Genomic DNA, 115,343 nt, shown 5'->3' on the forward strand with positions numbered 1-115,343 from the left:
TAAACTGCTATAAACTGCTATAAACTGCTATAAACTGCTATAAACTGCTATAAACCGCTATAAACTGCTATAAACCGCTATAAACTATTTATCTTTTAAAGTATAGTATTGTGTTGTATCTCTTCTACCGCTACCATGCCACTCTAGAATATCTAGATCTTCCGTTAGTCTTTTTAAAATCTTAAGAGTATATGGTCTACTTTTTTGTATTAATTCCATAACTTCAGAAGTAGTAATTTTAGTGTCACGGTAAGCTAACGTGACAACTTGCTTTTCAAGGGCATTTAGAGAGGAGAAGAGTTCAGGAGATAGTTTTTGGCGTAATTTATCTGAAATACGTAGTTGTCGATTTAAAATGTTATTTTCTAACATAAGTAACACGCTTGAATTATTAGGTTCAGAGTATTTAGGTTCATTTAAAAAGAAACTTTCCATCTCACTATAGATACGCTTTACTCCTTCATTCATTTCTTTTACCCAACCAAATTCAGATAGAATTCGTGCTATTTTTGGATTTCTAGAAAATCGTTCATTGAGTATGTTTTGGATGGTAACTATATTTGGAAGTACACCTGGACTCCTTATTTCTAAGCGATCATCAAAAAGTGTTACGGTAATATGTTGTCCACGAATTGAGTAATTTCTATGGGTAACAGCATTTACAATACCTTCAAACCAAGCAAATTCAGGATATTCAGGCATCACTTGAAACCTTCCGTCTTCAACCAAGTATTGAAAATCTCTGAGTTGATTTTTTACAAAATCGCGACTTTCTGTAATGATTTTAGGAATAGCTCCATCAAATGTTTGCTCTTTGACAACGTTAAAATCTTGTCCTGTTTTAGCAAAAGTATCGCTATATTTAATAACTCTTAGACGAGCTTGTGGGAGAAACGCTGACGGATTGCTACCAAACAGAAGAATAGCTGCATTTGTTAATTTACCATCTCTAAGAAGTCCACGGCTTTTTAAGACTTGTTCGATAGAAATATCAGGCAAACCAATTTTGTCTTTATAACTTTGGATTAATTCACTATCTATATCATCAATCGTTGCTCCTTCAACTATCTCATCTTCAAAATATCGTTGCCCTTTGTCATAAGTAAGTTGAAGTCGTTGTTCATGGCTTAGGGGAACTGATTTATCTCCTTGTCTTAGAAATGTCTCATCGTTTGTAGAGATAATAACGCGGTCAACCGAAGGATTCACTGAAATTAAAAGAACACAATCTTCCTCACCGCTTGAATTTATAACTGGAATAATTTTATCTGAAAATGATATAGGAGTTTGTTTAAGTTGGTATGGGATGCTTTGGAAGTCTTTAATGGGTTTTGCACGCAGGTCAGAGAAGCCTGTTACTTCCCCATCGTCTTCAATTCCAATAACAAGATGTCCACCTTCAGCATTTGCAAATGCAACGAGGTGCCTTAGAATATCTTTTGGTTTAATACGCGCACTTTTTCGATCAAAGTGTTGATCTTCAGGTGTAGATTTTAAATAGTTGATATCAAATATTTTTTCCATGTGTTTCCTTTCTGTTAATCAAACCTTCAAATTCCCTCCATTTTCGCGCATAGTAGCTGAAAATTAAGATATGTTGTATAAAGGGTTTAGATAATCTTCTCAAATACCATTGTAGCTTGGATACGGTCGCCACCGCCTAATCCTTTGCTTCCACCATTGGCAGTAGTGATGGTATGCAGGCGATAACCTTTAGAAGCTTGTTTATTGATAACATCTTCTAATTCTGTAAGGTTTCCTGATCCAGTGCCGAAAAAACTTTTCTTTCAAAGTTACCTGAAGGACAACGTAGTGTAGTCCATTTACTCCAGATGCAGTAGAAAAACTTTAACAGTGTCAAAAAATCCCATGTGGGCTACTCCTTGTTAGTCATTATCCTTTTCTGATAAAGATTTAGTTTTAGATTGTGGTAATTTGTTAATGAGTTCTAGTATTAGATTTTTACTATCGTTATCTAAAATGAGGTACTTATAAAGTAGGTCGGAAATTTCCGTTTCTTTTAGTTCATCAAAATCTAGTAAAGCATCAAATAATCGTATAAAAAAGTCGTTTTCACCAATACCAGCTACAAGAGCATCGTAAGCAGGAATTCCGTGAGAATTAGTTCCGTATTTTTGATTTATACGTTGTTTTATAAGTTCAATTTTTTTAATAGTTTTTTTATCAAGTTTATACGGTTCAGTTGATTTACCCAGTTTCTTTTCAAGTCTTTCCTTAGTATTTATACGTTTGATAAAATTGTTACGATATTCTTCAAACTCTGCTCCACTATTGAAAGTCATGAGTTCATCACCGTAACCTAGTAAGGAAGAAACACTAATTCCAAAAAAATCAGCTAAAATCTGAGCTTTTTCTGGTTTGATAGTATGTTTATTATTTTCCCAGTTAGATATCACCATTTTGGATATCGGTTTCTCATTTTCCTTTAGTCGTTTATTTATAACTTCGGCTAATTGATCTTGAGTTATTCCTTTCTCAGTTCTTAAAAATTTTAACCTATTTTTTATTGTTGACATTTTATCACCTCAGTTAAATTATAACCACTAAAAAAACTTTTGTAAAGTTTTTTTTTATTTTCTCTTGACTAGTAAAAAACGTTATACTTGACTCGAGTAAAGAAAAACTTTACAAAAAAGGAGGACAACTGTATTGCTTATCACCTCAACACAAGCAAAAGCAATTCGCCGAAAGCAAGCGGACAAGAATTTGACAGCTAAAAAAGCCAGCGAGGAAATGGTAAAAGATTTATTCTAGATAGGGGGTGTATCCCCCTCCCACTAGGCGCTCGCGAGCTTCACGCCGCCACTGTACATTTTTTCTCGCGCCAAAACTTCATCATATTATTAGTGAAATTTCATAATTTTAAGTATAAAGGTGTTGAAGATTCTGAGCAATTATATGATTCAGTTGATGCTCAGAAATTGTCTAATAAACAATAAGAAACTGGACACATTGAGTTCGATAGGATTAGACGAAGAGCAAATAAAGAGATAATAGAACTAGATACCTAATAAAGAAAATTAATAATGAATTTAAAACAATAATTAGAAAAAAACATTAGAGTTACTTTTATTGATGGTCAAATCCTTGAAGGACATTGTAACACCTATACTGGGAAACTTGATACGGAAGACGAACTGTATGATGAAATTACAATAGCAACAGATAAACATCTATATGTTGGGTTTGACGAATCTGAAATAAAGTTAATAAAAATTATTTAGAAAACACGTCAAGTAGTTGCTTTGATAGATTATAGAGAGTGCTTGAAAAATGTTAAATAATGACTTAATGGAGTGCGATAAACCAAGTTCATCCCATGAATTGGATGAAGTTCTTATTTCAGAGTCTAATCTTGAAGGATATAGTGTTTTTTACAAAAACAATGAAGAATCAAAAATTTGGTGGATTGATAAGATAGATTTTAGAGGAGAGCTGTTGTTCAGTTTTGATTAGCAAAAAATTTATAACTTATTTCTTGATTATCCCCACAATATGAAGGAAGAAGAAGTTAGAATTTTTGATAGTGAAAATCCTTTCTGGAGAGATTTTTTTCAATGAGTTAGGTAGTATGAAATGGAAGTAGACAACGCAGAGACAGCTAAAAGAGCATATCATTTTTTGAAGAGTTACAAGTCGCTGAAGAAGTTAGCCAATCTTAGAGATACTCCAGGAGCATTTGAAACCAAAGCTATAGAAATAGTCGAAATGATAGACTCTTATAGTAGTAGCCTAGACGGAAAGAAACGTGATATATTTTATAATTTATTTATTGTTTCCCAAAAACAAAAGCAGACTTTGAAAGAACTTTATAGCTCACTGGATATTGATAAAACAGAGTATGACCGTATCAAGAGTGAAATCTTACTAGAATTTGCTCATAATTATCGAGAAGGGGCGCTGTTGGCATACCGTAAGTAAAATATTAAGAATAGATTAAAAGCCCTTAGAAACGAATATAGGGGATTTGTGAACAATTGTATTTTCAACTAATATTTGATAAAATAATAGTATGTGAAGGTTTATCTTTCCATGCTTAGCGTTTACCTTTTTCTTTTGCGGGAGTTGGGTTTACGCTTTTTGTTTTGCCAATAGATAAGTTTGATTAGAGTATGCTATAATATTACCAGGGAATAAAAAAGCACGTCTAACCGTGCTAGTTTCTTGCCTGCTGAACTCGTCAATATTACGCCCTTTTCAGGGCTCTTCTTTGTGGACTTTTTTAGGAACTTTTAAGAAAACTAAGGCTATTTAATGCCAAAGTGTTTTTTAAAAAAGTCAGTATTTCCAATGGTTGAGCCTTAAAAAATTTGACTTATAGAGTGTTAAATGATATTATAGACTATTATAAAAGAGTGGTTAGCACTTGAGGTGTTTGAGTGCTAAGTTTCAGAACGAATGGAGGAAATCCCATGTTAAAACCATTAGGCAAACGACTGGTAATTGAAGTAGCCCCAGCAGAAGAAAAAAGCCTTGGAGGCTTGATCTTATCTAGCGCCGCCCAAGAAAAACAAGAGACCGGGACGGTCCTAGCAGTCAGCAAGGAAGTAGCAAGCGCTGGCGAAGTAGCAGTCGGCGACCGTGTTGTCTTTGAATCTTATGCGGGCGTGACCGTTAAGCAAGACGGCCAAGAATATTTAGTAATTGAATTAGACCATGTCTTGGCAGTTTTAGGCTAAGCACAAGGCAGAGAATAGAAAAGGAGTGACTCTTGATGGCAAAAGAATTGAAATTCTCAGAAGACGCTCGCGCAGCTCTCTTGCGCGGGGTAGATATTTTAGCAAACACAGTCAAAACAACCTTAGGGCCTAAGGGCCGTAATGTGGTCTTAGACAAGACCTTTGGCTCCCCTTTGATTACCAATGATGGGGTAACCATCGCACGTGAAATCGAATTAGAAGATCGCTTCGAAAACATGGGGGCGCAATTGGTGCTGGAAGTGGCTAGCAAGACCAATGATGTAGCGGGTGACGGGACCACGACTGCAACTGTCTTGACCCAAGCCATTGCTAATGAAGGGATGAAGAACGTGACGGCTGGGGCTAACCCAGTTGGCATCCGCCGCGGGATTGACAAGGCTACTAAGGCAGCAGTTGAAGCTTTACAAGCCTTATCTCAACCAGTTTTATCCAAAGAAGCCATTGCCCAAGTAGCCGCAGTCTCTTCTGGCGACCCAGCTATTGGTGACTTGATTGCGGACGCGATGGAACGTGTTGGCAACGACGGTGTCATCACTATTGAAGAATCTAAGTCAATCGAGACGGAATTATCAGTAGTTGAAGGTATGCAATTTGATCGGGGTTATCTCTCCCAATACATGGTAACTGATAACGAGAAGATGGTTGCTGAATTGGAAAATCCTGTAATCTTCGTGACCGACCGCAAGATTACCAATATTCAAGATGTTTTACCACTCTTGGAAGGTATTATGCAATCTGGTCGTCCGCTCCTTATTATTGCGGAAGATGTAGACGGTGAAGCTTTGCCAACCTTAGTCCTCAACAAGTTGCGTGGGACTTTGAACGTGGTGGCCGTTAAGGCACCGGGCTTTGGTGACCGCCGTAAGGCCATGTTGGAAGACATTGCAGTCTTGACTGGGGCAACCGTTGTTTCTGAAGAATTAGGCTTTGAACTTAAGGATGCGACCGTAGAACATCTAGGTCATGCCGGCAAAGTAACGGTAACCAAGGATTCTACCACTATCGTAGAAGGGGCAGGCAACAAGCAAGCCATCGCAGACCGTATTGCGGTCATTCGCGCACAAGCAGAAGAAAGCACCTCAAGCTTCGACAAGGAAAAACTCCAAGAACGTTTAGCTAAATTGTCAGGTGGGGTAGCCGTGATTAAAGTAGGGGCAGCCACTGAAACTGAGCAAAAAGAACGCAAACTCCGCATCGAAGACGCCCTCAACGCGACTCGTGCGGCCGTAGAAGAAGGGATTGTGCCTGGTGGGGGTACTGCCTTAGTTAACGTTCAAGAAATCGTGGCAGCAGTAGAAGCTGAAGGCGACGAAGCAACGGGGGTTAAGATTGTAGCCCGTGCTTTGGAAGAACCAGTACGTCAGATTGCAGCTAACGCTGGTAAGGAAGGCTCTGTCATTGTGGACACCCTCCGTCGCTCTGAAAAAGGTGTAGGTTATAACGCCGCAACCGATGTCTTTGAGAACATGATTGAAGCAGGGATTGTGGATCCAACCAAGGTAACCCGTTCTGCCCTTCAAAATGCAGCCTCTGTAGCAGCCTTGCTCTTGACAACAGAAGCCGTTGTAGCAGATATTCCAAAAGAAAGCCCTGATATGCCAGCCGGAATGGGCGGCATGCCAGGTATGATGTAATAAATTTGGCTGAGACCTTGGTCTTAGCCTTTTTTGTTGATAGGCAGTCTAGCTCTCTGAGGCAATCATTAAATCTACTTAGTTTGGATAACTAAAATCTGCTTGTCTTTATCAGGTAATAATGGTTAAATAGAATTATAAGACTACTGGTAGGGAGGGCAAGAAAATGAAGAAATTTCTTAGTTTAATGTATGTTGTTCTGTTAGTAATCGGTTTATCGCCTATCAAAACAGTTGGTGCACAAAATGAATCGAACTCAGCTTCCGTAGATATACAGAAGGAAGAAGAAGAGCGAGCAGCTTATTGGAAAAGTTTGGAAGAAATTACAGATACCAAAGTGCAAAAAGAACTATTCTATCGTTTACTTAAGACAGAGCCAATCCCGATTGAAAAGGGCCAAGAGGCCTACCTGAAATTAGCAGATATTACGAAGCCTGATGGGACAGATATGACCAAGAAAAGAGCATACATGCTCCCAAGTAATTGGAAGATGGACAAGGACCTTACTAAGAAGGATAATAAAGATATGACTTTTATAGTGAAGGCAGAAGAGTCACCAATTGCCTTTTTTGCGCAACTTTATAGTCTGGATCTTTTCACTGGTTCAGCACCGGAAGGTGATGAGGCTTGGGAACAGGCGGAGTTGAAAAGATTTATGAAGGGGCAAGATGGTAAGAACTTTATTTTGGACGAAACCGTTGAAATAGGTGGTAAAACATGGAATGTAGGTTTTGAGATGCCTATTGGCCCTCAGAATCGTCTGCTTGCTGGCCTTGTTTTTTATCGACTCGAGGACCACGGTGAATCCTATAAGTCGGTAATTGCGGGTTCATTAATTTATGTCCCTTATGATGACTTGCGATACGAGGATGAAATTAAAAAAGCAGTTGGTCAGCTTAAGACAATTCTTCAGCGAGTCAGTGAAGCTAATGACTAGTCAGTATCATAAGATAGGTAGTTGAAGAGGAGGGTTGTTTTTTTCAGCAATTCTCCCATCTACTACTAATCGCCCTCTTTAAGGCTGAGACCTTGGTCTCAGCCTTTTTATTATCTAAAAGAAAGAGGGTGTGCTAGACTGAGAGTAACAAGTGTGGAGGAGAGATTTTAATGACTCTAGTGCAGGCTTCATTTTTGGCAGGCCTTTTTGGGGCCCTGGCCTGGTTGGTGGGCGATATATTACTAGTAGGTTTTGCGCCGGTGACAGAAGAAGACTTGGCCCGCTACCAAGCAGGGGGCTTGACCAATTTACGCCTGGCTCTTTATATGAGATCAGGGGCAGATCGCCGTTTGCGCTGGGGTGTTTGGCTGGCTCAATTTTCTATTTGGTTGCCTCTGCTTAGTCTCTATGGCCTCTGGCAAATGGCTCAACCAGTAAGGGGCTTGGCCTGGGCCGGACTGCTCTGCCTCCTCATCGGCTTCAGCCTGTCCCCTTTGGCGCATGGGGCCTTCTATGTAATCGCCATCCTAGGCAAGGCTTATTGTCAGGATTACGCAGAGGAAGGCAAGGCCAATAAATTTTTGGTAGAAGCGATTAATCAGGCCAATCACTTACTCAATGTGACCTGGCTGTCGGCCCTTGTAATAACCTACTTGGGTTGGGCTCTGTATGGCTTGGCCATTGTGACCGGCCAGACCCAGTGGCCGGCTTGGTTTTTGCTAGCCACCCCGCTGGTGACCACGCTAATCTGGCTTGGCCTTAGCCATTATGTCATCCGCCGGTGGACGCCCCTCTTTAATGGCGCTGCCCTTAACTTAGCCTGGGTCAGCTTTTATGCCTTGGCTCTCTGGCTACTCACTTAAAATCATGGCATGCAAAAAGGACTGAGCTTAGGCTCAGTCCTTTTATTTGCTTAGATAGGCGATAATTCGTTCAGCTAATTCAGCCCTTACCCCAAGCTTGGCGTAGTCCTCAATGGAGGCTTCCTTCATAGCCCTGAGGGACTTGAAGTGCTTGAGCAACTTAGTGCGGGTCACCTTACCCACGCCAGGAATGGCGTCTAACTTAGAAGCGAATTGTTGCTTGCTCCGTACTTGGCGGTGGTAGGAAATAGCGTAACGGTGAACTTCTTCTTGGATTCTTTGGATATAGTGGAAGACAGGCGACTGGCGGTCTAGTTCTACTAGCTCCTCGCTATAGCCATTCATAAGAGACGCGGTCCGGTGTTTGTCGTCTTTGACCATGCCGGCGACAGGGATGGAGAGGCCTAGTTCCTCTTCAATCACCTGGCGGGCTGCCCGGACCTGGACCTTGCCTCCATCCATCAAAATCAGGTTGGGCAGGGGCTGTTCCTCGCGCAGTAAGCGCGAATAGCGACGGCGAATGACCTCTTGGGTGTGGGCAAATTCATTGGTTTGGTTAGATTCCTTGATTTTGAACTTGCGGTAACTCTTGCGGTCAGGCTTGCCTTCTTTGTAAACTACCATACCTGACACTAGGCCAGTCCCCGAAATGTTGGAATGGTCGAAGGCTTCAATGTGATAGGCTAGAGGGATGCCCAAGGCTGCCGCCAGGTCTTCGCTGACACCACGCGTTTGTTGGGCTTGGATGTCCAAGAGGTTGAGGCGCTCGTTGAGAGCCAGCTGGCTGTTCTTAGCGCAAAGGTCCAGCATGGACTTTTTCTTGCCTCGCTGTGGCGTGCTGATGGGAACTGAAATCACTTGCGATAACAAATCCTTGTCAACATCTTCAGGTACTAAGATGGCTTTGGGAAGCAAGTGGTTTTCTTCCTGATAGAAGCGGGCGATAAAGGTCGTCAACTCCTCATCAGGGTCCGTGTAAGCCGGGTAAATGGCGGCCTCACGTTTGAGAATGCTGCCTTGTCTGAGCATGAAGACCTGGATAGAAATCCAACCCCGTTGGAAGTCATAGGCGAAGACATCCGTATTGTCGTAGTCCTGGCTCATGATAATCTGACGCTCGATAGTGGTCTCAATGTATTGGAGTTGGTCCCGGTAATCGGCGGCCTGTTCGAAGTCCAGGCGCTCGGCGGCGGCCTGCATCTTGTCCTTGAGTTGAGTCATAATAGGTTGAATATCACCGTTGAAGAATTGCTTAATCTTCTGAATCTGTTGCTCGTACATGTCCTTGGTGACTTCATGATCACAGGGGCCAATGCACTGACCTAGATGATAATAGAAGCAAGCCCGCTTCTCATTTTTACCACAGCGACGTAGGGGATAGACCCGATGCAAGAGTTGCTGGGTCTGGGTGGCCGCCCCTACATTAGGGAAGGGGCCGAAGTAGAGGCCACCGTCCTTGGTCACATTGGATGTGATGATGAGCTGAGGATGGCGCTCCTTGGTGATTTTAAGGTAGGGATACATGGTCCCTTCCTTGAGTCGAATATTAAAAGGCGGCTTATACTGCTGAATCAGATTGATTTCCAGCAAAAGTGCTTCCTTGTTACTATTGGTGATGATGGTCTCGAAGTGGTCGATTTCTGACACTAGTTTGGTAGTTTTGGTATCGTGAGCGCCACGGAAATAGGAGCGCACCCGGTTCTTAAGGTTCTTGGCCTTGCCGACATAGAGGATCTGATCGGCCGCATCTTTCATGAGATAGCAACCGGGTAAATCTGGCAATAGCTTGAGCTTGGCTTCAATTCGTTCTTGAACCTTGGCCCGTTCTTGGGCGGTCTGGGACTGGGCATCCGTCATGGGGGTCCTCCTTCCTTTAATCTAGGGGCAGGGAGCCCCGTCTACTCTACACATTATACGCGTTTTTAGGACTTGGGACAAATGTCCTGTTCAAATCTTAAGAAAGGGTAAATCTCAGTCATCAAGATTGAAATCTCTGTCAGAATTGCCTAAGATGGTAGAAGAAGGAGACTGACCATGAAAAAAAGATCTACGACCCCTTTGAAGATAGCAGCGATTATTGTCGTCCTCTGCCTGGCCCTCTTTGCCAGACGGGATATGATTCAGGCTGTCTGGCAGGATAATAGCCTCAGCCGCCCGCAAGCCATGCTGACCATCGCCCAAAAATTATTAAATATTCCACAAAATAAGCCTCAGGATAATCAGTCCCATGCCATTCAATCCGGGGCCAACCAAGAACCCCATCAAGTAGCGGCTAATGTGGCGGCTAGCTCTATATATCAGAAGGCCGCCCGCACAGCCCAAACCTTCAATCAGGGTTTGGATTTGAATGGCCTGAATCAGGCCTTTGTCAATCAAGTTAACCAACACCGGAGCCAACTCGGTTGGCCTGAGATTCAGGTCGGCCACCAACTTGCTACAGGGAGTCAAACTCGGGTTCGTCAATTATCCGATTATTATTACTTGAGTAGCCGGACCTTAGATGGGCAAGATTTTCGGACGGCGCATCCAGCAATTGAGGATGCCAATTCCAGATTAGGGGAATCCACCTTTGAGCTCTACATTGCGGCGGATGACGTCCACCTAGATACTTGGCGCCAGCACCCTGACATTCTGGCCGACTATCTCTATAAGGCCTTCGCCAAAATGGAAGGCCAGGAGACCAGCGCCTATATTGCCAGTCAATATGTGACCCTCTACGCTCAACCTAGCGACCAATTGGTTGGCGACGTGGCCTACGTGCGTTTGGTGGCAGTTGTCACCTCCGATACACTTACTAGTCCTTAATTCAACTTGAAGGAGCCCCACCATGACTTCACCTTTTGCTTATCTATTGCCCAGTCTAGTTGGCCTGGGGCTAGCGACTTGGACCTATGGCCAGGTCTACCAGCGTCGACATGGCCTCAAGCCAAGTAATGATCGCGAGCAAGTCTTTGACGTCGACAGCTGGCAGGCTCAGGCTAGCACTCAGCATGCCTGGCTATCGCAAGCCCAGTTCGATCAAGAAATGACAGACTGGGTTCAGCCTTATCTGGCCCAACATGGTCAGTCAGATACGATTACCTTAGAAGACGGCCAGACTTTAGACTTTGATTTCTATCCTCATGCTGAGGCTCAGGCTACTCTCCTAATCATCCATGGTCTCAATGAGTTCAAGGAAAAATTTCGGGAGTTAACCTACTACTGGCACCAAGAAGGCTGTCAGGTCATTGCAGTGGACCTAAGAGGGCATGGCGCCAGTGGTCCTTATGGTCCCAAATCCAGCGTTCATAGCCAAAGTTTTGATCAATATGCTGAGGACCTAGCTAGCCTTTTGGACTATTTAGGCAAGCAAGGAAAAATCCAATGCCCCTTAGTCCTATTCGGCCACTCCATGGGTGGAGCGGTCGCGACTCGTCTTTGCCAACTCTATCCCGGCTTAGCTCAAGGGCTCATCCTTTCCTCGCCTATGCTGGCAATCGATACGGGCAAGATTCCTTTTGCCTATGCCCATCTACTGAGTCGAGCCGTCACTTGTTTAGGTGGTGGCAAAGCTTATGCTCCGCGTCAGGGGGCCTTTGATCCTGAACGTCATAGCCAGTATCCCCGCCAGAATCGCTGGACCACTCAATATGAACGTGGCCAGTATTTCCATCATTGGCACCTAGCCAACCATCCGCTTCCTAGCTGGGGCGCTACTTGGTCTTGGTTAGCAACTAGTCTAGCTAGCTCGCGCAAGATTTTGTCACGCCAAGGTCTTGCCCAGCTTACTTTACCAGTTCTGGTCTGGCGGGCGGAGCTTGACGACCATGTTTTAGCGAGTGGCATTCATGGCTTGACGTCGAGCCTAGCGCAAGCCCAGGCCTACTGTGTGCCGGGGCGTAAGCATGAATTGTATTTGGAGGATGATGCCTTCATACAAGCTTATGTCACCTGTATTCGTCATTTTATTGCCAGTCTTGCGCCAGCAAGCGACCATTGATTTAATCCTTCGTTGAATTTTGAACTAAAGGGAGTTACTTATGACACGCGTATATATTACAGAAGTTAAGCGCTCGGCCATTGGTCGCTATCTTGGCGCCTTATCCAATCTCAGTCCGCTAGACTTGGGCAGCCAAGTTCTCCGGGCAGTGCTAGAATCAGACCAAGTGCCAGTGGAAGCCATTGAAGAAGTGATCGTTGGGAATGTCTTATCGGCTGGCCATGGTCAAAACTTGGCCCGTCAAATCGCGCTAGAGGCAGGACTAGCGATGACGACCCCAGCCTACACCGTCAATATGGTCTGTGGGAGTGGCTTGAAGGCAGTCTATGAAGGCTATACCAAGATTAAAGCCGGTGAGAACCAAGCCCTGATCGTTGGGGGCGTGGAAAGTATGAGCCAGGCCGCCTTCGTCTTAGATGGCAAATCTCGCAAGGGCATGGCTTATGGTGGCAGTCCTCTAGTAGATAGCCTCTATCGGGATGGCTTGTCTGATGCCTTTGGGGGCTATGCTATGGGTGTGACGGCTGAGAATTTAGCTCAGCAATATGACATTAGTCGCCAAGCTCAAGATGCTTATGCTTATCAGTCTCAAGTTAAGGCTCAAGCGGCTCAACAAGCAGGCCTCTTTGACCAGGAAATTGTGGCTGTGACAGAAGTCGACCGCAAGGGCAATCGTCAAGTGATAGATCGAGATGAGTATATTAACTATAAAACCAGCCCTGAGAAATTAGCTGGTTTGCGTCCTGCCTTCCAGAAAGAGGGGACGGTAACAGCCGGTAATGCGTCAGGTATTAATGACGGCGCAGCCTTTCTCTGCTTGGTGAGCCAAGAAATCGTAGACCGCTACCAGCTGACCCCACTGGCTGAAGTTCTAGGTTTTGGTCAGGCAGGGGTTGACCCTAGCCTTATGGGAATCGGCCCTGTAGGAGCTATTGAGCAGGTTTTAGAGCGTACTGGCGTGCCTTTTGAAGCAGTTGACCGCTTTGAACTCAATGAGGCTTTTGCGGTTCAAGCACTGGCTGTTTCACATGATTTAGTCGCCCATCACGGGGTGTCGACTGATTGGCTAGCTGAGCGGACCAATGTTCATGGTGGCGCTATTGCCTTAGGCCATCCTATTGGGGCTTCAGGCGTCCGAGTCTTAGCGACGCTCTGCCATGAGTTAGCTCGCTCTGAGAGTCAATATGGCCTTGCCTCCCTTTGTATTGGTGGGGGCATGGGGATTGCTGCCCTAGTTAAACGATATCAGGCATAGTTGCTTATAGAGAGGCTGGAAAGTGCTAGCCCCTAAAGATCCTAAAAATAAAAAGAGAGTCCCACGCGTGATTTTGTTTGCAAGTTGCCGTGGGCTTTTATATACTTAGGGAGAAGACAGAGGGAGGAATTACCTATGAAATGGAAGTTAGTAGCCGATTCAGGCGCGACTATCTCGCCGGACCTGTTTGCAGGGACGGATGTCGCTTTTGAATTAGTACCTTTAATGATTAATATTGGCACTCAGGTATATGTGGATGATGCCAACTTAGATATGGCAACTTTTGTAAAGGATATGCAAGACAGCAAGGAGGCCTCTTCGACTGCTTGTCCGTCTCCTCAAGCTTATGCCAATGCCTTCGAAGGAGCCGAAAATGTCATCTGCTTTACCATCTCAAGTGGTTTATCAGGTTCTTATAATAGCGCCCAGCTTGGTCGCAATATGGCTTTGGAAGAAAACCCATTGGCTAATATCTATATCTTTGACTGCTTGTCTGCTGGGACAGAGAACGACCTCTTGATTGCTAAGGGTTTGGAGTTAGTAAAATCTGGTTTGGATTTTGACCAAGTGGTAGCTAGCCTGAAGGATTATCACCAGAAGACGGATGTGGTCTTCATCTTGGAGTCAGTAGATAACTTGGTCAAAGCCGGCCGTGTCAATCGTCTAGTCGGCGGTATGATTGGTCTCTTGGGCATCCGTTTGATTGGGGTTCGTACAGCTGAAGGTAAGATTGAGATTGGGGCTAAGTCTAAGGGGAGCAAACGGGCTGTGAAAGCAACCGTAGAAGAAATGCTCAAGCATGGTTACCAAGGTGGTAAAGTGGCGATTTCTCATAGCGACAATCCAGAAGTGGTTGAAGCGGTGAGTGCTTTGCTGCGTGAACACTATCCTCAGGCTCAAATTGAGGTAGTGGATTTTAATGGGCTCTGCACCTTCTACGCGCAGTACCACGGTCTCATTATTGGCTTCGAGAAAGCCTAAGAAGTGTAAAAATTTAAAAGAAAGCAGGGTGTCGGTATGTTTATTGGGAAGTTGCACCGCTCCAATGTGGTGTTATTAGCAGGTTTGTTTTTTGCAGCGACAGGGATCGGGTTCGCCTTTCATCGTGAACTACAGTACGCCCTTGTTTCCTTGATTATTGCCTCCATCATCGACTTGTTCGTCGGAGGCTTCATGAATCAATTCCAGTCTTCGGTGGCGGAGGCTGCCTTCGCCAAGGAGCTCAAGACCTTGAGTAGTTTCCTCATTTATGGCGTCCTCCCGGGCGTCTATCTGATGGCGGTAACCAATGCGGGCGCCTTTAGCCTCATTGTCTTCGCACTTTACATCTTGGCAGTCGGAATTCGCCTGGCCTACTTCAACCAAGCGGCCGAATTCCAAGATCCAGTGGACAAGCGCCACAGCGTCGGATTGCCACTAGAACTAGGCGTCTTCGCGATTCAGGTCGTGTCCTTAGTAGGCTTCCTGCTCCCGCTGACTGTCTTCCAAATCTTCCTGATGTTGGTCTACGCGCTCCTAGCGGTAGCCTTCGTCTACAAGCTGAAGATTCCGCGCCTACCAAGCCAATGGTTATTCTACATGGTGGGCGTCCAAGTGGTCCTCTGCATCCTGTGGGTATTCCTGGGAAATTTTATTACAGGCTAAACAACGAGAGGCTAGGGCGTGCGTCCTAGCTTTTTTTGGGGCGCAGATTGTATAATTAAGTGCAACACCGAAAAAGGAAGATCGCAAGAATAAGTGCGGCAACCCAAATCATTGCTTAAAATGACTCATGGGAGAAAGATATGAAATCAAAATGGAAGTTATTTATAATTGTATTTATAGTTACCGTTGTAGGACTTTTTGCATGGACGAAAGTGTCAGACAACTTATCAACTTATAGCGTATACTATGCAAGGTACACCGAAGGAAGATACTCGCCTTTGCAAGAAGCAATGCGAAACTTTAATCAAATCGAGCATCCTGAACTTGATAATTATAAGTACAAGAGAGATAATTTAAGCGGAGATTGGGAATTTACCACGGCGTATAATGGAGCCAAAATTCGTTATATCGTAATTGCGGACAGTAGACAACTCTATTATAATGATGAGGCCATCCACTACTCGCTAACTCCTTTGGGTCAAGTTGAGTATATACCTGTAGATACTCCCTTATTAACTAGTCTGAGACATGACATTTCAGATGAGGAGCAAATATTCGTAGATGAAGCACTTGCTACAATTTTTGAACCTATCATTCAAGCACAACATGCCCCAGACTGGAACCTTCAATGGCTCTATAATTTGCTGAATCAGAGGAGGTGAGATTAGGGTAAAAGACCACGACTTTTCCTAATCAGTGTCTTCATATCATTGGCGATAAACAAAACGATTATAGCGAACCTCATCAAATCGAGGTTATAAGGGTGTTATTATAATATATTGCTAAGGCAATCCAAAGAATAACTTCACCGGTGAAGCGATTTATAAATACAGTTATACCTCAAAAGGTATTAACTCCAGTAAAAAAGTAGCTGGAGCAATACATAGAAAGGTAAACTCTGTAGTAAGCAGCTACAATAAGCTGTTGGTTGAGCGATATATTAAGCGTCCTATTGGCAAGGTAACAAATTATATTAAACGATGGTTAATAAGGTAGGGATAAGGGTGAAGAGAAAAAGAATGTTGATTATCATCTTCTCGGTCTTACTGATGCTGGCACTCTTATTTGTTAAGGGGAGACTGGAATTGAATCTTAAGAAATATGCACCCTATTACGCACAAAACGTTGAAGGGCGGTTCTCACCAGAGTGGGAGGCTTTGAGGTTTATGTTATATAGGGACTCCCGTCAGATACCAGGGTATCACTTTAAGCAAGATACATTGACTAGTAACATAAGGTTTAGAGTTAATAGTCGTGGGAGTGATATTACATTTGCAATTTATGGTGACGAAGGCACAGAGATTAATCTTACTTATCATAATGTTATGTATGCCTTAAGTGCTGAGGGGAGAATAGAGTATATATTTAGCAAGCGTTGTGATTGCAGAGTAAGCCCTTCTGAAGAAGACCAAACACTCATCAATGAGATTATCGAAGAAATTGGGGCTCCTCTAGTAGACGCACAACCTGCTCCAGACTGGAATCTTCAATGGCTCTATAATCTGCTGAATCAGAAGAGGTGAGAATACCTTGAAAATAAAATAAGTCTTACTCCCCTTCAATGCTTTCTTTTTGGTGTTTTCAATTGGAAATTTCCTAATCTTAAGAGACACTATCGAGGCGCTAGAAATAGCCCTGAGCATCCCGTCGCCCATTATGTTAGCAAGTTTGGGTAGCCATTGGCCGCTTCGTATTTATCTTGGCAGTATGCTGATTTTGACGGTCCTAGGAATTATACTATCCCTATGGAGTCTTCGTGGCCAGAAGACCACACTGGAGAAGTGGGTGGTGGGAGGTACCTTGTTTGGATATATTGCCCTATTAGGACTCCCTTTGTCATGGAGCTACCTTCCAATCGTGGCGATGTTAATCGTGACAGTAGTCAGCCTCATGTGCAACCGTGCGACACCATGTTTTTGGGGCTAAGTTGCCTGACTAGATACCCAAAAACAGCCGTCCTCACCTACGTGTGGGAACGGCTGTTTTTGCCATATATGTTAGAAGCAGAAGGCCAAGCCATACAGGATGCTAATCAGCAAGTAACTAGTGCTGAGATAGTTGAGCTTATTTTGGCTTTGGTTATGTTGTCGAGTTTGGACCAAGAGAGGGGCTAAGGCCAAGACGCTCCCTGCGATAAAGAGGAGTTGGAGCACGAAATAAGATTTGGATGGGAAACTTAAGTAGGTCCCAGAAGCCACAGCTACTAGGCTCAAGATAAGCACTAGACTTGTTTTTAAGCCATGTGGCATGACGGAAGGGTGTCCCGTTAGCTGACTAACTAGACTATTGCCTTCAGCTTGAAAGGCCAGTTGTAGAGCTGCTAGAGGCAGGAGGCTGATGAGGAAGCCGGTCGTGATGGTCCCTGTCTGACTGAAGTAGGCTAGGTTGTTGACGATGAATGCCTGGAAGAAGACATTCAGAATCAACTGGTAGAGGCTGTTGGTCAGATTATAAGGATAATGCTGGATGTGGGTATAGGCGATATAGAGGAGGAGTAAGAGGTTAGCCCCCCAATGATGCTGCCACATAAAGCCCACGGTTGCTGCCCAGAGCAGAATCTCCATGGCGTATAGAATCACTGGCGAGCTGGCATTGGCCTTGCGGGTATTGAAGCGAACGAAGAAGTAGTGGTCAATCAACTGACTGCTGACTAAAATCAGGTAGAGATAGCCCAAGGCTAACCAGTTGATTTCGGTAGTGTGGTACATCCCTACGATTAAACCATATATCCCAAAGCCTAGTGGCGCCAGGAAGATTCGAATGAGGGGATGTCTTAGAAAGTGTGCAAAGTGTTTCATAGCTAATCCTCTTTTTTCGACATTTTTTACTATCTATATCTACTATACTAATGTATAATGGAGTCAGTTACAACAATAAATTCCCGATGGGATTCATTTTCTTAATGAAGTTGCCTTGTAACCAATCAACATAATGGGGGAAATTACTATGGAAAGAAAGTTGTTTACATCTGAATCGGTGACGGAAGGACACCCAGATAAAGTTGCCGATCAAATTAGTGATGCCATCTTAGATGCCATCCTGACACAAGACCCACTAGCCCGGGTGGCCTGCGAGACCGCAGTCAACACCGGCTTGGTATTGGTCTTCGGGGAAGTCAGCACGACTGCCTATGTCGATATCCAACAAATTGTACGCGAAACTATTAAGGGCATTGGCTATGATTCAAGTGATTATGGCTTTGATGGCGACAATGTGGCCGTCTTGGTCGCGCTTGACGAACAATCGCCTGATATCGCCCAAGGGGTAGATGCCGCCATTGAAACCCGGGACGAAGCAACCGATCAATTGATTGGGGCGGGTGACCAAGGGCTCATGTTCGGTTATGCCTGTGATGAGACGGAAGAATTTATGCCATTGCCAATCGCGCTTAGCCATCGCCTAGCTAAACGTCTGAGTGAGGTGCGCAAATCTGGTCAATTGGCTTACTTGAGACCAGATGGTAAGTCACAAGTAACCGTTGAGTACGGAGAAGACGGTCAAGCCCTACGGGTGGATACAGTCGTCATTTCGACTCAACATGCGCCTGAAGCAACCTTAGAAACTGTGCGTCAAGACGTGATTGAACAAGTAGTGAAGCCTGTGATTCCGGCCCATTTATTAGATGAACAAACCCGCTTCTTAATCAACCCAACCGGTCGTTTTGTCATCGGTGGGCCTAAAGGAGACTCCGGTTTGACAGGCCGTAAGATTATTGTCGACACCTATGGGGGCTATGCCCGCCACGGTGGCGGTGCCTTCTCTGGTAAGGATGCGACGAAAGTGGACCGGTCAGCTAGTTACATGGCTCGCTACATTGCCAAGAATATCGTAGCAGCCGGCTTAGCTAAGCGTTGTGAAGTACAATTAGCATATGCAATTGGGGTAGCACAACCAGTATCTATTCGGATTGAAACCTTTGAAACTGGCATCGTTTCTGAGAGTCGTCTCGTTCAGGCAGTACGTCAACTCTTTGACTTAACGCCAGATGGGATTATCCGCACCTTGGCCTTGCGTCGCCCAATCTATAAACAGACAGCAGCCTATGGTCACTTTGGTCGTCAAGACGTGGTCTTACCATGGGAGCAGGTCAACAAGGTAGATGAACTCAAAGCTGCGCTTGCAGAATAAGACAAAATGAAAAGCTGAGACCTAGGCCTCAGCTTTTTTACTTACTTGATACGCTCGATGATGAGGAGTTGCGGTGGGTTATTCCGTTGGTTGATGAAGCCATAGTGAAGGACTTGGAATTCTTCTTGGGGCCATCCTGCTAAGGCCTGGAAGAGGGCGTCCTTTTCCTTGGCACCTTCAGGGTGGCCACTGTAAATTACCAAGATGATTTGACCGCCAACCCGAAGTTTGGCTCGAACCTGGTCTAAAGAGGCCAGGGTTGAAGTCTCTTGAGTTGTGATTTGGTGGTCGCCACCGGGTAGATAGCCTAGATTATAAATGGCACCACTGAATTGAGGGACCTCAGCTAAAAGCGTATGAATTTGGTCGTGAGAGGCTAGGAAAAGCTGGGCAGACTCCTTGTTGGGCAGCTTAGCTAGGCGTTCCTGGGTCCAAACCAAGGCCTGATCTTGGATATCAAAGCCCATGACCTGGCCACAAAAGCCTGGTTGGCTGAGAATGAAGGCTGTGTCGTGTCCTTTGCCTAAGGTGCCATCAATATAAACGCCATCTGGAAAACGTTGGATTAAGGCGGCTAAGAGGGTGTGACTGTAGTGAAGAGCGCGTTGCATAGACAAACTCCTTTGTATTACGTGAAAGTTACACAATAGTTAAAAGTAAACGAAAAGGGGGCTAGGCCCCTTTTTTTAGCGAGAGGCTTTCTATATAATGGTATTGTATCATAAAATGGCAGAATGGGGGAATATACGTGAAATTAACGCGTCAAGCGGTGATTAATCGTCGTAAACAAGCACAGCGCCACGAATCAAATAAGAAAATTGCCAAAGTGGTTAATGCAGGCTTAGTCTTATTCGCTTCTGCATCTACTTTAAGCACGCTCACTGCACCAAAGGTGACCGTACAAGCTCAAACAGCTACCCAACAGAACTTCTTATCAACTATTGGAGGGTATGCACGCGATATCGCTAAGAATAATGACTTGTATGCCTCTGTAATGATTGCGCAAGCAATTTTAGAATCAGGTTGGGGCCAAAGTGGATTAGCATCAGCACCTAACTATAACTTATTCGGGATCAAGGGTGACTACAACGGTAATTCCGTTCGTATGGACACCTTAGAAGACGACGGTAGTGGTAACTACTATGCTGCTAAGGAACCTTTCCGTAAGTATAGCAACTATGGTGAATCCCTGAATGACTATGCTTCGCTTTTAACTGGGGACAACAATCCTAACAGCTGGCGCTATAAATTCTATTATGGGGCGCGCGTGAGTGCGACCAACTCTTATCAAGACGCAACACAACACTTAACGGGTCGTTATGCGACAGATACTCGTTACGCGTCTAAGCTCAACCAATTAATTCAAACCTATGGCTTGACTCAATATGATTCGGGTGGTTCTAGCACTTCTAGCCCAGCTCGTCCACAAGCTCAAGCGACTGGTGGCGGTTCTTATACGGTTCAAGCAGGCGATAGCTACTGGCGTATCGCTAACAAGTACGGCATTTCGATTGAAGAATTGCAACGCTTGAACGGTACCTCAAGCTACTTCCTCTATCCAGGTCAAAGCTTGGTAGTACCAGGTTCTGCTTCAAATACAAGTGGCTCTGCTGCTTCAACTTCAAGCTCAACTACAAGTACGCGCTCTGCAGCACCAGCAGCGGGTGGCTCATACACAGTCCAAGCCGGTGATAGCTACTGGCGTATCGCTAATAAGTACGGGATTTCTATCCAAGAACTCCAACGCCTAAATGGTACCTCTGATTACACCCTCCACCCAGGCCAAAGCATTAAAGTGCCAGGTTCAGGAACCAATGCATCAGCGTCATCAAACAGTGGCTCTGCTTCAACAAGTACAACAAGCGCAGCCCCAGCAGCAGGCGGTTCATACACAGTCCAAGCCGGTGATAGCTACTGGCGTATTGCCAACAAGTACGGGATTTCTATCTCAGAACTCCAACGTTTGAACGGCACATCTGACTACAACCTCTACCCAGGTCAAAGCCTCAAGGTCCCAGGTTCAGGGTCATCTTCAAACGCCACTGCTTCATCTAACAGTTCTTCTACTTCAACAAGTACAACGACTGCATCACCATCAGCGGGCGGTTCATACACAGTCCAAGCCGGTGATAGCTACTGGAGAATTGCTAACAAGTACGGGATTTCAATTTCAGAACTCCAACGCTTGAATGGGACTTCAAACTACTTCTTGTACCCAGGCCAAAGCCTCAAAGTGCCAGGTTCAGGTTCAGCAAGTACCACACCAGCTCCTGCAGCAACCACTGCAAGCACAACATCAGCACCTGCTGAAACACCAGCACCAGCGCCAAGCACAGGCGGTGGCAACTATACAGTTCAAGCCGGTGACAGCTACTGGCGCATTGCTAACAAGTATGGAATTTCAATTTCAGAACTTCAACGCTTGAATGGGACTTCAAACTACTTCTTGTACCCAGGTCAAAGTATCAAAGTACCAGGTGGTGGCGCCGCTGCTGAAACACCAGCCCCAACCCCTGCACCAGTTAGCCAAACACCAGCTCCTGCAGAGAGTCCAGCGCCAGCAGCTGCTGAAACACCAGCTCCAGCTGCAAACAACGCTAGCCAAGCAAGTGGCGGTTCATATACTGTCCAAGCAGGTGACACCTTGTATTCAATCGCCCGTCGTAATGGGGTAGATGTTTACAAATTGATCGCTAACAATGGGGGCTCCCATTTCATCCAAATAGGACAAGTCATCTCATTGAACTAGTCGCTAGTATCTGATATACTAGACTCAATAGTAATTCAATATTGGAATTAGTAGGCGGTACAACTGCTATAGAGAGCTTATGGGTGGTGGAAATAAGCCGGAAGTGCTACTGAACTCATCCAATTGAAGCTAGTCTGAATCTTCAGTAAGACTAGACGTCCGCCGCGTTAAGGCTAGAGATAAGCTATTCTAGCTTAAATTAGGTGGTACCGCGAAAATTTCGCCCTATGTGAACTGTGTTTGACACGGTTTACCTAGGGCTTTTTTTATCAGAAATGCAGGGAGGTTATGTGATGACCTATAATCACAAGGCAATCGAAGAAAAATGGCAAAACTACTGGCGACAAAACCAAACCTTTAAAACTCAGGAGCGTCCTGGGCATCCTAAGTTCTATGCACTAGACATGTTCCCTTATCCATCTGGTCAGGGCTTGCACGTAGGGCACCCAGAAGGCTATACAGCAACAGATGCCGTGGCACGTATGAAACGGGCACAAGGCTATGATGTCTTGCACCCAATGGGTTGGGATGCCTTTGGTTTGCCTGCTGAACAATACGCACTGGATACTGGTAATGACCCAGCTGATTTTACTGCTGCCAATATCGAAACTTTCCGCCGTCAAATCAATTCACTTGGTTTCAGCTATGACTGGGAGCGAGAAGTTAATACGACCGATCCTAACTATTATAAATGGACCCAATGGATTTTCTCTAAAATGTACGAAAAAGGCTTGGCCTATGAGGCTGAAGTAGCCGTTAACTGGTGTCCCGCCTTAGGGACCGTCTTGGCTAACGAAGAAGTCATTGATGGTAAATCCGAGCGTGGAGGCCATCCTGTTTACCGTAAGCCAATGAAACAATGGATGCTCAAGATTACAGCCTATGCAGAGCGTCTACTAGAAGATTTGGATCTTCTAGACTGGCCTGAAAGTCTTAAGGAGATGCAACGTAATTGGATTGGTAAATCTGAAGGGGCTTTGATTAACTTTGATATTGTGGGGCACCCTGATCAAGTGCAAGTCTTTACCTCACGCGCAGATACCCTTTTCGGGTCTACATATGTGGTCTTGGCGCCTGAACATGAGTTAGTGGCGAAAGTCACCAGCCCTGAACAGGAAGCCGCGGTAAAAGCCTATGTCGAAGCAGTGGCAACTAAGAGCGACATGGATCGGACCTCTCTTAATAAAGACAAATCTGGCGTCTTCACCGGGGGCTATGTTAAACATCCTGTAACTGGTGAATCCTTACCAATTTGGATTGCGGACTATGTCTTGGCTTCTTATGGGACCGGGGCGGTCATGGGGGTACCAGCCCACGACGAACGGGACTTCGAATTTGCTAGCAAGTACGATTTGCCAATTGTGTCCGTAATTGAACATAATGAGTCTGGTTGCTATGAAGGCGACGGGCCACACATTCATTCTGACTTTTTAAACGGTCTCCATAATGCGGAGGCTATTACGACCATGATTGATTGGTTAGAAGCCAAGGGTAAAGGCCAACGACAAGTCAACTATCGTCTACGTGACTGGCTCTTCTCACGTCAACGTTATTGGGGCGAGCCTATCCCAGTGATTCATTGGGAAGACGGCAGCATGAGTCTAGTGCCTGAGGATCAATTACCACTTCGTCTGCCAGTAACCGATAAGATTCAACCAAGTGGTACGGGCGAATCACCATTGGCTGCTATTGAAGATTGGGTCAACGTAGTGGATCCAGAGACAGGGCGTAAAGGTCGCCGTGAGACTAACACCATGCCACAATGGGCGGGAAGTTCTTGGTACTATCTCCGTTATATCGACCCACAGAACTCAGAGCGCCTAGCAGATCCAGACAAGTTAGCCAAATGGTTGCCAGTTGACCTCTATATTGGGGGGGCGGAACACGCTGTCTTGCACTTGCTTTACGCCCGTTTCTGGCATAAATTCCTCTACGACTTAGGTGTGGTACCAACTAAGGAACCATTCATGAAGCTCTTCAACCAAGGCATGATTTTGGGGACGGACGGCAACAAAATGTCCAAGTCCAAGGGCAATGTGGTCAATCCAGACCATGTGGTAGAACAATACGGGGCAGATACCCTACGTGTCTACGAAATGTTCATGGGCCCATTGGATGCTTCGATTGCCTGGAGTGAGAACGGCTTGGAATCTACTCGTCGCTTCCTTGATCGGATTTGGCGTCTCTATGTGTCAGAGGACGGTAGCCTCAGTGAGCGAATCCAAGATGCTGAAAACCCTGCCCTAGAACGTGTCTACCATCAAACAGTCAAGAAGGTAACGGAAGACTATGAAATCCTCCACTTCAATACCGCAATTTCGCAAATGATGATTTTCCTCAATGCTACGAAAGACCAGGCCATCATTCCAAAAGCTTATGCCCAAGGTTTGATTCAATTGTTGGCGCCATTGGCTCCACATATTAGTGAGGAAATCTGGCAAAAGCTAGGTCACCAAGACAGCATTTCGCATGTCGCTTGGCCAAGCTATGAGGAAGCTTTGACCATTGAAGATCAAGTGGAAGTCGTGGTTCAAATCAATGGGAAGATTAAGGCTAAGGTCATGGTAGAAGCCAATATGGCAGCAGATGCTTTAGGTGATTTAGCTCTTAACTTGCCAGAGATTCAAGCACAACTTGAAGGCAAGACCCTACGCAAAGTGGTAGCAATTCCTAACCGATTAGTCAATATCGTAGCAAATTAAGGAGACGATGCAGATGACAGAAAGAGACAAGCGCGATTTAGAGCGCGGCACACCAAGCCCGGATTTACAGGCTTTGTTGGCCGAAGAACAAAACTTGCATGAGACCGTCATCTTTTCCAAAGAAGACATGAAGAAACTACGTCGGCCTAATGTGCAACCAGAAGATGGCGATTACTTTAACCTCAATCTGCCAGCTGACCTGGATTTGGAACTAGACGATGATCAATTTGATGTAGACCCCATCTTCCAAGCAGATGCCGAGCCAACACCTAGTGAGCCAGCAAAGGATAAGGCAGACTGGTTAGTCAATGACTTGCCAGCCTGGGAAGAAGAGACTGAGCCAACTAAGCAAGATGAAGATGAGGAAGAACAAGACCAGTTAGATGCTGATCTTCCAGAGTTAGAGCTAGAGAGTGCTGAAAGCAGCTCCACAAGTAATCTTGATTTAGAAGGACAAGATGATCCAAACTATAATCCTTTTATCTATCGTCCAAAACATCCAAAACCTCAGCCGACAGAAGCCAAAGCATCAAAATCGCTTAAGCTACCTCGCTTAGATTTAGACGCTGTCTATGAAGCCCACTATAGCTTAGATCACTTAGACGATTTGGATGCTTATGACCAATTTGGGGCACCAGAATTGACCCCAACCAAGATTGAGCGACTGATGCAAAACTGGTGGCAAGGTATCGCGCAAAGAGTCAATAGCCTCAAACCTAAGGAAGAGGCAGCTGCGCCAGAAGACAAATTAGCTGAAGAGCCTGTAGCGGTGGAAGTTAATGACAAGCTTACCCCGATTGAAAATCAAGCAGAACCAGAACTTGAACTAACCGATGTAAAAGTGGAATTAGCTGAGGCAGAAGTTGAACCTACTGAGCCAGTTGAAGCAAACTTGGATAGTGTTGAGACTTCCCAAGGAACTGAAAGTTCTGAGCCAAGTCAGGAAGACCCAGAAAATCAAGGTCAAGCCCAAGAAGAGGCAGAAGAAGAAAGTGTAGACCTTAATCTGCTAGCTCCTGTTGAATTGGAAGAAGAAGCCGATTTAGCTTCACAAGAGGACAAGAGTGACGATGACAACCAATGGGCTCCAGTATCTGTCTTAGATATGGAGAAGCAAGGAGATAACTCAGAATCCTCAGATGATGAAAGCTTAGACTCAGATCAAGTGACTGAGCAAGAGCCTCAAGAAGAGGAAGCAGCTGAGCCAAAACTTAACCTTTGGCAACGTCTAGTGCGTTGGATTCAAGAAGGCGAACCTAAGGAAGAAGAGGAGTCCGAGCCAGAAGCAACGACTCAAGAGGATTCCCAAACAAGTCACCCTTCTGATGAGTCAGACTCTGACCATGATGAAGATGATAGTCAAGGTGGTGCCAGTCAAACAGCTTCGGAGCAAGAAGTAGAGCCAGAGGCTGAACATGACGCCTCAGAACTTGAAACCGACTCTGATAGCTCCCCTAGTTCAGATTTTGATTTGGAACTAGAAGAAGAGGCGGTGGCCGGCCACCCGGAGCCTCAAGCGGCGCGTCCGACGGAAAGACCTCAGACCGCCAGTCCTGAAAGCCCATCTTTAGGCCAACAACTAGCCTTTGACTTAACGGACACCCAGGCGATTACGCCAGAAGCCATTCAGGCCTATAGTGACCATGTTAGCCAGGCTACTCAGGTCTTTACTGAGCCTATTTTGACGGACCAAGTCCTAGAGGAATACCTGAATGAAGATGACATCACTATTGAAGCTGAACTTAACGAAAAGCAATCCATCGTCAAAGGGGCGACTTGGCTGACTTTCGGGAATATCTTCTCCCGGATTTTGGGTGCCATCTATGTCATTCCTTGGGCGGCTTGGCTAGGGGCTGACTACCTCAATGCCAATACCCTATATAGTGCGGGTTACCAGCCTTATGCGCTTTTCCTAGCTATTGGGACGGCAGGTTTCCCAAGTGCCATTGCTAAACAGATGGCCTACTATCACTCCAAAAAGCAATACCGTTTTGCAGACCAACTCTTTAAGGCAAGTATGATTGTCATGAGTTTAATGGGCTTGGTTACGGCCACGGCGCTCTTCTTCGTAGCGCCAGCCTTAGCTGCAGCTACGCCAACCATTGACCATGCAGCAGCCACTTTGGTTATTCGTTCCTTAGTACCACCACTAGTTATCTTGCCGGTGATGAGCCTCTTGCGGGGCTATTTCCAAGGCTACAACAACATGGTGCCAACGGCAGTCTCCCAAATTCTGGAACAAATTGCCCGCGTCTTTTATATGTTGGCAGCAACTTATGCTGTCATGAAGCTCTTCAATGGGGCAGCGACAACGGCAGTTATCCATTCGACCTTTGCGGCCTTTATCGGGGCGGCAGTGTCTCTGGTCTACTTGATTTTCGTTTATCTTCGTCGTCTGCCGATGATTAAGGCTTTGATTGAGACTGACCAATCCCGTGAGGAATTCGATTTAATGAAAACCCTGCGGATTATGCTTATAGACTCTGTTCCTTTCATCCTGGTAGGATCCGGTATTATTATCGCACAAAACATCGATACCTATACCTTCGGTCAGATTATGGGCTACACATCTAGCCTCTTGCGTAGCGAAATCGCGGAACTCTATGGGGTGCTAAGTCTAGACGTCAACAAGCTGATTATGATTATCATCTCCTTGGCTATTGGGATTTCCCTGTCTTCTCTGCCAGCAATCACCAAACGCTTTGCTGAACAGGACAAGGAAGGAACGGGTGACTTAATTCAGCACGTTATCTTGCTCTTCAGCTTTGTGATGTTGCCAGCCGCAGTTGGTATGGCAAGCATTCCTACTGAAGTTTACCAACTCTTTTATGCTAATGGGAGTCAATCGGGGCCTGGCCTTCTAGTGACGGCCTCCTACATGTCGATTGTTTTAGGACTCTACACCATTCTATCGACTATTCTGCAGGCAATGAACTTCCGTCGTCTCTCCATTTGGCATCTCTTGATTGGTTTAGTCGTCAAAGTTGTCCTGCAATTCCCACTTGTGGCTCTCTTCCAAGCACAAGGAACCTTCCTATCGACAGGCCTTGCCTTTTTGGTGTCTTCCTTGCTCATGTGGCGGACCATCCACAAGTCGGTACCTTTACGCTATAGCGAGATGACACCAAAACTTGTTAAGATGCTAGTCGGGACAGCGCTGATGGGCGTTAGCACCAGCATCTGGGCCCAAGTCTTGAACGGCCTCATGGGGCCAGTTGGACGAGGCATGACTTTCGTCAAGGTAATCTTGGTTGTCTTGGTAGGTGTCTTCGTCTACATGACAGTGATGGCCTTATTTGGTCTCTTACCAATCCTCTTCGGTTCGCGTAAGAAAGACCTGCAAGATAAGATGAGGTTCTTCTCATGAGAATTGAGAAATATTTGGCAGATACGGGCTGGGGCAGTCGGAAAGACATCAAGCAATTGCTAGCCCAAAAAATCGTCACCATAAATGATCAGGTTTGCAGCAAGGGCGGCACGCAAGTGACGCCCGGCAGCGACCGCGTTGCTGTAGGGGGCCAAGCGGTCCCCTATCAGCGATATCACTATTATTTACTTAACAAACCGGCGGGTATTTTGTCTGCCACGGAAGATGCGCGCCATCAGACCGTGATTGACTGGCTAGGGGAGGGCTACCAGCATTTGGACCTCTTCCCTGTGGGACGTTTGGATATTGATACAACGGGGCTTTTGCTACTCACCAATAATGGGCAGCTTGCCCACCAGCTTTTGTCGCCTAAGAAGAAAGTGGATAAAACCTATACTGCCACCATTCGAGGTTTGGTGGACCAGGCGGATATCGCGGCCTTTGAGGCGGGGCTGGACTTAGGTGATTTTACTAGCTTGCCTGCAGACTTGACCGTTTTAAGTCAAGATGTGGATCAAGGCACCAGTCAAATTCAGGTCATTATCCAGGAAGGTAAATTCCATCAAGTGAAGCGTATGTTCCAAGCCGTCGGCAAGGAGGTTCTGACCCTCCATCGCTTGGCCATGGGACCCTTGCGCTTAGATTCAGATTTAGCCATTGGCCAGTGGCGCTCTTTGACTGAGCAAGAGGCGCAAGCTCTAGAGCCTTATGGTTATGTGGCAGAGTAAGTATTTAGGAGGTAGACTATGACAAAGATTAATTGGTTACAAGAAGTCGAAGCGCGTAAAGAGGCGCTCTTCGCAGATTTATTCCGTTTATTGAAGGTGCCATCTGTTCGTGAAGACGATAAGGCAATGCCAGAGGCGCCAGTAGGGCCTGGACCTAAGGCGGCCTTAGAAGAATTTCTCAACATGGCACAAGAAGATGGCTTTGAGACTAAGCAGTTTGGCCCTTGGGCTGGACGTGTAGAAGTTGGATCAGGTGATCAGCTAGTTGGTATTCTGGGTCACGTCGATGTGGTACCCGTAGGAACTGGCTGGGATACCGATCCTTTTGAACCAGTAGTAAAAGATGGCCGTATCTATGCTCGTGGCTCTAGCGATGACAAGGGGCCAACAGTGGCAGCTTACTTCGCGCTCAAACTCTTACGTGAATTAGGGCTAGAACTTAACCAACGTCTCCACTTAATTGTCGGGACCGACGAAGAGAGTGGCTGGCAATGTATGGATTACTACTTCAAGCATGCTGAAATGCCAGACTATGGCTTCTCACCAGATGCTATTTTCCCAATCATTAACGGGGAGAAAGGCAACGTGTCAGCGACTTTTAATTTCCAAGCAGGGGCTGAGGCGGCTGGAGCTAACCACTTAGTTAGTTTTGAAGCAGGCTTGCGTGAAAACATGGTACCTCAAGATGCGACGGCTGTTGTAGAAAGTGCTAATTTAGCAGAGCTAGTGGTGGACTTTGAGTCCTTCCTTTTAGAACATCAATTAGGTGGCCAAGTGCAACTGCAAGGCAACCAAGCGACCTTCTCCTTGATTGGGAAGGCAGCCCACGGTTCGACGCCAAGCAAAGGGGTCAATGCAGCGACCTTCTTGGCTAAGTACCTTCACCGTTTTGAATTTGATCGAGCAGGTGCAGAGAGCTTCCTTCATCTTTTAGCGGACCATCTGCACCAAGACTTTGAAGGGGTTAACTTAGGCGTGGCTCACCGTGATCCTGTCATGCAAGAATTGACCATGAACGTGGGCTTGGTTAACTACCGAGATGACAAAGGTGGTAGCATTGTAGCCAACTTCCGTTATCCAAAAGGCACTGATCCAGAAAAAATGGCTGCTCAAACTGCTCAACGTTTGGCTGGCCATGAGTTAAGTGTTGAGTGGGGTGAGTTCAAGGAACCACACTATGTGTCAGTTGATGACCCAATGGTTAAGGAATTGCTAGCAGTCTATGAAGAACAAACGGGCCTTGAAGGGCATGAAATGACCATCGGTGGCGGTACCTATGGCCGCCTGATGCCACGTGGGGTAGCCTACGGTGCTTTGTTCCCAGATTCGATTGACACGATGCACCAAGCCAATGAATTTATCGCGATTGATGACTTACTTAAGGCAACAGCTATTTATGCTGAAGCTATCTACCGTATTACACGCTAGGTCTTGCCATGGAAGTTATTCAGTCCAAGCAAAATCCTAAGATTAAGGCCTGGAAGAAACTAGCTACTGCTAAAGGGCGCCAGAAGGCGGAGCAGTACCTGATTGAGGGGACTCATCTGGTAGAAGAGGCCCTTAAGTCAGGGCAAAATGTCCGTCATTTGGTGGCTACACCGGATTATGATTTGAGCCAGTTACCCAATCAGGCCCATAGTCTGCCACTTCTTTTGGTTAGTCCTGAGCTCTTGAAGGACCTGAGCGAGACGCCTACACCCCAAGGAATTATGGCGGTTATAGACTTACCGTCATCGCCCCTTGGTTGGCAGCCCTCTGGTCAACGCTATCTGATTTTGGATGCGGTGCAAGATCCAGGTAACCTGGGAACCCTGATTCGCACAGCAGATGCAGCAGCTTATGATGGGGTCATTCTAGGTAAAGGCACAGTAGATGTCTACAATGACAAAGTCCTTAGAGCGAGCCAAGGTTCACTTTGGCACCTGGAGGTCGTCAGTTTGGATCTCTTACAGGAGGCCCGTCCAGCCTTTGAAGCCGCTGGTATTCCTTGGTTTGTGACGGCCCTTCACCAGGGGGCGCAAGCCTATCAAGAGGTACCAGCCAATCAGAAGCTAGCCTTAGTGCTGGGCAACGAAGGACAAGGAGTCTCTGAAGCAGTTATTCAAGTAGCTGACCAGACTATCTACATTCCTATGCCAGGTCAGGCTGAGTCACTCAATGTGGCAGTTGCTGGTGGCATTCTAATGTTTTATTTTCAAGCGTAAAAAGCAGGCCTAGGCCTGCTTTTTTTGAGTAAAAACTAGGGTGAAACTTATCGGTTTTGTTTTTTTAAATGATACCTATTGCAGATGAAGCGGAGAGTGCTAGAATGATGTTTGTGGATGATTATACTATTTAATAGTAAGAATTGTTCTGTGTTGCGTGAAAAAATGAGAGGGAAGTGTGTGCAATGAAAAAGTCAGTCTATATTAGCGCATCGTTTCTATTGTTATGCGCCGGTAGCACTCTAAGTGCAGATGTATCCGCTAAGGTTAGTCAAGATAGTTTGGGATATAAAGTTTTGGCTCAGCAAACGGGAGACAGAAAAGTCACCAAAGTAAAGTCTATTGAGGTCTTAGAAGGTGACTTAATCAGGGTTACTCTCCCTGATGATTCAAGTTATGAAGCGCATTTAGCAATGGTTAATGCGCCCGAAATGAAAGGGAACAAGCCTTTTGCTAAAGAAGCAAAAGAACGTTTAGAAAGTTTGCTTGGGGAGGCTGACACACTAAATGTAGAAGATTCGGGAGGAGCAGAACAGAAAATTGACGGTAAATCCACACTTTTTCTGTGGGCGGATGATATCTTGCTTCAGGAAGCTTTAGTTACGGAAGGATTAGCGCGGGTGGACTATATTCAGTCAGCGGATGAACCTTATCTTAAAGTCATGCGGGAATCTGAAGACTATGCTAAGCAATCCAGTAGCAAAATCTGGTCTCAGAGCGGGGTGTTTTCCGATGATCCAGTTCGCAAGGACTTGAGTGCTAGTCAGGCTCAAGCGCCGGCTTCTGCTCCTACTCAGCCTTCAGTTTTCTATAAGAACTGTAAGGAAGTCAAGGCTGCTGGTGCTGCACCTATCCGGCCAGGTGATCCAGGATGGGATCCGAAGTTTGATCGTGATGGAGACGGTATCGGTTGTGAACGATGAGACGGGCACTGTTTATACTTCTATTAGCATTAGTGACTATCTGTTTAGGTGGCCGACCAGTAGGAATGATAGCTCAAGCTGCACCTAACCTACAGGCTAAGCCAATAAATCCCAAATTACTTGAAGCAGTAAATGCATACCAGGTAGTCGACGGAGATACTGCCTATTTTGACCTAGGCTCCGGTAAGTCGATTAAAGCGCGCTTGTTACTGATCGATACTCCCGAGCTACATCATCCTCGACTGGGCCAACAGCCATATGGACTTGAGGCCAAACAGAGATTTCAGCACTTGCTTCAACAGGCTCACAAAATTGAAGTTGAATATGATATTGGAATGCACAAAGATAGGTATCAACGTGATTTAATTTATGTTTGGATTGATGGGCAACTTGTCCAAGAAATCTTAGTGAGTGAGGGTCTAGCTCAAGTTGCTTATGTTTACCCACCTAATACGCGTTATTTGAATTATTTAGAGGCATCGCAAAAAGAAGCCAAAGAAGCTAAAGTTGGTCTATGGTCATTGTATGGGTCTGAAAGGTGATGGGCGTAGTGCGTGTGAGTTTAAGTTAAAAACTAATTGGTAATTAATTTATAGGAAAAGACTGGAGCTTGTTTCCAGTCTTTTCGTCTTGCATAGGAATTTGGGCAAGTTAACGAAAATTCAAAGACAAATTGAATGATACTTGAAAACGCTACATTTCATGGTAAGATTAAGAAGTAAGAGGTGATACTATGAAAGATGCTAATCAATTCTCAGCCAAAGCGACCATGAAAGATGTGGCGGAGCGGGCTGGCGTTGGTCTAGGGACGGTTTCTCGTGTGGTCAATGGCTTTCGAGTTAAGGATTCAACCTATGAGAAGGTCCAGACGGCAATACGCGAATTAAACTATCAGCCCGATGAATATGCCCGTGGGCTCAAAACCAATCGCAGCAATATTGTGGCACTGATTGTGCCAACCATTTGGCATCCATTTTTCTCGCAGTTCGCCTATCATGTAGAGAAGGAGTTGCAGCAGCATCACTATAAGCTCCTGATTTGTAATGCAGATGGTGATGCGAGTAATGAGATCGAGTACATTGAAATGCTAAAGAAGAACAAGGTGGATGGCATTATTGGCATTACTTACTCTGACATCGATAAGTATATTTTGTCTTCTCTTCCTTTTGTTAGCATCGACCGGCACTTCTCCGAGAATGTCTATTATGTCACCGCAGAAAACTATGAGGGTGGGCAACTGGCGGCCAAGGAGCTTCTAGAACGAGGCGCTAAGCAGCTTGCTTATATTGGCGGTACCAATATCCATGAGAATGAGACAGTATTGCGCAAGGCGGGTTTCTATGATTACGCTGCTAAGCGAGGTTACTGCGTTGCTAAGCTAGATATGCCAGAACCTATTGAAGATGTGGAAAGCCTTATCCGGGCTTTTGTCGAAGAAAATACCGAATTAGATGGTTTCTTTACCGTTAATGATTTTATGGCCCTTCATGTGATGAAGGTCATGCAGGCATTTGGTAAGTCTTGTCCAGAGGATTATCAGCTGATTGGTTTTGATGGACTGAAGACGGCAGAAGGTCAAGACTATCTCCTCTCAACCATTGCCCAGCCTATTGATCAGATGGCCATTGCTGCGGTGGAACTCTTGATGACCCTGATTAAAGGTCAAGTTCAACCTAGTAGTCATCGCGTTATCTTGCCAGTACATTTTCGTGAAGGAGGCACCACGCGAAAAAAATTGGATTGAATTTCTAAAAATCTCTTGACAAGCCGTGAAAGCGGTATTATTATTAAGGTATAAATTGAAACGTTTCAAATCCCGAGCCCCAGCTAGACCCATTATCCTGCCGTGGGCTTGACTTTTAAAAAAGAATTGAAACGTTTCAAAAAGGAGGAAACAACATGAAAAAAGGATTCATCTTATCTGCTCTGACCACTTTATCGATGAGCTTCTTAGCAGGAGCAATGGCGCCAACCCCCGTAGCCCATGCTGCCGGCCAAGACATCAAGGTTTGGGTACAGTTTTCAGATGAGACCGCAGAAGGGAAGGCTTGGGCAAAAGTCGTAGAAAACTTCAACAAGAAGTACGATGGAAAGTACCAAGTAACAACAGAATACATTCCTCGTAGTGGTTCTGGTGGTGGTTATGAAGACAAGGTCAACGCGGGTATTACCACTAACACCTTGCCAGACGTTATTACTTTAGATGGACCAAACACAGCAGCCTATGCTAAGTCTAAGGTGATTGCGCCATTGGATGACTACTTAGCTGACGCTAATATGGATGATGTACTTGATTCCATTAAACAACAAGGGACCTATGATGGTAAATTCTATGCCTTTGGTTTCTCTGAATCCAACGTAGGGATTTATTACAACAAGAAAATGTTCAAGGAAGCTGGGATTGAAGATTCAGAACTTCCTACTCTGCAAAAACCATGGACTTGGGACGAATTTAAGGCAATCAGCAAGAAGTTGACAGACCACTTAAAACAACCAGCAATTGACTTCCGCCTCAATTCTATGGACGAAATGCTGCCATATGCATATATGCCATTACTCTGGTCAAATGGTGGGACTGTTGTGAATGAAGACGGGACTAAGGCACAAGGTTACTTCAACAGTAAGGAAAGTGTTGAGGCCGTTCAATTCATTCAAGATTTAGTCAAAGAAGGTTACACCACGATTAGCCCAGTTGAAAAAGGCTTTGAAACAGGCGTTTACCCAATGCTCTTAAGCGGATCTTGGACCATTAATGACTTAAATGAAAACTATAAAGACATTGAATATGGTATCCTGCCTTACCCAGTATCTAATACTACTAAGAAATTAGTTTCCCCATCTGGTAGCTGGCAATTAGCTGTGACGGAAAAGTCAGAACAAAAAGAAGGTGCAGCTGAATTCATTAAGTTTGCAACCAACACCGAGTCTAGTGAAATCATTAGCCTAGGCAACAGCGTTCTGCCAATCCGTAAGACCACCATTGCGAATATCAAAGACAAGGTATCTGAGCCAATGCGCTTCTTGATGGAACAAAATGCTGCGACCGCCCACGCTCGTCCAGTAGTGGTCGCTTACCCACAAGTATCTCGTGCTTTCCAACAAGCTATGCAAGATATTAGTTACTATGAAGAAAATCCAGACGTGCAACAAGTCTTGGATCAACGTGCAGAAGAAATGCAAATTGCGATTGACGAAGCGCTCAATCAATAAGACCTTGGGCAGGTAGTTCCGCTAGGGGCTATCTGCCTTCTTTGAAGAAAGAGGAGTCTGACATGAACAAGAAAAAGAAATTCAAAGAAAATCTCTTAGGCTATGGTTTTCTGTCACCAGCCTTGATATTACTATTTATTTTCCTAATCATTCCAGTGGGTATGGTCATCTACTATGCTTTCACAGATTACTATATGCTAGCACCAGACGAACGTAAATTTATCGGGTTGGATAATTTCTTCCGCCTAGCCAAGGATAAAACTTTTATTAAGAGTTTTTGGAACACTGTGCAATTCGTCGTCTGGATTATCCCAGTTCAACTGGGTGCAGCCCTAGGGATGGCTCTTATTGTCAATAAGAAGCGGAAGGGGAATATCTTTTTTAAGGTGGCTTTTTTTGCACCGGTTGTCATGTCCCTGGTCGTTATTTCCATTCTATGGCTATACCTCTTGAATCCTAATAATGGGCTTTTGAATGCTCTCTTGGAAAAAGTAGGCATTGCCAAGCAACCATTCCTGACTAGCCCTAAACAAGCCATGTATGCCATCGTCTTTGTATCTGCCTGGCAAGGGGCCGGTTATCAGATGTTGCTCTTCTTAGGTGGCTTACAGAATATCCCGCAAGATGTTTATGAAGCAGCAGAAATCGACGGCATTAGCAAGTGGAATCAATTCCGCTATATTACCATGCCGCTGCTCAAGCCAACGGCCTTGTTCGTCCTCTTGACGACCTTGATTTCGGCCTTTAAGCTATTGGTCCAACCAATGGTTATGACACAGGGTGGCCCGGCCAACTCTACCATTACCATGGTTTACTACATTTACCGCAAAGGTTTCACAGACCGTTTGGTAGGGTACTCTAGTTCCATTGCCCTGGTCTTTACAACCTTAATTGGGGTTATTTCCCTGGTGCAACGCCGGGTCTTGAAGGAGGATGAATAGGATGAAACGCTTGAAACCAAGAAGCTTGCTTGAATATATTCTCCTGATTTTGCTGGCTGGCCTCTTCCTCTTTCCTATGATTTGGATGGTGGTCTCGTCTATGAAGCCAGAGGCTGATGTCTATAAGAACTTAAAAGGCTGGGAAGCCTTTTTACCAAGTCTCAATCCAGCCAACTGGTTTAAGACTTATGAAGAAGTCCTTCAACGCTTCAGTATTGTGACCTACATGGCTAACAGTGTTTTCTACGCTGTAACCTTTGCAGTAGGCTCTATCTTAATCAATTCCTTGGCCGGCTTTGCCTTTGCCCGTATTAATTTCACAGGTAAGAAGTGGCTCTTCGGATTTCTTCTGGCCTTACTCATTATTCCTGGCGAAATGATGTTGATCCCGCAGTTCACCATTATTAATGCCCTAGGACTCGTGAATAGCCGTTTGGCGGTCATCATTCCAGGTCTAGCGAGCGTCTTCAATATCTATCTCTTCCGCAACTTTTTCATCGCCATTCCGGAGGAAATTATTGAGTCTGCGCGGATAGACGGGGCAGGGATTGTTCGGATTTTCTTCCGCATCATGTTGCCAATGTCTAAGCCAGCAATCGCAACAGTCGGCGTGCTGTCCTTTATCTCTAGCTGGAACGACTATATCTGGCCACTGATGGTCTTAACAGATTCTTCCAAGTTTTCAATGCAGGTGGCGATTACGACCATTAATACCACGCAACCTGTTTATATTAACCAAGTGATGGCCGTGCTGACCATCTCAACGATTCCTCTGATTCTCGTCTATATTGTAGCTCAAAAATATATTCTTCAAGGCCTGGGTGGTTCCGGGACCGGGATTAAATAGTAAGTAGGTGACCAAATGCAAGAACAACTCTCACGGGCTAATGCCTACATTGCCCAACACTCAGCACAAGTAAATCCACGTTTTCGTCAGAGCTATCATCTCATGCCTCCTGTTGGCTGGATGAATGATCCCAATGGTTTTATCTACTATGAAGGATATTATCATCTTTTCTATCAATTCTATCCCTATGATAGCGTCTGGGGACCTATGCATTGGGGTCACGCACGTAGCAAAGATTTAACGCACTGGGAAGATCTTCCAGTTGCCTTAGCACCTAGCGAAGCCTATGATCAATCAGGATGCTTCTCAGGTAGTGCTTTGGTTATTGATGGTCAATTGGTCTTAATGTATACCGGCCATGTCGACCAGCAGGGGCAGGTGACTCAGACGCAATGTTTGGCGGTTTCTGATGATGGAATTAACTTCCGTAAATACGAGGGCAATCCTGTCATTGCACATAAGCATATTGAAGGTGTGGCTGACATTGCTGATTTCCGCGACCCTAAAATTTTGCAACACAATGGTCGCTATTACTCAGTAATTGCCTCCAAGACCGTTGATCATCGCGGTCAGATTCTGCTCTTCGAATCCGCAAATGGTTTTGATTGGGACTTTAAGTCTGTTTTGCTTGAAGGGCAGGCCGGACATGGCGTCATGTGGGAATGTCCGGATCTTTTCCCGCTAGACGGCAAATGGGTACTAATTATGTCGCCGATTGAGCGTGAGCGAAATGGCAATGCCTATTGGAATCTGAATTCCACTGTCGCCTATATCGGTCAAATGGACTGGAATACTGGCCGCTTCCAGGTAGAAAATCAGCATGAAATCGATGGCGGCTTAGATTTCTATGCACCTCAAACTTGTCTGAACTCAGAAAATGAACGTATCATGGTAGCTTGGATGCAGATGTGGCAACGTAACATTCCATCCCATGAACTTGGTGATGGTTGGGCTGGAGCGATGAGCTTGCCAAGACAGGTGCGAGTTTTGGATAATCGATTGTGTCAGTCAATTCCAAGCTCAGTACTAGCGCAATTTAGCGAGGGTAAGGCCTGGCAAGGACAATTAGAGCCTGGCCAAGAGTTCTACCTATCCGATTGGGCTAAGTCCCAACAAGTCTTAAAATTGAATTTAGAAGCCGTTCCTGGTGCTGTCTTCCAACTGCATTATGGTGGTAAACCCGATCATCCGGAAGGCCTCAGCTTAACCTGGCAAGCAGATCAAGCTCTCTTGACTGTCAAACGAGATGGGGTAGGCCATCAAATTATCGGTAAAGAAGAGCCTTATCTAGATAGTCGTCTGCTTGATATTTGGAGCGATACCCCTTATCGCCTGGAACTGGAAATTGTTCGCGATACTTCGTCCATTGAGGTTTTTGTTAACAAAAAACAAGTCATGTCTTTCACTTTTTATGCTGAGGGGCTTGGAACAGGCATAGGCTTAGTGTCAAGTCAGCTAGTAAAAGTTGAGAAATTGACCAACTATAGTCTCATATAAAACTATAAGAAAAGGCTGGAAATGTGTAAGTTCCAGCCTTTTGCATGTCTTGAGGGGTGGCCCAAAAAAAACAGGGAAATCTTCATAGGTAGAGTGAATCAAATTCAGTCTGTTTTTTACGACGCTAGCAGGCAATTTAGGTCCCCCTTATTCTTGTAATCAAAATGTAACCAGACATAAGAGTAGGTGTGATATAATAATTCCATAGCAAAATTATAGGGGGTTATTTTTATGTCATTAAATGCATTAAAAGTCTTAAAAGGCATTTCTAAAGTACCGAGTGTTTTTCTAAGTGGCGTCGCTTTTGGGACGCTTGGACTCAAATTGTTGACAAGCAAAGAAGCTAAAAAAGGTTATGCGACTGTCTTAGCCAAAACCTACAAGGCTAAAGACGGTATCGACAGCATGGTTTCTGCCGTCAAGCAACATGCGGACGACATAGTAGCTGACGCTAAGGATCTCTATCAAGCAGAGAAAACAGCAGATCAACTCGCATCATTAGAGGGTGAATAACGTGCAATTTCAAGTGTTGCATCAGTCAAGTGGCCGGGTTCGACTTCGCGCCACTTTTCCTTTTACTGAAGATGTAAAATACTATCTTGAGGGCTTAACTTCGGACTTCCCCGACATTCTAAGATTGGACTTTTATGAAGATCCTTATGTGGTAGCTATCCATGTGATGCCTGGTCGTCAGGCCGTTGTAGCTCAATTATGGGACTTAATTCAGAAGGATAAATTAGAAGAACTTTATCGTCATCCCCAGCATCACGCAGCTTCAAGCCCTTATGCCTTAGTATCCTCAGCTGTGGGGCGTCACTACCTCTTCAAGTGGTTCATGCCAGTGCCTGTACGTTTGGCTAGAACCCTGTGGAAAGCTCTAGGCTACTTCCGTGATGCTTGGCGTGTTCTGCGACAGGGTAAGTTAACCATGGAAATTTTGGACTGTTCCGCCATTCTAGTGTCACTCGCGATGAAACAGACCGATACTGCTAGCGCCATCATGTTTATCCTAGAATTAGGGGAGACACTCAACTATTGGACCCAAAAACGCTCCCTAGAAGATCTTGAAGCCAGCATCGCTGGTCAAGGCCGCCAAGTATGGTTACTCAAGGGAGACCACTTGCTACAAATCGATAGCCAAGAAGTCCAAGTAGGTGATGTGCTTGTCTTCTATGAAGGTAGTGAGCTGCTCTTTGATGGGATTGTCTTGAATGGTCGAGCTAGTGTCAATGAGAGCTCCTTGACTGGTGAATCCTTCCCAGTAATCAAGGCTGTGGGGGATGAAGTCTACTCTAACACGGTCTTAACCAGTGGAGAACTACACGTTCGTGTAGAAAATCCAACCGCTAACTACCGTATACAAGAGCTAGTTAAGCTCATGCAAGAAGCGGCACAGCAGGAAGGAACCTACCAGTATAAGTACACCTCCATTGCTGATCGCATCGTTAAGTATAATTTCTTGGGAGCAGCGCTGACCTATATCCTAACAGGATCCTTTACCAAGGCAATTTCCTTCCTGTTGGTCGATTACTCCTGTGCCCTTAAATTATCGACTCCTATGGTGTACCTCTCCGCCATCAAGCAATTGATGCATCAGCAAGTTGTTGTGAAGAATTCGACAGTTCTGGACCAATTTGATGAAGTTGATACCTTAGTCTTTGATAAGACGGGGACCATTACCACTTCTCGTCCAGTTATTGAAGAAGTCATTCCTTTTCATGGCTATAGTGCAGAAGATGTCATCATGATTGGCGCCTGTTTAGAAGAGCATATTTACCATCCAATCGCTCATGCCTTGGTGGATAAGGCGGCTCGAGAAGGCATCATTCATGAAGAAATGCATACCGAGCTCAACCACATAGCTTCCAAGGGCATTCGTTCTGAAATCGATGGTAATGTCGTAGTGATTGGGAGCTTAGGTTTAATGGAAGAATCAGGGATTGAGATTGAAGCCGATCAGAGTCAATTGATTCGTCAGAAAGAAACACACTATAATTTACTCTACCTAGGTTATCGCCAGAAACTGATTGCCATGTTCTGCGTGGCGATTCCAGTTCGCCATGAGGCGCATAGTGTTCTACACGCTCTAAAAGGCTTGGGCAAGTATTTAGTCCTCTTAACAGGCGATACAGCGGCCAGAACCAATCGCTTAGTAGCAGACTTGCCTTTTGATGAAGTTCATACCAGTATGACGCCAGTGACTAAATTTGATTATGTCCAAAGGATGCAAGCGCAAGGCCACCGCGTCCTGATGATAGGGGATGGCCTCAATGATTCGGCTGCCCTATCTGCCAGTGATGTGGGCGTGGTTATGGGCGAAGGGGCGGAGGTTTCTAAGCAGATTAGTGACATTATGCTGCCATCCAATAATTTAGCTTCGCTCTTAACCTTGCATCAAGTCTCTGTCGATCTCAAGCAAGAAATTCAGGGGAATGTGCGGGATACTATTGCCATTAATTCAGGTCTTATTGGCTTGGGGGTACTGAATTGGCTTAAACCAAGTAGTTTGGCAATCTTGCATAACATGACGACCTTTGGGATTCTTTGCCGTAGCTATCTGAAGGGCAATGTAAGGCTAGAGAGTGAGGCAGAGGAGAAGTAATGACTTTGTTTAAAATACTTATCGAATGTGGAGTCATACGGTGGAAACAACCACGATCAACATAGTAAAAGCAAAAGGCCCCCATGTCTTAGAATGTTAAGTCATGGGGGTCTCTTCTACATTTTCTAAGGGGGTGTGGAAGCTAATTCGGATTGGAGCCATCTATTTTTGTTTGGGACAGCGCAATTAGCCCTAGTAAGGTGAAGAGTATGGAGAGGACCTGAGAGCTAACACTTGATAGATCACCAGTCTCAGGGAGCTTAGCTGAAATCTGCTTACTTCCTTCTGCTCCACCAATTAGCTGTTGGTTTTCAGAGGAGCTAAACAATTCGTTCGAGCTGGTGTCTGCTGCCAAAGTGCTGGGTTCATTCTGGCTTGTTTCTAGTTCTGGACGGTTAAATTGTTGATTTGCCGCCATCAAATCGCCTAATTGGAGCAGGTAACGGTCATTTCCTATGGCAGCATTAAACTGAATGCCTAAAGGAAGGCCAGATTTGGTGACTAAAGCAGGGAGACTTAGGGCAGGCTCACCTGTCAAATTGGCGAATTGTGTGTAAGGCGTAAGGGCCAGAGATGGGAGCCAGTGATCATAAATCAGTTGCATCTTGGCCTCATGGCTCAAATTTTCCGAATTCTTAATTAGTTCAAGGTCTCGGTCAGACACTAGAGCTTGATCAATGCGCGGAGCGGTGTAGGCCGTTGTAGGTGTTAAGAAAAGAGGATAGCGTTGGTGGAAATCAGCCATGGTTTGACGGACTTGCTGGATGCGAGCCCAGGCCTGATTTACTTCTTCCTTGGTCATGGTCTTGCTTGCCTGGTAGAGTAGCCAGCTAGTAGGGTCTACATCATCATAGCGTAGCTCTCGTTTGAGCTTGGTCTTGGCTAGATAACCTACTACACCCATTTGGCTAGCATTGACTGTATAGTAATCTTTCATTAATTGGACACCATCAAAAGGCCAGTTTACTTCTTCCAAACGGAAACCTTTGCCTCGCAAAAAGGCTACAGTTCGCTCAACTGCCAGTTGAGCCTCGGGGCTGACTTGCGTTCCAACGGGAGATAAGCTGGTATAGCCAATTGCTAGTCGTTTTAACTCTGCTTCAGTCAAGGCTTGAGCCAAGGAAGCATCCGGTTTCTTCATCGCTTCAAACAAGCTCTTGGTATCTTCCATGGTTTTGGTCATCATAAAATGGGCCACTGTATTTTTGTCGATGGAGGCATTGCCCACTATGACGCCACGACTAGGCTTAAGGCCAATAAGGCCATTCCAGGAAGCCGGAATACGAATGGAGACCCCCGCATCACTGCCGGTTGCAGTTGGGGTCATGCCAGCGGCTGTAGCTGCACCAGAGCCACCGCTGGAACCGCCTGCCTGATGGTCAGGGTTCCAGGGGCTGCCAGTAGGGCCATAGAGCTTAGAGTCTGTAATGTTCTTTAGTCCCATTTCAGGATAATTCGTCTGGCCAATGAGGATAAAGCCCAAGTCTTGCAAGGACTTAACGAAGGGACTTGTAGAGCCAGCTTTTTGGTTGGCTAAGAAGGTCAGGCCATTGGAGTTGGGCATGCCCTTAATGGTGTGACCTAATCCTTTTACCAATAATGGAACGCCTAAGAATGGTTGGCCTTGATCTTTAATTTGCCTAGCTTCAGTCAAGGCTTCTTCAGCTCTTAGACTAATAACTGCATGCAGGGCAGGGTCTTTTTCCTTGATAGTGGTTAGAGCAAAATTTACCAATTCTTCACTTGTGACTTTACCAGAGCGGACCCATTCAGCTTGTTGACTAGCATCAGCCGCTTGGTAGGCAGCAAGGTCTATCTTAGATTCTGCTTGATCGTTAGCTTGACTGGCTGCTTCATCGTCTCTTGAGGATACTTGACTGCTTTCGATGTCTGAACTAGAAACGTCTTGTGCCCAGGCAATCGGATGGCCAGCGCTTGTTAGCAACCATAGGGATAATAGGGCCAGTAAGCGCATCTTAATTTTCTGTTTTAGCATTTTCTACACATCCTTTCATAACTTGCCAGTTTATTATACACTTCATCTTAAGCGCTTCCTATACCCTTGGTCATTTAAGCCACTAAAAAAACACCATCATTCGCCATTTGACTCCAGGAGGGGAGAGCAAAGGAAAGAAAAGTGAATATTTGCGAATAACATGACTTGAAGCCCTACCTAACTATCTATCCTCTGTTGACTATGCATTTGCTTTAAGCTATACTAGTAGCTATCACAGATGATACATAAAGCAATGAGGAAATCCGTTAAGTTCGCACAAGTCAGGGAGGCACTTCACCGACTGCAAGGGTGCCAAAGGTAAGCCGAACTTAGCCTTCAATTTCTTAGCTTGACCGTTAAGTTTTTAGTCAATAGAAATGAACAGGTCACCGCCCGCCACGGTTAAGGGCGTCAAGTGCTCGAAGGGCCAGTCCCTTCGAGAACGAGGGTGGTACCACGGTAGCTCGTCCCTTATAGGGGCGGGCTATTTTTATTATTCCCTTGTTTCATCTGAAATAATGATAAAGGAGTCTTGCAACATGTCAGATATCAATACGCACATTGAGGCCTTAGAAGCCTTGCGTCAACAAGCGATTCCGCAATTAGAAGCAACTGAATCCATCAAGGATTTGGAAAAAGTTCGCCTAGATTACCTGGGTAAGAAAGGTCGTTTTGCCGCGGTTGCGCAAGCGATGCGCGACCTGTCAGCAGAAGATCGGCCTAAATTAGGTCAGGTAATGAACCAAGTGAAGTCAGCCTTCGAAGAAATGTTGGAAAGTCGTCGCCACAAGCTAGAAGAATTGGCTCTGGAAGCTAAATTAGCTCTGGAGACAGTGGATGTGACCTTGCCAGGTCGAAAGCCAGCTGGGGGAGCCCGCCACATCATTACCCAAACCATGGAGGAGATTGAAGACCTCTTTATCGGTATGGGCTATCAGGTCGTGGAAGGTCCAGAAGTAGAGTTGGACCACTATAACTTCGAAATGATGAACCTGCCTAAGACTCACCCAGCGCGTGATATGCAGGATACTTTCTATATCGACAATGAAGTCTTGTTGCGGACCCACACTTCGCCAGTTCAAGCCCGGACCATGGAAAAACATGATTTCAGTCAAGGGCCATTGAAGATGATTTCACCAGGTAAGGTCTTCCGTCGCGATAGTGATGATGCGACTCACTCCCACCAATTCCACCAAATTGAAGGGTTAGTGGTAGACAAACATGTGACCATGGCCGACCTTAAGGGGACGCTTCAAGCCTTTGCCCGTACACTTTTTGGGGCAGAACGTGAAATTCGCTTACGTCCATCTTACTTCCCATTCACCGAGCCATCGGTAGAAGTAGACGTGAGCTGCTTCAAGTGTGGCGGGGATGGCTGTAATGTCTGCAAACATACTGGCTGGATTGAAATCCTAGGAGCTGGTATGGTTCATCCAAATGTCTTGGAAATGGCCGGCATTGATTCAAGCGTTTATTCCGGCTTTGCCTTCGGTTTAGGCCCTGACCGGGTAGCGATGTTGAAGTATAACATTGACGATATTCGTCACTTCTATCAAAATGACTTGCGCTTCTTAAGCCAGTTCAAAGGAGGTCAGAACTAATGTATTTATCATTCGAATGGCTCAATGATTATTTAGACTTAACAGGTTTAACAGGCGAAGCCCTAGCAGATCGTATGTCCCGGACCGGGATTGAAATCGAAGCAGTTGAAAACTATGGGGCTCAATTATCTGGTTTAGTGGTCGGGCAAGTATTGTCGGTTGAAGACCACGCTGATAGTGACCATCTCCATGTCTGCCAAGTGACGGTAGGCGATCAGGAGCCCCTGCAAATTGTCTGTGGGGCACCCAATGTGGTGGCTGGCGCTAAAGTTATTGTGGCCACTATTGGGGCTCGTTTAGCCGGTGGTTTGAAGATTAAGAAGGGCAAATTACGTGGGGTCGAATCTCATGGGATGTTGTGTGCCCTCCAGGAACTAGGCTTCCCTGACAGCGTGGTGCCAAAAGTTTATGCAGAGGGTCTCTTCCTCTTACCAGCAGATGCGCCGATTGGAGCAGATGTGGTGGACTATCTCAAGTTAGATGATCCAATCTTAGAACTCTCGATTACGCCTAACCGGGCAGATGCGCTTTCTATGCGTGGGGCAGCCTATGAAGTAGGAGCTATTATCGATCAGGTACCTAACTTCGATAATATTCATCGCCAAGCGACACAAGCAGCAGATGCATCTCTCTTGTCTGATGTGACGGTAAAAATTTCAGATAGCGATTTGTCTGCTTGCTACCAAGCTCGAGTGATTGACCAAGTGGAGATTAAGGAAAGCCCACTTTGGTTGCAAATGCGCCTGATGAAAGCAGGAGTTCGTCCACATAACAATATCGTGGACATCACCAACTACTTCCTCATGCTCTATGGCCAACCACTTCATGCCTTTGACTATGATACCTTAGAGCACAAGGCCTTAGGCGTCCGCCCAGCTCGTGAGGGCGAGGTGCTTGTGACCCTAGACGGTAGCGAGCGCCACTTGTCAGCAAGTGACATGGTCATTACCGACCAAGACCGGGCAGTTGCGCTAGCCGGGGTAATGGGGGGCTTAGATACAGAAGTGACCGACAAGACCCGTCGTGTCCTCTTAGAATCAGCCGTCTTTAATCCGATTGCTATTCGTCAAACTTCTAAGAAATTCAACCTTCGTTCTGAATCTAGCATGCGTTTTGAAAAAGGCATTAACCATGCGACCATTAGCGAAGCGGGCCAGGAAGCCGCTAACTGGATGGCCTACTATAGTGGGGGCCAAGTGGTGCCCGGCTTAGTTGAAGAGAATCATTTGGACCTGAACCCAATTGAGGTCACTGTACCTTATCGCGCTATTCAAGATAAGATTGGGATTGACTTGAGCCATGAAGAGCTGAGTCATATCTTCCGTCGTCTTGGTTTTGACTTAGCATTAGGGGAAGATAGCTTCACCGTGACCGTCCCTAAACGTCGCTGGGATATCAGCATTGAAGCCGATATTTTAGAAGAAGTAGCTCGGGTTTATGGCTATGATAACCTGCCAACAACCTTGCCGGTAGTGCCAAGTACGCCAGGTCGTCTCAATGCTAAACAAAAACTGGTGCGTCAGACTCGCAATATCTTGGAAGGCCTGGGCCTCAACCAGGTCATCAGCTATGTACTGACTTCACCTAAGCAAGCCGACTTGATGAAGTCGAAAGATTACCCAGTAGTCGCTTTGGACTTCCCGATGAGTGAAGATCGTTCTGTTTTGCGTCAGAGCCTCTTCCCAGCCCTCTTAGAAATTGCCAAGTACAATGCTGCGCGGCAGAATCCAAGTTTAGCCTTTTATGAGACAGGTAAAGTCTTCTATGGTCAAGGAAGCAATGTTCAACCACTTGAACAAGAGCGTCTAGCCATTCTCTTATCAGGGGTTAAGGAAAGTAAATCCTGGTATGGGCCAGCTCAATCCTATGATTTCTTTGATCTCAAAGGTGTTCTCGAAGGCTACTTGGCAGCCATTCGCTTGGATAAGCAAGTCAGCTTCCAGGCTGTCTCCACCTATCCTGAGCTCCATCCTGGTCGGACTGCCCAAGTTCTCCTAGGTGACCAAGTCATTGGGGTTATGGGGCAAATCCATCCAGTCTTAGCTAAATCTTACGACTTGGATGAAGCCAGCTTCTTCGCTGAATTAGACTTCGATGCTATTTTAGCAGTTCAACGTCCAGCCTTAGTTCAACGTCCAATTCCTAAGTATCCTTCTACCTCACGAGACTTAGCCCTCTTAGTTGATTTAGAGCAGGACCAAGCAGGCCTAGCACAACTCATGAAGGAACATGGTGGGGACAACTTAGTCTCGGTTGAGCTCTTCGACTTGTTTATTAACCTTGACCTCTTCCGAGGCAAGAAGTCACTAGCCTACCGACTAATCTTCCAAAATCCAGACAAGACATTAACAGACGAGGATGTTCAATCCGCTATGGATCGGATTAGAGCTGCACTCGAAACAGTGTCAGGTTTAGAAATTCGCTAAGCCCATGAGAGACTAGAAGTAGCTTCTAGTCTCTTTATTTTTGGTCTGGGCTTTTCAATTAGCAAGCGAGAAGGTATACTGTAACTATGAACAAATGAGGAGTAGGAGGCCGTTTGGCATGAGACGAGAGCGGGTATTAAGAGCGTTTGGGGTAGGTTTGTTGCCACTGGTAGGACTAGCCGTCTTACTGGAAAAGCCCCTTTGGTGGGGCAGTGTGGCCTTATTTGTCGCGCTTCTAGCCTTGGCCGTCTTTCTCTTCCGTCAAACGGACCAGGTGGCAACTTCAAGTCAAGAAATTATCGCGGCTTCCATCAGCAACTGGTTTCTGATTTTAGCGGCCTTCTATCTGAGCCCAGACAACTGGCTACTAGCGGGCCATAGTATTAGTCGTATTTGGGGTTTGGTCCTCGTGGCCCTAGTCCATCTGGGCGTCTTGGTCCTACACGTGACCAGTCGCCAAGTTAATCGCCAAACCGCTGGTCAAGTCATGGTGATTAGCTTAGGCTATATGATAATTATGGGCTTGCTTGTGGCGGGACTCCTGGTTATGGGGATGGCGTCTGTCATAGGTGTCTGCCTCTTGTTAGCTTCCATGATTTACTTCCTACTTACTTTGTCTTATTTAAGTAAGAGATCTGAAGGTAAATAAAGGAGAAACCGCTCGTGATTACGGGCGGTTTTGATTTTTCTTTCCCTATTTATCTATTACATAGATAAATAGGGTATGAGTTAGCCAAATTACGTTCTTAAAAGTGAACAAATTGATATTTTCCGGGAGGAACGAGCAACCCAGCAACAAAATGAGAAAAAAATGAGATAACCCATTGATTTTTAATAACCGCTAGTTATATAATAATAGCCATAAAAGAAAATTAGGGTGAATCAAAATGACAAGATAGAAAATTAAAGGAAGAATCATTTTATAAATAAGTAGGGCCTATTCTGACATGTAGTTGTTTTTGGAGGTATGGGCTATGATGGTGAAAAATCTGTCAAATTAACCTATAAACTTTTATTAAAGAGAGGAAGGAAGAATGAAGAAATATCTCTATAAAAATAAGTGGCGACTCATACTAGCCTTAGTAGTTGGGGCGCTAGGAGCCATATCCGTGGTGGCGATGGCATATATTATACAGTTGCTTGTAACAGCCATTATTTCGGGTGATGCAAAACAAATGGTGAATGTAGGGATCATCTCTGCAGTTTATGTTTTAATCGACTCATATATGGATTATGCTGTTGAAATTGTGAATGAACGTTTAACTCAGGCCGTCATACTTGATATTAGACAGGATGTATTAAAAGGGATTAGTCATTTGACAGTTAAGGGTTTCTATCAGGAACCTGATGAGTATTATATGAACTTGCTAACCAATGATATGGATGTTGTTGACGAAGAATATTTGAAAGAGTTACTTAGCATGTACAATGATATTTGGACTTTTGTATTAGGTCTGGCATCTTCCTTGATTCTGAGTCCTTTCTTCAGTTTGATCATGATTTTGATGAGCCTTGCCCCTATTGTGCTACCTAAACTAATGGGGGAAAAACTTCAAGCAGCAAGAAAAGAAGTGTCCAAAGCGCAAGAAGGCTACCTAGGGCGATTGAAAGAGGGTTTGCAGGGTTTCTTAACTTTAAAAATATACCAAGGCTTTGCAGGCTATTTAAGCATCTTAAATCAGAGGGGTCAGCAGATTGCAGATGCAAAAGTAGAGAATACACGCCGTCAAAGAGGTGTATATGCTATTTCCTATGGTTTACGAGAATTTGTTAATATCTTTTCTTGGGTTGTCGGGGGATTTTTCGTCATTGCTGGTCAATTAGAGTTTGCGACCTTCTTTGCTGTAAAACAGTTAGTAGCCTATGTCGCTTATCCTATTCAGGGCTTTAGTGCTAGTTACACTGGACTAGTTGCTGCTCGATTTAATTGCGACAAGATTATGGCTTTTATTGAAACCACTCATAAAGAAGATTTAAGCCTAGGGTCAGCTCAGAAGGTCCAAAGTCTCGTTTTATCAAACGTGAGTCTAGAAAAGAATGGAACTTTGATCCTGGACAGTATCAACCTCAAATTTGAGATGGGGAAAAAATACCTGATTGTTGGCGAAAGTGGCAGTGGGAAAACAAGCCTATTAAGGACCATACTTGGTATGTACACTCCGAGTGCGGGGAAAATTGTGTGGGAAGGCCTTACTCCTGCCGCTAATGGGGAGTGGCCAATTCAGAATTTACTTGGCTTTGTTCAGCAGGACACGGTAATCTTTAACAATAACTTGGCTGATAATGTGACCCTATTTAAGCAATTCAAGGAGGATTTATCGCCACTCTTAGAAAAGGTAGGATTAAATAAATGGAGAGAACTCAACCAATTGGAATCAGGCGAGCAGATGCTTCATCAGCAGTCAATATCTGGTGGCGAAAAGAGACGATTGGATATAGCAAGGGCACTCTATCATAGCCGTGATATTTTGATTTTTGATGAACCGGTAGCTGGCTTAGATGAAGCAAATCGCCAAACAATTGAAGAAACGATTCTATCCTTGAAGGACAAGATGGTCATTTACATTACTCACCAAATCTCTGAAGAGAAGATAGCTGATTTTGATTGTGTAATTGAACTTCATGAGGGGAGAGTTTCAGGTTTGGAAGGCGAAAAAGTTATAACCAAATCAGAATAGCTAATTTTAATGCAAGGCAGACAGTTGGAAGTCAATTCCAACTGTTTTTTCTTTGGCTTTTGGGCTGACTCGAGGGGCTTCTTATGGTATGATAGAGGGTGGAAAAAACGAAGCAAAGGGGTTGGTCGATGTGAGTCCCGACTTAAGGAGTGACAATATAAACTAAGACTCAAAGGAGGAAATCCCCTATGCTCGTAGAAGAAATTCAAACAGCCCTAGCAAATGAACATTCTGAGGCCATTTACCGTATGATTCGGGAACACCACCCGGCTGATATTGCCTTGGCCCTAGAAGAGCTTGAAGACGAAGAAGTTTTCAAGTTTGTCAGCTTTATCTCGGACAAGGCCCTGGCCTTGATTCTGGAGACTCAGATTTCTGAAGAACTCCAGGTTAAGATTGTTGAAGCCGTGCCATTTGCCCGCATGCTCAATGTCTTCACCTACATGTCCCAGGATGACATCGTGGATATCTTGGGCAACCTATCCATTTGGCAACGTAAGCAATTCCTGAACATGATGAAGAATCGTGATTCGGATGACCTAGAGAAACTCTTGGCCTACGATCCGGATACCGCTGGTGGTCTCATGACCACAGAGTTCATCGCCTTGAATGAGAACTTAACGGTTTATGAAGCCTTCGAGACCATTCGTAAGATTGCGCCGGAGAAGGAAGTTATCGAGACCCTCTTCGTGGTCGATGCCAAAACCTTACTCAAAGGGACAGTCGATATCCGCGATATTTTCACCAAATCCGATCAACAAAAACTCAGTGAAATTCTTAACCCTAACGTCATTTCGGTGACGCCGACGACGGACCAGGAAGAAGTTTCCCTGATTGTTACCAAGTATAACCTGTCAGTTGTACCGGTCGTTAATAACAAGAACCGGATTTTGGGGATTATCACCAACGACGATATCATCCACGTCATCAATGAAGAGTACACAGAAGATATGTACTTGATGGGTGGGGTGGACTCGGAAGAAACGCTAGATAGCCCAGTCTTCGAGTCCGTCAAACGCCGTCTGCCTTGGTTGGTTATCAACCTCTTCACAGCCTTTCTGGCCTCATCCGTTATCAACCTTTTCTCCGATACCATCAGCCAAATGGTAGCCCTAGCGGCTGCCATGCCGATTGTAGCTGGTATGGGAGGAAATGCCGGTACTCAGACCGTAACCATTGTGGTCCGTGCCCTAGCTTTGGGCGAAGTGGACTGGGGTGACTGGCGCGGTATGCTTAAAGAAATCGGGGCGGGTTTCGCCAACGGTCTCATTACCGGGGGCGTGGCTGCTATTGCTCTTATGCTGATGTATGGTAATGTCTACCTAGGGGTGGTTATCATCCTAGCTATGATTGTAGATATGGTCATTGCCGGAATTTTTGGTTACTTCATCCCCTTGGCGGTTAAGAAATTCCGTGGGGACCCTGCCTTGGTATCAACCGTCTTCCTGACCACGGCCACTGACGTGTGTGGTTTCTTCAGCTTCTTAGGCTTGGCCACTCTCTTCATGCCTTTACTTGTATAATGATTATATTGCCTACTCCCTTGGGAGTGGGCTTTTTGCTTGATTGAACGCCTTAAACAGGCCAATCCCGTAAGCTAATGATAAGGTCAGCTGAGTGTCACTTTTGGCTTTTTAGGCCTTCGGACAAAATGGCATTACAGCGCCCTTAAATTATGGTAGAATAAGAAGGAAAAGTCTGTGACCCTAGGGTCCGAAAGGTGTGGTATTCATGCAACGTTTAGATGGGAAAATTCTCTCACAATCAATTTTCGCCCGGCTATCCCAGGCAACAGCGGCCTTCCGTTCCCAAACCGGGACCCAGCCCAAATTGACCGTTATCTCAGTAGGGGAAGATCCTGCCAGCAAGGTCTATGTTGGCCAGAAGCAAAAACGCGCCTTGGAAATTGGCTATGCCTTCGAATGGGTACTCTTGCCAGCAGATATTAGCCAAGAAGAATTGGAGCGGACCATTAAGGTTCACAATCAGGATCCTCAGACCCATGGGCTCTTATTACAATTGCCTCTGCCTGAGCATTTAGATCCATTGTCAGCTATGCACCTAATTGATCCAGAGAAAGATGTAGATGGTTTCCACCCCCTGACCATGGGACGGGTCGTTGAAGACAATACAGACCTCTATCCTTGTACGCCAAAAGGCATTGTGCGGCTCTTAGAGAATGCCCAGATTCCTTTGCAAGGTCAGAATGTGGTTGTCGTAGGTCGTAGCCAAATTGTGGGCTTGCCTATTTCTATCATGCTGATTAACCGCGGGGCCACTGTGACAGTCTGCAATTCCAAGACCCAGGACTTAGGACACTATACCCGTTATGCGGATATCTTGATTGTAGCGACTGGCCAGGCCCATTTAATTGGACCAGACCATCTCAAGGAGGGCGCAGTAGTAGTCGACGTTGGGATTAACCGGCTCATGTCTGGTAAGCTAGTAGGGGATGTGGATTTTGAAGCTGTAGCTCATAAGGTTAGCTACATCACACCAGTTCCTGGTGGAGTTGGCCCTATGACGGTAGCTATGTTGATGGAACAGACCTTTACTTGTGCCTGCCAACAACAAAACTTAGATCCCTTGACCTTCTTGAGCCAGGAGGAGGCCTAGTCAGTGACCGATACACAAAAGGACTATCTCAGTGTCAAGGCCCTGACCCGCTATCTCAAGCGCAAGTTCGATGTGGACCCCTACCTGCAGAAAGTCTATGTAGTAGGGGAGGTTTCTAACTTCCGCTTGCGGACAGGCCACCAATACTTCAGCCTTAAGGAAGACAATGTTAAAATCAACGTCACCATGTTTAAGCAGGCCTTTAGTAAGCTGCCTTTCAAGTTAGAAGAGGGCATGAAGGTCTTAGCAGTGGGTCGGGTTTCCATCTATGAGCCCAGTGGTTCCTACCAATTGACGCTTGAGTCGCTGCAACCGGACGGCGTGGGCTCCCTCTATCTGGCCCTAGAACAACTTAAGGCCAAGCTTAAGCAAGCGGGTCTCTTGGATTTGCCTAAGAAGCAACCGCGCCGTTTTCCACGGCGGATTGCAGTCATTACCAGTCCAAGTGGGGCCGTCATCCGAGATATTGTGACCACCCTCAAACGACGCTATCCTATTGCCCAAGTGGTAGTTTTCCCTACCCGCGTTCAGGGTAAGGAAGCCAGCGGCGAAATTGTCGCAGCCTTTGAACGGCTCAAGGCCAAGCAAGCGGCTTTTGATACCGTGATTCTAGCGCGTGGGGGCGGGGCCATTGAAGACCTCTGGCCCTTCAACGAGGAAATCGTGGCTCAGGCCATTCTAGCCTGTCCCTTGCCGGTCATCACAGCCATCGGCCACGAGACAGATACCACCATTGCTGACTTAGTGGGGGACCTACGTGCTCCGACACCAACCGCAGCAGCTGAAATGGCAGCTGAGGAATTAAGTCAAGTCTATCTCAAGTTGGAAGAAAGTCGAACCCGTTTGGCTCAATCCATGCTAAGCCGGATTCAACATAAGCAAACCCAACTCCGTCGTTATCAGGAAGTCTATATTTTCCGGGAACCCGAGCGGCTTTACCAAGCCTATATGCAGCAAGTGGACCTCATCAAGGAGCGTTTGTTACGTGCTCAGTCGTCTTATCTGCAGGGGCAGACTCAAGGCCTGGCTCTCCTATCCACTCGTCTTAAAGCCCAGGGGCCAAGCGGTCGTTTGCATCTGGAAGGAGAGCGGCTAGCCCGCCTAGGTCATCAGTTGCAACGGGCTATGGCTCAGACCAGTCAACATTATCAAGGAGAGTTGGCTCGTTATAGCCAGCTCCTAGAGGCCTATAGCCCGCTCAAGATTCTGGCGCGGGGTTATGCCATTATCGAAGACAAGCAAGAAGCGGTGAAATCAGTCCAGCAACTTCAAGTTGGTCAGGTCATCGATGTAACCTTACAAGATGGTCAAGCCACCGCTCAAGTTCAAACCATTAGCGCTCAGAAAGGAAAAAAACATGGCAACAAAAAAGAAAAAGCCTGAGAGTTTCGAAGCAGCTCTAGCTGAATTAGATACCATTGTACAACAACTTGAACGAGGCGAATTGCCTCTAACCCAAGCTCTGGATGCCTTTAAGCAGGGGGTAGAATTAACCCAATACTGCCAAAAGACCCTCCATGATGCTCAAGAAACAGTCGCCAACATGATGGCAGAAGAGGGCGATTTTGTCCTAGATGAGGATGTCCAATGAACTTCTTAGAACTCGATACCCTGCGTCAGCTTTTCGAACGGAGCCTGGACCAACAGACACGTTATCACTTAACACCTCCTCGTCTGATTGAAGCCATGCGCTACTCCCTCAAAAATGGGGGCAAGCGCCTGCGTCCAGTCATGCTCTTGGCGGTTTTGGCTATTCAATCAGAAGACCTAGTCAAATGTGGCCTTAAGACAGCCATCGCCTTAGAGTATATTCACACCTATTCCCTGATTCACGACGATTTACCGGCCATGGATAACGATGACCTACGTCGAGGGCAAGCCACCAACCATAAGCGCTTTGGCGAGGGTCTAGCTATTTTGGCTGGGGATGCCCTCTTAACAGATGCCTTCCAAGTTCTGGTTTCAGATGACCTCTTGGATGACCGGACCAAGCTAGCCCTGATTGACCAACTCAGTCAAGCAGCGGGTTCTTGGGGCATGGTGGCTGGCCAAGTAGGGGATATTGAAGCAGAACAGACGCCGGTTGACTACCAGGGCTTGAAGCAGATTCATGATCAGAAGACAGGTGCCCTATTCCGTTTTGCTTTAGAGGCAGGGGCTATTATCGGTGGGGCGGATGCGAGCACTTGCCAAGCCCTGCGTCAGTTTGGTCGTCACTTTGGCTTAGCCTATCAGATTCACAATGACCTAATGGATGTTTTAGGAAGTCAAGAAGTGACAGGTAAAGTCACTCAGGCGGATCAAGCCCTAACCAAATCTACCTATCCAAGTCTTTTGGGCCTCCAAGGAGCCAAGGATGCCTTGGCAGTAGAGGTTAGCGCAGCTAGCCAAGTTTTAGAGGACTTAGCTAAAGAGAGTGGCCGCCCTTATCAGATTCTGGGAGGAATCTTGGATTATTTAACCCTACCCTCTGCTAAGTAAAAGGAGCAGCTATGAAAAAGGAACGCATTGATAAACTGGTTGTTCAGAGTGGTCTGACCGAATCGCGCGAACAAGCACGTCGCTTGATTATGGCAGGGCAAATCTATGACAGCCAGAACCAACGTTATGACAAGCCCGGTGAGAAAGTGGATGCCTCCAAAGTATTTCACATTAAGGGCAAGACGCTACCTTATGTCAGTCGTGGTGGTCTTAAGTTAGAAAAAGCCATTAAGGTCTTTGACATTGATATGACTGACCAAATCCTCCTAGATATTGGAGCTTCGACAGGTGGCTTCACGGACGCGGCCCTCCAATTTGGTGCAGCCAAGTCCTATGCCTTAGATGTCGGCTACAACCAACTAGCCTATTCCCTACGCCAAGATCCTCGGGTTATTGTCATGGAGCGGGAAAACTTCCGTTATGCCCAGCCTGACCAATTTCAAGAAGGGCAACCAAGCGTGGCCTCAATCGACGTCTCCTTTATCTCCCTACGTTTAATTCTGCCACCTCTGGTGCCTATTTTAGCGCCAGGAGGCACCGTCCTCATGCTAATTAAGCCGCAATTTGAGGCCGGTAAGGAGCGCGTGGGTAAGAAGGGGATCGTGAAGGATCCAGCGGTACACTTAGATGTCCTCAAGGAAATCTTGTCCTATGCCTGTGGCTTGGGTTATCGTGTACGTGATTTGACCTTCTCGCCTATTACCGGTGGCGAAGGCAATATCGAATTTTTGGCCTATCTGACTAACGACCAAGACCTAGCCAATGACTCTTGGAAGCAGGTGGACTTAGCCGGTGTGGTGGAAGCCGCACATACAACCTTTGAATAAAAGAGTTTAGACAAGAAAGGAGGCCCGATTATGTTACGGAGTCTCAACATTGAAAATTTTGCCATTATCGACCATGTGACCCTGGATTTAGAGATGGGAATGACCGTTCTAGCAGGGGAGACTGGGGCTGGGAAATCGATAATTATTGATGCCCTTAGCTTGCTTATGGGCAGTCGTGGGACCAACGATTTAATCCGGCAAGGTGCCGATAAACTGGTAGTGGAGGGTCTCTTTTCTATGTCGCCAGCTCCTGAACCACTGTTAGCACAATTAGCAGATTTTGGTTTGGAGCTTGAGGACCAGGAGGACCTGATTATACGTCGTGAGCTTAACCGCCAAGGCAAGAATACCGTTCGGGTTAATGGTCAGTTGGCTAACGTGTCTTTGCTTAAGCAAATTGGCTATTACCTTGTCGATATTCATGGCCAGAATGAGCACCAGGCCTTGCTTAATAAGCAATTCCATCTCAGTCAGTTGGACCAATTTGCGGGCGAGCGCCTAAATCAGCTAAAACAAACTTATCAAGCTGCCTTCGAGCGCTATGACCAGCTACGTAAGGACTGGCTGGCCAGTCAGCAGGAAGGAAGTGACAAACGCCAACGCTTAAGCTTCTTAGAATTTCAGTTGCAAGAATTAGAAGCCGCTAACTTAGTCGCTGGGGAAATGGCCCAGTTAGAACAGGAAAGTCGGCGTCTACAAAACAGTCAGAAGATTGGCCAAGCATTGGCGACGGTTAATCATTTGCTATCGGAAGCTGACACTAGCGCCTTGACGCAACTGAGCCAAGCCCAAGCAGCCTTAGAGGAAGTAGCCAGCTACGACTCTAGCTATCCGGCCTTGGCGGCCCAACTGCAAGATCTCTACTATCAACTAGAAGAAGTAGCCCACCAACTAGCGGTCAGCAACCAGGAAGTAGACAATGATCAAGCCATTGATGAATTGGAAGCGCGTCTCAGCCAATTAGGTCAACTGACCCGTAAATATGGCATGGATGAAGCTCAGCTATTGGCCTATTTTGATGCTATTAGCGAAGAAATTTACCAGCTCACACACCAGGAACAGTATACAGAGCGTCTAGTTAAGGACTTAACGGTCGCTTACCATGACTGTCTGGCGGCTGGTCAGGCCCTAGACCAAGGCCGACGCCGGGAAGCACAGGACCTAGTAGCAGCGATTGAAGCAGAACTGGCCGATTTGTATATGGCCAATGCGCGATTCCAAGTGGACTTTACGAGCTTGGGTAGTGACTCTAGCCTAGCTAGTCTACTGCCTGATGCACAGCGCTTAAGTGCCGAAGGTTTAAGTCAGGTAGAATTTTATGCGACTACCAACCTTGGTGAAGCCATGAAGCCCCTGGTTAAGATTGCTTCAGGTGGCGAGTTGTCTCGCTTTATGTTGGCCCTCAAACGGGTCTTCAGCCAAGGAATGATGGATATGACCTTGGTCTTTGATGAGATTGATACAGGGGTATCAGGTCGGGTTGCTCAGGCCATTGCGGAGAAGATGCAAGGCATTGCCCAGCATCACCAGCTGCTCTGTATTACCCATTTGGCTCAAGTAGCTGCCAGTGCTGACCAACATCTTTACATTGAAAAAGTTGTTGAGAATGAGCGTACGCGTACTCGCGTGCAGGCATTGAATGAGGAAGGTCGTATAGAAGCCATCGCCAGCATGATGTCTGGTAAGGTCTTAACGCCGGCATCCCTGCAAATGGCCCAAGATTTACGTCGTCAGTTGCAGGCCCATCATGCCAAACTAGGCGAGGAGGACTAAGCCATGTTGAAGATTTACGCCCATCGTGGCAATCAAGCTCAGGCTGTCGAAAACAGCTTAACCGCCTTCCGAGACGCCGTGACAGCGGGTGCAGATGGTATCGAATGCGACTTGCACTTGACGGCAGATGGGGCCCTCCTTGTAATCCATGATGAGCAATTAGACCGAACCACGGATAGCCAGGGTGAGGTCAGTGATTTAACCTTGGCCCAGATTCAAGCCGCACGACTGCGTTTTTCCGATGGCCGTGTGACTCAAGATCGAATACCTAGTCTACCAGAATTACTGAACTTATTGCGAGACTTGGATTTTAAGGGGACATTGAATCTAGAACTCAAAACTGACCAAAAGGACTATCCTGGCATCGAAGTAGCTGTTTTAGCCACAGTGGAGGAACTGGCACCAGATTTTGACATCGTCTATTCTAGTTTTAATTGGTATACGCTCCAACGCCTTAAGGCGCTAGCCCCAGGGGCAAAGCTTGCTGCCTTGGTAGAGGAAGCTCACTTGCCTTATTTGTCGCATTTACCAGCCCTAGAGCCGACGGCTATTCACTTGGATCGACAACTTTACCAAGATGAGGATCTGCGAGCTCAGTTCAAGCAGTGGCCTATCCGTCTATGGACAGTCAATGATCCGGCTGATTGGGCGCATTATGCAAGCTTGGCCCAAGATGGACACTTAGAAGCCATTATGACCGACACGCCAGCTGCTGCGCTTGTAGTGCGAGACCAAGGGGAGGCTTGCCATGACTAGATTAGCGGCTCCCTTAATCGTCATTGGAGGGCCTACCGCTGTTGGCAAAACCCAACTCAGTATTGACCTAGCCAAGCGCTTTGGGGGCGAGATCATTAATGGCGATCGCCTACAATTTTATCGCGGTTTGGATATTGGGACGGGTAAGGTGACGCTAGAAGAGATGCAGGGTGTGCCTCATCATGCCTTGGACTTTCTGGATGTAGACCAGGATTATGATGCCAGCCAGTTTCAGGCTTTAGCCCAGAACTTGATTAGGGATTGCCATGCTCGTGGTGTCCTGCCAATTTTGGTTGGTGGCTCAGGCCTTTATCTAGAAGGTCTACTTTATGATTTAGAGTTCGGTGGCAAGGCTAGCCATGACCCGCTCATCCGTAAAGCCCTCGAGCAACGGCTAGAGACGGAAGGAGCTCAGGTCCTCTATGCTGAGTTGTTAGCACAAGACCCACTCGCAGCGTCTAAGATTCCAATTCAAAATCATCGTCGCCTCTTGCGGGCCCTAGAAGTTATGCAGGTGACGGGGCAAAAATTCTCCGACCAGAGTCAGCATGAGACCGCCCAAGCACGTTATGAGACCTGTATTCTAGCCTTAGATCGCCCCCGTGGCCAACTCTACGAGCGAATTAATGCTCGAGTTCAAGCCATGGTGGTGCAGGGGCTGGAAGCGGAAGTTCGTCATCTCTACCAAGTAGCGCAGGGCCAGTTGTTGCCAAGCGTACAAGGTATTGGCTACAAGGAATGGTGGCCATATTTGGCAGGGGACATGACCGACCGTGAGGCAGTTATTGCCGCTATTCAGCAAAATTCTAGGCGCTATGCTAAGCGTCAACTAACCTGGTTCCGCAATCGTATCCAGGGCACTCACTGGCTGGATGCTAGTGACTATGAGACGGCTTTGGCCCAGGCGACTAGCCTAGTTCAAAATTTATTAGATAAGCAGGCAGAGAAAGGAGGGACCCTATGATAGACTTACAAGTTGGCCCTGAACGCGTCCTAGTCATGGCCGTTCAGACGGATCAATATAGCCCGGAACAATTTCAAGTAATCTTAGATGAAATGACCTCGTTAACGGAGACAGCAGGTGGCCAGGTCATTGAAGTAGTCACCCAGAAGTTGCCTAAGTTAGATGGCCGAACGGCTGTCGGGAGCGGGAAACTAGAAGAGATTGCTGCCCTAGTAGAAGCCCGTGAGATAGATTTAGTCATTAGTCTGAATGCTCTGACACCTAGCATGAACCGCCAACTGGAAGCCAGCCTCAAGGTTCAGGTCATCGATCGAGTTCAGCTAATTCTGGATATCTTTGCCATGCGGGCACGAAGTCGCGAGGGGAAACTCCAGGTGGCACTAGCCCAGTATAACTATCTCCTGCCACGGCTCTACGGCCAAGGTAAGCATTTGTCTCGCCAAGGCGGTGGGATTGGGACCCGAGGGCCTGGTGAAACCAAGTTGGAAAGTGATCGTCGCCATATTCGTAGCGTCATTCACCACGTTAAAGAGGAGTTAGCTGATATTGCCGCCCATCGTGAGCGAACCCGTTCACGGCGAGCTCAGGGTGGTCACTGGCAAGTCGGTTTGGTGGGTTATACCAACGCTGGAAAGTCTACCTTGCTAACCCAGTTGACCCAGTCAGAGACCTACGTCCAAGACCAACTCTTTGCGACCTTGGACCCATTGACTCGGCGTATGCCCCTTAAGGGGGAGGACCGCTTTACCTTGACGGATACGGTTGGCTTCATTGAAGAGTTGCCGACAGAACTCATTCATGCTTTTAAGTCAACCTTGGAAGAAATTGGGGGCATGGACTTGCTACTGCACGTAGTAGATTCCTCAGATCCCGCTCAGACCTTGCATGAACAGACTGTTTTACGGATTATTAAGGAGTTGGGATATGGGCACTTGCCAGTCCTAACAGTCTACAATAAGATTGATTGTTTGGCTCCAGGTCAGTCAGTTCATGCGACGGCCTTTCCAAGTATCGCCATCTCTGCCTATGAACCTAGTCATATTGATCGTTTGAAGCGGGAAATCTGGAAGCTGTTGATGGCAGATGCTGACTGGGTTGACCAGCGCATTCCTGCCCATGAAGCCTATAAGGTGGCGGGCATGCGTCAAGAACTCCTAGTGACTAAATTCGACTATGATGAAAATACTGGCGACTATCACCTGCAGGGTTATCGTCGTCGCCAGCAAGACCGAGAGGAGGAGACGCATTGATTACAATGCAAGATATTATTGAAGAAGGACATCCTACCCTACGCCAAGCTGCGGAAGCTGTAGAATTTCCTTTGACTGACGAGCTCAAGGAGACTGCCTTGGCTATGCATGAATTTTTGGTTAATAGCCAAAATCCTGAGATTGCCGAGAAATACGGTCTTCGTGCTGGTGTGGGCTTAGCCGCTCCGCAGATTAACCTACCCAAGCAAATTTTTGCAGTTCATATTATGAGCTATGATGAAGAAGGCAATGAGGCGGAACCGCTCTTGAGTGAGATTCTCTTCAACCCTAAGATTATCAGCCATTCTGTTCAGGAAGTGGCTCTGCGTGATGGTGAAGGTTGCCTATCTGTTAATCGTGAAGTACCAGGCTTGGTACCACGACCACGCCGTATCCGCCTGCGCTACCAAGATATGGAAGGCAAGGAACATGAGCTCCGTCTACGCGACTATGAAGCCATTGTAGTCCAACATGAACTAGACCATCTCAAAGGCATCATGTTCTATGACCATATTAACCAACAACAGCCTTGGTATGAAAAACCAGGTTTAGAACTATTGTAAGACTGAGTGACTGGGTAATAATCTCAGTCCTCTTTTTTGTGTGGAGTAGGAATCTATTTTTACCTATCTGATTTAGATTGCTTGGCTCTATCTTGTCATGAAAGGGAAATGCGTTTAAAATAAGAAAGAAAGAGTTTGCAAATGCTGGGTTAGTCCCGGCTAAAAAGGAGATATTTATGTCAGCAACACATAAGCCGATTATCCCTCATGGCCCAGTCCCAAGTCCTGCTCAATGGGCCTATCATCAAGATGAATTAGCAGCCTTTATTCACTTCGGTCCCAATACTTTCAATGACCGGGAGTGGGGGACCGGGACAGAGTCACCAGAAGACTTTAATCCTAGTGACTTTGATGCTGACCAATGGGTTCGCGTGCTCAAGGAAACAGGCTTCAAACGTCTTATTATGGTGCTCAAGCACCACGATGGTTTTGTTCTCTATCCTTCTGCCTATACGGACCACAGTGTCAAAGCTAGTCCCTGGCGACTAGGACAGGGGGATGTCTTGGCTGAGGTATCGGCTGCAGCCAATCGCTATGGGTTGCCCCTTGGCTTCTATCTATCGCCTTGGGATGCCCACCATCCTGATTATCATGTTGACCGCCAAGAGGCCTATAACGACTATTACTTTAAGCAATTACAAGAGTTGTTCGAGAATCCAGCATACGGCTATAAAGGACGCTTTGTTGAAGTCTGGTTAGATGGCGCGCGTGGCGAAGGGGCCCAGGCCGTGACTTATGATTTCAAGCGCTGGTTCGACTATATTGAATCGCAAGGTTATCCTGTCGCAATCTTTTCAACAGAACCGACTGCTCTGCGCTGGGTAGGTAATGAACGAGGCTATGGTGGTGACCCACTCTGGCAGAAGGTTAAGGCTGACTGTCTACGGCAGGGGGATGTTGATTACCTCAATCATGGGGATCCTGAAGGTGATCTCTACTCCTTGGCTGAGGTGGATGTTTCCATCCGCCCAGGCTGGTTCTATCATGATAATCAGCAGCCAAAGTCAGTGGCCGAACTGATGGATATTTACCTTCATTCGGTTGGCAAAGGGAGCCCACTGCTACTTAATATTCCACCTGATCGGCGAGGTCAGTTTGCAGAGGCAGATATTAAGGTTCTACGAGATTTCCAGATTGCGCGGCAGTCCCTTTATGAGACTAATTACTTAGCAGGTGGCCAAGTCCTAGATAGCAATGGACAGTCGCAGAATCAATTACTAGATCAATCGGGTCTTTGGCAGGCTTCTGTTTGCCATGATAACGTGCTAGAGTTAGTCCTACCTCAAGTTGCTAGCTTGGACCTAGTCCAAATTCAAGAAGCCATTCAGTATGGTCAACGGGTGTCTGCCTTTCACATCGACTACTTAGATCAAACAGGCCAGTGGCAACCATTTGCACAAGGTCAGACCCTAGGCTATCGTCGACTAGTTAAAGGGCCACTAGTTCAGACTCAGCGCTTGCGACTGGTTATGGATCGGGCGCAAGCGGCACCTATCCTGAGTGGCTTGGCAATCCACCGTTGGCCAGATCAAGCCAAGGCTCAGCAAACATCAAATAAAGTGACTTTTGGGCAAACTTGCTATGAGGGAGTTAAAGGTCAACCTTTGACCGTGACCTTGCTTCGACAGGGGGATTTGAGTCAGGTACTTAAGGTTAAAATCGCCACTGAACCTGGGACTGGTGTACATGGACGCGTTTATGAGGACGCCCAATACCAGGTAAGCTTTGAAGCAGGGCAGGAAGTGGCTCAAATCCAAGTGCCTAGTCTCTATTATGCTCAAGATCAAGCACATGATTTCTACCTAAAAATCCTGCCGGAGGGGCCTAAAACCAGACTGCTAGTCCTGTAACAAGGGATTAGGGTTTAATTCTAGTTCAAAATTCTTTATAATAAGAGTAGACATTAGCAAAGTAGGTGAAACATCGAATGAATATTGGCTTTTTTACGGATACCTATTTTCCGCAAGTGAGTGGGGTATCGACTTCAGTTAAGCTCCTAAGGGATGAGTTGGTTCGCCAAGGACATGAAGTCATTATCTTCACTACAACTGATCCCAATGCGAGGCCAGAACCAGGCGTTGTGCGTCTGCCTAGTGTGCCTTTTGTAAGTTTTGAGGATCGGCGGGTGGCCTATTCAGGTTTCGAGCGCTGCCTTAAGATTGCCCGTAATTATCAATTGGATTTGGTCCATACCCATACGGAATTCAGCCTGGGTTTAGCGGGCCGTTATGTGGCAAGCCGTCTCAAAATTCCGACTATCCATACCTACCACACCATGTATGAAAACTATACCCACTATATTCTCAACGGCAAGTTAATCCGCCCTGGCACAGTTAAGGTCTTATCCAAGGTCTTCTGTGACCAAGGAAATGGGGTGATTGCCCCTAGCCTCATGACCAAGGACACCTTGACGTCTTATGGCATTAAGGCGCCTATCCGAGTTATTCCAACTGGGGTTGAGATTCCAGATTACAATCCGGAAGGCCGTCAAAGCTTGCGCCAGAAATTAGGTTTGAGCCAAGATGATATCGTGCTTCTCTCTCTCTCTCGTTTGTCCAAGGAAAAAAATATCGCGGCAGTCTTGGAGGTCTATCCGAGAGTCCTGGATAAGTTACCGCAAGCCAAATTAGTCATTGTAGGCGAGGGGCCAGAACGCCCAGTATTGGAGCAACAGGCAAAGGATTTAGGCATTAAGCCTATCTTTGTCGGTGAGGTAGAACACAGCCAAGTCTCTGCTTATTACCAAATGGCGGACCTCTATATCAATGCCAGCATGTCAGAGTCGCAAGGGTTGACCTATTTAGAGGCTTTTGCCAACCGTCTACCGATTATTGCCAAGCGCAATGATTACTTGGCTGGAATTATGACTAACGAGAATTTTGGCGCCTTGTTCGAAGATTTTGAAGATTTTGATCGAGCCATCTTAGATTATTTGGCTAAGATGGAGGCCGGTTTCCGGCCAAATATTGACCGCCAATTGCTTTATCCGCTGTCGCTCGAGCATTTTGAACAGCAAGTAGCAGACTTCTATGAGGAAGTGATTAAGCAAAACAAACGTCGTAAGCGGAGTAGTGGCCTAAACAAAGTTGTGGCCGGCGTTAAGTATCGCTACAAGCAGCTGATGGGAGGTTAAGCAGATGGCAAGCGTTGGATTTATTGGTCTAGGTGTTATGGGGGCCGCGATGGCGCGTCACTTGATGGGCGCGGGTTATCAGCTAGCCTTATATACACGGACAAAAGCTAAGGCGGAGCCCTTGTTGCAGGCGGGTGCCCGATGGGCGGATACGCCCAAAGAGCTAGCCCAGGCTTGTGACCTAGTTTTTACGATTGTAGGCTATCCTCAGGATGTTGAGAGCACCTATTTTGGTCCAGAGGGCCTCTTTGCCGGTGCCCATCCGGGTAGTTGTTTCGTGGATATGACCACATCTACCCCTCAATTAGCAGTTAAAATTGCTGAGAAAGCCCAAGAACTGGGTGTTGAAGCCTTAGATGCGCCAGTATCAGGTGGCGATTTGGGAGCTAGAGAGGCTCGCTTGACCATTATGGTAGGCGGAGCCAAGGCGAGCTATGAGCGTGTTTTACCTTACTTGGAAGTGATGGGAAAGACCATTAAGCGCCAAGGTGGTCCCGGTGCTGGTCAACACACTAAGATGGCCAATCAGATCATGATTGCTGGGACCATGACGGGGATGACTGAGATGTTGGTCTATGCTAAGGCAGCGGGCTTAAGCCTTGATTCGGTCTTAGAGACCGTTGGGGCAGGCAGTGCATCCAACTGGTCCATGGCCAATTATGCACCTCGTATCTTGCGACAAGACTATTCACCAGGCTTCTTCGCTAAGCACTTCAAAAAAGATTTAGGTATTGCCTTGAATGAGGCAAAGGCTATGGGCTTGGATTTACCAGCTACCAGTCTGGCTTGGCAACTCTATGATAAACTCTGTGCAGCGGGTCATGAAGAGGATGGGACTCAGGCACTCATCAAATTATGGTGGCAATCTGAGTGAGAAACTTGCGTCTAGCTTGAAAGTAAGATATGATAACATTGTAGTTTGAGGAATGTTGTCCAGACTTTGCCTCATGGCGAGAAATCGTAGCGCAATGGGCAGCAGAGTTAAGAATGGAGTGAAACTATGAAAAGTTCAGTATTAAATGGGATTATCCAACGTTTAGAAGCTATGACCCATACCGAAAGTGATGTAGAAGTACGCCGCTTCGAGATTGAAGGCGTGGAAAAATGCCAAGTTGCTTATGTAAAAGAAAGCGACACCTTTGAACTGACTGACCACCAATCTGGGTCTGTCTTCCAATACGATGACATCGACCTAGTAGCAATCGAAATTTTCGAGATGTTAGGTTAATAAATGAGACAAAGAGGTTAGGGCCATGGCTCCTAGCCTCTTTTAATTTGCTGCTAGCCTCAAGTAGAAGCTTAAGGTTTGATTAAAGCCGACGAAATCAAGGACGAGCGGGCTTTCTTATGCTATAATGGAAGTGATAGACTTTAAAGGAGCAATGTGTGAATGAAACGCTACATAACGCCAAGTTGGACCATTAACTCGGTCTATGATATCCAGCCCCAAGACCTGCTCAAGCGGGGCTATGAGGCGGCCATTATTGACCTAGATAATACCGTCATTGCTTGGAATAATATGAACTATACAGAAGAAATGGCAGATTGGATTAGCCGTATGACGCAAGCCGGTGTTAAGATTTATATCTTATCTAACAATAAGGTGGAGCGAGTTGCCAAGGTGGCTGAGCCGCTAGGCATTCCCTACAAGGCCGGCGCACTCAAACCTCGCCGTAAGAATTTCCAGCTGGCTTTGGATGCCTTGGGAACTAGTCAGGCTAATACTATCATGATTGGCGACCAAATCATGACCGATATTATCGGGGCTAACCGAGCTAAAATGGCTAGCATCTTGGTCAAACCAATCGCTCGCAACGATAACTTCTATACTTGGGCAAACCGGGCTATTGAACGACTTGCGCTTAAGTTAGTAGGCATTAAACGCAAAGGGGACTGGGGGGATCAACTTGACTGAGGAACACTACCAATGTATCGGCTGTGGGGCTACCATTCAGAGTCAGGATTCTGAACAGGCCGGTTATTTACCAGCATCTGCCTTAGCTAAGGGCTTAGAAAAAGGGCAATTTTACTGCCAACGTTGCTTTAAGTTGCGCCACTACAATGAATTACAAGACCTGCAAATTCCTGACCAAGTCTTCCTAGACAAGCTCAGCGAAATTGCCCATGATGATGCCTTGATTATCAATGTCTTAGATATCTTCGATGTCGAAGGCAGTCTAATCCATGGCTTGGCTCGTTTTATTGGCAACCAACCTTTTGTAGTTTTCGGGAATAAATTCGACTTACTACCTAAGGTGACCCGTCAGAATCGCGTCAAGCATTGGCTCAAAGGCATTTTGGCTGACAATGGGCTCTTTCCACAAGATATTATCCTTGGGAGCGCCCATAAGGGCCATACCCTAACCGAACTGCTGGAATTGATTGAAGCCAATATCCATGACCGTAATATTTATATCGTGGGTGTTACCAATGTGGGTAAGTCTACGCTGATTAATCAGCTTCTAGCCCATTATGGTGGAGAGGGGCAGATTATAACGACCTCCAATCATCCAGGTACGACTTTGGATATGATTCATATTCCCTTGACGCCTGATCACGCTATTATTGATACGCCAGGGATTATCCACCGAACCCAACTAGCCCATTATCTGTCTCGGGAGGCCATGCGTAAGCTCTTGCCAAGTAAGCCTTTCAAACCTATGACTTTCCAGCTTAATGCGGGTCAGACAATTTTCTTAGCGGGTGTTGGACGAGTTGATTTTGAAAAAGGGGAACGAACCTCCTTTACCTATTATGTCTCTAAGGACTGCTACCTACACCGTACCAAGTTGGACAAGGCAGATGCCTTCTATGCCCAACACAAAGGCGGCTTACTAAGCCCACCTAGCGAAGAAGAAGCTGCTGATTTCCCTGACCTAGTGGCTAAGGAATTAAGCCTCAGTCAAGACCAAGATGTGGCCATCTCAGGTCTAGGTTGGTTCAGCGTGAATCGGCCTGTCCGTGTGACGGTTTGGGTACCCAAAGGGGTAGCAGTGACCGTTCGAGACGCTATTATTTAAGAAAGACAAGAGGAACAAGCAAGTGACATCACTTAACAAGAAACAAGTTAACCATCTTAAAAAGATTGCTCATCACGAAAAACCAATTTTTCAGATGGGCAAAGAAGGTCTAGGCCAAACTTTCCTTGATCAGGTGGATCAGGCCTTGACAAAGCGGGAACTAATTAAGTTTAAGGTCCTGCAGAATAGCGAAGAAGAAATTCGGGAAGTGACGGCAGAGATTGCCTATGCCCTCGATGCCCATGCGGTTCAGGTTATCGGCCACACAGGCGTGCTCTACCGACCTTCTCATATTGCCAAATATCAGAAATTATCTGCTGATCTTAAGAAAATCAAGTAAGACCATGCCCATACTTGGGCTGACTTAAGCCAATCATTCAAAGAGGTGATCGCATGATGACACAAACGGAAACCCTAGGCAAGACCTTGACTAGCCTGGCTCAAGAAGTGCAGGTTCAGGGGCCTAAACGCATTGGCATACTGGGTGGGGCCTTTAACCCACCACATTTGGGCCATTTGTTACTAGCTGAGCAGGTGGGGAAGGAATTGGAATTAGACGAAGTCTGGTTCATGCCGGTAGCCAAGCGTCACTACGAGCAAGAGGGGACAGATGTGCCCGTCCTTCATCGGCTCAAGATGGTACAACTGGCCATTCAGGATAATCCCTTCTTCAAAATTCAGCCTTATGAACTTTTGCACGGGGATAAGTTATTTACAGTCGATACCATGCGTTATTTCCGTCGCCTCTTCCCAGACGCTCAGTTCTATTACCTGATGGGAGCAGACCGAGCCCAGAAATTACATAAATGGCATCAGATTGAGCAATTGGCTGAGCTAGTCCAATTTGTGGCGCAAAAGCCAGTCGGGACGCCTATGCCCGAGACCGAGTGGCCGGTTGATTGGGTAGAAGCCCCAACCTTGCCTGTCAGTTCAACCGATATTCGTTTGCGGGTCTTCTGTGATCAAAGCATTCGCTATCAGGTGCCTGAGGCGGTGGCTGCTTACATTGATGCGCAAGGGCTCTACAAAACGGCCTTTGGTCGAGCATAGGGGGAGGTAGACATGACTTATTGGAATACCAATCGTCAGGCCTTCTTAGATGATTTGGCTCAACGTATCAAGCCCAAACGTTATCAGCACGTTCTGAGGGTGGAGCAGACGGCTATTGAATTGGCTGAATGCTATGGAGCGGATGCCGAAGCGGTCAGCATTGCAGCTTTAGCTCATGACTATGCCAAAGACTTGGATGTGGAGCAGGCTCGTGTCCTGGCTCAGACTTTTTGGCCGCAAGTGGATTTAAGTCAAGAGGGCAGTAACATTCTGCATGGTCCAGCCGCAGCTCAAATCCTCTTGGACCGCTATGGTGTGACTGACCGTCGCATCCTAGAAGCGGTGGCTGGCCACACTGTGGGCTGGTATCAATTTGATTTAATCGGCAAGATTCTTTATCTAGCTGACTACATGGAACCAGGCCGCGATTTTCCAGGAGTTGAAGTAGCTCGGGAACTTGCTGCAACTGATTTGAACGTGGCATGCTGGTACAAAATGAAACGCACATTAACTTATTTAATTGAAAAGGAAAAAACTCTCTTTGATGGAGCGGTAGAAATCTACAACCGCTGGTGCCAAGAGGGAATTTAGGAGGAACCTATGACAAAAACAGCTTTAGAAATTTTAGAATTAGCCGTCCGGGCAGCCGATGACCGTTTAGCCCAAGACATTGTGGCCTTAGATGTGCGCAATGTGACCCCTATCGCTGACTACTTTGTAGTCACACATGCCCGTAACGATAAACAATTGGATGCCATTGTAGACTCCGTCGTAGAGGCAGCCCACAAGGAAGGCCTTGAAGTCAAGAACGTCGAAGGTAAAGACGGTGGTAAGTGGGTTCTGATTGACTTAGTAGAAGTTATTATCCATGTCTTCCATTACACTGAACGCGACCACTACAATTTAGAAAAATTATGGCGTGACGCGCCATTAGTGGATGTCAGCGCCTGGGTTAGTGCTCAATGAGCGCCGGTAACTTCAGTCAAATAGCTCATGTCTACGACCACTTCAATGATTTAGAAATCTATGAGCGCTGGTTAGACTTTACATTGACCAGCCGGGATCAAGCGCCAGGCAAGGTTTTAGATGCTGCCTGTGGGACGGGCTGGTTCACTCAGCTTTTGGCCCCTTTCTGTGGCCAAATCTTAGGATTTGACTACGACCCGGCCATGATTAAGGTAGCCAAGGAAGAGCCAGGCAACAGTGAGAATTCAGCCTATCTGGTAGCAGATCTATTGGACTTAAGTGCCTTAGACCAAGATTATGATCTTATCACCTGCTATGCTGACTCGCTTTGTTTCTTAGAAGGCCCTGACCAGGTGGCCAAAGCCTTGAAAGAGTTATTTGGGCGATTGGCTCCAGGGGGGCAACTTTTGTTTGACGTTTGGTCGCCGCAACAAATTGAGAATTTTGATGGTTTTTCTTACTTTGATAGTGACGACCGCTATGCCTTGTTGTGGGATAGTGAGTCGGACTTGGATCAATTAAGTGTCCAACACTATCTGACAGTCTTTGAACAAGTCGGGAGCCATTATCAAAGGACAGACGTCAACTTAGAAGAAAGAACCTATCCCTTAGCTTGGTACCAGTCAGCGCTGAGAGAAGCTGGCTTTAGCCAGGTAGAAGTACTAGTGGACTTCGGCCAGGCCTATTATCAGGAAGGGCAGACGGCTGACCGTTGGTTCTTCCGTGCTAGTAAGTAAAGAGTCAGGAAAGGAGGCTAGACCATGGCCCTGATAGGAATTTTGGCGGAGTATAATCCCCTACATCGGGGTCATGCCTACCAACTGGACTGGGTCAAGCAACACTTTCCTCAGGACCAGATTCTGGTTTTGATGAGCGGTAATGTGGTCCAACGCGGTGAGTTTGCCATCATAGACAAATGGCATCGGGCTCAGGCTGCAGTAGCCGCGGGGGCTGATTTAGTGATTGAATTGCCGACCCTAGCAAGTTTGCAGTCAGCGGATTACTTTGGTCGACATGGGATGGCTATCTTAGCCAAGTTAGGTGTGGAGCGGATTGTCTTTGGAACAGAAAGTGCCCAGATTGCTCAGCTTAAGGACTTCTTAGCTTGGGAAGCTCAGCATCAGGCTCATATCGACAAGGGCATTCAAGATGCGCTCAAGACTGGGTTAGCCTACCCAGCAGCCTATCAAGTGGCTATTCAGTCCCTGGCTGATTGGTCGGATTTAGCGCCTTGGCAGGCCAATCACCAGCTGGGGCTTCAGTATCTTAAGACACTCGCTCAGCTAGCCCCTGATTGTCAGGTGCTGAGCCTGCCTCGCTTGCAGGAAACTGAGGATGGGCAACCTGTTCTGAGTGGGTCTGCTATTCGCCAAGCCTTTCGCCAGGGCCAGGAAATAACGGCAGATTTAGCAGCTGGCCTCCAGGGCCAGCTTAGTCCTGAACTGGATGCACCTTGGTCAGCCTACTGGCCTTACCTGCGCTATCAGTTACTGTCCCAACCTCTGGCTTCTCTAGAGCAAATAGCCGGTGTCAAAGAAGGTTTAGCCAATCGCCTTAAGTCTCAAGCTGAGTTTAAGGAGAAATGGGAGGACTGGCGTCAAGCCATGATTTCCAAGCGTTGGACCCAAGCTGCCATTCAGCGAGTTTCCATGGCCATTCTCTTGCAAATTCCTCAGACAGCAGTGACTGCCTTTAACCAGGAAACGACACCCCAAGCCTTCAGATTGCTAGATGCCTCTCAAGCGGGGCGACCTTGGCTGGGGGCCTGGCGTAAGCGAGAGGATTTAAGTGTCTTTAGCCAATATAAACCTGCTTATGAGAAGGATTATGGCTGGAATTTAGTTGCGGACGCCATCTACCAGTTACGCCCGGGAGGACAGATTCAGTCACAAGTCCAACCTAAACAAGTTCTCAGCTTTCTTTGACAAAAAAATTAGAAAGCTAGGATCAAAAGGGGCCAGAAACGATTGACAGGACCCTAAAATTTAAGTATAATACAAGAGTCGTTTTAGAGGTGATATTAGATGAAATGGACCTTACGTAAAATTCGCGACCACAAGGAAGAGCTACTCCACTTCGATGTCGAATTGGATGTGGCGGCCAAGGTGCAAGCGATGGAACCGTCAATTCTCCATTTAACTCCCGTTCAAGTAACAGGTTATTTCGTTGCTCATGGACAGGAAATATTCTTGCATTGTACCGCAAGTACAGTGATGACATTGCCATCAACTCGCAGCTTAGAACCTGTACCGGTTCATTTACAAGTTCCGATTGACGAACGCTATGTGATGCCGGAATATGATGCGAATGCCGATGAGTACGAGGAGACGACAATTGTGCTCGAACACGATTATATCGACCTCGAGTTAGCAGTCATCGATGCCTTACTGTTGAATCTCCCAATGCGTGTCGTTGGTGAAGAGGAAGAGACGGCTGCATTACCAAGTGGCAAGGATTGGGCTGTGTTGACGGAGATGGATTATCTAGCAAGTCTAGAACGTCAGTCATCGGAAGCAGGGGACCCACGCTTTGCTAGTCTAAGAGCTCTATTAAACGAAGCCAATGCGGATGAGTAATCTTATTCATTCCACAAATTTTTCAGGAGGTGTAAACCATGGCAGTACCAAAGAGAAGAACTTCAAAAGCACGTAAAAACAGACGTCGTACCCATTTCAAATTAGTTGTTCCAGGAATGAACCCTTGTCCTGAGTGTGGTGAATTACGTTTAAGTCACCGTGTATGCTCAAACTGTGGTTACTACGACGGCAAACAAGTCGTAGCCAAGGAAGCTTAATTATAGTAATGATGAGGAAGTCATCCAAGCGGATGGCTTTTTTCTTTTGCCCTTGTCGCTTGCCTAGCAGGGCTGATGCAGGAGCATCCTGCTTGACCTTTATTGACCAAAAGGGTATACTGAGACAGTAGTAATCGGCTCAGAGCCGAATCCGAAGGAGGAAAGGGAATGAACTTAATTCCTACAGTCATTGAACAATCGTCACGTGGCGAACGCGCCTACGATATTTATTCACGACTCTTAAAAGACCGTATTGTCATGTTATCCGGTCCTATTGATGATGCGGTGGCTAACAGTGTAATTGCCCAACTCTTATTCTTGGATGCCCAAGATCCTGACAAGGACATTTATCTCTATATTAATTCACCAGGTGGGAGTGTCTCTGCCGGTTTAGCTATCTTCGATACTATGAACTTCATCAATGCCGATGTACAAACTATCGTAATCGGGATGGCGGCTTCTATGGGGGCTTTCCTTCTAGCGGCAGGGGAAAAGGGCAAACGCTATGCTTTACCTAACGCAGAAGTGATGATTCACCAACCTTTAGGTGGAGCCCAAGGTCAAGCGACCGAAATTGAAATTGCCGCAAAGCATATTTTGAAGACTCGCGATACGCTTAACAAGATTTTGGCCGAACGTACTGGTCAAACCCTTAAGGTTATTGCCCGCGATACAGATCGCGACAACTACATGTCAGCTGAAGAGGCGGTTAAATATGGCCTGGTTGATGCCATCATGACCAATTCTAAGAATCTCAAAAAATAATTTCAAGCAGCGCTTGCCCATTAGGGCAGGCGCTATTCTGTATCTAGGCGGCTACGTATAGGCTAGGGAAAAGCTAGAGGATTTTTCCGTATTTTCTTGACTTTAGGACTTGAAATTTGCTGAAAACAGGTGTAAGATAATGAAGTAAGCTATTTAAGCTTTACGGGGGTATAGCTCAGTTGGTAGAGCAAATGACTCTTAATCATTGGGTCTAGGGTTCGAGTCCCTATACCCCCATTGCACTCGCCTTTTGATAGGCGAGTTTTTTCTTTTTTCGGGCTGAGTTTAGTCTCAGTTTTTTACATTGTAATTCCCTACCATAACTGCTATAATCAAACTCAGTGAGGGGTCCCCTCATGGCAAAAAAACTACCCAAAAGGAGTCAATAATTGTCGAAAAAATAACCCCTATGGGGGCAACAGGAGCAATGTAATGAATAAAACGCAACACAGCGTGGTTCTCAAAGGCGTTACTAAGTCTTATGATGACCAGCAAGTCTTAAAGTCGATTGATATGGAGCTTGAAAAAGGCAAGTTCTATACCTTATTAGGTCCCTCTGGCTGCGGTAAGACAACTATCTTACGAATTATCGCAGGCTTTTCTTCGGCCACTAGTGGTCAGGTTTATTTGGATGGTGAGCCGGTCACAGACGTGCCTGCCAATCAACGGAAGGTCAATACAGTCTTTCAAGACTATGCCCTCTTCCCTCATATGAATGTTTACGACAATATTGCCTTCGGTCTATCTGTTAAAAAGGTAGATAAGGCAACAATCAAGGAAAAGGTAACGGAAGCCCTCAAGATGGTCCGACTCTCAGGTTATGAGAATCGTGCAATCTCTGAAATGTCTGGGGGTCAGCGACAACGTGTGGCTATCGCCCGTGCCTTGGTAAATGAGCCAGAAGTGCTCTTGCTAGATGAGCCTCTATCAGCTTTGGACTTGAAGTTACGTACCGATATGCAGTACGAATTGCGTGAACTGCAACGTCGACTAGGCATTACCTTCGTTTTCGTCACTCATGACCAGGAAGAAGCGCTTGCCATGTCCGACTGGATTTTTGTCATGAATAACGGGGAAATTATCCAATCAGGGACCCCAGTAGACATTTACGATGAACCAATTAACCACTATGTTGCCGACTTTATCGGTGAATCTAACATTGTGGATGCCCGCATGATTGAAGATTACCGCGTAGAATTTGTTGGTAAGGTCTTTGACTGTGAGGATGCGGGTATTCCAGCTGGTGAAATGGTTGAGATTGTTATCCGCCCCGAAGATATCGATGTCACAACGCCTGAAAAGGGCAAGCTGATTGCGACCGTCGATACCATGCTTTTCCGTGGCGTCTTCAACGAAGTCATCGCCTATGACGAAGATGGCAACGAGTGGATGATTCATACCACTAAGAAGGTAACCGCTGGGTCCAAAGTAGGTCTCTTCTTTGAACCAGATGCCATCCACGTAATGCGCTTCAATGAGTCGGAAGAAGATTTCGATGCCCGCCTAGAACAGTACGAAGACTAGGAGGGGGCCTATGAACCGCAAGTATAACCATCTCTATGCCATTCCTTATTATCTCTGGCTAGGTCTCTTCGTTATTTTACCCTTGGTCTTAGTTTTGGGTTCTTCCTTCTTTGATATTCATGGGAACTTTACCTTGGCCAACTATGCTGAGTATTTTTCTTCTATTAACTATATCAAGATGACTATGAACTCCTTTATCTATGCTGGGCTCTTGACCATCATTACGCTAGCTCTTAGCTATCCTATGGCCTATCTGCTTAGCAAAACCAAGCACCGTCAGCTCTGGATGCTTTTGGTCTTGCTGCCAACCTGGATTAACCTCTTGCTTAAGGCTTATGCCTTCATCGGCCTCTTGAGTCAGACTGGCTCAGTCAACCAATTCCTGACCTTTATGGGGATTGGACCTAAGCAGTTACTCTTTACCGATGCGGCCTTTCTCTTGGTAGCTGGTTATATCGAATTGCCATTTATGATTATGCCTATTTATAATTCTATTACGGAGATTCCACATTCCTTGATGGAAGCATCTTCAGACCTAGGGGCCTCAAAATGGGCAACCCTTCGTCGCGTTGTCTTCCCACTGTCTATGCCCGGCGTGCGTTCAGGGATTCAGGCAGTCTTTATTCCGTCCTTGTCCCTCTTCATGTTGACTCGTCTCATCGGTGGGAACCGGGTCATTACCTTGGGGACAGCCGTTGAACAACACTTCATGGTCACTCAGAACCGAGGCATGGGTTCCACCATTGGGGTAGTCCTCATGGTGCTCATGGTGCTAGTCATGTACTTAACCCGCGACCGTAAGGATAAGGGGGCTATGACTCATGAATAAGATTTTTAAGTTTTCTAACCTATATCTCTGGTTTATGTTCGCCGTTCTCTACTTGCCAATTTTCTATTTGATTTTCTACTCCTTTAATGCAGGAGGGGATATGAATAGTTTTACTGGCTTTACTTTAGACCACTATACCAAGGTCTTTGGCGATACCCGTCTTATGATTTTTATCCTCAACACCTTCATTTTAGCCCTCTTATCAGCCTTGTTGGCAACCGCCATTGGGACTTTAGGGGCAATCATGATTTACTATTTGAGACAGAAATCCAAACGTCAGTTAGTACTGAACCTTAACAATATTCTGATGGTAACGCCTGACGTTATGATTGGGGCAAGTTTCCTCATTCTCTTCAGTCTCTTGGCCATTCAATTAGGTTTCTTCAGTGTTCTCTTGGCTCACATTGCCTTCAACGTCCCAATTGTAGTCCTAATGGTACTACCGCGTCTCTATGAAATGAATGATACCATGGTGACGGCTGCTCAGGACTTAGGGGCTAACTACTTCCAAGTCTTGACTCGAGTAGTCTTGCCAAGCATCGCGTCAGGGATTATGGCCGGCTTCTTTATGGCCTTTACCTATTCTCTCGATGACTTTGCAGTCACCTTCTTCTTAGCTGGTAATGGTTTCTCAACCTTATCAGTTGAAATCTACTCGCGTGCACGTCGCGGTATTAGCCTTGAAATCAACGCCATCTCAACTTTGATGTTTATCATGAGTTTGATTTTGGTAATCGGTTATTACTTCATCCAAACAGGGGAACAACGCCGACTCAATCGTATGGCTAAGGCACAGAAGGGAGGCAGTCGACGTGCGTAAGATTGTTCAAGGGATTCTAGCGATTCTGGCTATTAGTGCTGTCCTCTTCGGTGTTCGCTATCAGTTGGAACATGCAGAAGGCTATACTGGTGACAAAGTTATTAACTTCTATAACTGGGGCGACTATATCGACCCAGAATTGCTCAAGGAATTTGAAGCTGAGACAGGCTACAAGGTCATCTATGAGACTTTCGATTCCAATGAGGCCATGATGGCTAAAATCCGTCAAGGTGGAACACCTTATGATATCACGGTTCCTAGTGAGTACATGATTCAGGAAATGATGAAGGACGGAATGATCTTGCCTTTGGATCATAGCAAACTCAGCAACTTACAGCATCTGGATCAACGTTTCTTGAACCTAGACTTCGACCCGGGTAACAAGTATTCTGTTCCTTACTTCTGGGGCACACTTGGGATTGTGTATGACACCAGCAAATACAGCGAAGAAGACTTCCAGTCATGGAATGATCTCTGGCGACCAGAATTGCGTAATGACATTCTGATTTATGATGGCGCGCGTGAGGTAATGGGGATAGGCCTCCAATCCTTGGGCTACTCCCTCAATGAAACGGATGATTTAGCGCTTGAGTTGGCGACAGTTAAGCTCAAGCAATTAATGCCGAACATCCGGGCTATGGTGTCGGATGAGATTAAGATGTATTTATCTCAAGGTGAAACGGGCGTCGGTATTACCTTCTCAGGGGAAGCCAAGACTGCCTTGGAACGTAACCCTAAGTTAGCTTATACAGTACCTAAGGAAGGTTCCAACATCTGGTTTGATAATATTGTTATTCCTAAGACGGCGCGAAATGTGGAAGGAGCCTATGCCTTGATTAACTTCCTCTTGCGCCCTGATGTGGCAGCACGTAATGCCGAGTATATTGGCTATGCAACTCCCAACAAGACTGCGATGGAGCAGTTGCCTGAAGAGGTCACGCAAGACACTGCTTTTTACCCTGACGATGAACTCATTGCTCGCTTAGAAGTTTATAAGGGCTTGGGTCAATCCAAACTCGTTGAATACAATGACCATTTCTTAGAGGTCAAGATTGAGGCTAAATAGTGAAAACCAGATTATCGACTCAAATTTTGAGCTTTTTGGTGGTCGGTGGCCTCTCAACACTCATTGACTTTGCTATCGTCTATGGTCTCAATGGTATCCTGGGCTGGCATTATCAGTTAGCAGTCCTCATCGCCTTTGTCCTAGCTACCATCTTCAATTACTGGGCAAGCATGCGTTTCACCTTCGAAAGCAAGTTTAGCCCGGAACAAAAACATCAAGAGTTTTTGCTCTTTCTAATCTTAAGCTTACTGGGTTTAGCTCTTACAGCTGGACTCATGTGGGTGGCAGTCGATGCCATGCATTGGCCGGTCATGCCAGCTAAGGTGGCGGTGACAGCTATTGTCATGGTCTTCAACTTCCTGACTCGCAAACTCTTGCTAGAAAAATAAAGTATCAAGCTGACATCTCAGGATGTTAGCTTTTTTTGTGGGGGAAAGGCTAGGGATTAAGCATGCTAAGTTAGTATTTGCGCTAGCTGATAATAAAAGTCCTTTTTATAGATCTATATATAATGAAATACCAATCTAAATTATCACAGTAATTAGCTTCAAACCCCTATAATATAGGCTATTTAGCTTATAAGCAAGGTAAGAAATATGAGTTCTATATTGTTTTCATTATAGAGTTGATGGTATACTATAGAAATAATAAGTCAGACCCTCCTCTTATTTTGAAAGAAGATTGGCAAGCCAAGACATAGTCAGCGTAGACTAGCTTGCTGCTCTTCCAAGGGGGACAAGGTCTAAGTAGCGATTGCGGAGGCTGGGGGGACCTAGCTTCTTTTTGCATATTGCTCATTATATCTTCTCTTCAAGGAGACGGGCTACTAGCTACTTTTTATGCGGCAAGTTTGGTTCTTATATTAGTTCAAAGGAATGACGCAGCATGTCAATGATTCTCTCTCTTTATCTGACCCTTATGCCAGTCATATTGGCAGGTATTGCTAATATGATATTTTGTAAATCTTCCCTATTAGACTCAGTCAACCAACCCATTGATGCTGGGCGCCTATTAGGGGACGGTCGTCGTCTTTTTGGAGCCAATAAGACTTGGAAGGGTTTCTGGGGGATGGTGTTCTGGGGTTTGCTTGCTCAACTAATTTGGGCCTATTTTCTGGCGTGTCAGCCGGATTTAGAGAAACTCCATTTGATTTATGCTCATTATCCAAATAAGCTGGCAACTAACTTTCCGCTAGGTATCCTTTTGGGCTTGGCCTATGTGGTTTTTGAATTACCTAATTCTTATCTCAAGCGTCGCCTAGATATTTCACCAGGTAAGACCGCTAAGGATGCTTGGAAGTATCCCTTTATTTTGCTGGATCAGATTGATTCCTTAATCGGGATTCTCTTGGTCTTGCACCTTTATATTTCCTTAAATTGGGCACAAATCATTGGCCTATTGCTTGTAGGGACATTGACCCACTTAGGAGTTAATCGTCTACTATATCTAGCGAAATTAAGGCAAAATCGATTATAGGAGTAATAAGATGGATACACTCTACCAAGCCAAACAGACCCCAAGCTATGGGGGGAAAATTAATCATCTTTTGAGTTTGAGGCAGCTCAATCTTCCAGTGCCAAATGGACTTATTCTATCAGCCGAGCAAGTTATGACCTGGCTAGCTGATTGCTGGCCGGAATTAGCTAGCCCAAGACTAGATTGGGAAAAGTGGCTCAAGTTAGATCGAAAAGTGGCGCAAGACCAGTTAGAAAGTCAGAATCTGCCTGCTAAATGGGAGGCAGCTATGGAGATTTTTATAGAGGACGGTAAAACCTATATTGTTCGCAGTAGTGCTCTCTTGGAGGACCAGGCGACAACTTCTTTTGCCGGTCAATATGACTCGATATCAGATTGCCAGACCATGTCATCAATTGCAGCTGGGATTAAAGCTTGCATCTTGTCATTACTTAAACCTCAAGCCCTTGCTTATTGGCATCGGCAAGAGAAATCCTGGCAGGACTTTGGCTTAGCCATTTTAATCCAGGAGCAATGTCAGCCTGATTATAGTGGGGTCTACTTCACCTTGAACCCTGAATCCAATCAAGACCAAGAGATGCTGATTGAGTATGTAGCGGGAGCGGGAGAGCAGTTAGTCAGTGGTCGCGTGAATCCGGAACGATTAAGCTTAGCCTGGTATGAGCCGGATTTGAAGCAAGCTGCAGCCAGTGGTCTATCTCAAGCCCTACTGGCCAGACTTCATGAACAAGCCATGCTTATTAGCGCCCACTTTGGTCGCCCTATGGATGTTGAGTGGTGTGCCTGCGGTGACCAAGTCTATCTAGTTCAGGCTCGCCCTATGACGACGCTGCCTACTCGAGTCAGCCAAGGGCGTTGGACGACAGCTAATTTTCGCGATGGCGGTGTGGCAGCCCAATCCTGCCCTAATCTCATGTGGAGTCTCTACTTTGATGCTTGGCAAGAGTCCTTGTCGAGCTTCTTGGAGGCCATTGACTTAGCCCCTAGTGGTCCTATGCCGGACTTGATGCGCCGGCACCATGCTCGTCCCTACTGGAATTTAGGGGTAGTCAAAGTAGCCATGCAGCAAATTCCTGGTTACATTGAACGGGATTTCGATGATGAGCTAGGGGTTAATAAGGATTACGAGGGTAGAGGATACCGAAGTCAGTTAAGTTTGGGTCTTCTGACACGCTTCATCAAGGTGGCTTGGAAGACACAAAGCCTTACCAAAAAGTTCATGAAAGCAGCTCCTGAAAACTTAACTAATTTACAGGACAACTTTAAGCAGCTAGAGTCCGAGATTGCAATCCTAAGTTACGAAACGCCCTTGGAACAAGTTGAGACCCTCTGGCGTCAAGTCGTCTTAGACTGCTACAGGAAAACGGAGCAGACTTATTTCTGGCAAGCCTACATCAATACGGTCCAACTCTCCATGCAAAAGACACGGCTACTCAAATGGTTAAGCCAAGACCAGTTCTTTCAATTGATTGCAGACCTAGGTAATATTTCCCATACCCAGCCTTTAGAAGAAATGCTAGCCTTAGCTAGTATGATTCGAAGTCGGCCTCTGATAAAAAACGATTGGACGCAGCAAACAGTGCCAGGCTTATTAGAACTTGCACAGCAGGAAGGGCAGCGGGATGATTTTAAGGCCTTAGCTGATTTTATGGCTAAGTTTGGCCATCATTCAAGGCGGGAACTGGACTTGAGAGTGCCGAGTTATATGGAAGAACCTAAACAAATTTTTGAACTAATCCAACGCCTAGTTCTTGACGATGTCTATTATGATAAGGCGCAAAAGTCTCTGGTCAGACAGCATAAGGATCAAGGGCTACCTAGTGGCCTGACAGGACGTCAAAGCCGCAAGATTAAGGAGATTGCTACCTCCTTACGTCACTTATTGTGGTGGCGAGAAGAATTTAAGGATTGCTCAACGCATGCCTACCACCTGATTCGGCAAGTTAGTCTAGCTTTGGGTCGAGCCTATCTTAAACAAGGCTACCTAGAGCAAGTGGAGGATATCTTCTATCTGACCAAATGGGATCTCTTAGCCTTCATGAATGACAAAGATAGAAGTATTGACATACAGCAACTAGTCAAACAGGATCGCCATTATTGCCAGTCCTATGATAAATGTCAGGCGCTAGGAGATTTAACAGAAGGTAATTTCCAACCGCTCCCACAAGGCAGTCGAGAGGCTTACTTGAGTGGTATGCCTGCTAGCAGTGGTCAGGTCACGGGGCGAGTGCGCGTGATTTTAGACTTGGCAGATATAGCTAGCATTCAACCGGGTGAGATTTTAGTGACAGCTTATACCGATACGGGTTGGAGCTATGTCTTTGGCATCTTGGGAGGCCTGATTACGGAGACGGGCGGGGTACTCTGTCATGCCTCCATTGTGGCCCGTGAATGTGGTATTCCGGCTCTGGTTTGTGTCCAAGAAGCAAGCAAGAGGCTCAAAACGGGCATGCTAGTCACGCTAGATGCAGAGAAAGGAAAGATTCATCTACATGAAGATTAAAAACTATTTGATTGGAGAGTATGATAAGTCGGTCATACTTACTTACTTGGGAGCAACCTTTGCTTTAGTAGCTATCTATTGGATCTTACAAGGGCAGGTCCGGCTGGCCATGATGGCCTTTATCCTTAGTGGAATTTGTGATCTCTTCGACGGCGTAGTGGCTAGACGCTTACCACGGACACCTGAACAGGAACGTTTTGGCATTGAAATTGATTCACTCTGCGACATGATTAGCTTTGCTGCCCTGCCAGCTTTTCTTCTCATGTCTCAGCTAGCCCTTGGACCTGCCAATCTCTTGCCAGCTATTATCTATGTGCTAGCAGCCGTGACGCGCTTGGGCCACTTTAATCGCTTGGCCAAGCATGATGAGGGCAGTGGGCAATATTTTGTCGGGGTTCCCGTTACTTATGGCGCCTTGTGCTTTCCCTTAAGCTATCTATTAGGTCAATGGCTGGCGCCTGGACTCTATACTTGGCTTTGGTTGGGATTAGCCTTTCTCTTAAGCGGCCTATTCGTCTGGAATCAGCCCATTCCTAAGCCTAACAAGAAGGCTTATCTGGCTTTTGCCTTATTAGCGATTCTTAGTCTAATCGGGCTTTGGGTATTGCCTTATGGTTAAGGTCTACCAGCGTCAAAGTGGTCGGGTCATAGAGCCTGTGGTCTATCAAGAAGGCTTGGTTAATCGCCTCTACCAGACTAGATGGGGGCGATGGCTCCTCCCTCTGTTGACACGGCCTAGCATCTCCTATCTGCTGACCCTAAGTGATTACTTGCCTTGGTCAAAAGCTAAGGTAAGAAAGTTCCTAGAGACCTATGACCTGTCTCTGGCTGACTACCAAGAGGGGACCTATCCCCACTTTGCAGCCTTTTTCCAGCGAAAAATTCAGCCAGACTTACGCCCTGTCTGTCCAGAAGGGGAAGTATTGGCCGTAGCCGACGCCAAATTACAAGTTTTTGATATTCATGAAGACTTAAGTTTGGTCTTAAAGGGCCAAAGCTATGATTTGGCAGAATTATTGGAAGATGACCAACTAGCGCAGTCCTTCCAAGGTGGGCTAGCCTTAGTATTCCGTCTAGGGGTCGAAGACTTGCATCGCTATTTAGCCATTGAATCTGGGGTAATTACCCATCAGAAAAGCATCAAGGGCAAGTTGCATAGTGTAAGGGAAGTAGCCCAAGCCCAGCGTTTGATTTATCGTGAGAATAGCCGGCATTACTGTCTGATTGAGACAGAAGAGGGGCCAGTTCTCCAGATGGAAATTGGTGCACTGCTAGTCGGTCGAATTTATAACCATCATCAAACTTACCTAGTCAGAGGCCAGGAGAAGGGCTACTTTGGCTTAGGTGGGTCCACTATCGTCGTACTATATCCAGCAAATCGTATTGAGCTGGACCAAGATATTAGATATTACTCAGACTTAGGTATCGAAAGCCAGGTCAGAATGGGTGAAAGGATAGGTGTTAAACATGTTTAAGCGTTTAGCGATTTATTATAAGGAAATGTTTCCGCTGGGGTCGCGTTTTATCGTGGCAGCCATTATGTTTTTCGAGATTTATTTTGTCCTCTTGTTAAATGACGGGGTGACCAGCTTTAATTTCAACCATCAAGAATTGATTGGGATTTTCACCATTTTTGTATTCTTGATGATTTTACGCATTGCAGATGACTTCAAGGACTATGAGACCGACCAACGACTCTTCCCCCATCGGGCTTTGCCGTCAGGGCGGGTCAAGAAAAAGGACTTGGCTATCGCCTTAGCCTTTATCGTCACGGTCTCTGTTATGTTGAATATCTTCTTCATGAATAATATCTTTTGGTTCCTCTTCCTCTATATCTACGGAACCTTGATGTCTTTCTGGTTCTTTAAGCGAGATAAAATTCAGAATTCATTGCCTTTAGCCTTGGTGACCCATAATCCGGTCATGATGATTCTGAATCTTTATACTATTTCCTTCGTATGTTATAAGTACAATCTGCCCCTATTGTCAGTTCCGACCGTCCTCTTGGCCTTCACCATGTACTTCCCAAGCTTGATTTGGGAAGTCTGTCGTAAGATTCGAGCACCAAAAGATGAGACAGAATATGTGACTTACTCCAAGCTCTTCGGTTATAAGAAGGCTACCCGTTTCATCGAAATAGTCACTATTCTGGATATTATGACCAACTTCCTTCTGCTCTGGAATATTTCTCATGTAGGGGTCGTGGTCTTGGTGCTTAATGTTATCTGGATGACGGTTCAGTTCGAACAGTTCATTAAGGACCCAACCCTCTTCAATATCCGGGAAAGAGTTGAGCGTTATACCTATATTACTGAGACCACCATGGTCGTCTCAGTAGCTGTCTACCTCTTGATGGGAGTCTTCTAATGAAACAAGTCTATGATCCCCAGAAAGTGGGAGGGAAAGCCTACCACCTCATGGAAATGACCAAAGCTGGGCTACCAGTTCCTAGTTTTGCTGTCTTTGCCTTTGACTGTTTTGATCAAGCGGACAGCATGGATTTCCTGGCTAGTCAGGAAGCAGCCTATCAGGCGGGTAATCTAAGTTTGGATCAGCTGAGTCAAGAACTACTGGCTTGGGCTAAAGAGAGTTTTGCTAAGGAAGATTTAAGTCCTGTGCTGAGCTGGGCCAAGCAAACTTTCCCATCTGGTCAGGTGCGTTTGGCAGTTCGTTCATCTGCTAGCATTGAAGACGGTGCCGTCTCATCTTTTGCCGGGCAATTTGAAAGCCATCTAGATGTCCCAATCGACCACTTACCCCAGTCTCTAGAGCATACTTTCTTGTCCCTCTATCAGGTATCCGCTCTAGCTTATCTCTTTAAGCAAGGGATTAGCCTGCCGGAAGCTCAGATGAACTGTTTGGTTCAAGTCATGATTAAGGGAGATTTATCTGGTGTTTATTTTACAGCCAACCCTAAGGGAATTCTCAACGAGCACATTGTGGTTGTGGGACAGGGATTAGGTGATCAAATTGTAGAAGATAAGGTGCCTACTAGCATGGTGACTTATCATCCGGCAGATCAGCTATCCTATACGGAACAAGAGCCAGGCGCCCCAAGTTTAACAACTAGTCAATTAGGGGACCTAGAATCCTTAGCCCAGCAAGCCATGGCGCTTTTTGGCCCCTATCTGGATTTGGAGTTTACCTTCCAAGGAGACCGGCTCTACATCTTACAGGCTCGTCCCATTACTACTTTGCCACAAGGCAAGCAAATCATTCTGGATAATAGTAATATTGTGGAGAGCTATCCAGGTCTCTCTACACCCTTAACTATCAGTTTTATTCAAGAAGCCTATGCGAGTATATTCCGTGGCTTGGCTCAAAGGTTGGTGGGCAAGGAGGCAGCTGAATTGGCTGCCTATGAGCCGACCTTCCAGAATATGCTCTGTCCAGTCAATAGTCGAGTCTACTATCAAATTCAAAGTTGGTACCAGCTTCTGCAATTGTTGCCTTTCTCTAAAAAGATTATTCCTATCTGGCAAGATATGCTGGGTGTGAGGGAGACGGAAGTACCGGCCATGCCGGTCCATCTCTCGCCTTGGAAACGACTTAAGATTATGGGCCGAATCGTGCGTGAGTTTTTCACTGCGCCTAAGCAAATGGCCCAGCTAGAACAGGAATTCATCCGGATTCAAGCAGTCTTTCAAGAGCGCTTCTCGCCAGATGCGGATTTAGAGCAGTTGATAGCTCTAGTTGTACAGCTTAAGGATGAGATTCTAGCACATTGGGATATTACCTTGATTAATGATCTTTATGCCTTTGTCTATACGGGTTTATTGAAAAAGTCGCGTCATGGACAAGATGTTCAGGCAGAAATCGCCGGTATTGAACAGATTGAAAGTATGCGGCCGGCGCTAGCCCTTCAGGACTTAGTTGAGGAGCTCAAGCATCCCAACAACCAAGCTCTTCGTCAGACACTAGAAAATGAAGATGCAGCAGACTTTTTAAATCGACAAGATCCCTTAGTAGCCAAGATCCTAGATTTTATCCAAGAATTTGGTGACCGGGCACCCGAAGAACTGAAACTAGAAACACCGACCTTCCGTACCCATCCACAAGGCCTCTTATCCTTGTTGGTTCAAATGTGCCAGCAAGACGCTCCTGACCTAAAAGCCTCAAGTGCCGCAAGCAATCGACCAAGGAGTTGGTGGACGAGCTTTTTACGCCGTCGCGCTATGACTGGCGTTAAGTACCGAGAAAGCTCAAGACTAAATCGGACACGGATTTATGGGATGATGCGGATGATTTTTCGAGCCATTGGGGCGCAACTTGCCAAGCAAGGCTATTTAGAGACAGAAGAAGACATCTTCTATCTGACCAAGGAAGAAATCTTTGAATTGGCCAGACAGCCACACTCAGTATCGGACCTGATTGCAGAAAGACGTGCCAAGCTAGCGGGTGACAGGACCTTACCAAACTTCAGCCGCTATGTTTTCTTGGGTCAAGTATTTGAGAAGTTTGTGCGATTTTCAGGGCAGGCACGTAGCCAATTGAGTCGGGCAGAACACCTTCAAGGGATTGGTTGCTCGCCTGGTCGAGTTAAGGGCCAAGTGCTAGTAGTGGACGATGTTCAAGCCATTGAATCTGCTCAAGGTAAGATTATGGTAACCAGAATGACAGATCCAGGGTGGGTCTATCTCTTAACTCAAGCCCAAGGGGTCATCGCTGAGCAAGGATCCCTCCTGTCTCATACAGCCATTATTTCGCGTGAGCTAGGCATTCCATCAGTTGTGAATGTGCGGGGTGCTACGCAATTGCTGAAAAGTGGGGATTGGATTGAGATGGATGGCTTAAGCGGCCAAGTAACCATTTTGGAGGAGGCGGACCATGCTGACCATTAAAGCTGTGCAGCCTCATTCGCCGGAGCTAGTCGACTTTCTAGCCTTGCCGCAGAAACTTTACGGAAAGGGGCACTTAATGCAGTCACCTGAAGAGGAAGAAAGTCTGATTAGTGGGACCCATCCACTTAGCCCGGAAATAGAAGTGAGAGCCTTTGCCGGTTACCAAGACCAGCAAGTTCAGATTCGAGGCTTGCTGACTTATTATCCAGTCGATGGCACTTGCTTCTTAGGCTATTTTGAGTCCTTAGATGATGTGGACATGACCAAGCAGTTTATAGCTTACATAGCTGAACAGGCCCGCAACTTAGGGGCTGAAAAACTCATTGGCCCTGTTCAGGCTAGTTTTTGGTTAGGCTATCGCATGCAGCTATCTGGCCATGAGGACTTACCTTTTACTGGCGAGCCCCATCAGCCGGCTTATTACCCCAAGCTCTGGGAGGCAGCGGGATTCAAACTGACCGAAAGCTATCTGTCTAATTTCTATCCTAAGGTAAGTCCCACTACCCAGGAAGCCAAACTAGCTAAGCGTTATGAGGCTGCCTTAGCAGCAGGGATTAAGATTCGATCCCCCCACAAGTCGGATTGGACTGAGGTGTCCTTACAAGTGTTTGAACTCTTGAATCGACTTTACCGAGATTTTCCTATTTACCGTTCCTTGCAGGGGAGGCAATTTAGTGCTATCTTCGAGAAGTATCGTTTTATTCTGGATTTTTCTATGGTTAAGTTGGCCTATCAGGAGGAAAAGCTAGTGGGTTTTCTGATTACCATGCCAGACTATGGAGCCTTGGTTTATCAAAAGTTAAATTTATTTACTTTAGCCAAATTGCTTTGGATTAAGCATCGAGCCAAACGCTACATCATACTCTACCTAGGAGTAGATCCGCAGTATTTGGGTTTGGGGTCAGCACTGAGCTACCCAATTTTTAAGGAAGCTCAAGCTAGAGGGGCTTCTGCCGTTGGCGCCTTAATACATCAGCATACACTGACACGTCACTATGCTGCTGACTTACAGGGAACTAGCCATACTTATGGACTCTATCAACTCTTACTATAAAAAAAGCTCGCACTTGAGATAAGTGCGAGCTTTTTACATGGTTTTAAATAGAGGGACTAGGATTTCTGAGATTTAACGGTTTTCGTCACTAACCGCATCAATTGATGGGCAAAAGCCAGGTTCACCACCATGAAAATTAGCCCTAGCAAGGTCCAGATTAGGAGGCTTAGGAGGCTATAGTTCGTTTGATCGATTACTTGCTTGATAATCAAGATGCTGGGGGGAAGCAGCACTAGGCTGCTAGCTAGGGCAGGAATATATTTTCTGATCAGGATGCTTTGGATCAGGTGGATGAAGAGATGCAGGCTGAAGGCTATAAAGGCTCCCAACCAGACCAGATAGTTAGCAAAATACAGGCTAGCGCCGGTGATGATAATCACCACTAGATACTCCTCTAAGACTGCCACTGCAAAGCCTGAAGGGGAAAAGTGTTCATAGGCAGCTGCAATTCTAGGGTACTTGTCTAAAATCGCTTGATTTTTGTCCAACCATGGACCAAAACCAATGATTTCTTCCATCTCATGTAGCATAAAAATGACGGGAAATAACCACAAAAGATTTTCCATAATTTGCTTCCTCCCTTAGCTTTTTACATTTGCATTATAGCGCTTCAAGACCAGTATTTCAATCATACTGCATGTATAAAATAGACAGCTAGATGAGACTTTGGGTCGTAAGATGAGAATCGCATAAGATTAGTTGTTTTCTCATCAGATATGAGCTAAAATGTAAGGCTAAAGACTTGTTTCTGAGCACCGTTTGCGGTACACTATGCGTGAGAATACGTATACATAGAAAGAGAGAGAAATATTGTGACAGATTTAAATCCAAATCAGGCGGTGGGATTGGCTACCAAAGCAGTCAGAACGGTTGATTTTGATCAAGAATTTGCCTATGACGGACCTTTAGGTGCCTTCTACACACCACAATCAACACGGTTTATCGTTTGGGCACCAACGGCTAAGAATGTGACCGTTGAAATTTATGAATCCAACCAGCCAGATAGCAACTTAGCTAGTGCCCACGTCATGCGACGTGGTGAACGCGGTACTTGGGTGATCGAGATTTTAGGAGACTTGCACTTAACTGCCTACACTTACCTATTAGACCATGGTTCATTAGGCCTTAAACGCAGTCAAGACCCGTATGCCATTGCGGCAGTAGTTAATGGTGACCGCAGTGTAGTGGTCAACCCAGCAGCCACTCAAGTGGAGGGCTTTGACCGTATGCCGTCTTTTGGCAAGGCGACCGATGCTATTATCTACGAACTCAATGTCCGCGACTTCTCAGTAGCGGAAGATTCGGGCATTTCAGCCAAAGGTAAGTTCTTAGGGCTTGCCGAAGCAGGCACTCATACCTCTAATGGCCAAATCACTGGCTTAGACTACCTTAAGTCGCTGGGCTTTACCCATTTGCAATTATTACCAATTTATGATTACGCGACAGTAGATGAGACAGAAGCCAAACCAACAGCCTACAACTGGGGCTATGATCCTAAGAACTACAATGTGCCAGAAGGCTCCTATGCGACGGATCCTTATAATCCGCTTAGCCGGATTTTAGAACTCAAGCAAACCATTAAGACCCTTCACGACAATGGTATGCGCGTCATTATGGACGTGGTCTATAATCACGTTTATCAGTTTGACTTGCAAGCCTTCCAGAAGATTGTACCAGGTTATTTCTTCCGTTATGACCAGGCAGGTAACTTGTCTAATGGGACGGGGGTCGGCAACGATACCGCTTCTGAACGCTATATGATGCGCCGCTATATCTTGGATTCCATTCTTTACTGGACACGAGAATTCAAATTAGATGGCTTCCGCTTCGACTTAATGGGGATTCATGACGTTGAAACCATGTTGGCCGTACGTCAAGCCCTGAATGAAATTGATCCTTCCATTATCGTTTTAGGCGAGGGTTGGAACCTGGGGACTATGTTGCCTTATGAAGACAAGGCTGCCCAACACAATGCCTACCGTATGCCTGGAGTGGCTCACTTTAACGATTCCATTCGTAATGCCCTCAAAGGTGGTAACTTCAACAAGCAAGAAGGCGGCTATGTCAATGGACGTCCTGATTTAGAAAAGTTAGTGGCTCAGAACCTCTTAGTAGGGATTCCTAACTCGGCTTATGCTAGTCCAGACCAAGTCGTCCACTATGTTGAGGCCCACGATGACTTAACCCTTTATGACAAGTTGTGTTACACTCATCCGCATGATTCTGAAGAAGTTCGTGTTCGTCGAGCCTTAATGGCGACCAGTTTGGTCCTCTTGGCGCAAGGGATTCCCTTCATTCATGCTGGTCAAGAATTCTTAAGAACCAAGAGACTGATAGAGAATACCTACAATGCACCGGATGAAATCAACCAATTTGACTGGAACCGAGTAGCGGAACATCAAGACACGGTGGATTATGTCCGTGGCTTAATCAAGTTGCGTAAGAGCTCACCACTCTTCCGCCAAAACTCTTATGATGAAATTCTCAACTCCTTGGCTGTCTATCAGTTACATGATGGCGTCATTGCCTACCAATTGGAAGATGAGAATTCTGCTTATTTCGTTATGATTAATGCCAATGATTGGCGCATGCCAATTACTTATCTGCCACATGGTCTCTACCGCAAGGTAATCGTCGACTATACGGCACCATTGGAAGAAGGCCAAGTCTTCGACCTTAATGGTCACTACGAAATGCCAGGCCTGTCTGTGACCGTCTTGGAACGCGTTGAGAAGGCAGAATAAGTACACAAATCAATCCGACCACTCAAGTGGTCGGATTTTTGTTTGTCAGCATGCAAAAAAAGAGCCGCTAAAGCGACTCCAAACTTATCTAACTTAGCCTTCTACAGGGAAGAGATCTAGAATTTGACCGGTGTAAATATCGCAGACGAATTGATAGTGAACCAATTGTTCCCCTTCATAGCGACTAATGCCCCCAATATAAACTTGAGGTTGGCTTTCTAATTCAGGGTATTCAACCGGAACATAGTGAATCCAAGAACCTTCAATCGGTCCTTGTTTAGCAAATTCAGCCTTAACTTCGGCTAGGACCCGGCTCGGGCGTTTAGGTTGGGATTCCAAGTAAAAGAGGGTCCCAGCCACGCCGACAATAGCGCCGGTTAAGAGTAGGAGGCCACCGATGAGGCCTTTACGTGGAGTAGATGACATAGTATTTTTCCTTCTTTCATAGGCATGGTGCGCGCTCCATCAGGGAGCGGTAGGTGGGGGCGCACAGGCTTGTGCTCCGTACTCTTAGTGTAACACAAATTCGAGTACAATTCATTGATTTTACTAAGCGCTCGTGAGATAATAAAAAGAGTAAAATCTACCTATTTATAATGGCGAAGGAGGTAGCGGTGCGACCGCGACAGGCATGACATTACAAGGCTTTGACTTAATCAAACATCTGACCGAATTACAAGGGATTTCGGGCAATGAAGGGCAGGTTCGTCGCTTCTTGCAGGAAGAGTTGACACCCTTGGTTGATAAGATCGAAGTGTCTGGGATTGGCAACCTCTATGGGACTAAGTATGCCAAGGATCCAGAAGCACCACGTCTCATGCTGGCAGCTCATATGGATGAAGTGGGCTTTATGGTCCGTCAGATTACCTCGAATGGTCTCTTAACGGTGACACCTATTGGGGGCTGGAACCCTTATAGCATCTCAGCTCAACGCTACACCCTTCAAACTCGCAAGGGAGATTATGTCTGCATTTCATCATCTGTGGCTCCTCACTTATTACGGGGCAAGGATGGGGCAGCTAAGTCAGTGGCGCCTGAAGATATCCTCTTTGATGCGGGCTTTACTTCCCGCGAAGAAGCCCTGGAATATGGCGTACGTCCTGGTGATTCTATTGTACCTAAGACAGAAACTGTCTGGACAGCCAACAAGCAAGCCCTAATCGGCAAGGCTTGGGATAACCGCTATGGCTGCGCTGTGATGTTAGAAGCCATGCGGGCAGTCAAAGACAAGGAGTTAGCGGCCACCATTATTGCGGGGGCTAACGCTCAAGAAGAAGTCGGTTTGCGTGGGGCCAAAGGGGCCGTTCATCGCTATCAACCAGATGCCTTTATTGCTGTAGACTGTTCGCCAGCCGATGATACGGACGGTAACAAGGACAAGTTTGGACAGTTAGGGGGTGGCTTCCTCTTGCGGGTGCAAGATCCAGGCCATATCACCCATCGCGGTATGCGTGAGTTCTTGTTAGATACAGCAGAAACCCACAAGATTCCATACCAATACTTCTTCTCCAAAGGTGGAACCGACGCGGGTGCCGCCCATGTCAGCAATGATGGGGTCCCTTCAGCTGTCATTGGGGTCTGCGCCCGTTACATTCACGGTCACCAAACCCTTTTCCGTATGGATGATTATGAGGCAGCCAAGGAAATGGTCATCAAAGTCTTAGAGACTTTCGACAAGACAACCTTAGCGACCATTCGCGCCAATGTCTAAGGACATCTTAAATAGAATTGATATATCAGATAAGTAGACGAAAGGAAGAAAAGAAATAATATGTGGTTAGCATTCTATAATCCTGGAGGCGTCGGTGACGTGCTCCTTCTCACTAGTGGTCCAGTTTCCTCACACGAGATTGACCCAGATAGCAAAGGTCAGGTAACCGCCCTGCGTCATCATCAATCTCAAGCCATTGTGGGCTATAACCTCTTCGGAGTGGCAGACTTGAACTTGACTGGGGAGGGCCCTGTAACTTTGACTGCTGAGCAAGTGGCTCAAGTCAATGACCGTATTCAGGCGGCGGGCTTCGATCAAGCGGTTAGCTTTGATGCTTTACCACGCTTGGTCGTTGGTTATGTGGAAGAATGTGTTGACCATCCAGATAGTGACCACTTACATATTACGCAAACACGTGTAGCGGCTGACACTGTCCTACAAATCGTCTGTGGGGCAGCCAATATTGAAGCCGGCCAAAAGGTCCTAGTGGCTCAACCAGGTGCCGTTATGCCAGATGGCTTAATCATTTGGCCAGGCCAATTACGTGGCGTTGACAGCAATGGTATGATTTGTTCTACACGCGAACTAGGTTTGGATGCCATTGAAAATAAACCAGGTATTTGGGTATTGAAAGATGACTTAGCAGTCGGCACACCACTTGAGCAAGTCATCGCCCACTACCAAGGCTAGTTAGCCATTTAGGTGATCAAACTAGCAGCATCAAGCAAGACCAGAAGATGAAAGGACAGGGGCTTATGAAGGACTACCAAGGGCCCGCTTACCAGAAGCGGAATGTAAATTACGACAACCGACGTTTTAACCGGGAATCCCAATCGCCTTCAAGCAAGGGCGCCCCTTACAAATTCAAGTCTGCGCTAGAAGAAAAGCAAGAGACTAGCCGGGGCCATCGCCCTGTCTATCATCATGAGCAACCTTGGCGGGATCAACCGCAAAAGATGATTGATGCCAGTCAGACACCACCGCTAGCTACGACAGAGGAGCCATTGGAAGAGGCTGACTATCGGGTAGCCTACCGTGAGCGCCGCAATAGTAGCCCAAATCAGCGCTTTAATTCTGATTTGGTGCGGGAACGCATGATGTCAGAGCCAATCGAAGAGGAAAGTCCCGCGCCTAGCTATCGACCGGGTGAGGAGCTAAGACTGCCACAAACCCATTCTGACCGTTTGGATCGTGCCTATGTAGCACCAGCCGAGCGGCGACCTCAAAATGACTGGCCCAAGCCAGGCCAAGCTAGCCGTCGACAGCAAGACCGCCAGGTTCTGGATGAATTTTTAGAAGCTCCGACTTCTCAGCGCCCACGCCAGGCTTGGCAGGCTAGCGCCCAAAGAGAGCGGGAGCACCATGAGGCCAGCAGCCAGCGTCAGGTCTCGGATGCCCAGGCTAAGTTTCAGTCTATTTTAGAGAATGGGCGAGATAGCCAGGAAGTGGCAAGACAGGCGCGGGCAGAACGTTTCCAACCTAAGGAACTACCTAAACCTTATCAGCCACCGCAATCGCAAGCTGTGACGGAAGTCGGGGTCTCTCGTGAGATTTTGGCCCGTATGCGTAAGGACAAGGACAGCTATTTATTATTTGAAGACTAGAAATTAATTGAGTGAAAGGACGTGTGTAGGTTGATTATGGACAAAGCAACAACCTATCATTTTGTGGGAATCAAAGGTTCAGGCATGAGTGCCCTCGCGCTTATCCTGGTAGGAGAAGGCTATAAGGTACAGGGGAGTGACGTAGGTAAGTACTTCTTCACCCAGCAAGGCTTAGAAGCTGCGGGTGTGCCTATGATGGAATTCTCGGCTGACAATATTCAAGCTGGCCTGACCATTATTGCAGGCAATGCCTTCGGGGATGACCATGAAGAATTGGTTCGGGCGCGCGAATTGGGCTTGCCAATCTACCGCTACCATCATTTCTTAGGTAAATTGATTAAGGGTTATACCAGTATTGCCGTTTCAGGCTGTCACGGTAAGACCTCTACCACAGGTCTTTTGGCGCATACCCTCAAGCACTTAGCCCCACTGTCTTACTTGATTGGGGATGGAACCGGTTATGGGCAGGAGTCTGCCAAGTACTTTGGTCTAGAAGCCTGCGAGTATCGCCGCCACTTCCTATCCTATGAGCCAGATTATGCCATTATTACCAACGTGGATTTTGACCATCCTGATTATTTCACTTCGATTGATGATGTCTTCTCAGCCTTCACTAGTTTTGCGGGCCAAACCACCAAAGCCGTGATTGCCTGTGGGGAGGATGCTTATCTACGCCAATTAAAAGCGCCAATTCCTGTCTACTACTATGGCTTTGACAGCAATTCAACCGTCTATGCAACCAATGTTGAACGGGCTCAAGATGGGTCTTCCTTCGATGTGACCTTTGAAGGCAAGTTCTTAGGACGTTTCCATGTGCCGACCTATGGTAAGCACAATATCTTGAACGCTTTGGCGGTCATTACGGTCTTGACCCTAGAAGGTTTCCCGGCAGATGCCATTGCCCAAAACCTAGCGACCTTCACGGGTGTCAAACGTCGTTTCAGCGTTAAGACAGTGGGTGATTTAACCATCATTGACGACTATGCCCACCATCCAAGCGAAATCAAGGCGACCATTGATGCGACCAAGCAACGCTATCCAGACAAACGCTGTATTGCAGTCTTCCAACCTCATACCTTTAGCCGGACAGTAGCCCTGCTTAACGAGTTTGCTGAGTCACTTAACCTAGCAGACCAAGTCTATCTCTGCGACATCTTCAACTCTGCCCGTGAGCAAAGTGGGGAAGTTACTATTCAAGACTTGGCGGCCTTAATTGACCAAGAGGTGGAGATTATTTCTAGCGAGCACCTGTCTCCACTTATGCAGTACAAGGACGATGTCATTGTCTTTATGGGCGCGGGTGATGTGGATAAGATTGCCCAACGCTTTGAAAAAGAATATGCCCGCCTACATCCAAATGTCCTCTAGGACTCACTTGGCGGCTAAGACCTAACACTCAATACAAGTCATCACGATCAGCCATTCTTAGCGGCTTGTCCTAAGGGATGCTGCTGGACTGGCTGATTTACTTTGCTTCAGGCTATTAGAGTCTAGGAGCTTATCATTAACACTTAAGGAGGCGCCCCATGACCCAGCGCAAAATTTTACTGATTGATGGAAGCAGTTTGGCCTATCGGGCCTTCTTCTCCATTTTGGATATCGAACGATTCAAGAATAAGGCAGGTTTACATACTAATGCCTTGTTTAGCTTTAACCGCATGCTGGATGGGGTTTTAGACCAATTTAAGCCTACCCATGTCTTGGTGGCGTTCGATAAATCTGGTCATACCTTCCGGACGGAACAGTACTCAGAATATAAGGCAGGACGCCAAAAAACACCAGGCGAATTCCGCGAGCAGCTGCCTTATTTTCGTGTGCTCTTGGATGCCTATGGCATCAAGTACTACGAATTACTCCACTATGAAGCGGACGATATCCTAGGCACCCTGGCTAAGGCGGCAGACCCAGACGACCAGGTCATGATTGTGTCGGGGGACAAGGACTTAACCCAATTAGCCAGCGACCAAGTGACAGTCTATATTACTAAAAAGGGCGTAAGTGAGCTAGAGCCTTACACGCCTTCCAGCATTTGGGACAAGTACCAGCTGACGCCCCAACAGATTATCGACCTCAAGGGACTGATGGGCGATAGCTCGGACAACTATCCGGGTATTGAACGGGTAGGGGAGAAGACCGCCCTTAAGTTGCTCCATCAATTTGGGACGGTCGAAGGCCTCTATCAAGGTCTGGATCAACTCAAGCCTTCCAAGATGAAGGAAAACATTATCCGGGACGAAGCTAATGCGCGACTCAGCAAGTCCCTAGCCCGCATTGTCCAAGATGCGCCACTGGAAATCACCCTCGATGATTGCCAACTGGGACAGCGTGACCTAGCTCAATTAAGTGAATTTTATGTCCAAATGGATTTCCGTAGCTTCCTAGCCCAGCTGCATCAAGGAGCAGAAGTCGTCGCTAGTCAAGAAACGGCTCGCTATCCCGTTACCTGGTTGGAGTCAATTGAAGATGACCATGTCAAGGCAGCTGGTGCCTTCTATCTGGAGACTCTCAGCGAGAATTATCACTTTGCACCAGTCCTGGCGGTAGCATGGACCCAAGGCGAAAAGACTTATGCCACAAGTGGCCAAGTCGCATTTGCTAGCTCAGCCTTCAGAAAATGGCTAGAAGATGGGTCTCTTCCTAAAATCAGTGCAGACCTCAAGCGAGACAGCATCTTGCTGGACCATCAAGGCCTGACACTGGCAGGTGTGACCTTCGACGTGGGCCTGGCGGCTTATTTGGTTGATGTCGAGAAGATTAAGGATCTAGCCAGCTTGGCGACCTATCTAGACTTGGGGATTCAAGTCCAGCTGGATGAAGTAGTCTATGGCAAGGGTGTCAAACAAGCTCTGCCAGAAAATGAGCGTTTGGCCCAACACTTGGCCGACAAGGTTTCACTTTTGGACCAGGCCGTAGCCCCCTTGACCCAACAACTGGATGATTTGGGCATGACTCAGCTCTACCAAGACATGGAATTCCCCCTAGCTCAAGTCTTGACGGACATGGAGAAAAGAGGGGTAGCGGTTGATGTGGACACCCTGGATCAGATGAATGACTTGCTCTTAGCACGCTTAGAAGAATTAGAGGCCGAAATTCAAACATTAGCAGGACAAGCCTTCAATCCTAATTCGCCTAAACAGTTGGGTGAAATCCTCTTCGAACGCTTAGGCTTGCCGGCCATTAAGAAGACCAAGACCGGCTACTCGACGGCAGCCGATGTCCTAGAAAAACTCAAGGATGCCCATCCCATTGTGGCAGCTCTACTGACCTATCGCCAGTTAGCTAAGCTTCAGGGAACCTATTTGGCTGGCTTGCCTAAGTTTATTCAAGCCGATGGCAAGATTCACACCCGGTTCGTCCAAACCCTGACCCAGACCGGTCGCTTATCCAGTGCGGATCCTAACTTGCAGAATATTCCCATTCGGATGGAAGAAGGTCGCAAGATTCGTCAGGCCTTTGTGCCGTCTGAACCAGGCTGGCAACTCTTTGGCGCCGACTATTCGCAAATCGAGTTGCGGGTGCTGGCCCATATTTCAGGTGATCCGCACATGAAGCAAGCCTTCTTGGAGGGGCAAGACATCCATGCGGCGACTGCACGACGGGTCTTTGGCCTTTCGGATGATGCGGTGGTGGACAGTGACATGCGGCGCCAAGCCAAGGCGGTTAACTTTGGGATTGTCTATGGTATTAGTGACTACGGCCTGTCCCAGAACTTGGACATGCCGCGTAAGGAAGCCAAGGCCTTTATCGACCGCTACTTGGCCGAATATCCAGGAATCTCGACCTTTATGCAGGAAATCGTGGCTCAAGCCAAGAAAGACGGTTATGTCAGCACCTTGTGGGGCCGGCGTCGTGCCTTGCCGGATATCTATTCCAGCAACTTTAACCTGCGTTCCTTTGCAGAGCGGACGGCCATGAATACGCCAATTCAAGGAACAGCCGCTGATATTATTAAGGTAGCCATGGTGGCCTTAGACCAGGCCATTCGTCAACGCGGCCTCCAAGCTCGTCTGCTCTTACAGGTGCACGATGAGTTGATTTTAGAAGCACCTCAAGACGAAATCGCCATTTTAGAAGACTTGGTACCGGAAGTTATGGAGGGCGCTGTTAGCCTATCAGTACCACTCAAGGTAGAGGCAGCCAGTGGTAGCAACTGGTATCAACTAAAATAAGGCCTCGACTCCTTGACGAGCCCGGCCTAGAAAGGAAGTGACTTATGCCAGAATTACCCGAAGTAGAAACGGTACGACGTGGCCTAACTAGTTTGATTGAGGGCAAGACCATTGCTGAGGTTCAAGTTTTCTGGCCTAAGCTAATTGACTTAAGGCCTCAAGAGACATTGGCTCAGTGGCAAGACTACTTGCGAGGTCAGACCATCCAAGCAGTGGGGCGGCGTGGCAAGTACTTATGGCTGGATTTTGGTCCTCAGGTGCTAGTTTTTCATTTGCGAATGGAAGGTAAGTGCCATGTCTACCCACCAGGTCAGGAGCCTAAGACCAAGCCCAAACATGTGCATCTGATCATGACTTTTAAGGACGGCAGCCACTTCCATTATGAAGATGTCCGCAAGTTTGGTCGCTTCTCTTATATGGCCAAGGACCAATTAGAAAGCTATTTTGCCAGCAAGAAGTTAGGACCTGAGCCTACCCAAGAAGCCTTTGACTTGGCTCATTTTCGGGCTCAGTTAGCGTCTTCTAAACGGGCACTTAAGCCCCTCTTGCTGGACCAGACCCTGGTGGCTGGTTTAGGCAATATTTATGTGGATGAAGTCTGCTTTAAGGCGCGGATTCATCCGCAAAGACCGGCCTGCGACCTTACCGTCCATGAGGTCAAACGCCTGCATGCCGCTATTATTGAGATTTTGGCGGCGGCGGTGCAGGCGGGTGGTTCTACCATTCGGACCTATCGCAATTCCTTGGGAGCAGCGGGAACCTATCAGGAGTCCTTGGCAGTCTATGGCCGAGTAGATGAGCCCTGTGAACGTTGTGGCCGCCTAATCCATAAGGTCCAATTAGGTGGGCGTGGGACCCATTTCTGTCCGAATTGCCAATCAGCCCGCCTCAAGCATCCGCTAGGAGGGAAAGGCCATGCTTAGAATTGGTTTAACAGGGGGGATTGCCACGGGTAAATCCACCGTGTCTAACTACTTGAAGGAACTTGCCTATCCCTTGATTGATGCGGATGTAATTGCCCGTCAGCTAGTGGAACCTGGCCAAGAGGGCCTGGAGCGCTTGGTGGTGCGATTTGGTAGGGAAATTCTGGATGAGTCAGGTGCCCTTAACCGCCAAGTCTTTGGTCAGCGGCTCTTCGGAGATGCCCAGTTGCGCCAGGAGGTGGATCAGCTTTTGCATCCACTCATCTATGAGGCCTTGGAGGCGGAGAGTCAGCGTCTGGCCCAGGCGGGAGCACAGCTTGCCTTTTTCGATATCCCCTTACTCTATGAGACAGGCTATGACCAAAAAATGGATCAGGTCTGGGTGGTTTATCTGCCTCATGACTTACAAGTAGAGCGGCTAATGGCCCGTAATGGCTGGAGCCAGGACCAAGCGGAGGCAGCCATTGCCAGCCAGGCATCTATTGAAACCAAACGCCAACGTGCAGATCTAGTCATCGATAATCAGGGAACCTTAGCGGCGACCTTTGCCCAGGTAGATCAGGCTTTAAGCCGTCTCTAGCTTGTTCCTCTGATAAGAATTCGTTATAATAGAAGGGAAAAGCGCCATCTGGCGCCAGAAGATAAGGAGGGAACCCTATGGAATGTCCAAAATGCCATCACCAAAACTCCAAAGTTAATGACTCCCGGCCAGCTGATGGTGGGGCGGCAATCCGGCGGCGGCGGGAATGCCTCAACTGCAAGCATCGTTTCTCTACCTATGAACGGATTGAACAGATTCCTTTGCTAGTCATTAAGCGTGACGGTACCCGAGAAGAATTTAGCCAAGAGAAGCTACTGCGCGGGATTGTGCGTTCAGCTGAAAAACGGCCTATTACCATGGAACAAATGCAGGCATTGGCTCAACAAGTTGAGAACAAGATTCGCGAGATCACCGACCAGGAAATTGAGTCAGAACAAATTGGGGAATTTGTGATACCACTCTTGATGGAATTAGATGAAGTGGCTTATATTCGCTTTGCCAGTGTCTATCGCCAATTCCACTCGCGTGAGAGTTTCTTAAAAGAACTCCAAGCCCTGCAAGATCGTTTAAGCGAGAAAAACGATAAGAAATAAGCCAAGCGTCAATTTTAGAAAGGAGGTCCCATCATGTTAAGTCCCTTACAGCCCTTTCGGGTTCGGCAGCAAGCGCCCTTGTCCCAGCTACAGCAGGTGACCCTGCGCCAATGCTATCAGCCTGTTATCGGCACGGTGGGGCTAGCCTTCTATCTGTCTTTAACGGATTACGCAGGAGCGGACGGTACCTGGAGCCCGGCGGTCATGCATGCTAGTCTGATTGATCAACTGCAAGTTTCGCCGGCCGACTTAAATCAAGCCCGCGGTTACTTGGAGGCCTTGGGCTTACTCAAATCCTATCAACCTAAAAAGGTCCAGGGCAATGCCCAGACTCAATTAGTGTCCTATGAAGTCATAGCGCCACTTGAGGTGGGGAGCTTCTTGCAGCACCCCCTTTATGCGGCTCTGCTGATGAATAAGATTGGGGATCAAGCCTTCTATCGCTTGATGCGCCGCTTTGAATGGGAGGAAATGGATGCCAGCGAGTATGTGGAAGTAACCCAGTCCTTCAGTCAGATCTTCGACTATCCATCAGACCAAGCTATCAAAGACGCGCAGAACCAGGATGCTTTATCTGGCTCCTACCGTCAGCAGACCGCCCCTAATCCAGCAGAAGCCAGCTTGGACCAAGAGAGTCAGGATAGTTTCCGTTATGGTCAGGTTCTGGATATACTAGAAGCGGCTCAAGTCAATAGCCGACTCTTCACTCGGGAACTGCGCCAGCAAATGGCTAGTCTCCATCAAGTCTATGGCTTTAACGAGGAGCAAGTGGCGACAGTCATTAAATTGGCCTACCAAGACCAGACGGAACAAATTGCTATGGATCAATTACCGAGTTTGGCTAAGCGCTATAAGGCTAGCCTAAGCAGCAAGGAATCGGCTGCTAATCAAGCAGGCCAACTCAAAGACCAGATTCAAGCCCGCGCCCAAACCTTGCGGGAACAAGGCCAATATAGCAATAATCAGGCACAAATTATTGCCACGGCGGAGATTTTGCCACCGCTAGCCTTTCTTAAGCAAGTCAAACAGGCCAAGGGTGGCATCCGGAGCGACCAAGAGGGCTACAACCTAGAAGCTGCCTTGGAAAAGGTTAAATTGTCGCCTGCCATTGTCAACCTAGCAGTCTATTACCTCTTGGTCATGGAAGGGCGCGACCACCTTTACAAGTCTAATTTCGAAAAATTACTGGATGAATGGCAGCAAAAGGGGATTAAAGAAGTCCACCAAGTCTTTCGCTATATCGAAGACAAGCGCCAGGCCCAAGCCAAGAAGTCTAGCCAGGAGTCGGGACGTCCTTATGGCCGGACCCACAAGGGGGCTGGCGGCCATCAGCGACAAGAAGTGGTGCCTTCATGGTTAGCCAAGCAACGTCAAGAAGGTCAGGATTCAGGTCAGGCATCAAGTCAAGCCAAGTCTGAGGCCAGCCCAGCTGCTAGTCAAGCCAGCCAGACCTTCGTCAATCCATTTAAGAAAGGGTCAGCCCAGGAGCTAGACCACTAGAGGAGGAATCTTATGGAGACAATCCAAGACGTCATGCGTCAGATTATGAACCAGCCCCATCTGCAAGAAATTTATGAGCAGGCAGTGGCCTTGGTCCGCCAGGATGAAGCCATTCAAGCCTTCCTCCGAGAATATCAAGCAGAATTAAGCGGGGAGATGATTCAAAATTCCCTGTCCAAACTCAATGAGTTTCGCCTAGAACGTCGGGCTATTGAAGCAGGACAGGCAGGGACTAACCCAGGCTATCAGCCGGAATTATTCATTAACCATAATTTTATTGATGTCCGCTACAAGCCAACCACCGATTACTTGGCCAGCCTCAAGGCCCGTCGCCAAGCCGCTAATTTAGATAACCGCATGATGGCGGATGATGTCCGCCAGGCTCATTTGGCTGATTACATTATTGATTCGCCAGAACGCCAGGCCTTAATCAATGCCGTGACGCAATTTATGCAGACCTATCACCAAGATCCTAAATCAGCACAAGGTCTCTATATTACGGGTCCTTATGGGGTGGGTAAGACCTATTTATTGGGAGCTTTGGCCAATCATTTGGTGGAAGAAGAGGGCGCAACGGTGACTTTCTTACACTTCCCAACCTTTGCTTCTGATATGCGGGCTTCTATTCGGGACAATAGCACCCAAGCCAACTTGGATAAGGTCAAGCAGGTGGATGTCTTAATGCTAGATGACATGGGCGCCGAGTCTGATCCGTCGGGCTGGGTTCGAGACGAAGTCTTGGCCATTATTCTAGAGTATCGTATGCGGGAATCGTTACCGACTTTCTTCACTTCCAACTTCTCTCTGAAAGAATACGAAGAAGTCCTGACCTATAACCAAAAAGGCATTAGCCTAGCCAAGGCAGGCCGTATCATGGAGCGGGTTCGTTACCTAGCGCGTGAAATCACCCTCGATGGACCAAACCGCCGGCAACTCAAACGGCAAGGATAAGGAGTAAAGCAATGAATCAACCAGAACCTAATGAATTGACCAAGCGTTATCGGATGACCCGCTTCCTTATGGTCATCGTCTTGGCTGTCCAACTATTTGTCCTGGCAGCCTACTACTTCAAGGAAAAGCAAACGGTCTTAGCCTTTCCTATGATTGTTAACAGCCTTTTCTTGGCTTTGGCCTTGACCCATTTGCGACATATTAAGCCTCGCGATTAGGCCAATCAATTCTTTTTAGCCCCGTTCTGCTTGAACTGGGCTTTTTCTTATGATTAGGGGCTTGTCGGATGGACTCAAGTTACATACAATAGAAGTAAGAAAAAGCAAGGAGTGGATGTCAGATGAAGGTCTTGGTGACAGGGCATGGGGGCTTTGCCTCCGGCATGGCGGCAGCCAGTAGGATGATTGTTGGTGACCAGGAGCTTATCGACTGGTTGCCTTTTGAGGAAGGCACCAATCTCAGTGACTACCAAGCTCAAATCGCAGCTAGAGTCGAGAGGCATGGGGAAGAGGGTTTGTTGATTTTAACGGATTTTAAAGGCGGCACCCCCTTTAATGTCAGCATGCTGCTGTCTCAGGGGTATCCACAAGTCGCTGTTCTGGCAGGAACGAATTTGGCCATGATTTTAGAAGCCATTGATCAGGCACCTACAGCAAGTTCAGTGACTAACCTGGCGGATCACTTAGTAGTCATAGGACGCCAAGGTCTTCTTAAGGGAGTTCTGCAGGCGCGGAACTAGGCTTCCTTATCATGCGCAGCCTCTAGCTTCTAAATTTATTTCCTAGTAAATTCATAGTAATTTCCTAAAAAAATACCTGCTTTTAGTCGCAAGAGCAGGTTATTTTAGTGTATAATAGGAAAGAATACACTGGCAAATCGATAGAGAGGAGTGGACATTATCGCAACGCTGAAAGACGTGGCAAAGAAGGCCAATGTCTCTAAAATGACGGTCTCTCGAGTAATCAATCACCCCCAACTGGTGACGGATGAACTCAAGCAATTGGTCTATCAGGCCATGGAAGAACTCAATTATCGACCTAATATGGCGGCCAAGGCCCTAGCCCAGAACCGGACCCTAATTGTTAAGGTCTTAATTCTGGAAGAAATGGATGCCACTGAACCTTATTATATGAACCTCTTATCTGGGATTGCCAAAGGTTTAGATAAGTACCAATACTCCCTCCAGCTCATGACGGAGAACACTATTGATACAGGGAATAGTGATGGTTATATTATTACGGGTATGCGAGAATCCGATTATGAATGGATTCGCAAAATCGACAAGCCGCTTATTCTCTACGGGGAGAATACCTACGGGGTGCCTTTTGTTGATTCTGATAATCGGCAGGCTGAATTTAAGGCCACCGAGTATGCCTTTAAAAAAGGTTATGACCACATTATCTTTGTCGGGATTGACGTGCCGGAATACTTCGAGCGCCAGCGGGAGCAAGGCTATCAAGACGCTCTGGCGCAACATCCAGATCACACGGCACAAATTCACCGCATACGGAATTCCTCGACCGCGGCAGCAGAATTGGTTGAGCGTCTGGACGCGCATTTGGAACCTAACACATGCTTCGTCTGTGCCTCAGATCGCATTGCCTTAGGCATTCAGCGGGGGCTCAAGTCACTGGGCAGAACCATGCCGGACGATGTTGGGGTTATTGGTTTTGATGGGGTCTTTTTAGACCAGATTGCTAGCCCGCAGCTGACGACTGTGAAGCAGAAAGTCTTGGACATGGGGATTGCCTGTGTGGAACAGCTCATGCGCTTAATTGAGGGAGAAAGCCTCAAGGAAAGGGCCTGCTACTTTGAAGCAGATTTGGTGGAAAGAGGGTCTACTAGATTGTAGGTTGCTTTACTTCCTATTTAGCTAGTGACATGATAAACTAAGAACCATAAGTAGATAGAGGGGGATATATAGACTATGACTGAGAAAAGAATGACGCGCACTGAGCGTATGCGTCAAGGAAATAAAATTGCTAAGAAGCCTGATAAGGCGACAAAGGCAAGTAAGAAAAAACAAGGGAAGAAAAGAAAAGGGGGCTTCTCTTGGCGGATTTTTCTGGCAATCTTGCTTTTCTTAGCGGCGGCAGTGCTATTCTTGCTAGATCCAATCAAGAACTACTTGGTCCGTCAAGGTCAGGAAGCGAATGCAGTCACTGAGTTAGACCGTAATAAGCGGGCTGAGATTGAAGCGAATGAGAAGAAGGAAGTGAACTATGACTTTGGTGTCATCAAACCACTTAATCCTTATGATGTCATCGCAAATGGAATTAATGCCAAGGATCTTCCGACTGTAGGTGGCGTGGCCATGCCAGATGTTGGCATGAACTTACCAATTTATAAGGGAGTAACCAATGAAGGGATGTTCTTAGGTGCAGGGACTTTGACTCCTAGCCAGAAAATGGGGGAATCTAACTATTCTATTGCTAGCCATCACTCCATTCATAAGGGCTTACTTTTTGAACCTTTGATGCACGCCAAGGTAGGCCAAGCTGTCTATCTGACAGACTTAGACAAGGTCTATAAATATGAAGTGAATTACATCGATCAAGTGGATCCAAGTCGTGTGGATTTGATTGAACCAACAACCAATCCAATCCTAACCATGATTACCTGTGACTCGACTCTTACCATGCGTGTCGTTGTTCAAGCTAAGCTAGTGGAAACTAAACCTATTGAAGAAGCATCCAAAGATATGGTCAATGCCTTCAAAGCCAAACAGACAGTTCCTACCAATAACTAAACAAGTAGAAACCCCAGACAGAATGTCTGGGGTTTTGTTTTAGGGGATAAATAATAGTCTAACTAAGCTTTGGGATGGCTTTTTGAATGGTGACATTGGCAAGCTCCAGGAGGACACTGACAGGGGATGGTCTCCGGAGCAGTCTTGGCTTGTTCTTCTAGTTGCGTTATGATAGCTTGGCAATCAGCTTGGCTTAATGGTGTGCTGGCTAATAGCCGGGCCAGAAAATGGGCGCGATCTTTTCGACAAACAGGATCAAGGGCTGCTTGTAGGCGAAGGAGAGTGGCCTCTTCCTGGCTAATCGTTGCATAAAACTGATAGGGGCTAATCCCTTCGGCTTTGTCTAAATAGCCCTTTTGAATTAGTCTCGAGAGCAGGGATTTAATGGTCCCAACCTTCCAATCACTTGAGGCGGATAGTGTGTCAATGAGTTGACGACTGGTGATACCGGGCATAGTCCAAACCAGTCTCATAAGCCGCCACTCAGCCTCGCTAATATGATACATATCTGATTTATTTTGGCTTAGATTGGCAGTCATGAGCGGGCTCCTTTCTGTAAAAATTACATTTGTCATCTCTTAGTCTAGTAGGCTCAGAAGCCCTTGTCAAGCCAGGAGCACAAGATATAGGGGGAGCCCTAGTTAAAAGGCTCGATTGGACCGGATTTGAAGCGAGTGATTGCTTTTCAAACCACTATATCTTGTGTTGTCTAGATGAATTGTGCACTAAATGTTGGGGCTTAAGGCTTGTTTTTCGTCCCAAATATGGTAAGATAGAACATGTTGAAAAATCTATTCAGGGAGGTGTTGAAATTGCTAGTGGTCTACTTATCCATCACGGGTCAAACGCGTAAGTTTGTCCATAAATTAGACTATCCCTTGTTGGAGATTACTCCAGACTCCGTCTTCACTGAAGTCCAGGAACCCTATATTGTAGTCGTGCCGACTTATGAGAAGGAAGCAACCGAGATAGTGAATGAATTTATCGAAGTAGGCAATAACCGCCATTATTTTAAGGGCGTTGCCGGTGGTGGGAACCGTAATTTTAATACCTTATTTGGTTTTACAGCCAAGGATCTAGCCCGAGATTATCAAGTGCCCCTCTTGCACTTATTTGAATTTCAGGGATCCGAAAATGATGTTAATAAATTGAAAGAGCAGGTGGAACAACTTGGATAAACCAGTCTTAAAGAGTCGTCCGACTGAAGTCACTTACTTCAAACTCAATAATGAATTAAACCGTCCTGTTGATGGGAAAATCCCTCTCAACAAGGACCGGGAAGCCGTGCGTGCTTATTTCCTAGAGCACGTTAACCCTAACACGGTCTTCTTCTATTCTTTGGAAGAGAAGATTAACTACTTGGTAGATAACGACTTTATCGAACGGGAATTCATAGAGAAATACCCAATGGAGTTCATCAAGGAGCTGATTTCCAGCACCTATAAGATGAAGTTCCGCTTCAAGTCCTTCATGTCTGCCTTCAAATTCTATACCCAATATGCCTTACGGACCAACGATGGGGCTCGCTACCTAGAGCGCTATGAAGACCGTATTGCTTTTTGTGCCCTCTTCTTAGCGGACGGGGACCAGGAATTAGCGGTACGTTTGAGGGACGAAATGATCAGCCAACGCTATCAACCCGCAACTCCAACCTTCCTCAACTCAGGGCGTAAGCGCCGTGGAGAGTTGGTTTCTTGCTTCTTAATCCAAATTTCTGACGATATGAACTCAATCGGTCGGGCTATCAACTCTGCCTTACAACTGTCTCGAATTGGTGGTGGGGTAGGGGTGAACCTGTCCAACCTACGAGCTGCTGGTGACCCGATTAAGAAGATTGAGAACGCCTCTAGCGGGGTTGTGCCGGTAATGAAGCTCTTGGAAGATAGCTTTAGCTATTCTAATCAATTAGGCCAACGTAACGGGGCCGGTGCTGTCTACCTCAATGTCTTCCATCCAGATATTGTTTCCTTCCTCTCAACCAAGAAGGAAAATGCGGACGAGAAGGTGCGGGTTAAGACCCTGTCTTTAGGGGTCGTGGTACCAGATAAATTCTACGAATTAGCTGCCAAAGATGAGCCTATGTACCTCTTCAGTCCATACGATGTGGAACGCATCTATGGCCGTCCATTTGCCTATGTGGATATTACGCAAGAATACGACAACTTGGTTAACAACCCTGAAATCCGCAAATCTAAGATTTCAGCACGTGACTTGGAGAATGAGATTTCTAAGCTCCAACAAGAATCAGGCTACCCATACATTGTCAACATCGACACGGCTAACCGGGCTAACCCAATTGATGGGACCATTACCATGTCCAACCTCTGTTCTGAAATCCTTCAAGTTCAACGGCCAAGCCACATTAACAACCGTCAAGAGTTTGAAGTCTTAGGGACCGACATTAGCTGTAACTTGGGTTCAACCAACATTCCAAACATGATTGAATCGCCTGATTTCGCTTCATCTGTGGAGACTGCGGTTCGGGCCTTGACCTATGTCACCGACCACTCTAACATTGAAGCAGTGCCAACGGTTAAGCATGGGAATGATTTGGCTCATACCATTGGTTTGGGCGGCATGGGCTTGCATACCCTCTTCGCCATCAACCAAATGGAATATGGCTCACCAGAATCAGTTGAATTGACGGAAGCCTACTTCTATGCCCTCAACTACTACACTTTAGTAGCTAGCAACAATATTGCTAAGGAACGTGGCAAGAGTTTTGACAACTTCGAGAATTCTAAGTACGCGACAGGTGAGTACTTCGATGCTTATATCCAAGCACCTTTCCAAGTGACCTCTGAAAAGGTTGCAGCTATCATGAGCAAGGTGGCCTTGCCAACAGCAGATGACTGGCGTGCCCTCAAGGAAGCAGTAGCGGCTAGCGGCCTCTACCACCAAAACCGTCTGGCCATTGCCCCAACCGGCTCTATCTCCTATGTCAACGAGACCAGTGCCAGCTTGCACCCAATTACGCGTTTGATCGAAGAACGTCAAGAGAAGAAGACAGGGAAAACCTACTATCCAGCACCTATGTTGTCTAATGAGACCTTACCTTACTATAAATCTGCCTATGATACCGATATGCGTAAGGTGATCGACGTCTATGCGGCGGCCCAAAAACATATCGACCAAGGCATGTCCTTAACCCTCTTCATGCGTTCAGAATTGCCAGAAGGCATGTATGAGTGGAAAGAAGGCCGAACCAACAAGATGACTACACGTGACCTTAACATCTTACGTCACTATGCTTGGAAGAAGGGCATCAAGTCCATCTACTATGTGCGGACCTTTACGGAAAATAACGACGAAGTCGGCAGCAACGAATGCGAAAGCTGCTCGATCTAGGAGGCGTCAGACATGACAGACAAACAATACTTTAACCAAATTCTTTCCCAGAAGAACAACATGCCAGTAGCCTACTATAAGGCCATCGACTGGAACAAGGTCGAAGACATGATTGATAAGTTGACCTGGGAAAAACTGACCGAGCAATTCTGGTTGGATACCCGGATTCCGGTTTCTAATGACTTGGATGACTGGCGGACCTTATCCATGGCAGAGCGTGACGTAGTGGCCAAAGCCTTCGGCGGTTTGACCCTCCTAGATACTCTTCAATCAGAAGAAGGGGCGGCGCTCATGAAGGATTTTGTCCGGACCCAACATGAAGAAGCGGTCTGGAACAATATCCAGTTCATGGAATCTGTTCACGCTAAGTCTTACTCCACCATCTTCTCTACCTTAAATACCAAGGCAGAAATCGAGGAGATCTTTGAATGGACTAACACTAACGAGCAACTCCAGTATAAGGCTAAGAAGATTAATGAAATCTACCAATCGGGTGATGGCCTCAAGATTAAGGCAGCCTCTACTATGTTAGAGACCTTCCTCTTCTACTCAGGTTTCTTCACGCCACTTTATTACTTAGGTAATAACAAGTTGGCCAACGTGGCAGAAATCATCAAGCTCATTATCCGTGACGAGTCCGTCCACGGGACCTATACAGGTTATAAATTCCAATTGGGCTATAATGAATTGCCAGAAGACCAGCAAGCGGAGCTCAAGATGTGGGTCTATGAACTCTGTATGGACCTCTACCAGAATGAAGCTAAGTACACCCAGTCCCTCTATGATCAAGTCGGTTGGACTGAAAAAGTTAAGGTCTTCATTCGCTATAATGCCAATAAGGCGCTTCAAAACTTAGGTTTTGATCCACTCTTCCCGGATACAGCAGAAGATGTTGATCCAATCGTCATGAACGGGATTTCGACCGGAACATCCAACCATGACTTCTTCTCACAAGTAGGTAACGGCTACCTCTTGGGTGAAGTGGAAGCAATGGATGACGAAGACTATTCTAAGTGGCTATAAAAAGAAAGCTAGGACCGCGGTCCTAGCTTTTTCTTTGGCTTATCTTGTTTAGAAATTCTCCCGTACGTAAGCGTCTAAGGCTAAGAGGGCATCGGCCACATCACTAGGCGTGAATTTTTGAGCCATTTGATGAATGGTTTCGCCATCTTGGGTGGCCAGTGCGCCGACTTTGACTAGGTCTTCATAGGCAACGCCAGCTAATTTCACTTCTTCCAGGGTAGTTGGGAGACCCAAGGCTTGATAGAAGCGGATGTAGCGGTCCAATTCTTCTTTAGGACGATTTTCTAATACCAATTGGGTCAGGGTCCCATAGGCTACCTTTTCCCCGTGAGTTAGACTGTGAATATCGCCGTGTAAGGCAGTAAAGCCATTGTGGATGGCGTGAGCAGCAGCCAGCCCACAAGATTCAAAACCAATCCCACTCAGTAAGGTGTTGGCTTCTACCACTGCTTCTAGGGCTGGCGTCACGACCTTGGCATGGGCTGCAGCAAGCGCTTGTAGGCCATTTTCAAAGAGGGTGGCTTCGCAGGCACGGGCAATGGCTTCGGCTGCAATACTTGGACTGCCACCGGCCATGGTTGCGCCATATGCTTCAATGACAGCACGTCCTTCAACCCAGGTAGCTAGGGCATCTGCAATCCCAGAAGCTAGCAGACGCACAGGAGCTTGGGCAATGACTTGGGTGTCTACGAGGACTAGTTCAGGGTTTTTGCTGTAGAAGAGGTAACGTTCGAAGACGCCTTCTTCTGAGTAAATCACTGAGAGAGCCGAAGTAGGAGCATCAGTCGAAGCAACCGTCGGCAAGATAGCCACCGGTACCTGCAGTTTGTCAGCAATGGCTTTGGCGGTATCAATGGTTTTGCCACCACCCAAACCAAGGATGACTTGGATATCTAGGTCACGACCCACTTGGCTAACGCGGTCAATTTCGACGTCTGAAGCTTCTCCATGGAAGGCTTCGTAGTGAACAAAGGCACTTCGAGCTTTGAGGTCTTCTTCTAACTGACGGCCGGCAATTTCATAAACAGTCGAGTCGGCTAGTAGGAGTGCGCGCTTACCTAGAGCGAGAATATGGTCTAAGCCAGACTTGAGCACGCCTTTACCTTGGACATAACGAGAAGGACTTGCAAATACTTTTTCCATCAAACATCACCTTTTCTTTCTAGATTTGTGGCTAGGCCACTATAAGCTTAGTCTAGCACTGGAAGGCTTGTGAAGCAAGTGAAAGGCCTTTCAAAACTATGTTGTGATTAGGATTCACAAATTTTCTAATTTTTGTCGGGGAAAGGTCCTTTTATGACTGAGGTATAGGCAATCTCTATCTAAGTATAAACTATATTCTTAAATTCAATAAAATACCATATTTTATATAATCGGCTTTCAATTCGATGACAGGAGTGCTATACTTAAAGCATAGAATTCTATGACAAACCTAGAAAGAAGGATCTGATAACATGGACTTTACAGGTAAAAGAGCCATTGTCACAGGTGGTGCCAATGGGATCGGGAAAGAAGTCGTTCGCGGTATTGTCGAAGGCGGTGGTTCCGTCATTATCGCCGATATCAATGAGGTAGCAGCTCGGGCAACCATTGCAGAATTTGGTCCAGCCGTTGATTTTGTCCACATGGATTTAGGTGACCATCAGGCCATTGAGACCGCTATGCAAAGTATTCTGTCTAGACCTGAACGCGTTGATGTTCTAGTCAACTGTGCTGGGGTCATCTCTGCTAAGCCATTTGATCAATTAAGCTATGAGGAATGGGAACGCACTATCCGCATTAATCTAACTGGTTGCTTCTCTACCATCAGCCAGATTTTCCCTTATTTCAAGGAAGCGGGCGGGGGGCGTATTGTCAACGTCTCCTCAGTAGCCGCTAAATTAGGGGGTGGCCTCTTAGGGACGGCTGCCTATGCCTCTTCTAAGGCGGGCTTGAATGGCTTGACCAAAGCCATTGCCAAGGAAGGTGGTAAATACGGTATCTACTGTAATGCAGTTTGCCCATCCTTCACCCGGACTGAAATGACGACCGTCCTATCCGAAGACGCTGAAAAGAGCCAACGTGTCATCAGCATGATTCCGCTAGGTAAACGCGCCGAACCAGTTGAAATTGCCCAAATGATTCTCTTCTTCGCCAGTGATTTAGCAAGCTTCATCACTGGGGAAATTGGCGACTGCGACGGCGGCATTACCTTAGATGGTTGATGTCTCGAAGTCAATCTATCTGAAGGGAGCAAAGCAAGATGCAAAAAGCCAAAAAATTCAAAATCCCTGGGGACATTATTATTATCCCTATGTTTATCGGCTGTGCCATTAACAGCCTGATGCCACAGGTCCTACAAATTGGGGGCTTCACCACCCCAATTGTAAAGGGTGCCGGGCCTCTAGTCGGAGCCTTCCTCTTCTTCATTGGGGGGACCATTTCCTTAAAAAATACGCCTAAAGCGGTAGGACGCGGGGCAGCTATCATCCTATCCAAGATTGCCGTCTCCGTTGTCCTAGGGCTCTTAGTAGCCAAACTCCTAGGCGATAATTTCCTAGGACTGTCTGCCCTAGCCATCATCGGGGCCATGTCTGTGGCCAATAATGCTATGTATGCCGGCATTGTCGATGTCTACGGTAATGAAATTGACGCCGGGGCGGTGGGTATTACTACCCTCAGTGTGGGTCCTATGGTGACCATGGCGGCCTTAGCTTCAGCGGGCTTGGCTAATATTTCCATTTGGAACTTGGTTGGGACGGTCTTGCCCCTCGTCTTAGGGATTGCCCTTGGGAATGCCTTTCCTTTTATGAAGAAAGCTCTATCCAATGGGGTGCCTGCCATTATTATGATTGTTGGTTTCTGCTTGGGGGCCAACATGAGCTTCGGCCAAATTCTTGAAGGCGGTCTGCCGGGTATCCTCTTAGGGATTCTGACCACCGCGCTTGGCGGGGCAGTCGCTATCTGGGTGGACCGGTCTACAGGCGGGTCCGGGATTGCCGGTGCAGCCATTTCAAGTACGGCAGCCAGTGCCATTGCGACCCCAGCAGCCTTGGCGGCTGTGGATGCTAGTTTTAAGGGACTGGAGTCAATCGCCACAACTCAAATTACGGCCTCCGTTATCGTGACGGCTATTCTAACGCCACTTTTGACCGCTTGGGTAGCTAAGCGCAATCAGGAAAAGGGAATTAACAGCAAAGCAATCTAAGAAAGGGCCAGCAGAAGATGCTGGCCTTTTGGTATCAAGAAAACCACCAGCAATGCTGGTGGTTCCGGAGAGCTTATAGCGAGGTAAGAAAAATAACCTCCCAAGTGGCAAACTTAGTTGCAGGTTTCCCGACCACACCAAAAGAACCATGGAGGTATCCTTACGAAAAAGGACAATACACACAAGTTGGAAATGTAAGTATCATATCGTGTTCGCGCCCCAATATCGACGCCAAACCATATATGGGAAGTAGAAGCCAACGATTGGCACAGAATTATTCGTGAATTATGCGAGCGCAAGGGCGTCATTATCTATGAAATAAATGCCTGCAAAGAGCGCATTGAAGATTGCAAGCTTTATGGGGTATCTGATGGGATATCTGAAAGGAAAAAGTAGTCTCATGGTATTTGATCGATAGGCAAATTTAAAGTGCGTTATGGGAACCGTAAGTTTTGGTGTCGAGGATATTTCGTGGATACAGTAGACCTTTAGACCGTGGCCGGTAGCAGAGGCTTCCAGTCGCAGAGCAAACCGCCTGTGACAAGGGGCGGTTTTGATTGTGGTTAACCCGAAGTGCTATAAGAATATTGTGACTTTGAGTGGAGCTCAAGCTAAATCCAGCATTGGCTTTAGTCTCTATATCTTGATGAACTGCCTCCCAGCTAGTAGAATGAAGGTAACAATTTTGTGTGTCAATCATCCTAGAACCCACAAAAGGTAGTTTAAGATAAGAAGGAGAATGAATATGACTTATAATATTGAATTAGTCTCTTTTGATGAAGACAAATTGCGAGCCGTTTGGGAGTTGGGATTTCGTGATGCGGAACCTGAGTGGGCGCGTTGGGATGCACCTTATTTTCAAGAATATCAAGCATATGAGAGTTTTGAAGACTTTGTCTCTAGTGGCGTGGCAGCTTTTCTCTTAAGTGAAGGTGTGCGTTGTATCCAAGTAGAAGGCCAAGCAGTGGGAATGGTCTCCCGAATTTGGGAAGATCGACGAACTCGTTGGATGGAAGTAGGAATTGTCATTTATGATGCCAATCGTTGGAACACTGGTGTGGGACGGAAGGCTTTGGCGAAGTGGACGACCGATACTTTCGATTGTTTTACTGAATTAGAACATTTGGGCCTAACAACTTGGAGCGGAAATGTCCGTATGATGAGTTGCGCCCACGGTCTCGGTTGGCAACAAGAAGCCTGTATTCGTCGAGTCCGCTACTGGCAGGGGACCTACTATGATAGCGTCAAGTATGGAGTCCTCAGAGAAGAATGGGGAAAATAATAGATGAGAACTCACTGAGCTCTTGGCTTGGTGGGTTTTCTTATTTTAAGGTATTGAAGGTCTATGAAGACATGTTCGTATTCCTTGTTCCCCAATTGCATGAGTAGTAAAATTAGATTATCCACTTTCGCATATGAAACTTATTTTAGTAGTGAATAAAGGATGGCTCTCCCCCAAAAATAAAAAGAAAGCAGAAAGGTAGATGAAATATGAAAATTAAAGACATTGTACGTGACTACGACTTGGACAAAGAGGCCTTTGAGGCCTTCCTCCAAGACCAAGGAATCGCAGTGAAGTTTTCTCTGACCGGTGCCTATCTAGAAGACAGTGTGGACCTAGTTCATTTGCTAGACCAATTTCAGAACTATTTAGCTGACCAAGATGAGGAATTTGCTGAACAACTTGCCCAACAAAAAGAACGGGAGCAAGGAATTGCTAATATTGTAGTGACTACGGGACAGGGATTTGATGGCTATAGTATCACGCATTATGGTGGGCCTGTGGCTAGTGATTTGGCACATTCTATCGCGCGTGGTGTGGATGGAGGTCGTGGAGACAATGCCTTAGGTGACCCGGCCCAAAGTTTAGTAGATGTGATGGAAGAAGGGCGTATCCTGACTTTGGTCCATCTCAAGGAACAAGCCTATGATCTTGGCTGTAATGCCATTATCAACCTTAAATTTGATTATGTGACCTTAGAACCTGAAACAGTCAATACTCAAGGAGCTACAAGCTATCTTCCTTATGTATTCTGTGTTACCGCTCTAGGTACAGCAGTCTACGCGGAGGAAGTCTAATCAGCTAAGACCATCATTTCAGACGCTAAATCAACCCACTGAGCCTTACGGTTTAGTGAGTATTTTTGCATTAAGATAGTAAATTTAGGTAAACCTCAAAGAATAGGACCTAAGTCCTATTCGCTGAGCCCCGTCATATGGTATAATCATCTTGTCCTTGAAATGAGAACTTGATTCAGAGGACAGGAGGATCATAATATGAAAAAAACGTGGTTATTTGTGATTGCTGTTCTGGCAGTCATCGCCTTTGCCTTAGGTGGTACCTATAATGGCCTAGTATCATCGCAAAATGCAGTTACTCAAGCCCAGGCGGACGTGCAAGTTGATTTGCAACGTCGCTATGACTTAATTCCTAATGTAGTCAACAGTGTGAAGGGTTATATGAGTCATGAATCAGAAATCTTCGAGAAAATAGCGGAAGCCCGTGCTAAGATTGGTTCTGGTAATGCGTCAGAAGCCGAGCAAGGCCAGTCTGACTTATCATCAGCTGTGTCCCGTTTATTGGTTTTAACAGAGAATTATCCAGATTTGAAGGCCAATCAACAGGTAGAAAATCTTATTACTGAATTGGAAGGCACTGAGAACCGTATCAAGACCTCTCGTGGCGTTTTCAACGAAGTAGCGACCAAGTACAATACTAAGGTTCGCTCCTTCCCAACTAACTTGGTAGCGGGAATCTTCGGTTTCCAACCGGTGAACTTGTATCAAGCAAGTAGTGATGCGCAAGTAGCACCAACAGTAGATCTGAATTCTTCTAGCCGTTAAGGCAACAGTAAGTCCTATGAGGAGGCATGACCATGAAAACTAAAAAATGGCGAGGATTCCTATTCTTGCTCGGATTTGTTTTCTTGTTTATGGTGGGTTGTGGCGCTAAGACTAATAACTTACCGGATAAACCTGAGCGGTCGGTTGTAGATGAAGCCAAGGTTTTATCTCAGGATACTTTAGCCTATATTGACCAGGTCAACCGGCAACTGGCTCAGACCTCAGAGCAGTATCAAATTGGGGTTTATCTGCCAACTGATCTCAAAGGTTTCAGTATTGAAGAGCTAGCTAACAAGGTAGCTAAAAAATGGCAAGTGGGTTTCTCTGGTACTAACAATGGAATATTGTTGGTGGTCGCGCCTAATGACCGCAAGATGCGGATTGAGACCTCAAATAAGGCGGCTGAAGCCTTACCCGATGTGGCGGCCAAACGAATCTTGGATTCTGCCAAGAGTGAACTCAAAGCTAAGGATTACGATCGAGCAGTACGCCTTCAGATACAGGGGATTATCCAGTATCTAGGCTTGTCAGATAGCCAACTGACGCAACTTGGGGTGACTAACTCGGCACGTGCCGAGCATGAGACAGCCTTACGTTGGTCTAAGAGCCCTTGGCGTTTTGTTGCCAGTGCTTGGCCGCTCTTCCTAATTTTACCTTTTGGCATACCACTTGGTATTCGTCTCTTACGGCGACGCCGTGGCGCCTTCCGCTGGTCTGATGACGATGATGATTTCTTCGACGGATTCTGGGGTA

Annotated in this window: 105 protein-coding genes, 1 tRNA gene, 2 pseudogenes, 1 riboswitch and 1 other annotated feature (1 of these 110 running past the window's edge); of the genes and pseudogenes, 97 read left to right on the forward strand and 11 right to left on the reverse strand. The window is 46.5% G+C overall.

The genetic code is table 11. From position 1 onward, the window contains the following. Positions 1–84: 84 nt before the first annotated feature. From RWO08_RS00005 to RWO08_RS00015, 3 genes and pseudogenes are all read right to left on the reverse strand, one after another. Positions 85–1,524: an ATP-binding protein gene (locus RWO08_RS00005; RefSeq protein ID WP_311468841.1), complete on the reverse strand. Its 1,440-nt coding sequence runs from the start codon at positions 1,522–1,524 to the stop codon at positions 85–87. 86 nt (positions 1,525–1,610) lie between these two features. Next, positions 1,611–1,871 (reverse strand): annotated as a pseudogene (locus RWO08_RS00010) (DUF4177 domain-containing protein). 15 nt (positions 1,872–1,886) lie between these two features. Continuing rightward, positions 1,887–2,537, reverse strand: a complete 651-nt coding sequence (locus RWO08_RS00015) for a helix-turn-helix transcriptional regulator (RefSeq protein WP_311468839.1) — start codon at positions 2,535–2,537, stop codon at positions 1,887–1,889. A gap of 757 nt (positions 2,538–3,294) precedes the next feature. On the opposite strand from RWO08_RS00015, the gene RWO08_RS00020 reads away from it, so the two are divergent. The 6 genes from RWO08_RS00020 (at position 3,295) to RWO08_RS00045 (ending at position 8,155) form a co-directional block, all read left to right on the forward strand. Further along, the gene (locus RWO08_RS00020; RefSeq protein ID WP_311468838.1) at positions 3,295–3,477 is read left to right on the forward strand and encodes a hypothetical protein; all 183 of its coding nucleotides are present in this window, start codon (positions 3,295–3,297) and stop codon (positions 3,475–3,477) included. A 120-nt stretch (positions 3,478–3,597) separates the two neighbouring features. Next, positions 3,598–3,942, forward strand: a complete 345-nt coding sequence (locus RWO08_RS00025; RefSeq protein ID WP_311468837.1) for a hypothetical protein — start codon at positions 3,598–3,600, stop codon at positions 3,940–3,942. A 491-nt stretch (positions 3,943–4,433) separates the two neighbouring features. Next, positions 4,434–4,700 carry a co-chaperone GroES gene (locus tag RWO08_RS00030; protein WP_070756503.1) on the forward strand — a complete coding sequence of 89 codons (267 nt, stop codon included), beginning with the start codon at positions 4,434–4,436 and terminating at the stop codon, positions 4,698–4,700. Positions 4,701–4,735: 35 nt separating this feature from the next. Further along, positions 4,736–6,355: a chaperonin GroEL gene (gene groL, locus RWO08_RS00035; protein ID WP_070756504.1), complete on the forward strand. Its 1,620-nt coding sequence runs from the start codon at positions 4,736–4,738 to the stop codon at positions 6,353–6,355. Positions 6,356–6,521: 166 nt separating this feature from the next. Further along, entirely contained in the window at positions 6,522–7,292 is a 771-nt protein-coding gene (locus RWO08_RS00040) for a hypothetical protein (protein ID WP_311464751.1), read from the forward strand. Between the two features lie 170 nt (positions 7,293–7,462). Further along, positions 7,463–8,155, forward strand: a complete 693-nt coding sequence (locus RWO08_RS00045) for a DUF6796 family protein (protein ID WP_314210944.1) — start codon at positions 7,463–7,465, stop codon at positions 8,153–8,155. 42 nt (positions 8,156–8,197) lie between these two features. Here the strand turns inward: RWO08_RS00045 and uvrC are convergent, their stop codons facing one another. Beyond that, positions 8,198–10,012, reverse strand: coding sequence for an excinuclease ABC subunit UvrC (uvrC, locus tag RWO08_RS00050; protein WP_314049918.1), 1,815 nt, complete (start codon positions 10,010–10,012; stop codon positions 8,198–8,200). Between the two features lie 177 nt (positions 10,013–10,189). Here uvrC and RWO08_RS00055 point away from each other — a divergent pair, with 177 nt between their 5' ends. The 7 genes from RWO08_RS00055 to RWO08_RS00085 all read left to right on the forward strand — a co-directional run bounded on the left by RWO08_RS00055 (position 10,190) and on the right by RWO08_RS00085 (position 16,556). Next, positions 10,190–10,960, forward strand: a complete 771-nt coding sequence (locus tag RWO08_RS00055; RefSeq protein ID WP_314210945.1) for a hypothetical protein — start codon at positions 10,190–10,192, stop codon at positions 10,958–10,960. Between the two features lie 22 nt (positions 10,961–10,982). Then, positions 10,983–12,134 carry an alpha/beta fold hydrolase gene (locus RWO08_RS00060; RefSeq protein ID WP_314210946.1) on the forward strand — a complete coding sequence of 384 codons (1,152 nt, stop codon included), beginning with the start codon at positions 10,983–10,985 and terminating at the stop codon, positions 12,132–12,134. Positions 12,135–12,174: 40 nt separating this feature from the next. After that, entirely contained in the window at positions 12,175–13,389 is a 1,215-nt protein-coding gene (locus tag RWO08_RS00065) for an acetyl-CoA C-acyltransferase (RefSeq protein WP_314210947.1), read from the forward strand. A 135-nt stretch (positions 13,390–13,524) separates the two neighbouring features. Next, complete coding sequence (locus tag RWO08_RS00070) at positions 13,525–14,370, forward strand: DegV family protein (protein ID WP_291432477.1); 846 nt, start codon at positions 13,525–13,527, stop codon at positions 14,368–14,370. Positions 14,371–14,406: 36 nt separating this feature from the next. After that, the gene (locus tag RWO08_RS00075) at positions 14,407–15,033 is read left to right on the forward strand and encodes a hypothetical protein (protein ID WP_291427790.1); all 627 of its coding nucleotides are present in this window, start codon (positions 14,407–14,409) and stop codon (positions 15,031–15,033) included. 140 nt (positions 15,034–15,173) lie between these two features. Then, entirely contained in the window at positions 15,174–15,695 is a 522-nt protein-coding gene (locus RWO08_RS00080) for a hypothetical protein (protein WP_314210948.1), read from the forward strand. Positions 15,696–16,052: 357 nt separating this feature from the next. Continuing rightward, entirely contained in the window at positions 16,053–16,556 is a 504-nt protein-coding gene (locus RWO08_RS00085; protein ID WP_314210949.1) for a hypothetical protein, read from the forward strand. 474 nt (positions 16,557–17,030) lie between these two features. Here the strand turns inward: RWO08_RS00085 and RWO08_RS00090 are convergent, their stop codons facing one another. Further along, on the reverse strand, positions 17,031–17,831 hold the full coding sequence (locus RWO08_RS00090; protein WP_291454595.1) for a hypothetical protein: 801 nt from the start codon (positions 17,829–17,831) through the stop codon (positions 17,031–17,033). 62 nt (positions 17,832–17,893) lie between these two features. Beyond that, positions 17,894–17,982, forward strand: a riboswitch (SMK box riboswitch). On the opposite strand from RWO08_RS00090, the gene metK reads away from it, so the two are divergent. Beyond that, entirely contained in the window at positions 17,980–19,161 is a 1,182-nt protein-coding gene (gene metK, locus RWO08_RS00095; protein ID WP_314210950.1) for a methionine adenosyltransferase, read from the forward strand. It overlaps the preceding riboswitch by 3 nt. Before the next feature lie 41 nt (positions 19,162–19,202). Here the strand turns inward: metK and RWO08_RS00100 are convergent, their stop codons facing one another. Next, positions 19,203–19,772 (reverse strand): class I SAM-dependent methyltransferase, encoded by a 570-nt coding sequence (locus RWO08_RS00100; RefSeq protein ID WP_314210951.1) that lies wholly within the window; start codon positions 19,770–19,772, stop codon positions 19,203–19,205. 137 nt (positions 19,773–19,909) lie between these two features. On the opposite strand from RWO08_RS00100, the gene RWO08_RS00105 reads away from it, so the two are divergent. The 15 genes from RWO08_RS00105 to RWO08_RS00175 all read left to right on the forward strand — a co-directional run bounded on the left by RWO08_RS00105 (position 19,910) and on the right by RWO08_RS00175 (position 40,931). After that, a complete protein-coding gene (locus RWO08_RS00105) occupies positions 19,910–21,910 on the forward strand; it encodes a LysM peptidoglycan-binding domain-containing protein (protein WP_314210952.1) in 2,001 nt (666 codons plus the stop codon). A 29-nt stretch (positions 21,911–21,939) separates the two neighbouring features. After that, positions 21,940–22,141 (forward strand) — a binding site (T-box leader). A gap of 62 nt (positions 22,142–22,203) precedes the next feature. Then, positions 22,204–24,612 carry a leucine--tRNA ligase gene (leuS, locus tag RWO08_RS00110; RefSeq protein WP_314210953.1) on the forward strand — a complete coding sequence of 803 codons (2,409 nt, stop codon included), beginning with the start codon at positions 22,204–22,206 and terminating at the stop codon, positions 24,610–24,612. A 13-nt stretch (positions 24,613–24,625) separates the two neighbouring features. After that, the gene (locus RWO08_RS00115) at positions 24,626–27,979 is read left to right on the forward strand and encodes a polysaccharide biosynthesis protein (RefSeq protein ID WP_314210954.1); all 3,354 of its coding nucleotides are present in this window, start codon (positions 24,626–24,628) and stop codon (positions 27,977–27,979) included. Further along, complete coding sequence (locus tag RWO08_RS00120; protein ID WP_291428741.1) at positions 27,976–28,707, forward strand: pseudouridine synthase; 732 nt, start codon at positions 27,976–27,978, stop codon at positions 28,705–28,707. The genes RWO08_RS00115 and RWO08_RS00120 overlap by 4 nt, the downstream gene beginning before the upstream one ends. A gap of 18 nt (positions 28,708–28,725) precedes the next feature. Beyond that, positions 28,726–30,135, forward strand: coding sequence for a dipeptidase PepV (gene pepV / locus RWO08_RS00125; protein WP_314210955.1), 1,410 nt, complete (start codon positions 28,726–28,728; stop codon positions 30,133–30,135). A gap of 8 nt (positions 30,136–30,143) precedes the next feature. Then, positions 30,144–30,911, forward strand: coding sequence for an RNA methyltransferase (locus tag RWO08_RS00130; RefSeq protein ID WP_291454869.1), 768 nt, complete (start codon positions 30,144–30,146; stop codon positions 30,909–30,911). A gap of 185 nt (positions 30,912–31,096) precedes the next feature. After that, positions 31,097–31,834, forward strand: coding sequence for an excalibur calcium-binding domain-containing protein (locus tag RWO08_RS00135; RefSeq protein WP_314210956.1), 738 nt, complete (start codon positions 31,097–31,099; stop codon positions 31,832–31,834). A 65-nt stretch (positions 31,835–31,899) separates the two neighbouring features. Next, positions 31,900–32,376, forward strand: a complete 477-nt coding sequence (locus tag RWO08_RS00140; RefSeq protein ID WP_314210957.1) for a thermonuclease family protein — start codon at positions 31,900–31,902, stop codon at positions 32,374–32,376. A 191-nt stretch (positions 32,377–32,567) separates the two neighbouring features. Continuing rightward, positions 32,568–33,578 (forward strand): LacI family DNA-binding transcriptional regulator, encoded by a 1,011-nt coding sequence (locus RWO08_RS00145; protein WP_291428748.1) that lies wholly within the window; start codon positions 32,568–32,570, stop codon positions 33,576–33,578. A 155-nt stretch (positions 33,579–33,733) separates the two neighbouring features. Further along, positions 33,734–35,044 carry a sugar ABC transporter substrate-binding protein gene (locus RWO08_RS00150; protein ID WP_314210958.1) on the forward strand — a complete coding sequence of 437 codons (1,311 nt, stop codon included), beginning with the start codon at positions 33,734–33,736 and terminating at the stop codon, positions 35,042–35,044. 62 nt (positions 35,045–35,106) lie between these two features. Then, positions 35,107–35,985, forward strand: a complete 879-nt coding sequence (locus RWO08_RS00155; RefSeq protein ID WP_070756527.1) for a carbohydrate ABC transporter permease — start codon at positions 35,107–35,109, stop codon at positions 35,983–35,985. A gap of 1 nt (position 35,986) precedes the next feature. Continuing rightward, positions 35,987–36,832 carry a carbohydrate ABC transporter permease gene (locus tag RWO08_RS00160; protein ID WP_268442065.1) on the forward strand — a complete coding sequence of 282 codons (846 nt, stop codon included), beginning with the start codon at positions 35,987–35,989 and terminating at the stop codon, positions 36,830–36,832. Positions 36,833–36,847: 15 nt separating this feature from the next. Next, entirely contained in the window at positions 36,848–38,329 is a 1,482-nt protein-coding gene (locus RWO08_RS00165) for a glycoside hydrolase family 32 protein (RefSeq protein ID WP_314210959.1), read from the forward strand. A 231-nt stretch (positions 38,330–38,560) separates the two neighbouring features. After that, positions 38,561–38,842: a DUF6110 family protein gene (locus RWO08_RS00170; RefSeq protein ID WP_023391164.1), complete on the forward strand. Its 282-nt coding sequence runs from the start codon at positions 38,561–38,563 to the stop codon at positions 38,840–38,842. Between the two features lies 1 nt (position 38,843). Then, positions 38,844–40,931 carry a heavy metal translocating P-type ATPase gene (locus RWO08_RS00175; protein WP_070756530.1) on the forward strand — a complete coding sequence of 696 codons (2,088 nt, stop codon included), beginning with the start codon at positions 38,844–38,846 and terminating at the stop codon, positions 40,929–40,931. Between the two features lie 142 nt (positions 40,932–41,073). On the opposite strand, the gene RWO08_RS00180 is transcribed toward RWO08_RS00175, so the two are convergent. Then, on the reverse strand, positions 41,074–42,927 hold the full coding sequence (locus RWO08_RS00180) for an amidase family protein (RefSeq protein WP_314210960.1): 1,854 nt from the start codon (positions 42,925–42,927) through the stop codon (positions 41,074–41,076). Between the two features lie 539 nt (positions 42,928–43,466). On the opposite strand from RWO08_RS00180, the gene pheS reads away from it, so the two are divergent. The 43 genes from pheS (at position 43,467) to RWO08_RS00395 (ending at position 86,703) form a co-directional block, all read left to right on the forward strand. Then, positions 43,467–44,528, forward strand: coding sequence for a phenylalanine--tRNA ligase subunit alpha (pheS, locus tag RWO08_RS00185; protein WP_291431067.1), 1,062 nt, complete (start codon positions 43,467–43,469; stop codon positions 44,526–44,528). Further along, positions 44,528–46,954, forward strand: a complete 2,427-nt coding sequence (gene pheT, locus RWO08_RS00190; RefSeq protein ID WP_291431069.1) for a phenylalanine--tRNA ligase subunit beta — start codon at positions 44,528–44,530, stop codon at positions 46,952–46,954. Before pheS ends, pheT begins: the two co-directional genes overlap by 1 nt. A 118-nt stretch (positions 46,955–47,072) precedes the next feature. Further along, positions 47,073–47,603, forward strand: coding sequence for a hypothetical protein (locus RWO08_RS00195; RefSeq protein ID WP_314210961.1), 531 nt, complete (start codon positions 47,073–47,075; stop codon positions 47,601–47,603). A 385-nt stretch (positions 47,604–47,988) separates the two neighbouring features. After that, positions 47,989–49,632 carry an ABC transporter ATP-binding protein gene (locus RWO08_RS00200; protein ID WP_314210962.1) on the forward strand — a complete coding sequence of 548 codons (1,644 nt, stop codon included), beginning with the start codon at positions 47,989–47,991 and terminating at the stop codon, positions 49,630–49,632. 188 nt (positions 49,633–49,820) lie between these two features. Continuing rightward, positions 49,821–51,155, forward strand: a complete 1,335-nt coding sequence (gene mgtE, locus RWO08_RS00205; RefSeq protein WP_314210963.1) for a magnesium transporter — start codon at positions 49,821–49,823, stop codon at positions 51,153–51,155. A 208-nt stretch (positions 51,156–51,363) separates the two neighbouring features. Next, the gene (gene folD / locus RWO08_RS00210) at positions 51,364–52,248 is read left to right on the forward strand and encodes a bifunctional methylenetetrahydrofolate dehydrogenase/methenyltetrahydrofolate cyclohydrolase FolD (protein ID WP_070756536.1); all 885 of its coding nucleotides are present in this window, start codon (positions 51,364–51,366) and stop codon (positions 52,246–52,248) included. Positions 52,249–52,251: 3 nt separating this feature from the next. Beyond that, complete coding sequence (gene xseA, locus RWO08_RS00215; RefSeq protein WP_314210964.1) at positions 52,252–53,631, forward strand: exodeoxyribonuclease VII large subunit; 1,380 nt, start codon at positions 52,252–52,254, stop codon at positions 53,629–53,631. Then, positions 53,606–53,839: an exodeoxyribonuclease VII small subunit gene (gene xseB / locus RWO08_RS00220; protein ID WP_070756538.1), complete on the forward strand. Its 234-nt coding sequence runs from the start codon at positions 53,606–53,608 to the stop codon at positions 53,837–53,839. Before xseA ends, xseB begins: the two co-directional genes overlap by 26 nt. Continuing rightward, complete coding sequence (locus RWO08_RS00225) at positions 53,836–54,729, forward strand: farnesyl diphosphate synthase (protein WP_314210965.1); 894 nt, start codon at positions 53,836–53,838, stop codon at positions 54,727–54,729. Before xseB ends, RWO08_RS00225 begins: the two co-directional genes overlap by 4 nt. An 11-nt stretch (positions 54,730–54,740) precedes the next feature. After that, on the forward strand, positions 54,741–55,556 hold the full coding sequence (locus tag RWO08_RS00230; RefSeq protein WP_291431080.1) for a TlyA family RNA methyltransferase: 816 nt from the start codon (positions 54,741–54,743) through the stop codon (positions 55,554–55,556). 30 nt (positions 55,557–55,586) lie between these two features. Continuing rightward, positions 55,587–57,329: a DNA repair protein RecN gene (gene recN, locus RWO08_RS00235; RefSeq protein ID WP_314210966.1), complete on the forward strand. Its 1,743-nt coding sequence runs from the start codon at positions 55,587–55,589 to the stop codon at positions 57,327–57,329. A 3-nt stretch (positions 57,330–57,332) separates the two neighbouring features. Next, on the forward strand, positions 57,333–58,085 hold the full coding sequence (locus RWO08_RS00240; protein WP_314210967.1) for a glycerophosphodiester phosphodiesterase: 753 nt from the start codon (positions 57,333–57,335) through the stop codon (positions 58,083–58,085). Continuing rightward, the gene (gene miaA / locus RWO08_RS00245) at positions 58,078–59,049 is read left to right on the forward strand and encodes a tRNA (adenosine(37)-N6)-dimethylallyltransferase MiaA (RefSeq protein WP_314210968.1); all 972 of its coding nucleotides are present in this window, start codon (positions 58,078–58,080) and stop codon (positions 59,047–59,049) included. Before RWO08_RS00240 ends, miaA begins: the two co-directional genes overlap by 8 nt. Continuing rightward, complete coding sequence (gene hflX, locus RWO08_RS00250) at positions 59,046–60,299, forward strand: GTPase HflX (protein WP_314210969.1); 1,254 nt, start codon at positions 59,046–59,048, stop codon at positions 60,297–60,299. Before miaA ends, hflX begins: the two co-directional genes overlap by 4 nt. Continuing rightward, entirely contained in the window at positions 60,296–60,862 is a 567-nt protein-coding gene (gene def / locus RWO08_RS00255) for a peptide deformylase (protein WP_314210970.1), read from the forward strand. The genes hflX and def overlap by 4 nt, the downstream gene beginning before the upstream one ends. A 176-nt stretch (positions 60,863–61,038) precedes the next feature. Beyond that, positions 61,039–62,712, forward strand: a complete 1,674-nt coding sequence (locus tag RWO08_RS00260) for an alpha-L-fucosidase (protein ID WP_314210971.1) — start codon at positions 61,039–61,041, stop codon at positions 62,710–62,712. 77 nt (positions 62,713–62,789) lie between these two features. Next, a complete protein-coding gene (locus RWO08_RS00265; RefSeq protein ID WP_311467733.1) occupies positions 62,790–63,995 on the forward strand; it encodes a glycosyltransferase family 4 protein in 1,206 nt (401 codons plus the stop codon). Between the two features lie 4 nt (positions 63,996–63,999). After that, positions 64,000–64,869 carry an NAD(P)-dependent oxidoreductase gene (locus RWO08_RS00270; protein WP_314210972.1) on the forward strand — a complete coding sequence of 290 codons (870 nt, stop codon included), beginning with the start codon at positions 64,000–64,002 and terminating at the stop codon, positions 64,867–64,869. A gap of 126 nt (positions 64,870–64,995) precedes the next feature. Further along, a complete protein-coding gene (locus RWO08_RS00275) occupies positions 64,996–65,223 on the forward strand; it encodes a YkuJ family protein (protein ID WP_023391144.1) in 228 nt (75 codons plus the stop codon). Positions 65,224–65,385: 162 nt separating this feature from the next. After that, positions 65,386–65,910: a YqeG family HAD IIIA-type phosphatase gene (locus RWO08_RS00280; protein WP_291429209.1), complete on the forward strand. Its 525-nt coding sequence runs from the start codon at positions 65,386–65,388 to the stop codon at positions 65,908–65,910. Further along, positions 65,903–67,015: a ribosome biogenesis GTPase YqeH gene (gene yqeH, locus RWO08_RS00285; RefSeq protein ID WP_306486099.1), complete on the forward strand. Its 1,113-nt coding sequence runs from the start codon at positions 65,903–65,905 to the stop codon at positions 67,013–67,015. The genes RWO08_RS00280 and yqeH overlap by 8 nt, the downstream gene beginning before the upstream one ends. Positions 67,016–67,037: 22 nt before the next feature. Next, positions 67,038–67,355, forward strand: coding sequence for a ribosome assembly RNA-binding protein YhbY (gene yhbY, locus RWO08_RS00290; RefSeq protein WP_306486100.1), 318 nt, complete (start codon positions 67,038–67,040; stop codon positions 67,353–67,355). Between the two features lie 53 nt (positions 67,356–67,408). Beyond that, the gene (gene nadD / locus RWO08_RS00295; RefSeq protein ID WP_306486101.1) at positions 67,409–68,065 is read left to right on the forward strand and encodes a nicotinate-nucleotide adenylyltransferase; all 657 of its coding nucleotides are present in this window, start codon (positions 67,409–67,411) and stop codon (positions 68,063–68,065) included. A 12-nt stretch (positions 68,066–68,077) separates the two neighbouring features. After that, on the forward strand, positions 68,078–68,656 hold the full coding sequence (gene yqeK / locus RWO08_RS00300) for a bis(5'-nucleosyl)-tetraphosphatase (symmetrical) YqeK (protein WP_314210973.1): 579 nt from the start codon (positions 68,078–68,080) through the stop codon (positions 68,654–68,656). Between the two features lie 9 nt (positions 68,657–68,665). Continuing rightward, positions 68,666–69,031, forward strand: a complete 366-nt coding sequence (gene rsfS, locus RWO08_RS00305; protein WP_070756552.1) for a ribosome silencing factor — start codon at positions 68,666–68,668, stop codon at positions 69,029–69,031. After that, entirely contained in the window at positions 69,028–69,768 is a 741-nt protein-coding gene (locus tag RWO08_RS00310; RefSeq protein ID WP_314210974.1) for a class I SAM-dependent methyltransferase, read from the forward strand. Before rsfS ends, RWO08_RS00310 begins: the two co-directional genes overlap by 4 nt. 24 nt (positions 69,769–69,792) lie before the next feature. Further along, positions 69,793–70,956, forward strand: a complete 1,164-nt coding sequence (locus RWO08_RS00315) for a nucleotidyltransferase family protein (RefSeq protein WP_314210975.1) — start codon at positions 69,793–69,795, stop codon at positions 70,954–70,956. A 99-nt stretch (positions 70,957–71,055) separates the two neighbouring features. Continuing rightward, a complete protein-coding gene (locus tag RWO08_RS00320; protein ID WP_314210976.1) occupies positions 71,056–71,607 on the forward strand; it encodes a YceD family protein in 552 nt (183 codons plus the stop codon). Between the two features lie 38 nt (positions 71,608–71,645). Further along, positions 71,646–71,825, forward strand: coding sequence for a 50S ribosomal protein L32 (gene rpmF / locus RWO08_RS00325; protein ID WP_083316332.1), 180 nt, complete (start codon positions 71,646–71,648; stop codon positions 71,823–71,825). A 168-nt stretch (positions 71,826–71,993) separates the two neighbouring features. Then, positions 71,994–72,590, forward strand: coding sequence for an ATP-dependent Clp endopeptidase proteolytic subunit ClpP (gene clpP, locus RWO08_RS00330; RefSeq protein WP_023391133.1), 597 nt, complete (start codon positions 71,994–71,996; stop codon positions 72,588–72,590). A gap of 164 nt (positions 72,591–72,754) precedes the next feature. After that, positions 72,755–72,827 (forward strand) — tRNA-Lys (locus tag RWO08_RS00335). Positions 72,828–73,022: 195 nt separating this feature from the next. Next, a complete protein-coding gene (locus RWO08_RS00340) occupies positions 73,023–74,114 on the forward strand; it encodes an ABC transporter ATP-binding protein (protein ID WP_268442018.1) in 1,092 nt (363 codons plus the stop codon). Positions 74,115–74,124: 10 nt separating this feature from the next. Next, positions 74,125–74,943 carry an ABC transporter permease gene (locus tag RWO08_RS00345; protein WP_023391131.1) on the forward strand — a complete coding sequence of 273 codons (819 nt, stop codon included), beginning with the start codon at positions 74,125–74,127 and terminating at the stop codon, positions 74,941–74,943. Beyond that, the gene (locus tag RWO08_RS00350; RefSeq protein WP_314210977.1) at positions 74,936–75,763 is read left to right on the forward strand and encodes an ABC transporter permease; all 828 of its coding nucleotides are present in this window, start codon (positions 74,936–74,938) and stop codon (positions 75,761–75,763) included. Before RWO08_RS00345 ends, RWO08_RS00350 begins: the two co-directional genes overlap by 8 nt. After that, positions 75,756–76,829, forward strand: coding sequence for an ABC transporter substrate-binding protein (locus tag RWO08_RS00355; RefSeq protein WP_314210978.1), 1,074 nt, complete (start codon positions 75,756–75,758; stop codon positions 76,827–76,829). The genes RWO08_RS00350 and RWO08_RS00355 overlap by 8 nt, the downstream gene beginning before the upstream one ends. Beyond that, complete coding sequence (locus RWO08_RS00360) at positions 76,829–77,218, forward strand: GtrA family protein (RefSeq protein ID WP_180363300.1); 390 nt, start codon at positions 76,829–76,831, stop codon at positions 77,216–77,218. The genes RWO08_RS00355 and RWO08_RS00360 overlap by 1 nt, the downstream gene beginning before the upstream one ends. A gap of 496 nt (positions 77,219–77,714) precedes the next feature. Next, positions 77,715–78,305, forward strand: coding sequence for a CDP-archaeol synthase (locus RWO08_RS00365; RefSeq protein WP_306486105.1), 591 nt, complete (start codon positions 77,715–77,717; stop codon positions 78,303–78,305). A gap of 10 nt (positions 78,306–78,315) precedes the next feature. Next, entirely contained in the window at positions 78,316–80,808 is a 2,493-nt protein-coding gene (locus RWO08_RS00370; protein WP_314210979.1) for a PEP/pyruvate-binding domain-containing protein, read from the forward strand. Then, on the forward strand, positions 80,798–81,427 hold the full coding sequence (locus tag RWO08_RS00375) for a phosphatidylcholine/phosphatidylserine synthase (RefSeq protein ID WP_070756562.1): 630 nt from the start codon (positions 80,798–80,800) through the stop codon (positions 81,425–81,427). Before RWO08_RS00370 ends, RWO08_RS00375 begins: the two co-directional genes overlap by 11 nt. Beyond that, positions 81,420–82,283, forward strand: a complete 864-nt coding sequence (locus tag RWO08_RS00380) for a phosphatidylserine decarboxylase (RefSeq protein WP_291427861.1) — start codon at positions 81,420–81,422, stop codon at positions 82,281–82,283. The genes RWO08_RS00375 and RWO08_RS00380 overlap by 8 nt, the downstream gene beginning before the upstream one ends. Continuing rightward, the gene (locus RWO08_RS00385; protein WP_291427859.1) at positions 82,276–83,175 is read left to right on the forward strand and encodes a UbiA family prenyltransferase; all 900 of its coding nucleotides are present in this window, start codon (positions 82,276–82,278) and stop codon (positions 83,173–83,175) included. Before RWO08_RS00380 ends, RWO08_RS00385 begins: the two co-directional genes overlap by 8 nt. After that, entirely contained in the window at positions 83,175–85,649 is a 2,475-nt protein-coding gene (locus RWO08_RS00390) for a phosphoenolpyruvate synthase (protein WP_314210980.1), read from the forward strand. The genes RWO08_RS00385 and RWO08_RS00390 overlap by 1 nt, the downstream gene beginning before the upstream one ends. After that, a complete protein-coding gene (locus tag RWO08_RS00395) occupies positions 85,636–86,703 on the forward strand; it encodes a hypothetical protein (protein WP_314210981.1) in 1,068 nt (355 codons plus the stop codon). The genes RWO08_RS00390 and RWO08_RS00395 overlap by 14 nt, the downstream gene beginning before the upstream one ends. A gap of 56 nt (positions 86,704–86,759) precedes the next feature. Here the strand turns inward: RWO08_RS00395 and RWO08_RS00400 are convergent, their stop codons facing one another. Then, positions 86,760–87,269, reverse strand: coding sequence for an HXXEE domain-containing protein (locus RWO08_RS00400; RefSeq protein ID WP_314210982.1), 510 nt, complete (start codon positions 87,267–87,269; stop codon positions 86,760–86,762). A 246-nt stretch (positions 87,270–87,515) separates the two neighbouring features. Between RWO08_RS00400 and pulA the strand changes: the two genes are divergently transcribed. Then, complete coding sequence (gene pulA, locus RWO08_RS00405; RefSeq protein ID WP_314210983.1) at positions 87,516–89,447, forward strand: type I pullulanase; 1,932 nt, start codon at positions 87,516–87,518, stop codon at positions 89,445–89,447. 93 nt (positions 89,448–89,540) lie between these two features. On the opposite strand, the gene RWO08_RS00410 is transcribed toward pulA, so the two are convergent. After that, positions 89,541–89,873, reverse strand: coding sequence for a hypothetical protein (locus RWO08_RS00410; protein ID WP_268444765.1), 333 nt, complete (start codon positions 89,871–89,873; stop codon positions 89,541–89,543). 205 nt (positions 89,874–90,078) lie between these two features. On the opposite strand from RWO08_RS00410, the gene pepA reads away from it, so the two are divergent. The 14 genes from pepA to RWO08_RS00480 all read left to right on the forward strand — a co-directional run bounded on the left by pepA (position 90,079) and on the right by RWO08_RS00480 (position 104,188). Next, entirely contained in the window at positions 90,079–91,158 is a 1,080-nt protein-coding gene (gene pepA, locus RWO08_RS00415) for a glutamyl aminopeptidase (RefSeq protein ID WP_291431162.1), read from the forward strand. 60 nt (positions 91,159–91,218) lie between these two features. Continuing rightward, positions 91,219–91,848 (forward strand): YtpR family tRNA-binding protein, encoded by a 630-nt coding sequence (ytpR, locus tag RWO08_RS00420; RefSeq protein WP_314210984.1) that lies wholly within the window; start codon positions 91,219–91,221, stop codon positions 91,846–91,848. A gap of 65 nt (positions 91,849–91,913) precedes the next feature. Then, positions 91,914–92,762: a hypothetical protein gene (locus tag RWO08_RS00425; RefSeq protein ID WP_314210985.1), complete on the forward strand. Its 849-nt coding sequence runs from the start codon at positions 91,914–91,916 to the stop codon at positions 92,760–92,762. Positions 92,763–92,798: 36 nt separating this feature from the next. After that, positions 92,799–94,130 (forward strand): UDP-N-acetylmuramate--L-alanine ligase, encoded by a 1,332-nt coding sequence (gene murC, locus RWO08_RS00430; protein ID WP_314210986.1) that lies wholly within the window; start codon positions 92,799–92,801, stop codon positions 94,128–94,130. A gap of 158 nt (positions 94,131–94,288) precedes the next feature. Next, positions 94,289–96,931: a DNA polymerase I gene (polA, locus tag RWO08_RS00435; RefSeq protein ID WP_314210987.1), complete on the forward strand. Its 2,643-nt coding sequence runs from the start codon at positions 94,289–94,291 to the stop codon at positions 96,929–96,931. A gap of 44 nt (positions 96,932–96,975) precedes the next feature. Then, on the forward strand, positions 96,976–97,854 hold the full coding sequence (gene mutM / locus RWO08_RS00440; RefSeq protein ID WP_314210988.1) for a DNA-formamidopyrimidine glycosylase: 879 nt from the start codon (positions 96,976–96,978) through the stop codon (positions 97,852–97,854). Then, a complete protein-coding gene (gene coaE, locus RWO08_RS00445; RefSeq protein ID WP_314210989.1) occupies positions 97,847–98,434 on the forward strand; it encodes a dephospho-CoA kinase in 588 nt (195 codons plus the stop codon). The genes mutM and coaE overlap by 8 nt, the downstream gene beginning before the upstream one ends. A gap of 77 nt (positions 98,435–98,511) precedes the next feature. Then, positions 98,512–98,988 (forward strand): transcriptional regulator NrdR, encoded by a 477-nt coding sequence (gene nrdR / locus RWO08_RS00450; protein WP_023390995.1) that lies wholly within the window; start codon positions 98,512–98,514, stop codon positions 98,986–98,988. A 33-nt stretch (positions 98,989–99,021) separates the two neighbouring features. Continuing rightward, a complete protein-coding gene (locus tag RWO08_RS00455) occupies positions 99,022–100,488 on the forward strand; it encodes a DnaD domain protein (protein WP_314210990.1) in 1,467 nt (488 codons plus the stop codon). A 12-nt stretch (positions 100,489–100,500) separates the two neighbouring features. After that, a complete protein-coding gene (gene dnaI / locus RWO08_RS00460) occupies positions 100,501–101,439 on the forward strand; it encodes a primosomal protein DnaI (RefSeq protein ID WP_314210991.1) in 939 nt (312 codons plus the stop codon). Between the two features lie 11 nt (positions 101,440–101,450). After that, the gene (locus RWO08_RS00465; RefSeq protein WP_070756578.1) at positions 101,451–101,657 is read left to right on the forward strand and encodes a hypothetical protein; all 207 of its coding nucleotides are present in this window, start codon (positions 101,451–101,453) and stop codon (positions 101,655–101,657) included. A gap of 122 nt (positions 101,658–101,779) precedes the next feature. Then, on the forward strand, positions 101,780–102,178 hold the full coding sequence (locus RWO08_RS00470) for a PTS sugar transporter subunit IIA (RefSeq protein WP_314210992.1): 399 nt from the start codon (positions 101,780–101,782) through the stop codon (positions 102,176–102,178). Positions 102,179–102,337: 159 nt separating this feature from the next. After that, positions 102,338–103,291: a LacI family DNA-binding transcriptional regulator gene (locus RWO08_RS00475; protein ID WP_291427889.1), complete on the forward strand. Its 954-nt coding sequence runs from the start codon at positions 102,338–102,340 to the stop codon at positions 103,289–103,291. Between the two features lie 75 nt (positions 103,292–103,366). Further along, on the forward strand, positions 103,367–104,188 hold the full coding sequence (locus tag RWO08_RS00480) for a class A sortase (protein WP_291431183.1): 822 nt from the start codon (positions 103,367–103,369) through the stop codon (positions 104,186–104,188). Between the two features lie 62 nt (positions 104,189–104,250). Here the strand turns inward: RWO08_RS00480 and RWO08_RS00485 are convergent, their stop codons facing one another. Further along, complete coding sequence (locus tag RWO08_RS00485) at positions 104,251–104,727, reverse strand: BlaI/MecI/CopY family transcriptional regulator (protein ID WP_070756580.1); 477 nt, start codon at positions 104,725–104,727, stop codon at positions 104,251–104,253. A gap of 273 nt (positions 104,728–105,000) precedes the next feature. Here RWO08_RS00485 and nrdI point away from each other — a divergent pair, with 273 nt between their 5' ends. From nrdI to nrdF, 3 genes are read left to right on the forward strand one after another with little or no spacing between them, the layout of a single operon-like run. Next, the gene (nrdI, locus tag RWO08_RS00490) at positions 105,001–105,366 is read left to right on the forward strand and encodes a class Ib ribonucleoside-diphosphate reductase assembly flavoprotein NrdI (RefSeq protein WP_035363895.1); all 366 of its coding nucleotides are present in this window, start codon (positions 105,001–105,003) and stop codon (positions 105,364–105,366) included. Further along, a complete protein-coding gene (gene nrdE, locus RWO08_RS00495) occupies positions 105,359–107,536 on the forward strand; it encodes a class 1b ribonucleoside-diphosphate reductase subunit alpha (protein WP_314063119.1) in 2,178 nt (725 codons plus the stop codon). Before nrdI ends, nrdE begins: the two co-directional genes overlap by 8 nt. 12 nt (positions 107,537–107,548) lie before the next feature. Beyond that, positions 107,549–108,559, forward strand: a complete 1,011-nt coding sequence (nrdF, locus tag RWO08_RS00500) for a class 1b ribonucleoside-diphosphate reductase subunit beta (protein WP_314210993.1) — start codon at positions 107,549–107,551, stop codon at positions 108,557–108,559. A gap of 48 nt (positions 108,560–108,607) precedes the next feature. On the opposite strand, the gene RWO08_RS00505 is transcribed toward nrdF, so the two are convergent. Further along, positions 108,608–109,702 (reverse strand): glycerol dehydrogenase, encoded by a 1,095-nt coding sequence (locus tag RWO08_RS00505; protein ID WP_070756582.1) that lies wholly within the window; start codon positions 109,700–109,702, stop codon positions 108,608–108,610. 311 nt (positions 109,703–110,013) lie between these two features. Here RWO08_RS00505 and RWO08_RS00510 point away from each other — a divergent pair, with 311 nt between their 5' ends. The 7 genes and pseudogenes from RWO08_RS00510 to RWO08_RS00540 form a co-directional block, all read left to right on the forward strand. Further along, the gene (locus RWO08_RS00510) at positions 110,014–110,763 is read left to right on the forward strand and encodes an SDR family NAD(P)-dependent oxidoreductase (protein ID WP_311469131.1); all 750 of its coding nucleotides are present in this window, start codon (positions 110,014–110,016) and stop codon (positions 110,761–110,763) included. A gap of 38 nt (positions 110,764–110,801) precedes the next feature. Next, the gene (locus tag RWO08_RS00515; RefSeq protein WP_314210994.1) at positions 110,802–111,746 is read left to right on the forward strand and encodes a 2-keto-3-deoxygluconate permease; all 945 of its coding nucleotides are present in this window, start codon (positions 110,802–110,804) and stop codon (positions 111,744–111,746) included. A 148-nt stretch (positions 111,747–111,894) separates the two neighbouring features. Beyond that, a pseudogene (tnpA, locus tag RWO08_RS00520) lies at positions 111,895–112,229 on the forward strand (IS200/IS605 family transposase); the annotation flags it as partial. 262 nt (positions 112,230–112,491) lie between these two features. Beyond that, the gene (locus RWO08_RS00525; RefSeq protein ID WP_291427820.1) at positions 112,492–113,028 is read left to right on the forward strand and encodes a GNAT family N-acetyltransferase; all 537 of its coding nucleotides are present in this window, start codon (positions 112,492–112,494) and stop codon (positions 113,026–113,028) included. Between the two features lie 209 nt (positions 113,029–113,237). Then, a complete protein-coding gene (locus RWO08_RS00530; protein WP_314210995.1) occupies positions 113,238–113,825 on the forward strand; it encodes a heavy metal-binding domain-containing protein in 588 nt (195 codons plus the stop codon). Positions 113,826–114,023: 198 nt separating this feature from the next. Then, positions 114,024–114,590 carry a LemA family protein gene (locus RWO08_RS00535; RefSeq protein WP_291427817.1) on the forward strand — a complete coding sequence of 189 codons (567 nt, stop codon included), beginning with the start codon at positions 114,024–114,026 and terminating at the stop codon, positions 114,588–114,590. 32 nt (positions 114,591–114,622) lie between these two features. Beyond that, on the forward strand, positions 114,623–115,343 hold the 5' portion of the coding sequence (locus RWO08_RS00540) for a TPM domain-containing protein (RefSeq protein WP_314210996.1). The gene runs 146 nt beyond the window's last position; the window shows 721 of its 867 coding nt (coding positions 1–721); the start codon lies at positions 114,623–114,625; its stop codon lies beyond the right edge, outside the window.

The sequence above is a fragment of the uncultured Abiotrophia sp. genome, from assembly GCF_963520105.1.
Taxonomy (GTDB): domain Bacteria; phylum Bacillota; class Bacilli; order Lactobacillales; family Aerococcaceae; genus Abiotrophia.

Coding starts and splice junctions, on each gene's coding strand:
- nrdR (WP_023390995.1), top strand. CDS start 98,512: ATGGAATGTCCAAAATGCCATCACCAAAACTCCAAAGTTAATGACTCC.
- RWO08_RS00055 (WP_314210945.1), top strand. CDS start 10,190: ATGAAAAAAAGATCTACGACCCCTTTGAAGATAGCAGCGATTATTGTC.
- rpmF (WP_083316332.1), top strand. CDS start 71,646: ATGGCAGTACCAAAGAGAAGAACTTCAAAAGCACGTAAAAACAGACGT.
- murC (WP_314210986.1), top strand. CDS start 92,799: ATGGACAAAGCAACAACCTATCATTTTGTGGGAATCAAAGGTTCAGGC.
- RWO08_RS00270 (WP_314210972.1), top strand. CDS start 64,000: ATGGCAAGCGTTGGATTTATTGGTCTAGGTGTTATGGGGGCCGCGATG.
- nadD (WP_306486101.1), top strand. CDS start 67,409: ATGATGACACAAACGGAAACCCTAGGCAAGACCTTGACTAGCCTGGCT.
- RWO08_RS00515 (WP_314210994.1), top strand. CDS start 110,802: ATGCAAAAAGCCAAAAAATTCAAAATCCCTGGGGACATTATTATTATC.
- dnaI (WP_314210991.1), top strand. CDS start 100,501: ATGGAGACAATCCAAGACGTCATGCGTCAGATTATGAACCAGCCCCAT.
- miaA (WP_314210968.1), top strand. CDS start 58,078: ATGACTAGATTAGCGGCTCCCTTAATCGTCATTGGAGGGCCTACCGCT.
- RWO08_RS00080 (WP_314210948.1), top strand. CDS start 15,174: ATGAAATCAAAATGGAAGTTATTTATAATTGTATTTATAGTTACCGTT.
- groL (WP_070756504.1), top strand. CDS start 4,736: ATGGCAAAAGAATTGAAATTCTCAGAAGACGCTCGCGCAGCTCTCTTG.
- polA (WP_314210987.1), top strand. CDS start 94,289: ATGACCCAGCGCAAAATTTTACTGATTGATGGAAGCAGTTTGGCCTAT.
- RWO08_RS00510 (WP_311469131.1), top strand. CDS start 110,014: ATGGACTTTACAGGTAAAAGAGCCATTGTCACAGGTGGTGCCAATGGG.
- RWO08_RS00060 (WP_314210946.1), top strand. CDS start 10,983: ATGACTTCACCTTTTGCTTATCTATTGCCCAGTCTAGTTGGCCTGGGG.
- pepV (WP_314210955.1), top strand. CDS start 28,726: ATGACAAAGATTAATTGGTTACAAGAAGTCGAAGCGCGTAAAGAGGCG.
- RWO08_RS00115 (WP_314210954.1), top strand. CDS start 24,626: ATGACAGAAAGAGACAAGCGCGATTTAGAGCGCGGCACACCAAGCCCG.
- rsfS (WP_070756552.1), top strand. CDS start 68,666: ATGACAAAAACAGCTTTAGAAATTTTAGAATTAGCCGTCCGGGCAGCC.
- RWO08_RS00150 (WP_314210958.1), top strand. CDS start 33,734: ATGAAAAAAGGATTCATCTTATCTGCTCTGACCACTTTATCGATGAGC.
- RWO08_RS00485 (WP_070756580.1), bottom strand. CDS start 104,727: ATGACTGCCAATCTAAGCCAAAATAAATCAGATATGTATCATATTAGC.
- yqeK (WP_314210973.1), top strand. CDS start 68,078: ATGACTTATTGGAATACCAATCGTCAGGCCTTCTTAGATGATTTGGCT.
- RWO08_RS00350 (WP_314210977.1), top strand. CDS start 74,936: ATGAATAAGATTTTTAAGTTTTCTAACCTATATCTCTGGTTTATGTTC.
- RWO08_RS00030 (WP_070756503.1), top strand. CDS start 4,434: ATGTTAAAACCATTAGGCAAACGACTGGTAATTGAAGTAGCCCCAGCA.
- RWO08_RS00395 (WP_314210981.1), top strand. CDS start 85,636: ATGCTGACCATTAAAGCTGTGCAGCCTCATTCGCCGGAGCTAGTCGAC.
- RWO08_RS00180 (WP_314210960.1), bottom strand. CDS start 42,927: ATGCTAAAACAGAAAATTAAGATGCGCTTACTGGCCCTATTATCCCTA.
- RWO08_RS00315 (WP_314210975.1), top strand. CDS start 69,793: ATGGCCCTGATAGGAATTTTGGCGGAGTATAATCCCCTACATCGGGGT.
- RWO08_RS00365 (WP_306486105.1), top strand. CDS start 77,715: ATGTCAATGATTCTCTCTCTTTATCTGACCCTTATGCCAGTCATATTG.
- RWO08_RS00505 (WP_070756582.1), bottom strand. CDS start 109,702: ATGGAAAAAGTATTTGCAAGTCCTTCTCGTTATGTCCAAGGTAAAGGC.
- RWO08_RS00015 (WP_311468839.1), bottom strand. CDS start 2,537: ATGTCAACAATAAAAAATAGGTTAAAATTTTTAAGAACTGAGAAAGGA.
- RWO08_RS00070 (WP_291432477.1), top strand. CDS start 13,525: ATGAAATGGAAGTTAGTAGCCGATTCAGGCGCGACTATCTCGCCGGAC.
- RWO08_RS00380 (WP_291427861.1), top strand. CDS start 81,420: ATGGTTAAGGTCTACCAGCGTCAAAGTGGTCGGGTCATAGAGCCTGTG.
- RWO08_RS00390 (WP_314210980.1), top strand. CDS start 83,175: ATGAAACAAGTCTATGATCCCCAGAAAGTGGGAGGGAAAGCCTACCAC.
- RWO08_RS00410 (WP_268444765.1), bottom strand. CDS start 89,873: ATGTCATCTACTCCACGTAAAGGCCTCATCGGTGGCCTCCTACTCTTA.
- RWO08_RS00155 (WP_070756527.1), top strand. CDS start 35,107: ATGAACAAGAAAAAGAAATTCAAAGAAAATCTCTTAGGCTATGGTTTT.
- RWO08_RS00535 (WP_291427817.1), top strand. CDS start 114,024: ATGAAAAAAACGTGGTTATTTGTGATTGCTGTTCTGGCAGTCATCGCC.
- RWO08_RS00265 (WP_311467733.1), top strand. CDS start 62,790: ATGAATATTGGCTTTTTTACGGATACCTATTTTCCGCAAGTGAGTGGG.
- RWO08_RS00120 (WP_291428741.1), top strand. CDS start 27,976: ATGAGAATTGAGAAATATTTGGCAGATACGGGCTGGGGCAGTCGGAAA.
- RWO08_RS00425 (WP_314210985.1), top strand. CDS start 91,914: ATGAAGGACTACCAAGGGCCCGCTTACCAGAAGCGGAATGTAAATTAC.
- clpP (WP_023391133.1), top strand. CDS start 71,994: ATGAACTTAATTCCTACAGTCATTGAACAATCGTCACGTGGCGAACGC.
- RWO08_RS00230 (WP_291431080.1), top strand. CDS start 54,741: ATGAAAAAGGAACGCATTGATAAACTGGTTGTTCAGAGTGGTCTGACC.
- pepA (WP_291431162.1), top strand. CDS start 90,079: ATGACATTACAAGGCTTTGACTTAATCAAACATCTGACCGAATTACAA.
- RWO08_RS00385 (WP_291427859.1), top strand. CDS start 82,276: ATGTTTAAGCGTTTAGCGATTTATTATAAGGAAATGTTTCCGCTGGGG.
- RWO08_RS00100 (WP_314210951.1), bottom strand. CDS start 19,772: ATGCAACGCGCTCTTCACTACAGTCACACCCTCTTAGCCGCCTTAATC.
- RWO08_RS00045 (WP_314210944.1), top strand. CDS start 7,463: ATGACTCTAGTGCAGGCTTCATTTTTGGCAGGCCTTTTTGGGGCCCTG.
- pheT (WP_291431069.1), top strand. CDS start 44,528: ATGTATTTATCATTCGAATGGCTCAATGATTATTTAGACTTAACAGGT.
- RWO08_RS00040 (WP_311464751.1), top strand. CDS start 6,522: ATGAAGAAATTTCTTAGTTTAATGTATGTTGTTCTGTTAGTAATCGGT.
- RWO08_RS00240 (WP_314210967.1), top strand. CDS start 57,333: ATGTTGAAGATTTACGCCCATCGTGGCAATCAAGCTCAGGCTGTCGAA.
- leuS (WP_314210953.1), top strand. CDS start 22,204: ATGACCTATAATCACAAGGCAATCGAAGAAAAATGGCAAAACTACTGG.
- RWO08_RS00025 (WP_311468837.1), top strand. CDS start 3,598: ATGGAAGTAGACAACGCAGAGACAGCTAAAAGAGCATATCATTTTTTG.
- RWO08_RS00090 (WP_291454595.1), bottom strand. CDS start 17,831: ATGAAACACTTTGCACACTTTCTAAGACATCCCCTCATTCGAATCTTC.
- uvrC (WP_314049918.1), bottom strand. CDS start 10,012: ATGACGGATGCCCAGTCCCAGACCGCCCAAGAACGGGCCAAGGTTCAA.
- RWO08_RS00525 (WP_291427820.1), top strand. CDS start 112,492: ATGACTTATAATATTGAATTAGTCTCTTTTGATGAAGACAAATTGCGA.
- RWO08_RS00465 (WP_070756578.1), top strand. CDS start 101,451: ATGAATCAACCAGAACCTAATGAATTGACCAAGCGTTATCGGATGACC.
- pheS (WP_291431067.1), top strand. CDS start 43,467: ATGTCAGATATCAATACGCACATTGAGGCCTTAGAAGCCTTGCGTCAA.
- RWO08_RS00280 (WP_291429209.1), top strand. CDS start 65,386: ATGAAACGCTACATAACGCCAAGTTGGACCATTAACTCGGTCTATGAT.
- mgtE (WP_314210963.1), top strand. CDS start 49,821: ATGCTCGTAGAAGAAATTCAAACAGCCCTAGCAAATGAACATTCTGAG.
- RWO08_RS00470 (WP_314210992.1), top strand. CDS start 101,780: ATGAAGGTCTTGGTGACAGGGCATGGGGGCTTTGCCTCCGGCATGGCG.
- RWO08_RS00145 (WP_291428748.1), top strand. CDS start 32,568: ATGAAAGATGCTAATCAATTCTCAGCCAAAGCGACCATGAAAGATGTG.
- ytpR (WP_314210984.1), top strand. CDS start 91,219: ATGTGGTTAGCATTCTATAATCCTGGAGGCGTCGGTGACGTGCTCCTT.
- metK (WP_314210950.1), top strand. CDS start 17,980: ATGGAAAGAAAGTTGTTTACATCTGAATCGGTGACGGAAGGACACCCA.
- RWO08_RS00375 (WP_070756562.1), top strand. CDS start 80,798: ATGAAGATTAAAAACTATTTGATTGGAGAGTATGATAAGTCGGTCATA.
- RWO08_RS00320 (WP_314210976.1), top strand. CDS start 71,056: ATGAAATGGACCTTACGTAAAATTCGCGACCACAAGGAAGAGCTACTC.
- RWO08_RS00260 (WP_314210971.1), top strand. CDS start 61,039: ATGTCAGCAACACATAAGCCGATTATCCCTCATGGCCCAGTCCCAAGT.
- RWO08_RS00455 (WP_314210990.1), top strand. CDS start 99,022: ATGTTAAGTCCCTTACAGCCCTTTCGGGTTCGGCAGCAAGCGCCCTTG.
- RWO08_RS00160 (WP_268442065.1), top strand. CDS start 35,987: ATGAAACGCTTGAAACCAAGAAGCTTGCTTGAATATATTCTCCTGATT.
- RWO08_RS00165 (WP_314210959.1), top strand. CDS start 36,848: ATGCAAGAACAACTCTCACGGGCTAATGCCTACATTGCCCAACACTCA.
- RWO08_RS00310 (WP_314210974.1), top strand. CDS start 69,028: ATGAGCGCCGGTAACTTCAGTCAAATAGCTCATGTCTACGACCACTTC.
- RWO08_RS00340 (WP_268442018.1), top strand. CDS start 73,023: ATGAATAAAACGCAACACAGCGTGGTTCTCAAAGGCGTTACTAAGTCT.
- nrdF (WP_314210993.1), top strand. CDS start 107,549: ATGACAGACAAACAATACTTTAACCAAATTCTTTCCCAGAAGAACAAC.
- RWO08_RS00275 (WP_023391144.1), top strand. CDS start 64,996: ATGAAAAGTTCAGTATTAAATGGGATTATCCAACGTTTAGAAGCTATG.
- RWO08_RS00140 (WP_314210957.1), top strand. CDS start 31,900: ATGATAGCTCAAGCTGCACCTAACCTACAGGCTAAGCCAATAAATCCC.
- recN (WP_314210966.1), top strand. CDS start 55,587: ATGTTACGGAGTCTCAACATTGAAAATTTTGCCATTATCGACCATGTG.
- RWO08_RS00225 (WP_314210965.1), top strand. CDS start 53,836: ATGAACTTCTTAGAACTCGATACCCTGCGTCAGCTTTTCGAACGGAGC.
- RWO08_RS00020 (WP_311468838.1), top strand. CDS start 3,295: ATGTTAAATAATGACTTAATGGAGTGCGATAAACCAAGTTCATCCCAT.
- RWO08_RS00195 (WP_314210961.1), top strand. CDS start 47,073: ATGAGACGAGAGCGGGTATTAAGAGCGTTTGGGGTAGGTTTGTTGCCA.
- RWO08_RS00075 (WP_291427790.1), top strand. CDS start 14,407: ATGTTTATTGGGAAGTTGCACCGCTCCAATGTGGTGTTATTAGCAGGT.
- RWO08_RS00135 (WP_314210956.1), top strand. CDS start 31,097: ATGAAAAAGTCAGTCTATATTAGCGCATCGTTTCTATTGTTATGCGCC.
- RWO08_RS00370 (WP_314210979.1), top strand. CDS start 78,316: ATGGATACACTCTACCAAGCCAAACAGACCCCAAGCTATGGGGGGAAA.
- RWO08_RS00085 (WP_314210949.1), top strand. CDS start 16,053: ATGTTGATTATCATCTTCTCGGTCTTACTGATGCTGGCACTCTTATTT.
- RWO08_RS00005 (WP_311468841.1), bottom strand. CDS start 1,524: ATGGAAAAAATATTTGATATCAACTATTTAAAATCTACACCTGAAGAT.
- RWO08_RS00065 (WP_314210947.1), top strand. CDS start 12,175: ATGACACGCGTATATATTACAGAAGTTAAGCGCTCGGCCATTGGTCGC.
- hflX (WP_314210969.1), top strand. CDS start 59,046: ATGATAGACTTACAAGTTGGCCCTGAACGCGTCCTAGTCATGGCCGTT.
- xseB (WP_070756538.1), top strand. CDS start 53,606: ATGGCAACAAAAAAGAAAAAGCCTGAGAGTTTCGAAGCAGCTCTAGCT.
- RWO08_RS00170 (WP_023391164.1), top strand. CDS start 38,561: ATGTCATTAAATGCATTAAAAGTCTTAAAAGGCATTTCTAAAGTACCG.
- mutM (WP_314210988.1), top strand. CDS start 96,976: ATGCCAGAATTACCCGAAGTAGAAACGGTACGACGTGGCCTAACTAGT.
- RWO08_RS00130 (WP_291454869.1), top strand. CDS start 30,144: ATGGAAGTTATTCAGTCCAAGCAAAATCCTAAGATTAAGGCCTGGAAG.
- RWO08_RS00530 (WP_314210995.1), top strand. CDS start 113,238: ATGAAAATTAAAGACATTGTACGTGACTACGACTTGGACAAAGAGGCC.
- RWO08_RS00480 (WP_291431183.1), top strand. CDS start 103,367: ATGACTGAGAAAAGAATGACGCGCACTGAGCGTATGCGTCAAGGAAAT.
- folD (WP_070756536.1), top strand. CDS start 51,364: ATGCAACGTTTAGATGGGAAAATTCTCTCACAATCAATTTTCGCCCGG.
- RWO08_RS00345 (WP_023391131.1), top strand. CDS start 74,125: ATGAACCGCAAGTATAACCATCTCTATGCCATTCCTTATTATCTCTGG.
- coaE (WP_314210989.1), top strand. CDS start 97,847: ATGCTTAGAATTGGTTTAACAGGGGGGATTGCCACGGGTAAATCCACC.
- RWO08_RS00200 (WP_314210962.1), top strand. CDS start 47,989: ATGAAGAAATATCTCTATAAAAATAAGTGGCGACTCATACTAGCCTTA.
- RWO08_RS00400 (WP_314210982.1), bottom strand. CDS start 87,269: ATGGAAAATCTTTTGTGGTTATTTCCCGTCATTTTTATGCTACATGAG.